The sequence below is a fragment of the bacterium genome (assembly GCA_023228325.1).
Lineage (GTDB): Bacteria > Auribacterota > UBA6266 > UBA6266 > UBA6266 > UBA6266.
On record JALOBK010000001.1, the window covers coordinates 1,084,122 to 1,199,464 of the forward strand.

Sequence of the window (115,343 nt, forward strand, 5' to 3'; positions counted from 1 at the left end):
AAAAGTTAAAGCGGCTACGGCCTGCGTCTGTCCGAAGTGCGGGCAGATGTGTCTCCCCTGCGGACGGCCTGAAACAGATGGCGCGGAGAAAAGCGGTATGCCGTCGAAATCGCTGTTGCGGATTTGCGAGGCGTTTGCAGCTCCTTTTCGGGGAGCGGGCCTTTTGGTGCTTATATTCGGCGCTTTTCTTCTGATAGGAGCCGATTTTCTGCTTAAGTTCGGCTGTATTTTCCTGATAGTCGGGGTTCTCGTCTATTTTATGGTTTATTCCTATGTTATGCAGGTGATTGCGAATATCGCGGCCGGGGGAGACCGGTTGCCTTTCTGGAGTTTCGAAGATATGTGGAGCGACGCGGTTGAGCCGGGTTTCAGGTTTGTAGGAATAATATTCGCCGCTTATCTTCCTTCCTTGCTTGTTTTTATTGTGTGCGGACGGGGTTTTATGACGCAAACTCCCACGTTGTTATCCGTTTTGGGGTTTATTCCGGGGATTGTCCTGGCGCTTCTGGGCACGTTCTGCCTTCCGATGATGCTTCTGATAGGAGCCGTGACGGAAAACATATTGCAGGCTGTAAACCCCTTTAAGGTGATTGCCGCTATTTTCAGGTCTTTTTTAGCGTATATAGTCGTTTTTATAGTTTTTCTGTGTTCCCTGGCGGCTCAGGTGCTGATGGGTTTTGTGATGAACGTCACGGCCAGTTTTCTGGCGATTCATAAAGGATCCGTGACTCTTGTGTTTTTTATGCCCGTCATCATAAACTTCATAAGTTTTTATTTTCTTGTGGTAACCGGCTATATGCTCGGGGTGCTTTATTACTGCGAGGAAGAGAGGCTTATAGGAACCTGAATCCTCAGGCCCTGGGTTTCGCGAGTATTTCCAGGATCCTTAAGTCCAGAAACCTTTTTGACGCCTGAGATTTAACTATACATACCGTATCCGCTCCCCATCCTGTTCCCGCTGCCGCGATGACTTCCTCGGATTCCGGCGCCAGCCCGGCGTCGCACGCTTCCATAACGATTTCCGCGCAGACTTTTACTCCCTGGCATATTGTCCTGTAAGTAGATGCGATTATCTGGGAGGGGTAGAGGCCGCTGTATTTTTTCGATAAGGCTGTTTCAAGGGAGTGAGTCAGTATTGTTCCCGTGAACATTGTGACGCCCAGTGATTTGATTTCGCCTTTTGTTTTTTCGGATACCTGCTGGACAGAAGGTTTTTCAAATCCTGCTGAATGTGTTACGGCGATGATTTTAACGCTCTTGTCTTTAAAATGTTTTCCGAACTTGACCGCGGTGGTTCCGGATGTGGTCGCGAGGATTATATATTTATAACCGAATTTAAGATTGTCGTCAGCTATTTCTATGCATTTTTCCGTGTTGATTTCGCCGGGTTCTTCAAAAAGACATAATCTTTTCTCAAGCATCTTTACGGCCTTCCATGCTCTTGCCATCATGTGTTTTAAGTTCTTTTTTCAGTTCTTCGAGGGATTTCCCGATTTCATGGCATCCTTCTTTGTTGGGCAGGTCAAGTTCTATTTTTTCGACAAACCTGCTTACCGCTTCGAGGGTTTTATCATACTCGTCTATGCTTTCATGTATATTCTGGCGCATTGTTTCGATTGCTCCCAGCAGGTCTCTGAACTGGTCTGTTTTTCTTACGGACATTTTTTTTGACAGGTCTCCGTCTGCCATTATTTCAAGGTTGTTTCTCAGTCGTTTAAAAGGCCCGAAAATCCGGTGGGAGATTATCAGTCCCATGACCGCGCTTGCCATTATTACCGCTATATAGTATAAGGTTATCAGAACGGACATTTTTTTACAGTGCCGGGCCACATGGCCGCGCAGTTCATTCAGGGATATTTTTTGGTTGTCCAACAGGTTAAGTATTTTATCTTTTCCCGTTACGCTGGAATTGACAAGAAAAACCTCAGTTTTGCGGAGAGAATCAAGCTGATTTTGGAAATCAAGGGCTGACTGTTCCTCAAAATCATCGCCTAATCTGTAGATTAATATAAAACCGAGTCCGCCGAATATCAATACGGGGATAATAAAAATCAGCATAAACCGAAACTGGATGTTCCAGTCCACAATCAGTTTTTTTCTCTGCAAAATCATCCCCCCCGACCTTATTGTAAATCATCTCAAAATATATATATCCGTGTCAAGAAATATCGTCGGTAAAATGCCGGGTTTATGTAATAATTGACACTTCGGCTTTAAGTGTGTTATTTTGATTAGACTTTGAATGGTTTTTCCGGGTATTCAGTATATAATACCCCCTGAATATCCAACCTGAAAGGCTGTGTAATTTGATAGTCTCGAAAATCGTAGGTTTAATAATATATTCCGCTCTTATCGGACTGTCCGTGTGGTCGTGGGCTGTTGCGATAAGGAAATGGCAGGAGTACCGGGTCCTTGACCGGGAAACCCGGCGTTTTAAGGATATGATAAAGAAAAACAGCGAATCCATACTCGAGCTTTTCAAAAGTTCTTTATCTCTGCCGCGCGTCCCGGTGGTTGCTGTTTATGAGGCTGCCTGCAGAGAGCTGGATTATTTTATACAACATCATGCTGAAGGAGGGCAGAACCGGCTTCCCAAGGTTGCCCTGGAACACATACATAACGCGATTTACAGAACTATAACAGATGAACTTGATAAATTGAACAGGTCGATGGCTGTGCTGGCGACCGCGATATCGTGCGGGCCTTTTTTGGGTCTTCTCGGCACTGTTTCGGGCATATTGCTTGTTTTTCAGAGGCTGGGAACACTGGGGAACGCCTCACTTTCAGTTGTTGCGCCCGGCGTATACCAGGCCCTCTTGACCACAGTTGCGGGATTGCTTGTAGCCATCCCCGCGGTGTTGTTTTATAATTATTATTCTTCCAGGAACCGCAAGGTGTCGACTGATATTGAAAATTTTGCCATGGAATTGATGGCAGCCATAGAAAAACATTACTGCATCTAATTTTATGAAGACCTTTATCAAACAGAAGAACAATCAGGTTTACAGCGAACTTAATATCACCAATCTTGTGGATGTCATGCTTGTTCTTTTAATCGTTTTTATTATCGTCGCTCCTATGATTGAACAGGGGATAGATGTGCGCCTGCCGGTCGCCTCTGACAAGAAGATGGAATCCAGGACCGCGCCTGTCATAGTCAGTGTTTCAAAGGAAGGCGAACTTTTTTTGAACAATGTGAAGGTTTCACTCGACAAACTTGAGAACAGGCTTGCCGTTATGGTGAATAACAATCCCGAACTGCCCGTTATTTTGAGGGCGGATAAGAAATTGACCTACGAAAGCGTTATAAAAATAATGGACAGAATAAGGAATGCGGGGGTAAACAATGTGGGCATGGCAACCGGTTCCGAAAATTATAATTAAAAGCTTCGGTAAATATGTATAAAAATTTGAAAAATTTCAGGTTTTCCCCTCATTGGATTTTTTCCATCGGCGTACATATATTTATATTCCTGACGCTGCTGGTCTTTTCGGCGGCTTCGTTTAAACGGTATTATCCCGCAAAGGTTCATCATGTAACTCTTATTAAAGACATCCCGTCATTAAAGAAAACCGAGCCTGCGGAAACAAAGAAAATTGAACCGAAAAATATTCAGAAGAAAGAAATTGTTAAACCGGTTCCCCCAAAACCGAAAACGGAAGATACCGTAAAAAAAAATATATATTCGGCAAAGAAAGCCGAAATAAAGCCCAAACCCGAAAAAGCAAGGGAGTCTTTAAGGGAAAAACTCCGGAAAGAGCTTTCCTCCGCGGAGACAAAACCGTCCGAAGCGGAGAAAGCCAGGACTTCGGCCGTTATTGAACCGGATAATTTCCCTTACACATGGTATGACAGCCTGATAATGAGTAAAATAAGCGGTAAATGGGAGCAGCCGAGCGCGGCGTTGCTTCAAAAAGATTCCCTGTTTGCGGTAGTTTCTTTTAAGATAATGAAGGACGGGACAATTTCCGGGCTCGAGTTGAAGAAAAAGTCGGGATATCCGTCTCTTGATAAGTCTGTGATGAGCGCGGTTTCCGATTCTGTTCCGTTTCCCCCTTTGCCGGCTGAATTTGCCGAGGGGTTTCGCAGCGTAAACATCAGATTTGAGTTGACGAAGTAAGATTATTATTTCTATATGTGAAGGACAATGGAGGCGGTGATGTCAAAAACCTTAGGCTGGGTGTTGCTGGCTTGTTTTCTTTTTTCATGTGTTAAAACCGCGGAAACCGCGGGAGTATATCTTCAGATAAGAAAACAGGCGGGGGAGAAAATTAAAATCGCCTTACCGGAAACAGGATCTGCCCCAAACAGCAAAATCGTCAAAACAGTGTCTTCCGACCTTGAGCTTTCCGGTTATGCTGATATAATAAACAGGGAGTTTTCGAACGATACGTATAAGTCTGGGAAGCTGAATTTTCCCGAATGGGGCAGGGCCGGCACGGAAGTGCTTGTGACTATTGAAACGACGGAATCCGGAGAGAATGTAACCGCCGAGGCCAGAATGTTTATTGTCGCGGAAGGGAAAAATATTTTTGCCAAAAGATATCAGGGCCCGTCCAGCCGGCTGGACGGCATTTCCCATGCTGTCTCATCCGATATCCTTAAAACTCTTACAGGCGAAAAAGGTATTTCAACCACGCGAATAGCTTTTGTTTCCAACAGGACGGGAATAAAAAAAATATATATAATGGACTATGACGGAAAAAACTGGAGAAAAATCAGCGGTGATAATTGCCTTGAATTATCGCCCGGGTGGTCCCCTGACGGGGATAATCTCATATATACATCATACAGGCTTGGTTATCCTGATGTGTATATGCAGAATCTGACAAGCGGCGCGCGCAGAAAATTAGCCGCTTTTGCCGGTCTTAACGCGTTCGCCTCCTTTTCGCCGGACGGGAGCGGCATTGCGCTTGTTTTGAGCAAAGACGGCAACCCGGAATTGTATGTAATGAAGGTTGACGGTTCTTCGCTTAAAAGGATGACGAAAACCAGAGCGGCGGAAAGCTCTCCCTGCTGGTCGCCGGACGGGAAAAAAATCGCTTTTGTTTCTGACAGGAGCGGAGGCCCCCAGGTATATTCGATAAATGCTTCCGGAGGGGAATTTGAAAGGATGACCCTGAGCGGTTCATATAATACATCTCCCTGCTGGTCGCCGGACGGGAAATGGATAGCATTTTCGTCCAAATTGAACGGGAGGTTCCAAATCTGCCTTTCGGATGTTAAAACCAAAGAGATAATACGCGTGTCGGACGGGCGATTTGATGATGATGACCCGTCCTGGGCTCCGGACAGCAGGCATATTGTTTTCAAAAGAACGAAAAATTATCTTTCGGATTTATATGTTGTTGACATAGCCGATGGTAAATTAGTACAAATAACCAGCGACAGGTTTGATGAAGAATTTCCGGCCTGGTCGCCGGAATAAAACAGTTTAATAGATAAGTAGTCCGGCAGTAAAAAGAATAAAATGTAAAAATAGTCGAAGCTGCCGGACTATTAAACTAAAATCGGGGAGGTAAAGAAATGAAAAAGGGAAATGGCGTGCTGATATATCTGGTTCTGGGTATTTTTGTTGTAACCTGTTTTGGTTGCGCCGGAAAGAAAAAATCTTCCAGAGACGCTCTGCTTGCCGCAGAAAGAGATGCGGCTTTGAGTTTTGAAGATATTGCTTTGACCGACGCGCCCGACATGAGCAGGTTTAAAGAGCCTTCCCCGACATTGAAAAATGTTTTTAAGGATGTTTATTTCCAGTATGACAGCTCCGTAATACAGGAAGACCAGCGGAATACGCTTGAAAACATCGCTTCCTGGATGAAAAATCATCCGAGAGCCGCGATACTGGTCGAAGGCCATTGCGATGAGCGCGGTTCGAACGAGTATAACCTTGCTCTTGGAGAACAAAGAGCGTTAGGGGTGCGCAGATACATGGTTACTTTAGGGGTGTCTTCAAGCCGTATGCATACAGTATCATATGGGGAAGAAAAACCCGCGGTTTCCGGGCATGATGAGGAAGCATGGAAATTTAACAGAAGGGCTCATTTCCTTCTTGCCGAATAAAATCCGCTTTTACGGGGGACAATGAAACGTTTTAACCTGTTAAGAGTTTTTATCTTATGCCTGTTTTGTATGGCAGGTTTTCCCGGTGTATATACGGACGCCGCCAGAAATTCTTTGACTGCGGAGGAAGTTCAGGCAAGGCTTGGAGAAGAAATAGGTTCGATAAACAGGAAGATAATAAACTTAGAGGAAATCATCGGCCTTTTAAATGAAAGGGCGGATATTTCAGCGGCCAAAAGTTCAGATTCGGAAACCGGACTTAAAGATTCCCTGAAAAAGATTGCTGATGAAGTTATTGCGTTGAAAAAAGAAGTAGAAAAGCTCAACCTTCTGTATTCGGGCCTCGAAAAAGAGCTGGATGACAAAATCAATGCTGTTATAGATGAAGTGGCGTCCGAAAATGAAGAGATAAGAAAGGAAATAAAAGCGATAAAAACAGCGAAAGGGTTTCGGGCCGGTTCAACAGGAGATGCGCATATTGTTAAAAGCGGAGAAACACTTTCGGCTATCGCCAAATTATACGGGGTCACGATAGTATCTTTAATGGAAGCAAATAACATGGATGACCCCAATATGATAAAAATAGGGGACGAATTGATAATCCCCGGACAATAATTCCGGAGTTGTTATGAAAATAGGGGTTTTAGGCTCAGGAAAAGGATCAAATTTCCAGGCAATTGTTGATGCTGTCAAAAACGGGAAGCTCAAAGGCGTGGAAATCGCGGTTGTTATAAGCGACGTGAAGGATGCTTATATACTGAAAAGGGCCCGGGAAAACAATATTAAGGCGTTCTATATAGATGCCGCTCCCTATAAAACCAAACTGGACGGCGAGGCTGAAAAAAAATATATAAACCGCCTTCGGGATAACGGTGTTGAATTAGTGGTGCTCGCGGGTTTTATGAGAATGGTCAAGGGCGCCATTCTCGAAGCTTTTCCCGGAAAAATAATCAATGTCCATCCGGCTTTGCTTCCTTCTTTTCCCGGTTTGGAGTCATGGAAACAGGCGGTTGAATACGGGGTGAAAGTCAGCGGCTGCACGGTTCATTTTGTGGATCGGGGAATGGATACAGGACCGATTATTGAACAGGCTGTTGTGCATCTGGAAGATGGCGATACCCCTGAAAGCCTGCACAGAAAAATACAGGATGAGGAACATAAAGCGCTTCCTCACGCAATCAGCCTTATAAGAGACGGCAGAATACGGTTCGACGGAAGGAAAACAGTCATTTCCCGATGAATTCCGCCATGGCGTCCGCAATTTCCGTAAGAGATGAATCTCTGGCTCCCATTATTACTATGGCGGTCGGTTTCCCGGAAGTTTTTATTTTAGAAAATATATTTTTTCTTGTTGCCGCCGCGCACTTGACCCCTTTGCCGGATATCTCCTTTGCCAGATCATCCGATGATACATTTTTCGATACGGTGCCGCCCGAATAATATATGGGCAGAATATACAATTCGTCTGTTTTTCTGAGATTGGAGCAAAAAGCAGATACCAGTTCTCTGAACAGAAGTTTTGTGGGGCCGTATCCGTGCGGCTGAAAAATCACGACCAGTTTTTCATAATAAGGGGTAAGGCTCTTGATGGAATGCTTTATTTTATCGGGGTTATGCGCAAAATCATCGTAAATGTCCGTGTTTTTTGCGGAGCCGATTTTTTCAAGCCGCCTCTTTATGCCGGGAAAAGAAGGGATGACATCGGCGCAGTCTTCCGCCGGGATTCCGTATAATTCGGCTGTTTTCAATGCCGCAAGCGTGTTTAAAATATTATGCTCTCCCGGGATATTAATCATTATCGGGATGCCTTTATATTCGATAAGCGATCCGTTCCTGCTTTTTTTTATGGTTTTATAATCTGAAGGGTTGTCGAATATGACTTTGCGCAGGTTTTTCCCTTCGATGGTTATATTTACCGAAGAGGAGTGCACCAAATCTTTTTTTATATTCGATGAAAAACTTTCAAATTGCTGAAGAAGCTCGGCCATTTCCATATGATCGTTGGATATATTGAGGATAATGCCTGTTTCGGGGCTGTAATTGGTTAAAGAACCGTCGCTTTCGTCTGCTTCCAGTATCAGCAGGGGATAACTGCCCGAATGGTACTGCGTTCCCCCGGACAGCCTTGCCCCGGAGATGAAAGATACATCCTTTCCCCGTTTTTTCATTATGTGAAAAAGTATTCCCGCTGTTGTGGATTTTCCGCTTGTTCCCGCTACTGCTATTGAAGGAATGGACGAACTCAGCATCGCGAGCATCTCCGCCCTGTGGACAAGCTGGATTTTATTGTCTTTTGCCTGTTTGAAATCCGGAACGGAATATTCGACTGCCTGTGAATAAACAGCCATATCATAATACGGTTTTTTTGAAGCAAAACTCCCGTCCTGGGGGAAAAGTTCGACGCCTTTCTCCAGAAGTTCTTTTTTTGTATCTCCCGCCTGATTCTTATCGAACAGCCTGTCCGAACCCGAGATATAATTCCCTCTTTCTTTTAAGAAACAGGCCAGCGGAAACATGCCGCTTCCCGCGATGCCGATAAAATGGATTTTTTTATTCTTGAGCGTGCGCATTAATTGAAACCGGCGGCTTCTTTTGCCCTGTTAATCAATTCTTCGCCCGGATTAAATCCTTTTGGAAAAAAATCCATTACATAGTTTTGGGGGTTTCCCATGAAGATTATCGCGTACTTGAATTGCACAGTGTCATCATAGAAGAAATATGCGGTAAAGGTATGGATCCCGTTAAAAGTGAAGCCCGTGACATAACTTGACCTGTAATCGGGTTTTTTTGAGATTTTAAAGGCGCCGACGATTCTTTCTATGCTGTCGATAAGAACGGCTTTTGAAGAGCCGCAGTCAACGCCGTCTTTTGTTTTTATTTTGAAGTCTATGACCAACGCCCTGACCTTCTGCGAATTAAACCCGCCGACGGAGGGCCATTTAAGCCCCGGGAAACTGGTCTGCTTTTTTATGGATTTGATTTGGATTGTTTTATTCTCCGATGTACCGTTCGGGGAAGAAGAGAGTTGGGAGCTTTTTTTCAGTTTATCCAGGTTGGAAGCCCCGGCGTTTAAGTATCCGGCCAAAGCCGCTAAAGCGACAAACCATAAAACAGATATCTTTCTCACCGCCGCACACCTTTCATCGCAATCAAATTTATAATAGATATTAAACAAAAAACAGAGGCTTTGTTAAGTGTTAATTTTAATTTGTGATATAATTTCAGGTTAAGCCGGTTTTTTGTGCCGGATTGGAGATATACTTTGAGAATAGGCGTAATAGGAGGCTCGTCCTGCAGCGGTGAGGATGCCGCGCTTGCCGGGGAAACAGGCCGGATTATCGCTTTGCAAAAACATATATTGATATGCGGCGGTATGGGCGGCGTTATGGAAGCGGCGTGCGAAGGGGCATTCAAAAACGGCGGGATAACGGTCGGAATACTTCCCGGCGAAGACAAAAAAGGTTCTAACAAATACCTGACAGTGGCGCTTCCTACGGGAATAGGCGCGGCGAGAAATATATTTGTAGTGAAAATGTGCGATGCCCTTATAGCTATAGGCGGCTGGTACGGGACATTATCGGAAATAGCGTTTGCATTGAACATCGGCAGGCCTGTGGTCGGTCTTAATACATGGAAGTGCAGTATTAAAGGCAGAGAGGCGGATCTGATAACGGCGGTAGCGCCCGGTGAAGCTGTTGAAAAAGCCGTAAAAGCAGTTTCAGGGCCGCGCTGATAAAATTATGAGAGCCGCAGCCGATATTTATATTTGCGACGGGTGCTTGAAAGAGATCCGGAAAGGCGATTTAAGGTATTGCGTTAAAATCGAAGGTGTCTGCGCTCCCGATTGTGTTCAACAGGAAAACAGCGCGGATATAAAGGAAGAAATAAATAGTTTGATTGAGCAGATGAAGGATATGCCGGAACAGGAGCTGGTCAGGCAGGTGTATTCGGAACGGTATTATGATTTATGCCCGGGATGCTATAAAACTTTTTTTGACGGTCCGCTGAGAAGCATAAATGAGAAAAATAATAATAGATGACTGGCAGTATTTTGAAGAGGAAAACAGAGTTGAGAAAATATTTGTTTTCTCAATAATTTTTTCTGTTTTTCTGCATGTGCTGCTGCTTGTCACGGCTTCCAGGTATATGGGCTTTTTATTCAACGTGTCTTTGCCTGAACCCGCGGAAAAATCCGTGACATTTAATCTTATCGAAGAGAAACCCATAAAGGAAATACCTTTTCTCGATACGCCGGATACTGTTTCGGAAGAACCCCCCGACATTCCGGAGGCGATATCGGATAAGTCTTCAAAAGCATCTGACCTGCTGAGTTCCGACGCGGGAAAAACCCCCAGGCCTTTCAGCAAAGGAAAGTCGGAACATATGGGCAAAGAAAGGGATTTCACGAATATTGCCGCTAAAACCGAGGCGCTGTCGCCGGAGGCAGATGAAAAAAAATCCGCAAAAGAAGCACCCGTTACCGATAAAAGGATTAAAACGGCTACGGCGGAGGGATTGGTTACTGTTCCCGTTCAGGAAAAGGTGACTGCAAGCTCGCAGAAAGAGGAAAATGCCCAGCGGCAGAAGCCGGAGGTCAAACAGGTAACCCTGAAAACAGCCGATGTTCCGATACCGAGAGTTTCGAGAAGACTTGAGGATACGATAGACGAGCCGATTTCGGACAGGAAATCGAACGCGGAAATTTTCAATGAGATAGAGTACAATGTGAAATCGGATATCATAGGTCCTTATGTGAAAGAGGTTAAAAAGAGGATACAAAAACACTGGTATTATTATGTTTATAAAGATAAAATGAATGTCGATCCGGGAGATACCATAATCATTTTTAAGATAATGCCGGACGGCGAACTCAAGGAGTTGACTTTAATCGGGCATAAGGGCAGGGAGATTGACGCCAGGTACGGGCTTTTAGCCATAGAAAAAGCGGCCCCGTTTCCGGGAATGGAAGAAGAAGTGGCAGGCGCCCTGAGGTCTGACGGTCTTTGGATGACATTTGAGTTTTCATACGGATGGTAGATAAAATTTTACGGAGATTTTGACGATGAACTTTTTAGAACTTCTTGTCAGAGGCGGAACAACGATGGTTTTTCTCGTGCTTTGTTCTGTGGTTTCGGTCGGGGTTATTATCGAGAGGCTGTGGTTCCTGAGGAAAGACCGTGTTATACCTAAACGGATCGTGGATATTTTTGACAATATAGATAATATTGCCGAACACCCGGAAGATGTGATAGAGAAATGTGAAAAGGTTTCCAGCCCCCTGTCCAATGTTCTTAAGACGGGGCTTCTTAACAGGGGCCTTTCCAAAGCCGATAATGTTGAGGCGATTAAACTTGCCGGCAGGACCGAAATGAAGCTTCTGGAAAAGCACCTCACTCTTCTGGAAGTTATAGGCGTTATATCTCCTCTGCTCGGGCTTTTGGGGACAGTGATAGGGATGGTGGAAATCTTCAGTGTTATTTCGCATATGGGCGTTGGGCAGGCGGCCGCATTATCGGCGGGGATATCCAAAGCTCTTATAACAACGGTCGTCGGCCTGATTATTGCCATACCGAGCATAGTTGCCTACGGATATTTTGACAGAAAAGTTGACGCGCTTGTCCTCGATATGGAAAAACATTCCGCGCAGATGATTCACAGCCTTTACCATTAAAAATTATGCAATTCGGCGAAAGAAAAAAACGCAAGGTTATAGTTAACATCACATCTCTCATAGATGTGATGTTTCTTCTGCTCATATTTTTTGCGGTGACGTCGACATTTCTTGAGCATCCCGGTCTTACAATTGAGCTTCCTACGGCGAAAAGTTCGGATATTGTAGAGACAAAGGAAATAATTGTGATTGTCACAAAGGACGGGAAAATACTGGTGAATGATATCGAAGTCGAAACAGGCGACTTTGAAAAGCAGCTTAAAAAGGTTTTTGATAATTCAAAGGAGCCTACGATGATCTTGAAAGCGGATAAGGATGTATCGTATGGGTTAATCATAGAATTAATGGATTCAGCCAAGAGAATCGGGTTAAAAAAGGTTGTGGCGTTTACAAAGATCGACCTTCAATCCGGCCCGGCTCCTTCGGAAAAATTAAAACCGTTTTAACAGTTTCCTGTTGCCGGAAATGAAAATGATAAAAAACCCCTGTTTTTTTATTGGCGGCTGTAACGGCGGCCGGCGCGGAAGAAGGTATGAAAATTGCGGAACGCGCGGGCTTGGAGTGTCATATAATTATAGAATATCAAAACAGGTTATCGGAAAAACGATCGAAGGGCTTTAATATTTTCAGCGATTGTACGCCGGACGTGAAATATGAATGTAAAACATCCTCATAATCTTATTGCTGTTGCGGGTATGCTTATTACCGCGGTTGTGCTTCTTATGTATTGTTCCAGTACGGAAGAAGCGCTTTTTAAGAGGATAGAAAACCAGTTTATTGATTTAAAGTACAGGCTGCGCGGGCCGAGAGACCCCGGTGAAGACATATGTATTGTCGTTATCGACGAAAAAAGCGTTACCAGGCTGGGAAGGTGGCCGTGGAAACGCTCTGTTATCGGCAAGGTAATTGAATTGGTGAAAAAAGACGGCGCCGTGGTTGTGGGTCTGGATATACTTTATACCGAACCCGCGACTAAAATGGACAAAATAGATGTGCTGAATGCCATCCGGAGTCTGAAACAGGAAGACCAGGAACAGGAAGCGAATAAATCATTTTTTGACGCTATCCTTGACGAGGATGCCTATCTGAGCGGTGTTATAGCGGAATGCGGCAATGTGATATTGCCGGTGTATTTTTCCATGGAGGGGCAAAGAGCTCTTTGCCGGGATTATTTAAGGGGAAATGAACTTTCGGCGCTGCAGAAGTTTTCTTATAAGGAATTCGGAGCCTGGGAGAACGGGGAAAAATATCCTCCTGTAATGGCTCCGGGCCTGGCAAAAACAATTCCGGCGATAGAGAAATCAGTCGCCGGCGAGGGATTTGTCAATGTCCTGACTGATTCCGACGGATGTCTGAGATGGGAAATAATGGCCATAAAGTACGAGGATTCGGTTTATATGCCCCTTGGGATGCAGGTTGCGGCAAAATTCAAAAACCTGAAAATAGAAGATATAAAGCTTAACTTCAGCGAAAGTATCGTCTTCGGCGATGTAAATATACCTGTAGACAAGAAGAACAGGATGCTTATCAATTATTACGGGGGGAACGAGACATTCAGGTATTACTCTTTCTTTGATGTTTATATAGGAGCTTTCCAGAGAGGTTCGTTTAAAGATAAGATAGTGTTGTTCGGGGCGGTTGATCCGGGTATAGGGGATGATTACGTCACTCCTCTTTCGCGGGTGCTTCCGGGGGTTGAAAAACATGCGAATGTCATAGCGAATATTTTAAATGATGATTTTCTCAGGAAGCCCCGGAACAGCGATATTATCACCGGTATTCTTATAGTATTGTTCGGATTTTCCATTTCTATGGCGGGGCGAAAACTGTCTGTTGCCCAATTAACGCTTTTTCCTGTTGTTATAGTCATTGTCTTTCTTTTTGCTTCCCAGGTGTTTTTTACAAGGTTCAATATATTAGTGGAAGCGGTCTATCCCCTGCTTTCTCTCTTTTTGACTTACGGTGTTGTTATTGTAATGACTCTTTATTCCGAGAACAGGGAAAAGAAGAGGATCAGGAAAGTATTCGGCCAGTATGCTTCCAGGGAACTTGTCAAAGAGATTCTGGCGGACCCGTCAAAACTGAAACTCGGCGGCGAAAAAAGGTTTTTGACAGTTATGTTTTCGGATGTAGCTAATTTTACCCCTCTTTGTGAGAATATGGAGCCCGAGAAAATAGTGTCCATCTTGAATGTTTATTTGTCAAAAATGGCCGAGGTTATTTATAAGAACGGCGGCATTGTGGATAAATTTCTCGGCGACGGAATAATGTGTGTTTTCGGCGCTCCGGTTTATAAGGACGATCATGCGATAAGAGCTTGCAGGACAGCGCTTGATATGATTGAAAAAGTTAAGGGAATAAATGAATTCTGGAAAAAAGAGACCGGTAAGGACATCCATATAAGAGTAGGGATTAATTCCGGGGATATGGTCGTGGGCAATCTGGGTTCTCTTGAAATAATGGATTATACCGAAGTGGGAGATAATGTAAATCTTGCGGCTAGGCTGGAAGCTACAAATAAAGAATACGGGACGTCCATTATAATAAGCAAAAACACATATGATGTTGTAAAAGATCAGGTCGAGGTGAGAGAGCTCGGCGCCGTGAAGGTTAAAGGGAAAGAAAAAGAAATCGAGATTTACGAATTAAAGGCCGTCAAATGAAGGCGGTCAGGGGGTTATTAAACAGGTTGTCAAAACGGTTTTCCCGTCTTTTGATTTTTTTAATAAAACTTTATCAGAAAACCTTCAGGTATTTTCCCGGAAGATGCAGGTATTACCCTTCGTGTTCCGAGTATATGATAGAGGCGATTGAAAAGAAAGGGATCCTTAAGGGTGTTTTACTCGGGCTTTTCAGGATAATAAGGTGCAATCCGTTTTCGCCGGGGGGGTATGACCCCGTAAAGTGATGCGGCATAGGGGGCCTTTTTAAAAATATTATGTTCAAAGAAGTTTTATTTATTTCATCCGCCGGTATATGTTATAGCAAGGCGATGATGAGTAGCGGCGGCGGGGACTGATTATAGTAAAAAGTAATTCTTCGGTTAAAATAAGGAGGGGGAAGTGCTGAATTTATTTTTGTATATGACAATCGGGGTTTTTGCGGGGGTTGTCAGCGGTTTAATTGGTATCGGCGGCGGAATTATCATTGTGCCCTGTCTTATTTATATTTTCGGCTTTTCGCAGCATGCGGCGCAGGGGACTACTCTGGCGATGCTGATTCCGCCCATAGGCATACTTGCGGCTCTGACTTATTACAGGCAGGGGCATGTTGATTTTCTGGTCGCGGGATTGCTGTGTTTGGGTTTTATCTTAGGCGGTTATCTCGGGGCTAAATTTGCTGTCGGCCTTCCGGAGGTCATTTTACGCAAAATTTTTGGCGTGTGCCTGTTAATTGTCGCCGGCTATATGATTATCAAATAATTTTCGGGCGATGGGATTTACGCTATCGGCCGCCTGGCGGCAGGACCGATAGCAGATAAGTGTATTCTGACGCTTAAGCGGGAGGTGATATGACGGATATTTTTGAAATCATGAAAAGCAGGAGAAGCGTAAGAACTTTTCGCGGCGATGATGTTCCCGACAGCGATATCAGAAAAATCATTGAATATGCCGTAACGGCGCCCAGCGGGTCTAACCAGCAGCCATGGAGATTTGTGGTTGTCAGGGACCGGGCATTGAAAAATTCAATGGCCGGATGCGTAAACAGAAAAATCAGCGCTGTAAAAGGGAACATAAAATCGGCGAAAGCGGAAGAACATTTTAAGGGATACCTGCAATATCTTACATTTTTTCAGGATGCGCCGGCTGTTATTTGTGTTCTGACGCGGCCGCTCCGCTCTGTATTTGAAAATATCCTGCATAAATATATGCCTGAAGAAGAGAAAGAAGAGCAGTTTTTTGTAGACGCTTCTATCCAGAGTGTTTCCGCCGCCGTTCAAAATCTTCTTTTGGCCGCGCATGCGATGGGTTACGGAACATGCTGGATGACAGGGCCCATTATAGCCCAGAGAGAAATAGAGCAGATCCTCGGCATTGAAGAACCCTGGCATCTGACATCCGTTATTCCTCTGGGCAAACCCCGCGAGATACGCCCGGGGTATTTTTCCAGAAAACCCGTTGATGAAGTCCTGCTTTTTAAAAAATAAAATATATTTACAAAAAGAAAAGTTTTTGTTTAAATGTTAACCAGATATTTTCAATAGGTTGACATTTAAAGGCTGATTCTCTGCCGCGGATCATACCCCGTCGGGAGACCGTTGCGGGACAGAAAAGAGTTTTTCCGGTATGGACAAAGATAAATCCTTTTATAAAACAGGCGCCGATTTTAAAAACGGCGGGAAACCCTTTTCCCTGAAAGGGTTTACGCTTATTGAACTGCTTGTGGTTATGGCCGTAGTGTCTCTGCTTATTTCTTTTATCGCGCCGGCGCTTTCAAAAGCAAGGAACCATGCCCAGTTGTCGGTATGCATGTCCAACCTCCACCAGTTATATCTGGCTTTTTCCATGTATTTAAACGATTATGATGAAACATTTCCCGTCAACGGAGATCCTTATCTCTGGATGGGCCGGAATTGGAGAGAAGTTATTTCTCCCTACCTGTTAACCACGGTTGATTCGGAACGTCCGGATGTCCTTTTTTGCCCGGGAGATAAAGTCGCGAAGGAAAAGTGGGAGGGGACATCATACTCTTATTCATGCGCGTTTTACCACAGCCCGTCCCAGATAAACTCAATGTCTACGGAAGACACATATAGTAATGCGTCTCTGAGATGTTATCCCCAGAAGCTGGCCGCAGTAAGGTTTCCGGAAAATAAAATACTGCTCGGGGAATGGCTCAGCAACCATTATCCGGTTGAAGATGATAATGGATGGTGGTGCTGGAGCGGTTACAGAAATTTTCTGTTTGTATCGGGGCGGATTAAGTATTTAAAAGCTGAAGACATTATTCCGGCCGGAGACCTGCTTCCGAACCCGAACCTGACCGTTGACGGCATCAGCGGCAGGGATACACCTTAAGATTAAAACATTTGTTTCTTCAATTTTCATCCCGGGCACTGTATAATTACTGCACGTTATTTTCAACGGCTTAACCGTGAATCAGTTTCTGTGGGATTATGAAAAGAAAGGTACTGTTATTATTCCTGTTGTTTGTGCTGGTGTCTTCCTGTCCGGCTTATTCGCTGGAAATGGAAGATGAAGACCCTGTAACGTTTTCCATAGATAGAGCAAAACTTCAGGCTTATCTGCTCAATAAGGGGATAACATCCGAAATAGCCGGCTTTATGGCCTATTCTTTTCTTGTGCTGTTCCTGATGGTTTCCGGGACTGTTGTGTCGGCGTTATATTTTTTCTCGGGTATATACAGGAGGAACACGGTTCAGCTCGGGACTGTTCCATGGGGCATTTCTCTTTCAATGGCTCTTTTGCTCCTGCTTATTCTTTTTACACTGTTATTCCAGCTCCTTCTCGGCTCACTGCTGAAAAGCGGGTTTGTGAGCGAGATACCTTCAATGACTGTACAAATGCTTGTGAGCGAGTTAATCATTATTTTTGTCATAGGTGTTTTTTCGGTTATTGTTTATAAAAAATATTACTGGAAGCTGGCCGCGCTGTTTGAGACAAAGAAGATAAAAGAGAGCATTATGTATGGAGTATTGGCATACATAGGTTTTTATCCTTTATATATATTTTTAAGCAAAATAACCGCTGTGGTCGCCAGATATTTTGGTTTTCAGCTTAAAATACAGGCGGTTGTCTCCAGCATAAAAGATATAAAAAGCTTGTGGGAGCTTTTAAGTTACATCCTTTTTATAGTTTTTGTCGCGCCGATAATCGAAGAGATATTTTTCCGTGGTATATTATACAGGGGGTGCAAAAAATTTCTTGGCGTCGCAGGCGCTTCTTTATTGTCGGCATTTCTTTTTTCCGCCGTACATATGAATCTGCTGAGTTTTTTGCCTATATTCGGTTTAGGGCTGGCGTTTTGCCATGTTTATGAGAAAACCGGGTCTATATATTCTTCGATTATATTTCATGCGCTCCATAACGCGCTTAGCCTTGCGGGGGCGCTGCTTGTTTACAGGATGATAAACGTTATAGGCGGGTAAGAAGGCGGGGGGGAGCAAAAATGTCTATAGAAGCGGTCAGTTGGAGTAAGGGCAAGGTTAAGTTGATTGATCAGACCAAACTGCCGGGGGAATTAACGTATGTTGTGACGGATAACATAGATGTCCTGAGGGATTCAATAAAGAGGCTTGTGGTAAGAGGGGCCCCCGCGATAGGGATTGCCGGCGCGTTTGGCGTTGCTCTTGCCGCATTGAAAAGCAAGGCAAAAAATTGCGAAACGCTGAGAAAAGATGTTTTTAAAGCGGCGGATTACCTTGCGACTTCCAGGCCTACGGCCGTCAATCTGTTTTGGGCGTTGGAAAGGATGAAAAAAACAGCGCAGGCGGGGAAACTGAAAAACTGCGGAAAAATGAAACAGCTCTTGCTGCGGGAAGCCGTGCATATCCTTAATGATGATAAAATGAGGTGTTCCAGAATAGGGAAGAACGGGGAATCCCTTATAAAGGAAGGTATGGGAATTTTAACGCATTGCAATGCCGGCGCTTTAGCGACGGGAGGATCGGGAACCGCCCTATCCGTATTTTTTTCTGCAAAACGGAACGGTAAAAATTTCACTGTTTATGTTGATGAGACCAGGCCTCTTTTGCAGGGGGCAAGACTTACCACATGGGAGTTGCTGCATGAGGGGATAGATACGGTTTTAATCGCCGATAACATGGCCGCCCAGGTCATGAAAGAAGGGAAAATCGGCTTGGTTATTACGGGTTCGGACAGGATAGCTTTGAACGGTGACGCGGCAAACAAAATAGGGACTTACGGTATTGCGACTTTGGCGAGAGCCCACAGCATACCTTTTTACATCGCGGCGCCGATATCTACAATTGATTTTAATATAAAGACCGGCCGGGAAATTCCCATTGAACAGAGAGAAGCCGGCGAAATAACCAGTTGCGGGGGTAAAAAAACAGCGCCCGGAAATGTTAAGGTCTACAATCCCGCATTTGATGTAACGCCTTCATCTCTGATCGCGGGCATAATTACCGAAAAAGGGATGATTACGCCGCCTTACAAAAAGAAGATATTGATGCTGAGGGAAAAACAGGGGAGTTATGGCAGAAAGTGAATTTGGGTTGATAAGAAAGTTTGCCGTTTTGACACCGCGGGCCGGGAGATTAAAAGCGGGTATCGGAGATGATGCTGCCGTGATTAAATCCGGCAAAAAAGGGTTTTATGAGCTTTTTACATGCGATGCTCTTGTTGAGGGAGTCCATTTTACCGTTAAGGATAGATTATTTGAAGTCGGATATAAGTCAGTTGCCGTCAGCGTAAGTGATATAGCGGCAATGGGCGGCCTGCCTGCGGAAGCGGTTGTTGCGGTAGGTATTCCGGGACGTATTTCGGACAGGGACGCGATAAATATTTATAAGGGTATGCTTAAGGCGGCGGAAAAGTTCGGTCTTAACCTGGCCGGCGGCGATACGGTGAAAAGCAAAGAGCTTTTTATTTCGGTTGCAATGACCGGATTGGTTGAAAAGAATCGGCTTGTTCTGAGGAAAGGGGCGAAAACAGGTGATGCAATCATGGTGACCGGCAGGCTTGGCGGATCCCTTGAAAACAGGAAACATCTCCTGTTCCGGCCAAGGCTTTTTGAGGCAAGATACCTTACGAAAAGATTTGTCATCCATTCCATGATAGATGTTTCGGATGGGCTTGCCGGCGATTTAAGGCGGATCTGCGAGATGAGCGGTTGCGGCGCGGTGATATACCCTGATAAGGTGCCTGTATCCGGGGCGCTGAAGAAATACGGCAGACAAAAATCTTTTCAGAGAGCTGTAACTGACGGGGAAGATTTCGAATTGCTTTTTACGGTGCCCGCCGGATCGGCCGGAAGCATTGAAAACGGCATGAAAAAGTTTTTTAATCTGAAAGCCACCGAAATAGGCCGGATAATAAAAGGCAGCGATGTTATGGTGGAAAAGAATCAAAAAATAACGGCTTTGAACATGGACGGGTATAAACATTTTTAATATGACGGATAAATTTATTTCATACAGTCAGGATGATACCAGGGCGCTTGCCGGAAAGGTCGCGGATAAAATTCAAAAAGGCGATGTAGTGGCTCTTTTCGGGGAACTTGGCGCGGGAAAAACCTGTTTTGTCCAGGGATTCGCGAGAGCCTTCGGCATCACCGGAATAGTGAACAGCCCCAGTTTTGCTATTGTAAATGTTTATGAGGGCAGGATGCCTGTTTATCATATGGATTTCTACAGGATAGACAGCCCCGATGAGATAAGAGCCATTGGGTGCGAAGATTATTTTTACGGTGACGGCGTGTGCTTTATCGAATGGGCGGAAAAAGCGAAAGGTATAATACCGCCGAACAGAAAAGAAATTTATATAAAGATAATCAATAAAACGGAAAGAGAAATTAAGATAAAAGGTTTTAATCTTTAATGAATGTGCTCAGCATTGAAACAACTTCGGAAAGAGCGAGTATTGCTTATTTGAAGGATTGCGAAGTCATATCGCAGCGGGTTATCAGCGAACGTTTGAATTCAAGGCAAACGCTTCTGCAGAGCGTCAGGGACATTTTTGCCGAAGCGCCCGGTTCGTTAACTGACGTAGATTCTATTGTATGCGGAACGGGTCCGGGCTCTTTCACCGGCATCAGGCTGGGGATGGCTTTTACCGCGGGGATTTATTCGGGTATGGGTAAAAAGGTTGAAACCTGCGGTATCGCCGCCAATGATTCCATTGCCTATGCCTGTTGTTCTGAGGGGCTGAATGCCGGCAGGAAAATAATAACCGTGATAGATTCAAAAACCGGTTACAGTTTTATCAGGGAATATTCAGGTCATGCCGAGCCGCTGGGTGAAATACAATTACTTCCGGACGCTGAGATAAAGGCAAAATACGAGAAAGATTTTTTCGCGGGGATATTCCCCGAAAAATTCAAAAGCGCGCCTGAAGACAAAAAAAGCATTTTCCCGGACGCGGTTTATTCCGCCGCTTTATTTTTCCGGAAACCGGATATGCGCAGAGTGTTGAAGCCGGTTTATATGATGGACTTTAAGCCGGGGGGTTCCAGATAATGATTTTTAAAAAGCAGGTCGTTATAAAAGAGATTGAGAGAGAGTCGTCTTATGATTACCGTTTGCTGAAAACATGGGCTGAAATAGATCTTTCAAACTTGAGGAACAATATTAAAGTCATAAACAGGATGGTGGGCAGGGACATTGCTATAATGGCCATAGTCAAATGCAATGCCTACGGCCATGGAGCGATAGAAGTATCAAGAGAAGCTGTTAAACTCGGAGTAAAAGCGCTTGGGGTTTCGAGTTTGTCGGAAGGCATTGAATTGAGAAACGCTTTCAGCAATATTCCTATAATAGTTTTAAGTTCCGGTATGAGCGGACAGGCGGAAGAATTTATCGAGCACAGGTTATCTGCGGTGGTATGCTCATGGCAAATGGTCAATGCTCTGTCCGCGGCGGCCCGCAGCAGGGGGACAAAAGCAGCCGTCCACATAAAAATAGACACAGGGATGGGGCGTATAGGCGTATGGCATAAGCAGGCGGATGAGTTTGTGAGGTCCGTTTATAAAATTCCTGATATTATTATAGAAGGGGTTTGTTCCCATTTTGCGACATCGGATGAAGAAGACCTTGAGTTTGCAAATCAACAGTTAAGATGGTTTGCGGATTTTCTGGGTAAGATAGGTGATATCCCGATCAGATTCAGGCATATATCAAATACCGGGGGGATATTCAATCTTCCCTCGGCGCATTTGAATATGGTGCGTCCCGGCTTATCGATTTACGGCGTCAGCCCCTCGGATTTCGTAAAAGACAGCTCTAAGCTTGCCCCGGTCCTTTCGCTGAAAACCAAAATTGCGTTTATCAAAAAAATTCCCGAAGGGAGAGCATTAAGCTATGGAAGGACTTTTATTACGGATAAACCGATGAAAGTCGCGACTTTACCGGTGGGCTATGGAGACGGCTATCCCCGCCTGCTTTCAAACAGGGGATACGTGCTTATCGGCGGGAAAAGAGCAAGGATACTGGGAACTGTCACCATGGACCAGATGATGGTGGATATTACCGGAATAAGAAATGTAAAAGTGGAAGACGCGGCGGTCCTTATCGGGAAACAGGGCCGGGAAGAGATTACCGCCAGGGAAGTTGCGCGAATGGCCGATACCATCCCGTATGAGATATTTACTTCAATAAATAAGAGGGTCCAGAGAATCTATATAGACAGGGGTTGATTAATTCCCGTCCGTGATTTTTCCGGCAAGATCTATGATATCACGTTGAATCAGATATGCCGGAGAGTCCCCGTTCTTTAAAACGAAGAATGAACCGTTTTCGCCGCGGATAATTTTAAGCGTAAAAATTTCTTCTTTATCGTAAAGCTCAATGGTTAAAAACGGCTCCGAATGTATGAATTTTTTTCCGGTCAGGACTTTCTCCGCCTTCAGTTCCATTAGTTTCCAGAGAAGATCGTTGATTAAAGAGGCGTTTCCGTTTCCATCCCAGCGGTTTCCCCCGTTCTTGTTAAAAGTGTATACGCCTTTGTCATCCTTGATTTTTACGGAAGAGATTTCGACGATGGGGAAAGACATGACCTTCCTGGATATAAACTGGCAGAAATCCAGGTCGTAAAGCTTATATTTCAAGCCGCTGTCCAGGACAAGGAAATAATCGTCTGCCGGGGTTTTGGCGTAAAGGCTGCCGCCGGATTCATAAAAATTTATATCCCATGCGGAGTTGCCGCAAACGAATTCCACTTTTGCCGCCGGGCCCGGGAAAATTCCTGTATCCGCCTGTGTGATGGAAAGAGCCTCTGTCCTGACGAACAGGTTAAAAAACGCGAACACCGCGTTGTAATCGGCGTCATAATTACCGGCGGGAGAAAGAAGCTTCCATTCGTTTTTTTCTCTCACAAGCTCTATCAGGTTATCCCCGGCGGAAATTTTAATCGAGCTGGATTTTACCACCTCTTCAGTCGCCAGCCTGAGGTCCCTGAAAGTTTCAATTTCGGGAGATATCTTTTTGAGTATGGATGAATCTATAATACAGACAGTGTCGAGGTCTTCCTGATACACGTACATTTTCCTTCCGTCATCTGAAAATGGGCCGAAAAAAAAGACCTTTTCTTTGTCCGAACCCGAGGGCTTGATCCTGATAGTAAGAGAGTTGTTATCGAATATATGCGCGGGGATGCCGCCGGGCCCGGGAAATTCCTCGATTCTTGCGGAAACCACGGTATTTATAAGCTCAGAAAAAGCTTTTGAATTACACCTGCTCTGAAAAGGCCTGGTGATTTTCCAATAAGATCCCATATTGGTGAATTCCGCAATCTTATCCTGTGTCTGGAAAACTATCCTGTCCGTAAATTGCGGAAATATCTTTATAAGCTGTTTTGTCCTGAATTCATCCGGTTTTAATTCGCATAATGTTTTTATAAGTTTTTTTTCAACTACGATTATGCAATTATTGTTTTTATCCAGACCGTAAGAAGTATCCCCTGTAGTCTCAACGCCTGAAAAATCTATATGTGATGCGCCGGAGGGAGAAGATATTGAAACGGAGCATACAGGGGAACTGACCCCGGTTTTTTCGGCCAGTTCTTTATCATAGTTGATGGCTCTTATTACCGGCGAAAACTGCATGTCAAACAGGAATTTGTTTACCTTTGCCGAATCCGCCGGATATTTGAAAGGCGCTGTGATTTTCCATTCGACGCCGGATTTTTCGAGAGATATTTCTCCGCCGGCATTTGACACAGACAAGCTTTCAACCCTTGAAAAATCATATGAAAAAACTTTGGCGCGGGATATGATATCTTCTTCCCGTTCCGGTTCCTTTAATTCCGCCCTAATAATATAGAATCCGAGACAGGCTGAAACAACAAACAGAATAAAAACGTGTCTTGCTTTCATTATTTTCTCCTGTTCAGCCAGGCGATAAAGGCGAATAATGCGGATATTCCCGGAAGCGCAAAAACACAGAGATTCCTGACTGTGCGCAATTGGGTTAAATTCAAAAGCAGTTTTGTGTCTTCGGGTTTTTTTGCCTCGATTGAGAGAATCTTAGTTTTATTCAGGCACCAGTTGGTTAAATTCGCGAAAAGGTCGGCATTGGACCTGTTTGCGATCTGGGAGTTTGAGCAAAAATCGGAATCGCCCACTACAACCAGCCGCATGGGAAATTTACGGTTTTGGGAAGTTGATGAAACGCATATCGGGACAGGTCCCTCCCTGTCCTTATCTTTATCAAAAGTTACCGGAGAATCCGCGGGCTCTGTCTCGCCCCATCCGTTTTCGGTTGTCGCGCACAGAACCTCGACTTTATACCCTGTGCTTAAAGGGTTTGGATTTACAGACCTGGCAAGCGGGTGTATGGTGGCGCTTTTAATGATCCGTGAAGTGGCGGTGTGTTCGGGATTGAAATTTTCTATATATAGGTTTGAAATGTCCACAAGCGGTATTTTTCTTGACGGGTCTATTACAATATCTTTGCCGACGACTATCCCTTTTTCTATAAGGACATTTTCAAGGCCGGTGTATATCATCGGGTCCATAAGCATTAAAGCGGACCCCCCGTTGTTCAAGTAGTTGTTTACGGCGATAATTTCCTCTTCCGAAAAAACGGTTTTCGGCCCCGCGATTATTAACAGGGCGCAATCGGGCGGCACAGAAGAGGTTTTTAAAAGATCTATTGTTTTTACATCGATATTCTGCCTTTTGAGTATTATGGAAGCATGCCCCATTTCATCTTTTTGGGTTGAATCGGGGATCTTCTCTCCGTGTCCTGTCGTGAAATAAACGGACGAAGATATGTCTTCAATCAGTTTGAGGATAGCCGACGACAGGGCTTCCTCCCCGGAAAATTCGATGATTCTTCTGTAAGCCCCTTTTGCGTCGCCTCCCGAGATTACGGCGACATCCGTATCCCTGATAACTTCTATTTTATCTTTGTAAGAGATAATCATGCAGTTTCTGTCCGCGAATTTTGTTTTCTGGGCAATGAGTTTTAATCTGGTAATGTCTTTATCCGGATCAACCAATTGAACGGCGATCTTATTGTTTTGAGCGGAATATTGTTCGAGCAGCCTCAGTATCGGGGTATAAACGATATTGGCGGGATCGAAGATCACATATATGTTCATTGTTTTATCGATGTTTTTCAGAAGGCAGACCGTCTTCTCGGACAAAGTGTTTATTCCGCTTTTTGTCATGTCAAACCTTATATTATGGCGATGAGCGATAAAACCGAGCATGGAAATAATAAGCAAAGCGAAAAATACCGCCGCGGATATATTGATAATGTTCAGTATTCTTCTTAGTCTATTCACCGGCGCCCTTCCTGTTATAAGAAATGAATGTCAGCAAAATGAAAAACCAGCTGAAGGAAATAAAATACACGACGCTTTCAAGGTCGATAATCCCGATCGGGAAATTGGCGAAATTATTGGGAAAAGACAGAAAAGATATGACTGCTTTCCAGTCAGAGTCGGAAACGAAATCTTCCATTACGCCTATTGTGAGAAAAATAAATGATATGGCTATGGCCAGCATATATGAAACCAGCTGGTTCTTGCTTAGAGAGGATGTGAAGACCCCTATGGAAATGAGCATAATGCCCGCAAGCGCGGTTCCGATGTACGAGCATAAAATGGGTCCCATGTCCGGTTTGCCGAAGAGAGCGACTATCAGCACATACGAGAAAGTAGGCAGCCAGAGAAACAGGAAAAAGATGTAACCGCCGGCTATTTTTGAAAGAATTACATGCCAGCTTTTCAGGGGGGATGTTTTTATGATTTCTATGGTTCCTGTTTTGTATTCTTCCGAGAACAGACGCATTGTGATGGAAGGGGGAACCATAAGCAGAAGAACCCAGAACAGCCAGGTGCCTCCGAAAAAGAATCTCATTACGGAAATTATGCCGGGAGTTCCGGGAATGCTTAAAAGGCCTGTATATATATAGAACATATACCCCGTAACCGAAAGAAATGCGGCAAGTATTATGTAAGCGACGGGAGATTGAAAATAAAATCTCAGTTCTTTTTTTGTCAGCGCCAGGAATTCTTTCATTGTATTTTCTGTTTTGAGGTTATTTCCATAAATAAATCTTCAAGAGAATCCTTTGTATGTTTCATGCACAGAATTTTTGCCCCGCTTTTAACTACCGCTTCGAAGATATCACCTCTTGAATCCGTATTATTTCTGGTTTGTATCTCCAGTGAGTTTTCCAAAACCCGCCTGATGCCCGACACTTCGCTTATACCGCGGATGTTCTCCAGTGTATCATCGCTGATATTTTCGCATTCAAGAAATATTTTTTCGTTTTTATCAAGGCTGACATTGGCGGCGATTCTGCCTTCATTAATAATAAGAGCCCTGTCGCATATTGCCTCGACTTCGGATAATATGTGGGTTGAAATAAGGACAGCATGCCGGTGTCCGAGATTTTTAATCAGGTTACGGGTCTGCCTCAGTTGATTGGGGTCAAGGCCTGTGGTAGGTTCATCCAGTATGAGTACGGGAGGATCCGAAAGTATGGCGTCTGCCAGGCCCACCCTCTGCCTGTAGCCTTTTGATAAATTTCTGATAAGCCTTTTAAAGACGGGTTCTATGTCGCATATCTTGCATACTTCGGATATTCTTTCTCTTGAGAGTTTTTTACTTTTTATTTTGATACAGCCTCTGAACGCAAGATATTCCGATACCCTCATTTCCCCGTAAAGAGGGACGTGTTCGGGAAGATAACCGATCATATTCTTTGTTTTTACGGGGTTATTCCGGATATTTATCCCGTCTATAAGGATTTTCCCGCTGTCCGGCGAAAGAAAACCCGCAAGAAGCCTCATGGTAGTGGTTTTCCCGGCTCCGTTGGGCCCGAGAAAGCCGAGGATTTCTCCCCGGTCCAGCGAAAATGAAACATCTTTTACAGCTGGTATGCTGCCAAAGTTTTTGCTGACATTCAAAACTTCAATAGCTTTCTGGTTAAGCATCATAGATAATAGAATTTAAACAAATTAAATGTAAAAGTCAACAATACCGGACTTCCGGGAAATGCAACCGTGATATTATAGCAGAATTACAGGAAATATCCCTGTAATATCCGGATATGTTTTTAAAAAGGTTATCTTGTCATAATCAGTTAAATTTTTTATACTTATAATCAGATATGTTTAGCGGGCTTGGTTAATTTATGAAAAAAATAATTCAAATCCTGGGCGGGAACAGTTTTGCTTTGTTTGTATTTGTTCTATTGTTATCGTTTTTAAACTGGCCCATTTTATCTTCTCTGGATAATCTGAGTAGCGGCGGCGCCTACCTTTGTATTTATGCTGTATGGTTAACCATTGCGCTGCTTGCGCTGATTGTCGGGCTGAGCTTTGAGGGCCCGCCACCTTCAGGTAAAGGCAAAAAAGAAGGCGAAGGTAAGAATGTTTGACCTTTTAACGGTGATACTGTTTTTCTGTGTGTATTTCCTGTTGCTTTTCCTGGCAGCCCTCTTTGTTGAAAAAAAATCTGACAGGCTGCGGAAACTCATCTCAAATCCTGTTATCTACGCGCTTTCAATTGCTGTCTACTGCAGCGCGTGGACTTTCTACGGTGATGCCGCAAAGATGGCGAAAGACGGCGTGATATATCTTGCTGTTTACCTCGGTCCCTGCGCGGGTGTTTTTTTCTGGTGGGTCATTTTGAGAAAGATGGTGCGGATAAAGAATTCGCATCATATAACGAATATCGCTGATTTTATATCCGCGCGTTATAATAAATCCCAGCCGCTTGCGGCAATCGTTGCCGTTTTCTGCCTTTTAGGCACACTGCCGTATATCGCGCTCCAGATGAAAGCGATTATATCCACGATAGCGATAGTTACCACTTCTTCGGGATCCCAGACCGAATGGCTGGATAAAATCGGTATCCTTGTAATACTTCTTATGATACTTTTTACGCTTGTATTCGGTGTTAGGAGGGTTGACCCCACCGAACGGCACCCGGGTATGGTTTTTTCCATGGGGCTCACATCCATTTTTACGCTTTCGATGCTGTTGGTCTGCGGGCTGTTTGCCGTTTATTTCCTGAATAACGGTTTTCAGGATTTATTCGCCAAAGTGTCTTCAAGCCGGTACGCCGGGCTTATGAAAATCGGGTTTTCCGGAGATTCCTCTTTTATCACATGGTTTTCTTTTCTTGCCGTGTCTATGTTTATGGTTATATTGCTGCCGCGTCAGTTTCATATGAGCGTGGTTGAGAATTCAGATGAAAACAATATAAAAACCGCAATGTGGATGGTTCCCTTCTACCTGCTTTTAATAAATATATTTATCATCCCCATTGCCTTTACCTCGCTGCTTAAAGGCCTGGCTTTGAATGAAGCTGACACTTTTGTTTTGCAACTGCCCTATAAATTCGGGAACCGCTACCTTACAATGATGGTTCTGATGGGAGGTTTTTCAGCGGCCACAAGCGTTGTGATGGTTTGTGCCGTAACCATTTCCACGATGATATCAAACCATGTCATCCTGCCTTTGCTTAGTTTGACAAAAAGGGTAAATCTTAGCCGCTATATTCTGCAGTGGAGATGGATTACGGTCGGGATATTCATACTTCTGGGATATCTTTTCGGATGGTTTGTCGGAGAAAGTTACTCTCTTTTTGATATGGGGATGATTTCTTTTGTGGGGGTCCTGCAGTTTGTGCCCCTGATTATAGGCGGGATTTTCTGGACAAAAGGGAATAAAACCGGCGCTGTTATGGGTCTTACAGCCGGCTTTGCGGTCTGGTTTTACACTCTTTTTATTCCCTGTTTCGCATCAAGCGGATGGATCTCTACGTTTTTTATGTCGAATGGCATTTTCGGGCTGAAAATCCTCAGGCCGGCGGAATTTTTCGGAATAAAATTTCCCGATGCCGTAAGCCATTCTGTTTTTTGGTCAATGTTTTTTAACCTGGGTTTTTATATGTTCGGTTCGATATGTTTCCCGACAAAACGGGAAGAAAAGAGAAACGCCGAAGGTTTTACCGGCGCGCTGTCCAGCGATGATATTTTCGCGGGGTCAACAACGAAAGAAGCTCATATTATGCTGGAAAGCAAGCTCGGGATTATGAGAAAAATCCTGTCCTGTTACCTTCCCGCGGATAAAATATCTCTCATACTGAAGAAAGGGGTTTATCTCACAGGCATAGGGAAGGGGACGCACATTTCAATTCTTGAGCTGGCAAGGCTTCAGAATGAGATTGAGAAATTGCTTGCCGGCTCGATAGGCACGGCCACCTCTCATAAGGCTATGATGGGGGGAGGGGTCTTTACCGTAGACGAATCAAAAGAGTTATCCGAGGCCTATGCGGAGATACTTGCGGACCTGAAATTGACCCCCCAGGAACTTAAGAAAAAGATTGATTACCATCAGGAAAGAGAAGACCTTCTTTCTTTGCACGCCATGGAGCTTGAAGAAAAGATCAAAGAGCTTGAAGACCTTATAAGCCAGAGGAAACGAGTGGAAAACGCCCTGAGAGAGAACGAGGAAAAATACAGGGCTTTGTTTGAAAGTTCCAGAGACGCGATATTTATTACGGGTGAGGACGGGAAATTCATTGACGTAAATGAATCAGCGCTGGTGCTTTTCGGTTTTTCCAGGGATGAGATGTCCGGGATGGAATATAAGGACATATTCGTGGATTTTATTGATTACCACGAATTTGAAAGGGATGTCGAGAAGAGCGGTTCTGTGAGGAACTATGAGGTAAAACTGAAAAGCAAAACAGGCAGGGAAATGGAGTGCATGATAACGGCTGCCCTGAAACAGAACAGTAAAAAAGATATTTTAGGGCTGCAGGGTGTTATAAGGGATATCACCGAACAGAAGAAAGCAGGGAGAGCTCTTCAGGACAGTTACAACAAGCTTCAAAAAAATATGGAAAGCACAATTCTTGCCATGGCAAGAATTGTTGAGACCAAGGACCCTTATACCGCCGGCCATGAAAGGAGAGTGGCTCAGCTGGCCGTTGCGATAGCGCAGGATATGAGGCTTCCCGAGGAACAGATAAACGGCATTTACATGGCGGCTATAGTGCATGATATAGGCAAAATCTATGTGCCTTCCGAGATACTGACCAAACCGGGCAAATTGACGGATATAGAATTCAGCATCATTAAGACACACCCTCAGCTCGGCTATGATATTTTGAAAACCATAGAATTTTCCTGGCCTGTGGCTGATATTGTGCTGCAGCACCATGAGAGATTGGACGGTTCAGGGTATCCTTTCGGCATTAAGGACGAGGATATACTTCTTGAGGCCAGGATAATAGCGGTGGCTGATGTTGTTGAGGCTATGTATTCCCCCCGGCCATATCGGCCGTCCGTGGGGTTTGAGAATGCGCTCCAGGAAATTGTCGAAAACAGGGGAAATCTGTACGATCCGGCCGCGGTGGATTCCTGCCTGAAACTATTTATGAAAGAAAACTTTAAATTCATTTCAGGGCAGATTTAACACAAATAATATTATGAATGATGAATTAAATAAGAATAAAAATCCTTTTGAAGATGAAATAGAGCGGACAACGCTGGTTTTTGACAGCGGCAGCCGGCCATTCAGGATAATATGCGATACGTTTCTCGAGGTGGAAGGAGCGAGCGAAGAAAAAATATATTCCATATTATGTAAAAACCTTTTGCGGATGTGCAATGCGAAATGCGTTGCTTTCGCTTCATCAAAGCCGGACGATTTTCTGAAACTTGAGATCGTAACGACCGAAAGGGAAACAGGTCTTTCATTCCTTGAAGAGAAACCCGGTATAATCAGGAAGATACCGGATGGACTGTTCAGAACCTTTAAAGACAATGAGATAATCGACTGTTCCGCCAGCCGCGCGTGCCTGTTGAGTCTTTTTCCCGAAGCATTTACCGAGGAAATAAAATCCGAAAGAAACGTTGAGAGGTACGCCCTTGCGAGTATCAGGGAAGGGGAAATTGTCGCAATCGGCTATATGCAATTGTACCCCGGCTATAAACTTGCCATGAAAGGCGTGCTTATCCATTTTCTTAATATGATAGGGATAATCTTACAGAGGATGAATTACCTGAAATCGCTTGCCGAGAGCGAGGAAAAATACAGGCTTTCCATAGAATATATCCCATTGCACCTCTGCGAGGTGGACAAAGAGGGAAATATCATTCTCTGGAATAAATTTTCTGAAAAAATGCTTGGGTACAGCGTTGACGAAGCGGTTAAAAAACTTAAAATCTATAAACTGCATGAAAGCCCGTCCCATGCCGATGAAGTGCATAAGATTGCTTCAGAAACCGGGATGTATAACGATGAAATCAACCTTGTCCACAAAGACGGGACGGTATTCCCTGTCCATCTTATCGTTATACCGAAAAAAGATAAAGACGGGAACGTGGTGTGTTATTACAGGTTTGGCGAAGACATTACGGTCAGGAAAAGGGCGGAGGAAGAGATTTATAAAAGCAGGGAGACCTTCAGAAAACTTATTGAAAATACGCCGGTGGGCATCATAGTTACAAACGATAAATCCGAAATCATAGATATAAATCCTTCCGCCCTTGAGATATTTCAGCGGCAGAGAGGAGAGATGATAGGGAAAAACCCGGAAAATTTCTTTGCCGGCGCAAAGGACGGGACTTTTGTCATCAAAAGCGGGATGTCCGAAACAGATAAGAAAGAAGTGTTTGTTACCAGGGCTTCGGGTGAAAAAATACCTGTTATTAAAAGCGCAGATTCTATCGAGCTGGACGGGGAGGCCTGCGTCATGGAAACGCTGATAGATATATCCGATTGGAAAAGAGCCGAGGAAAAAGCGGATTACAGGCTGAATTTTGAAAGGCTGATAACATCTATTTCAACCAGTTTTATAGATATGAGAAACGAGGACATAGACAACGAGATACAGGAGGCTTTGACGCAGATAGGCCGGTTTACCGGCGTTGACAGAAGTTATGTCTTCCTTTTCCGGGATAAAGGCGCCGTTATGGATAATTTGTATGAGTGGTGCGCCGGAGGGATTGTTTCTCAGAAAGATAGATTAATGGGCGTTGACACCGGGAAATTCGGTTGGATAGTGGGTAAGTTGAAAAAAGATGAAATAGTATATGTGGATGACATTTCCGAATTGCCTGCGGAGGCAAAAAATGAGCAGGACGAATTCCGGGCCGAGGGGATTAAATCTCTTATCAATGTCATATTGAAAGTCGCCGGAACTCCTCTGGGAATACTGGGTTTTGATTCTGTGAAAGAACAGAGAAAATGGACAGATGATGAAATTACACTTTTGAAAATAGTGGGCGAAATTTTTACAAATGCTCTTGAAAGGTGCAAAAAGGAAAGGGAGCTTAAAGCAAGTTATGAAAAATTAAGGAATGGCATGGAAAGCACTATAAACGCGATGGGGAGCATAGTCGAAGTGAGAGACCCTTACACCGCCGGCCATGAAAGAAGGGTTGCCCAGCTTGCAAGCGCTATTGCTTCGGAAATGGGTCTTTCTGACAGGGAGATTGAAGGGATCAGGATTGCGTCTTCCATCCATGATGTGGGAAAAATATATGTTCCTGCTGAAATACTGAATAAACCGGCGAAGATATCCGATATAGAATATAAAATCATCAAGACTCATCCGCGCGTCGGATATGATATTCTGAAAAATATAGAGTTTCCATGGCCGGTAGCCGATATTGTGCTTCAGCATCACGAAAGATTTGACGGTTCAGGCTATCCGTTCGGTCTTTCGGGCAAAAATATCCTTATGGGGGCGAGAATAATAGGAGTTGCCGATGTTGTTGAAACAATGTCTTCCCACCGCCCCTACAGGTCTGCGCCCGGCATTGACAAAGCTCTGGAGGAAATATCCGGGAACAGGGGGAACCTGTATGATCCCGATGTTGTTGACGCCTGCCTTAGATTATTTCGCGAAAAAAACTTTATGTTCAAATAAGCTTTTATAAAATAAGGGAGCTGCTTATGGATGATTTTGCGCAAGTGTCCGTATACTACAGTATATCTGCCGCGGAGCTTGCAGTGTCGGCATTGGAGGCCGAAGGGATAAAGTGTTATTTATCAGATTACAATACTTTTTCCATAGGAGCTCTTTGCGATCCGGATATAGGTTGGATAAAATTGATGGTGAACGGGAGAGACCTGAAAAGAGCGAAAGAAATACTTGGGGTTGCGGCAGGATAAGTGGTATAATCATAACAACTTATATGGAAAAGGGTTATGACGGAAGATACGAGATCTAAAGAGGAACTGTTTGCAGAAATAGAAAAACTGAAGAAACGTCTTGTGGATGTGCAGGCGCTTCAGGTGCAGCGCAGGCTAATAGAAGAAAACCTCCGTGAAAAAGAAGAACTGATGTCCGCTATAGTCAAGGCCTTTGACGGTTATATCTACACATGCGCTTCTGATTATACCGTCACTTTCATGAATAAAAATCTTATGGAAAGGACCGGCAGGGACGCTACGGGAGAGAAGTGTTATGAAGTCCTTCACAACAGGCAGTCAGTCTGTCCCTGGTGCGTGAATGAAAAGGTTTTCAAGGGCGATACCGTGAGGTGGGAAGTGCTGAGCCCCAAAGATAACCGCTGGTTCTATATTGTCAACACGCCTATATTTGCCGGCGAAAAAGTTATTTCCAAAATGTCCATGTTTATTGACATCACCGAAAGAAAAAAATTTGAAGAGAGACTCCGTGAAAGCGAAGAAAAATTCAAAAAGCTGTTCGAATTAACCCCCTTTGCTGTTTTTCTTGAGACGATAGACGGCGATATCATCGACTGCAATGAGGAAGCGTCCAAAATGCTTGGATACAGTAAAAAAGAGCTTAATAATATGAATATTAAAGACCTGGTAAGCGCCAGAACGGCGAAAATGCTTCCGGGTCTTATTGAAGCAAACATTTCATTCAAGGGATTTTCCGTTGAAGCGGAAAACAGGAAAAAAAACGGGTATGAATTTCCCGTTAGAGTGGATGCCAGGATACTGGAGATAAACAATGAGAAAATGGTTTTTGTGCTGGTGCAGGATATCACGGAATCCAAAAAGGCGGAAGAACTTTTGATAAGGGAAAAGAAACTTCATACCGGAGGCCCGGTGGTCGTGTTCAGGTGGTTTGCGGGACAGGGCTGGCCGGTGGAATATGTGTCAAGCAACATTAAACAATTCGGATATACGGCCGAGGAATTTCTGAGAGGCAAAATTAAATATGCCGATATTATTCACCCCGCGGATATAGAAAGGGTTGAAAAAGAAGTAAAACGGTACAGCAAAAAAGGGATTGATAAATTTGAACAGGAATACAGGATATTCACCGCGGATAAAACAGAAAAGTTCCTGTATGACTCCACGGTTATCGTAAGGAACAGGAAAGGCGAAATAACGCATTATGAAGGTTATGTGCTCGATATAACCGAGCGCAAAAAAGCCGAAAAAGAAAAAGAAAAACTGATTGAAGATCTTCAATATGCGTTAGCGCAGGTAAAGACATTAAGAGGATTGATGCCGATATGTTCGCATTGCAAAAAGGTCCGTGACGATAAAGGTTACTGGCATCAGGTGGAAGAATATTTGGAAAAGCATTCTGAAATCGCTTTCAGCCACGGCATCTGCCCCGATTGCAGAAAGAAACTTTATCCCGAATTGACAAAGAAAAAACCTGCGAAAAACAGGAGAACCGGGAAATAAGTTTATACGTTAAACCGGAAGAGCACTATATCAGAATCTTCGATAATGTAATCTTTTCCCTTTAACGCCCACTTTCCCGCATCTTTTACCGCCTGCTCGCCGCCAAGTTCAAAAAGATCTTTCGACTTGATTATTTCGGCGCGTATGAAACCGCGTTCGATGTCGGTGTGTATTTTGCCGGCTGTCTGCGGAGCGGAAAGCCCCTTTGTTATAATCCAGGAACGGGCTTCATTTTCGCCTGCTGTAAAGAATGTGATAAGGTTTAAAAGCTTTACGGACAATCTTGCCATTAAATTTATGGCAGGTTCATTTATTCCAAGGCCTTTGAGAAATTCTTCCCGTTCCGTTTCGGCAAGGGAGTTTATTTCAACTTCGGTTTTTGCCGCAATCGGGAAAGTGACGGTTGTCGGAGAATCGAACCTGGCTATGTTATCGGGCAATTTCCGGTTGATATCCGTTTCGTCGGAATTTAATGCTATAAGAACATTTTTTTTAGTTATGAATTGCAGAGGGAGAAGTAATTTTTTTTCTTCGTCCGAAAAAGCCGTATCCCTTACGGGTTTTTCGTTTTCAAGCTGTGATTTTATTTTTAACAGGAGGGTTTTTTCCTTGTCGAGGACTTCGGTTTTTTTCTTTTTTTCGGATTCTTTCATCCTTTCCAGCCTTGTTTCCACAAGCATAAGATCTGCGAGAATAAGTTCCTGTAAGATGATGTTTATGTCCCTTTCCGGGTCTACGGTTTCTTTTATATGATATACGGCATCATTTTTAAACTGTCTTACAACAAGGCATACGGCGTCAAGATTTTTAAGGATATTAAGTGAATCTTTGAGCGATGCATGGCCGGGGACTATTGCAGGAAGAAGCTGGTATTCAATTTCGGCATGGGTTATTTTTCTCGATTTGTATATCTCCGCGATTTTGTCCAGTTTGGGATCCTTGATTTTACATATGCCGATGTTTGCGGAAATCCCGTCATTGCCTGTTAAAAGCTTAAAAAGCGTCTTTTTCCCGGATTGGGGAAAACCAAGCAGCCCGATTTTCATGCGCGAGACCTTTAAATATTTTTTATTTTAACATCGGTTCCGTCAGCGCCGGGATCCTGCCGGCGCTTTTTTGACCCGGCATTATACCATCAATTTGAAAAAAAAATAAAGAAACTTGTTGTTCTTTCTTGAAAAAAAAATTATATTCAGTATATTGTTACTTAAAAAAACCCTTTACTATGAATAAAGATTTCTCCATTTCAGTGATAATACCGGTGCTTAATGAGGAACATCATATATCACCATGCCTTGATTCCATCCTGAGCCAGACAAGAAGGCACATAGAAGTTATTGTAGTGGATAACGGGTCTACGGATGGCACGGCGAAGATAGTTGAGAGGTTTTCCAACAGGGACGGAAGGGTTCGTCTTGTGAAAGAAGGCAGGAAAGGCGTTGTGTATGCAAGGAACAGAGGCATTGAAGAAGCCTGCGGGGATTTTATAGCTTTTACCGATGCGGACTGTGTTGCCGTAGTAAGCTGGCTTGGTTCTCTTGTAAGGCATTTTGATGAATCCGGGATCGCTTCCGTCAGGGGTCCGAATGTTTTACCGAGGGAAGATACCAATACGGGTAATATTATAAAAGAAACATTTACATTTTTCCTCCCTTTCGGGAGAAAATACTGTGATTTCGGACACAGCTCCAGGCAGGTGGATTTCAACCCCTCATGCAACGTTATGTACAGAAAAGAGGCATTACGGAAAACAGGCCTGTTCAGCCCCGATATGTATCCTCTTGAGGATGAAGAGATGGCGGCGCGCCTGAGAAAAACGGGGTATCAGGTATTGTGTGACCCTGATGCAATAGTTTATCACTACAAGAAAACGGAAATAAGCGATGTTTTTAAACTGGCCTACCGGTTCGGAAAAAGCCGCGCGTCATTTCTCAAAAAAGGGTCCGAACCCGGCATATTCCGCTGGTCTGCGATTGCCGTGTCATTCAATGTAGTCATTCTGGCTTTGATATGCCTGCTGTTCAGCCCGAAAACAGTTTTTATGTCTTTAACCCTGCTTTCATTGATCCTGGCGCTGTTAATAGGGCTATCGTTAATGATAGCGAGAAAAACAAAAATTATGGATTTTCCTGTTTATTTTTTCTTTGTTTTGCTCATCGTTACGGGGTGGAATACGGGCTTTATCGTAAAGCTGTTTGCGCCAAACCGCAAATCATGATATTCCCGCGTTTTATTTTTTAAAAAATTGATGTAAAATGTGATATCGTGATTGTCTTCCACCTGTTAAATTGACTGTGTATGCATGAATTAAGCGTAAAGACATTTTTTTCCTCGGCCCATAGCCTTAACGGTTATAAAGGCCCGTGCAGTAATATGCACGGGCACAACTGGGATGTGGAGGTCTTTATAAGATGCCGCAGCCTTGATGAAATGGGAATGGTCAGGGATTTCAGGGAATTGAAAGATATAATATCTGAAGTTGTATCTGAATTTGACCATAAGAATTTGAACGAACTCGAATGTTTTTCCGATAAAAATCCGACCGCGGAAAATATTGCCCGCCTTCTGTTTTCGATGTTATCCGGGAAAATCAATGATAAAAGGATTAAAGTATCGAAGATAACGGTCAAAGAATCTTCAAAAACAGGGGTTTCATATTGGGAAGACTGAAGGTAAATGAAATATTTAAGAGCATTCAGGGGGAGTCAAGCCATGCGGGGGAGCCGTGTGTTTTTGTCAGGCTTGCAGGATGCAACCTCAGATGCGGTTTTTGTGACACGCGCTATGCATACGAAAAAGGAGTGTATTTAAACGCCGAAACGCTTGTAAAAAAAGTATTAAGGTATAAACCCGGTCTTGTATGTATAACCGGAGGCGAACCGTTAATCCAGAAAGATATATTTTGCGTTATTGACGAACTAATACGCTGCGGGAAAAAGATAATAATAGAAACCAACGGTTCCGCCTGCATTAAAAATATAAATAAAAAGGCAACAATAGTAATGGATATAAAGTGCCCCCTGAGCGGGCAATCAGGAAGTTTTTTTGCGAAAAACATGGAGTATATTAAAAGTGAAGATGAGATAAAATTTGTCATTTCCGGACGTAAAGATTACCTGTGGGCTAAACGCGTGGTGAAAAAAATTGAAGGGAAAAAATGCAATATACTGTTTTCTCCGGCGTATGGCCTTCTAAAAGCTTCGGACCTTGCGGGATGGATATTGGAAGATGATTTAAAAGTGCGCCTGAACCTGCAGCTCCATAAGGTAATATGGCCTAACAGGACCAGGGGTGTTTGAATTATGGGAAAAAAGGCGGTGGTTTTATTGAGCGGAGGATTGGATTCGGCTACAGTCGCCGCGATGGCCAAATCAGGGGGATTTGACATATACGCCCTGACTTTTGATTACGGCCAGCGCCACAAAACAGAAATTGCCTGCGCAAAACGAATTGCGGCAGCGGTAAAAGCGAGAAAGCATATGGTCTTCCGCCTTGATATGAGGAAGATAGGAGGGTCTGCCCTGACTTCAGGCGCTAAGGTTCCCAAGAGGAGAAAAACAGGAAGCATGCCCTATACCGTACCTTCTACATATGTTCCCGCGAGAAACACGATATTCCTTTCGGTTGCGCTGGCATGGGCCGAAACCATAGGCTCGAAAGACATATTTATCGGGGTAAATGCCGTTGATTACAGCGGTTATCCCGACTGCAGGCCGGAATATCTGAGAGCGTATGAAAAGATGGCCGCGCTGGCGGTTAAGCCTGCAGGCAAAAGCAGGATAAAAGTACACAGCCCGCTCGTTAAAATGAAGAAATCTGATATAATCAGGACAGGCGCGGCTCTTGGCGTGGATTTTTCAAAAACACACAGTTGTTATGACCCGGTCATGAAATCAACCGCCTGCGGAGAGTGTGACTCATGTATTATAAGGAAAAACGGGTTTAAGGAAGCGGGGATCAAAGATCCTCTGAGGTATGCCAAATGAAGAAAGCAAGGCTGAAAAACTTAACGCTGCTGGGAAAAGCAAAAACGGTTTATCCGAAATCCCCCGATAATGCCGGGCTCGAGACATTCGCCAATATAATAAGCAGAGATTATAATGTAAAATTCGAAACAGATGAATTCACTTCCATATGCCCTGTCACCGGCCAGCCTGATTTTGCCAGAATAGAAATAGAATATATCCCGGCTGAGAAATGCATAGAATCCAAATCACTGAAACTGTATCTTTTTTCTTTCAGAAATGTCGGGATGTTTGCGGAGGATATTGCCAACAGGATTCTGGATGATATCGTTAAGACGGCGAAGCCGAAAAAGGCAAAGGTTACGGCGATGTTCAAAGCGCGGGGCGGCATCGGCATAACCGTTGAAGCGAAACATGATTTTTGATAAGAAAGGCTACTTTCGGCAATAAATTTTTATGGGGACGCTTGTAAGTCCCCCCGAGACTTACTTCGCTCGGCTTTTTTACTTGCTCGCCTTTCAGGCACCATGGCCGCTCGTAAAAAAACGCCCCTTAAAAATTATTGCCTCATAGCCTTTTGCTTAAAAGGAAAGCAATTATGAGATTTCGCAGCAAAACAAAAACATTGAGCGGTTTATTTTCTTCCGTTGCCGGGCTGATATTGTTTATATGTTTTTTCCTTCCTTCGGTCAAGGGGTGTGAGGGTGATATTTATCCTTACAGGGAATTCGATGTTGAAAGTATCGCGGCCTGTGGTTCCGCGAGAACGTTTTTCGACAGGATATGGCAATACGCGCTGCCTTATTTCGGTGGGCTGCTCGCGGCATATCTTAATATGAGGGTTGTCATAAAAAAGGCGGATAACCTCAAATTCGAGAAGAACCTGTTTATGCTTTTTACAGCTGTTGTCCTTTCGTATTTGTGCTGCGTTATGCTTATCGGCTTCATGGATTTTTTTAACAGCGGAAAAATAGATTTTTACAGCTGTATCCTGGCTCTGGCCGGCATTGCCGTTATAACGGTTTTCCTGTCGGTCTTCATATATATTGTTCTTGGGAACAAGGAAGATGAAAGAAAGATCGGGGTTTACCAGGCTCTTTTTGCGCTGATATATGTTCTGTGGATGGCTCCCTATGTCGTGGACGGAAACGCTTATTACGGCATGAAAATTTCCTTCTGGTGCATGGCGCTGCTGGTTGTTCTGGGGGATGTGATGTACCGCTCTGTCCCGGAATCGCGATGCAGGGTCAAGTATTAACTGATTTAAAAATTTACCGGAATATAAAATGCTTTCTCGTGAAACAATAGAGATTTTCCCTTCCCCTCTCGCCGTTTCGGAATATATCAGGAGGATGGGAAAAGAAATCTACTTTAACCATACCTTCTATACATTCGGAAAGATCCTGCTTAATCTTGCGGCAGAGCTTCTTGAGGAGCGCTTTATAACTGACTTTGAAAAAGAGATAATCCTCAAGAGGATCTGCTCCGGTTATTTCAAAACCCGGAAAAAAAATTATTTTTATCCTGTTTTTTCAAAGCCCGGCTTCATAAAGGATTTGAAAAAAAGCGTTAAAACGCTTAAAAAGGCCGGAGTCACGCCCGAAATACTTAAAAAACACATAGGCAACAGCAAAAGGGAAAAACTTTCCCTGAAAAGGCTAACGGATTTTTACAATATTTATTCTGAATATTGCAGTTCCTGCCGTGATTATGACGATATGGGATGGCTGGTGATAGATGCCCTGGGGAAAATGGCGGACATGGCACCTTTTTTGAGGGGTATAAAGAAGGTGGTTGTGCGCCCGAGGTATCAGCTCACAAACGTGCAATTGAAACTGCTCGAAATTTTTGCCGATAAAGGAATAAAAGTTTCCGTGTATTTCCCCTGCGATGAAAGCAATGCGGCGTTTGAAGCGGGTATATTTCCATGCAGGTGCTTAAAACAGATGGATTCGGGCAATATCAGGGTTGATAACACTGTTTCGGGCAGCGCTAGGCAGCCTTCCGATTTGGCGTTTGTCCAGAAAAACCTTTTCAGGGCGGTGAATAATGAAGCAAAAGCGACAGACGGTTCAATCAGCGTAATTGAAGCCGCGGACAGGAATTCGGAAGTAAGAGAAATAGCCCTCCGCATAAAGAAATATCTTTGCGGCGACGAATATTTGAAACCTTCTGATATTGTCGTGATAGCGAAAAAAATATCGCTCTATGACGACTACATAAGACAACATTTTAACAGAGCTAAGATACCATATTATTTCAGGCGCGGGAGACAGCTGCAGCGCGCCAACTTCTACAAGGATTTAATGCTGGTGTTGTCAATGGCCGAAGAATATTTTCCCAGGGAAAATATTGCCAGGATAATCGCGGCGCCGTATTTTACCGATATAGGGATAGACAAAGATGTTGCCGGACTTATCCTTTGCCTTTGCGGATATTTGTCGGCGGACAATAAACCCGTCGACGGGTGTTTAAACTGGCTTGCCGGGAAAGGAGGGGAAACAAAAGATTTTATAAACAGCGGGATTGATATTCAGGATGTGAAAACATTGAATGAATTTCTTTGCGGGCTTATCCGGGATATTTCGTTTGAAGCTGAACGGACAGCAAAGGATTTTTCAAAATGGTTAAGAAATTTTATAAGCCGTTACTATATCAGAAATATGATTGAGGATGAAGTATCCGCGGTGTGCGGACTGCTGGATAAGATAGACGCCTGCCCGGATAATATCATGGGGTCGTCCCTTGTGAGTGCCGCCCGGTTTAAGGAAATGATAGAAAGTCTGGCCGAAAGAGAAGTCATACATGAAAAAAACAACCTGAACGCTGTAAAAATATTGACGCCTTTTGATACGGACGGCATGAATTTTAAAATAGGCGTTTTTTGCGGTATGGCAGAAGGCGAGTTCCCGTCCCGGAAAACAGAAGGCCTTATACTTAAAGACGCTGATATAGAAGCACTGAACCGCATACTGGACGAAAAAGGAATGCTGCCGGTTCAAAAATCTGCAGATGAAGAAATTACAGACAGAAATATTTTTTACAGAAGTTTTCTGAATATTTCGGACAAATGCATATTCACAGTCCCGTTTACTGAAGAGACCCGGGAAGACAGAAAAAAATCCGTATTTCTCGAAGAAATAGAAATGATGTTTTTATCAGAGAAGGACGGTAAAATGGTTTCGGCGCTGGAGGTAAAAAAAATCCCGCCTTCCTCTGTGATAAGTGAGCCGGATGATGCCGCATCCAGAACAGACCTGCTGGTTTCCATCGCAAAAAAAAGCAGGGGGAGGAAACTTCTTTTACAGCCCGGCGGGCTGCAGCGGGAGCTGGAGCAGAATGACAGTGTGTTTATGAGAAATCCTAATGTCATTGCAGCGGGTGATGCTAAAAATTACAGGGGTTTTTATTCTTCCGAAGAGATCCGCCGTTTTTTGTCGGATAAATTTTTTCAGGACGGGGCATTTTCGTTTAACGCAACCGCGCTGGAAGCGTTTCTAAGATGCCCGTTCAGATATTTTATGCAGTCGCTCATGAAAATGAGAGATTTGCCGAGGCCGGAACTCTATATTGATGTTATGGATGAAGGGGCCATTATCCATGAAGTGCTGGAAAATTTCTGCAAAGAGAGAAAAGGGAAGGGAGGAGAAAGGCTTTTATTGGATATTGCCGGCGGAATTTTTAATTCATATGAGCAGAACAATCTGACGGGCAGGAAGGAATTGTGGTCGGTGAAGAAAGAAGGGATGACCGAAATCCTCAGGAACTTTCTGAAACTTGAAGAAAAATCCCCGATAGGGCCCGGGAAAACGGAATTTCTCAGGGCTGAATTCCCGTTCAAGAAATTCGTAACCGGTATACGCGGCGAAAAGATAGCGCTGAACGGATATATAGACAGAATAGATATCTCAAAAACAGGCATAGTTTATGTGGTCGACTATAAAACCAGCAGGCAGGTCAGAAGCGAAGAAGATTTTCGCGAAGGGTATCTGGCTCAGGCCGCTCTTTATAAACTGGTCCTTTCAGAAAAAACCGCGCAGAAAAATCTGGGCATAAAAAGCCCGGCTGAAATCAGGGCATGTTATTTCCTTTTGAAAGCCGACCCCTTTGATGAAAAAGCGGAATTCTTTTCGGAAATTGCCGTATCGGGCGACTGGGAGGAAATCCTTTTTGAAAAAATAATGAGATTCAAAAAAGCTGTTATCAACATGGAATTTCCCGCGCGCCCTTTTGACAGGCAGGTTGATTGCAGGAACTGCGAGTTCCCTTATTTTTGCAGGATAGCCGAAGATTGGGGCGCGAAAACATGAAATATAACTGGGAAAAACAGATAGAAGATGTTCTGAACACCAAAACAAAAGCCGCGATTTCCGCCTCCGCGGGAACCGGAAAGACAACTTTTGCGATGAATAAGGTAATACGGTTGATTGAAGAAGGACGGAATGATAAAGAGAGAGAGGAAATAGCGGCTTCCATATGCTGCATAACATTTACGAAAAAAGCTGCGGGAGATTTTAAGGGAAGAGCAAAAGAAATACTTCTGGAAACGGCAAAAGGATCGGATTTTCGCGAAAGGTTTGAGTATGTAAGAGTAATAGACGAGATTCAGATATCAACAATACATTCATTTGCGGTAAAAATATTAAGAGAATTCTGCTCCTATGCGGATATAGACCCGGAACCTGAAATAATAGATGAGGACAAGCGGAAAATTCTGAGAAAAGCGTTAAAACAGGCGGTGGTTTCTAGGATTGATGCCGGCGAAGATACGGTTCTTAACAGGATTCTTGCCGTCCTGCCTCTCGAAAAGAAAGGGTTTCAGGGCGGTTTTGAGGATTATGTTTTTGATATTGTAAATAATTTCAGGGCCGCGGATATTCCCGGAAAGGTGAAAAACTTTGTTTCGAAATCCGTTAAAAACGAGAAAGATGAAATAAAACAGATTTCTTTATGTCTTGCGGGGATTGCGGATGAGGTCTTTGAAAGGTATGAAAAACTTAAACAAAACAGGATTACATATGATGAAATCCTTATCAAAGCCAGGAATTTATTGAGGGATCATAAAGACGTAAGACAGGAGATAAAAAAAAGATATAAATTGATAATACTCGACGAGGCCCAGGATACGGACAATATCCAGATGGAGTTTATCATGTGGCTTTCCGAGAGAGATGAGACCCTTGCCGGAAACATCGCCGAAATCCAGCTGTCCGACAAAATAATCGTCGTAGGTGATTTCAAACAGTCTATTTACGGCTGGAGAAATGCGGATCCCGCGGTATTCGGCAAAATCCGCGAACAAATAGGGCTTAAGAGGTCTTTAAGGGAGAACAGGAGAAGCCAGAAGGGAATACTGGATTATATAAATAATCTTTCGATGCTTATTATAGCCGACTTCGATAAAACCGGAGACCTTATTAAAGCGAAGAGAAAAGAAACGCATGATTCCGGAAATGTTTACAGGCTGTTTAACAGGGAAGGGTTTGAAACTGCCGAAGCGCAGAGAAAAAAGGAAGCGGAATACCTGAGCGTGCTTATTAAGCGGATGGCTGAGGAAGGCACTTTAAACGGGAAGGAAGTGAAAGTATTCAGGGACGGAAAAGAAGAGAACCCCCTTTATTCGGATATCGCGATTTTATTCCGCAGACTGACCAAAGTCGGTATCTATGAAAAATGCCTGCAGGAGCGCGGCATCCCTTATTTTGTTCTGGGTAATTCCGGGTTCCTGTCAAGATTTGAGGTGCGTGACTCACTGAATTTTTTGAATATTATGTCCAATGCGCGGGATGAGCTTGCATATGCGAGCCTTTTGAGGTCCTTCGCATCAACAGCGGATGATAACCGGATAGTCTGCGGGAAACTGGAAAATAAAATACTGAAACCCGAAAAGTTTTTGAATGGAGGGAGAAAAAACGCTGTTCAAAAATTAGACAGCGTTTTGCTGGATGTAAGGCAGAAAAAAAGTACCCGCGCCCCATCCGAGTTATTGACCGAGTTTCTGGAGAGGGTTTCATATTTCAGCGCTCTGGCAAAACTTGCCGACGGCGATATAAGAATTGCCAACGTTGAAAAGCTTATAGAAAAAATACGCGCCATGGAATCCTCGGGTTACGACTCTCTGGAAGACATAACTCAGCGGTTTATCGATGATATAAGTTTTGAGTCGGATGAGGGGCTCGCTTCGGTGTCCGGAGAAGGCGATAATTCGGTAAGGCTGATGACGGTTCACAGGTCCAAAGGGCTGCAGTTCCCCATTGTAATCATTCCCGATACATCGTCTGGAAGATTTATCGGGGATAAGGTGATTATAAGACATGACGGGGCTTTTGCGTTCAAAATGAATAAATACTGGGAAACTTCCAATTATGAAAAAGAAAAAAACAGGACAAAACATGAAAGAAGCGAAGAAGAAAAAAGGCTGTTGTATGTCGCCGTTACGCGGGCCAGAGATGTTTTAATTGTTTCCTGCCTGAATAAAAAGCCGGAGTCCAGAGAAAAAGGGAAAAATCTTAACACATGGTTTGATTGCCTTAAGAATGTTTCTCCGGCGCGGGATATTTATATCGAAGACGGATGTGAAAGTCCGGCAGAAACAGCTCAGGAATCCCCCCCTGCCGTTGCAGAACTGGATGTTAAGCAAAACATGGAATTTGCCGATGCCGATATAGATGTGTTGAACCCGCCTGTTGAAAAAATAAGCGTCTCGCGGTATCTTGATAAGGAAGGATATATGTTTTCCAGGGATATCATGGAACAGGAAGAGGATATATCTTCGGATATTGAAGACGAGCCCCGCGCGGATAAAAAGGGAAATATCGGAACAGCTATTCATTACACTCTGGAACACATGGATTCAAAAAAGGATATCATCAGACTGCTTAAGCATAAATTACCTGAGGCGGAGGTCCTTCAAATTGCCCCGGAGGTTGAAAGATTTGTCGAAACAGACGAGTACAGGGAAATGGGATCTGCCGATGAGATATACAGGGAATTGCCGTTTGTCCTCAGGGAAGGGCAATATGAAATCAACGGGAGGATCGATTGTGTTTACAGGAAAAACAACAGGATAGTAATAGTTGATTTTAAATGGTCCGACTACAGAGGAGAAAGATACAACAGACAGCTTGAAATATATAAAAAAGCGTTTGAAAAACATTCAAGCGATATGAAGGTAGAGACACGCATTCTTTATATAAAGAAAGGAGGACAGAATGGAGAAAAGAGCTGTCATCGTTCTGGCTGATGGTTTTGAAGAAATAGAAGCTGTTGCCCCAATCGACATTTTAAGAAGAGCGGGCATTAGAGTGGATGTTACCGGACTCGATAAAAAAACTGTTCCCGGCGCGAGGGGCATAAAAATAGAAACAGACCTTTTATTTGAGGAGATTTCCGACGCGGACGCTTTGATACTGCCGGGGGGGATGCCCGGATCCGCAAATCTGGCGGGTTCGGACAAATTATTAAACTCAGTCAAGAATTTAAACGGCAAAGGCAGGTTGATTGCCGCGATCTGTGCTTCCCCTGCCTACGTGCTTGTTCCCGCCGGTATTCTTCCGGGCAGAAAAGTGACAGGTTTTCCAGGAACAAAATCCAGATTCAGCGGAATTGCTGAATTCATAGACAGGCCCGTTATAAGGGACGTCAATATTATTACAAGCAGAGGAGCCGGCACGGCATTGGAATTTTCCTGCGCTATTGTGGAATATCTGGCGGGAGCAAAAAAAGCGGATGATATACGCAGGGCAATACTGATAAAATAGAATAGCGGAAGGAGGGACCAATTGAAAAAGAATATTTTTTTAGTGTGCATTTTTTTCTTTGTTCTATGCGGCCCGGGAACTTTTTCACTGGCTGATAAAGTCGATAATCTTATAAATGATTTGAATAGCAGCTCGGGCAGTGCCAGGTGGAAAGCCGTGATGTTCCTGGGACAGGAAAAAGACAGAAGGGCGGTTGAACCTTTAATAAAGGTGATAGCGACCGATCAGAATTATGGCGTCAGGATGGAAGCCATAAAAAGCCTGGGGAAAATAGGGGATAAAAGAGCTGTCGAAATCCTGAAACCTCTTCTTAAAAGCGAAGATGACAGCGTAAGCAGGGCCGCAGCCGAAGCATTGGCCAGTATCCAATCAGCCGCGGGCGATTCTGATTGAATGACGGTAATATTCTAACAGGGAGTTATTATGGATGTTGTCTTTGTCATTAAGATTTTTTCCGGGTTTGCCGCTTTTGTAACATTGGCGGCTGCTTTTTACAAGTCGGTTAAAGCAAATACGGGCGGATACAGAACGCTTGTTCTGATAATCGGACTTTGTATAGTATCCATTATTATGGCTGCCGTTGCTGTTTATCTCTCTGCTGTCGGGTCTGATAAAACGGTAAAAGGGCATATCCTGGAGCAAAAAAAAGAGCTGTATGAAATAAACGAATCTATATCAAGGCTTCAAAGATATATTGAAGAACAGAATATATTGTTCAGCCAGGCAAAAGAGACAATCAGTCAGCTCGAAAAAAGAAAACATGAATTAACGCCCTTGATTGAAACCGATGACAAAACAATAGACATTGTAGCCAAAATCCATGAAAACGAGTTATCAGACAGGATGTTAAGAGAAAGATTAATAGGGTCTTTTATCGGGGTTATAAGCCTGGTTTTAATAATGGTTTTTGTAAATGTTATCAGATCATACTTTAAAAAGTAAATTTATAATATCTTGTTACACAGGCAATTATGTAAAATTATAGTTGTTCCGGCCTTATAATTGGAAAAACATGCTTGACAAACCCGGGAAAATTATTAAAATCTATATTAGTAAAACATTTTACACATAGTAAATAGATTATTTTTTTGGTCTTTTAGTAAAACAATTAAGTTATAATAAATATATTAATTAAAAGGGGGTATGTTGTGAAGAATAAGAGGTTGGCTTTAGAAATGTTCTGTGTATTTATACTGTTATTTTTTATCAGGGGAGCGGCTCCGGCATTTGCCGAAGACCTGATAATCAACAAAGGTTTCGAAGACAGTGATTTTGAATGGTACAACTGGAATGACGGCGAAAGTTCCGGAAGCATAGAATCATCCGAATTTCACGGAGGCAGTGTTTCCGCATGCAGGGAAATATATGGAGTGGGAATGGGGTGCTACGGCCAGATTGTGCCGGTTTCCGCGGGACAGACGCTGGAAATAAGCGCCTGGGTGAATAATCCCCCGTCTGATGCGTTGACGGATAGCGCGGAAGCATTCATAAGGGTAGAGTTCTGGAATGACAGCGGTCCGCTGGGTTCGGGCCATACTGAAAGTAAACATATAAGGAATGCGACTGAAGGATGGATAAGGCTGGATGTAAAAGCAAAAGTTCCTAGAGGCGCGACAGAGGCAAGAGTGCTTGCGTTTAATAAAGGGGCAAAGCCATCCTCAAAAGGAAAAGTGTATTTTGATGATTTTGAACTTATTATAAGCTCGGGCCAGTAAATAAACGGAGGGAGGAAAACAGATGAAACAGTTGTTAGCAGTGTTTTTTTTAACAGTAGTTATCAGCTTTTTCCCGGCAATCGCGCATGCAAATCTTTTGTCGAATGCCGGATTTGAGAACGCTGAACAGGGCGCATGGTGGGGTCCCTGGGGAAATAGCCAGCATGCAGGGACTTATGGAGATACAGGTACCGGAATAGGAGGTTCAAAATCCGTTAAGTTCACCGCTAATGCCGCTGCAGGAACCGGCGATGATTATTTTATGTATGATAATACGCTTGTTGCTGTTACGGCGGGACAGACATATTACGGGACGATATTTGCTAAAACCAATGCGCTTATCAATGAAGAAGTGACGATAAAAATAGACTGGTTCAATACAGGAAGCTGGGTTGGAACAGCAGGAGCATCAACTCCTCTGAGCGGGACAAATGACTGGACAGCGCTCAATATAAGCGGAGCGGCGCCCGGTAATGCGACTCATGCTTCTCTTGCATTTTTTATCAACCAGACCGTTGAAGGCGGCACGGGAACAGCATATTTCGATAATGCTTACCTTGACGCGACTCCGGTGCCTGAACCGGGAACAATAGTTTTACTCGCGGGAGGTTTACTCGGACTTATTGTTTTTTCGAGAAAAAAATGACGAGATAGACTGATATTTGTTTGAAACAGCCGTTCTTATAAAAGGGTTTTCCCTCTTTCCCCCACAAGAAAGTTCTAAGGGCGGCTGTTTTTTTTAGAAACGGGAAAGGATCCGGCATAATGGGTAATAATATGGTTGACCGGAACTCAAAAAGACTAATGGAACGAATTGCCCTAAAGAGTTTTACCCTGATTGAGCTTCTTGTGGTTATTGCGATAATTTCCGTTCTGGCGGGTTTTTTGGTCCCCGCTTTTCAGAAGGGCCGGCTGAAAGCCAAACAGGCCGTATGTTACAGCAATCTCAAGCAGATAGGTATCGCGCTTCAGATGTATCTTATAGAACAGGATGAAAAATTTCCCTATCTCGTGTGCAACAATGTCCATCTCTGGAACGCGTTTTCGGATATTATAAGAAGGTTTGATTCTTATATAGACGGTATGGATGTTTACAGGTGCCCGGCAAATCAAAACACACTCAATGCGGGCTGGAGAGACGATGTTTTTGACGACCAGGACAGCAGCGGGAATGTTATACTTGATTATGAAATCAACGGTTATTCTTCGGGAGGAAAAACATTAAAGGACCTTAAGAATAAGGATTTCAGTATTTATGCATATATGTATGATTATCCATACAATTCATGGGATGAGAGGCCTCACGGCAACGGCATCAACTGCCTTTATGTGGATGGGCATGTAACCTGGCTGCGCGACAGGGAAATGAATCTGGCGGGCGCGGAGAAGGACAAATTCTACGGGCGCGGGTGGGTTGAATGATTTTTCGGGTTTTTTTATGTATATAAGTTACAATGATTATATCTTGTTTTTGCAAAGGAGAAATTAATGAAGAAAGCTTTTATATCCGTTATTTTAGTTTGCGTCGTCCTGTCGGTTTGTTTTGCCGCCGCAAGAAAATCAAAATTCAGCGGCAGGGATACCGAAGGCGTTGAAAAAACAACGTTGGAAGAAAGCCGGCGGATTGCTGAAATACCGCAGGATCAGGATATAAAAGCCGAAGAGCCGGAGATGCCGGGCTCCTATGTCAAAAAAGCATGGGACAGCCCGGGCCTGTGGGTTGTAGGGACCGACGGTAAAAGTTCGATTGTGATAAATCCGTGCGAATCCGGTTACGGACAGGGGCTTGAAATAAAGTATGAGCTCAAAAAAGGGGGCGGTTGGGTACAGTTCAACAAAAAGATATCCTCCGGTTTTTCCGAAAAAAGACCTTTCGCCTTTTTGATCAAAGCGAAAGCGGCCGGAGATATGGAGATAAAATTTATAGATAAGGACGGTTCGACATTCTGGAGAAAAATAAAACTGGACAATAATTATAAGGATTGGCAACGCATTGTAGTATACAGCGATACCCTGGAATATGCGTGGGGGGGCGATGATAATCTTGACGCTCTTTCGGAAATTTCTATCGCGTTTTCGGGAAGGGGGAAGGGGACGGTTTGGCTTGACGAGACAGGGTTTTGGAAAGAAGGACTTCCCGCGTCTTTTCCGCCTTCCGGGCCCATTATTGACCCCGACAGCGGACTTCCGGGCATAGGAGAGAGGCAGAGAAGATCGGAAAAACTTATACCTGAAGAGACACTTGTCATGGAATGGCTTAAAGTCATCCAGGATACATCCTCTCCCGAAAAACAGCTCCTGCCTTCAATGGAGGGCAATCAGGCGCAGACTTTCAATAATGCGCTTGTCGCCATGGCATTTATACTTAAGGGAGAAAAGGAAAGGGCGGAGAGGATACTCGATTTTTTCTCTGATATGACCTTTGAAGCAAATCCATGTCCGTTAATACAGAACTTTTTCTATAAAAGCGAACCGAGAGGGTTTTTCCAGTTTGTCGTGCTTGCCGAATCAGGCGGAACGCCCGCGTATCATAACCCCGGCTCCAGTGACAGGTGGATGGGAGATATGGCATGGCTTCTTATCGCGTATAAATACTATGAGAAGGCATATTCTTCCGACAGGTATAAGAAGATAACGGTGCTTTTGAAGGAGCTGCTTAAATCGTGGTATAAGGCGGAAGACAGCGCCAGCGGTTATGTCCGGCACGGATGGCGCAGCGGCGACAGCAGCCTGCATGAAAACCATGGCCACCCGGAAGGCAATATTGATTGTTATGCCGCTTTTCTTTTATGCGGGGAAACCGATTACGCTAAAAAAATCAGAAAGTGGCTGGATAAATCAGTAAAGGGAAAAAGCCTTCCTCTCGATTTATATACATGGAGAGTGCTTGCGTTCGGCAGTGATTATGCCGGCCTGCTGAATATCCCCGAATATGACCTGAGATACCGGAAGACGGTGGATTTTAACGGGAAGAAAGCCATGGGCTTTTATCATTCTCCGGATATAGAAATAAATAATGTCTGGCTTGACGGGACAGGGCATATTGCCTGCGCCTTTATTTCCTGCGGAGACAAACAAAGAGGATATTTTTACGCGAATGAGATGGATAAATTCATAATAAGCAGAAAAATAGATAATATTACGCTTAAAGCACTTCCTTATACATCCGATAAATCGGGCGGCTTCGAATGGGTAAGACAGGACAGAGGTTTTATATCCGTTGCCGCGTGGTATATATTTGCCAAAAACGGTTTTAATCCCCTGACGTTGAAACAGACAGCGGTTGAATCGCAGTAGAGGCAATACCTTCCGATAATCTTTTTCCGTTTTATTGGAAAAATCCTTCCGAGATGATATAATTTTAAATTAAATTTTAATTTTATATCATAAGGTTGATAATGAGCATATTGCGTTTTGTCCGGCAGGCAACCCAAAAGGTGTTTTTTATTTATGTCTTTTTCACTGTCTGTCTGCCGGTATCTTTTTCGGAAGACGGCGGGATACAGGATGAAATCGCTTTTCTTGAAAAAGTTGCCCTCGGCAGCGGACCCCATGTCATAGACGGCATAGACTATAACGACCTTTCCATACAGGATGCGATAAAAAGGCTTTATGAAACAGACAGGGAAATCGCCATACAGAAATTTATAATAAAGCAGGCGGAATTAGAGATTAAAAAGACAAAAGTATCCGCGTTTTTCCCGACAATTACCGCTGTGGCCGGAATAAGCGCTCCCGTAGACCTTTTTTATGAAATAAGCAACGCGAGAGGCGCTTATCTGGGCCAGCGCCTGAACATAGCGTATAAATTCGACTCGGACCTTCTTGACCGTATAAATGCGGTGGAAAGAAACAGGGAAACTGAATTAACGGCATTAATTTCCACATTTAAAGACCGATTTATAACACTTATGGAAACATACCTTAACCTCTCGCTGTCGCAGAAGGAACTGGTTGTTTGCGTTGAAAGTTATAAAGAAGCCAAAAGCCAGCTTGAAAAAATGAGGAAAGACCCTAAATATACACGGTTGGACATTTTAAAAGCTGAATACAATATAACCCCTTTTTTTAAAGAGGCTCTTGCCGCCTGCAAAAGATACAAGGATGTGCAGAGGGATATTAAAATTATCCTGGGCTTTGACGGATATGAAACCCTTATAATAAAAGTTTCCGATTTTCCCGAGACCCTTGAAGAAGCCAGGAACATGGTTTTAGATGAGCACCTGCGTCAGCCTGAATGCAGCATCGATGTCCTGAAAAAACAATATGAACTCGCGAAAGCCGAAACAAAATTAGATTACCGCCCTCTGCTTGAGCTTATCGCGGCGTCTACGGGAACGATGGAACAGGATACGATCAAAGATACACCCGCGACTTACAGAGCCACGTCTTCGCTGGTATTGAATCTTTTCGTGACCGATTTCGGTTATTCCGACAGCTGTAAAAAGTTCAGCAGGGTTAACGCCGATATAGCCGAAGCGAATGTCCGGGTGGAAAATGATGCTATAGAGAGGGATAATTTCGAGAGAAACAGCAAAATCAGGGAATTTTCCACCGCATTCGAGGCAATTACCGAATTTATTGCGGGAACAGAGGAAATCGTTGCGTTAATGAAGGAAAGGATAGAGCTTCCAATAGAAGAATTGCTTAAAAAGAATGAGCAGCTTTTGACCGCAAGACTGCTTTTGCGGCAGCTGCTGAGAGATTACACTTATAATTACATGATGATTTCCAGGGAGAACCCGGAAGAAACACTTTCTTCTCCCCCATTCCAAAACATGACATTCGAAGATATCCTTGACCTGGCGGAAAGTAATAAGACGCCGGAAGAACTTGCAATGGAAAAAAATGTTGAACTGCAGATGATTAACCTTAAAATGGCCAGATGTTTCAACAACCCCGTTCTGAAAGGCGGGGTAGCCGTTGAAAACGAATCTTATGCCACCGGGGAGAAAACCAATACCACAAAAGCGTTTATAAGCGTCGAAGGCAAATTTTTTGATATAGGCCAGCAATATATGATAGAGGAGGCAAAAGCCAACCTTGAAGCGGCAAAAGATAGATTACAGATTTACAGGAACAGGAAGTATATTGAGCTGATAAACAACTTTGTCAAGATTATCCAATATAAAAGACAGACGGAATTCATTCAGAAAATCATGGGATTGAAAGAATCCGTTATTGATGATATGAGTGAAGATAAAAGCGGAGAATACCCCAAATATGAAGCAATAAATATCAAACCCCTTGTATTGGAACAGCTCGAAGCGAACATTAACCTTGCAGGGGCGGAATGCAATCTGTTCATCTGTGAATATAACCTGAAGAAATTAGCCGGTATACCGCTAAGCGAGAAGATATCGCTTCAGGAAGAGCTGTTATTCGACGGGGAGAGCGGGACGGAGAAATTTCTTGATACAATCAGAAAAAAAATACTTCCTTTCTACGATTCCGGAGCTGGTATAAGCGCGGCATTGAATACCGTGAACGCGTTTAAGGCGGCGGAGATAAAGCAAACCGCATTCCGGGGTTTTAGCTGTCAGTTCCTTACAGAGTTCAGGGGAGAGGACCTCAGGGGTTTTAGAAATCCCGACATGATAACCGCTTTTATCTGTTCGGTCCCCTTCGGAGGCAATGATATAAGGAACATAGAAAAGTCCGGGCAGGAGAAAAACAGGTTTGATGCGGAGCTTGAATATGCGGAGGCGCTTAAAGAACTTGATGAAATGAGAACAACTGTCGGAATCAGATCCAGAGAAGATAAACTGTCCCTGAGAAGGATGAAACTTGACAGGCTCAACCTTGAAGCCCAGCACAGGCTGACAGAGAAGCTTGTGGAACTCGGGACAAAACAGAAGAGAGAACAGATGGAATCCGAAATGAGGCTTGTCGCGCTTGACATTCAGATGGATACGGCTCTTCAGGATTATATTTACAACGAGTCTTTAAACGGGTTTCTTTCCGAAATGGACGAGAATATTTTTCAAGACAGAGGGACTTTCATAATTTCCGGGTTGCCGAACGCGCTTGCCCTTGCCATGGAAACGAGCGATGAATTGAAAAGCCTGAAAAACAAGCTTGGCTCTGAAGAAGATATAATGAATTATATAAATTCGTTTTATTTCTCCGGAAGCGTTAAAACCAATTACGTGGAAGAAAAGATAAAAGGGGAGGCCGGGAAGGAAACCAAAATAGAGTCGTTTGTTTTTATCGGGACAATAGATGCCGAAGTCAATTTCATCAGCAGCCTGATGAAAAAAGAACAGGAAATGAAAGTCGAAATGGGCAAGCTTGAAGTCGAAAGGGCAAAATTTGACATCGCGCAGGATGTAATAGGAGCCTATACCGATTATCTTAAATCAATGGCGGTCTTATCCGCGGTCAATGAAAGATATTATAAGGAAAAAGAAACACTCGACAGCATAGAGGAACAGATGAAGTCCGGGATAAAAACACGGATGGAGTATTTAAAACAGGAACAGGTCATAAGCCTGATTCAGGCGAAACTCCTTGATTCCAAAGAAACAGCCGACAGCAATAAAAAACACCTTGAAATCGCGGTGGGTTCTCTCGACCCCAGATTTTCGGTAATGAACCTTGAGATATTCGATAAAGACAGAAATGTCATTATACCGACAGATCCCGAAATGATAAGATTGAAACTTGACCGGGAAATTGACGCTGTCAGGGAATCCCTTGTCGGCCCGCTTATTATAACCGAATCGAAATACGGGGAATTTTCGGAAGAAGCATCGAAGTACGCGACCAGGGCGGCAGCCAAAAGAATAAGGTCGCTGTTAATAAGCGTTAATTATTCTTATCTCACCAATTCGCTTTCCGAGATAGGCGATTTTGAGGAAGAAGTGCTGGACCTGCCTTTGCTTACCGAGGAATCAGTCCAGGAGTTTAAGGAATTTGTGAATGCAAGCGCGTCCCTGGTGCTTTATGACCCGGGAACGGGGTTGTCCGGCAAGATTGAGTCCGTTGAAGAAAAAATCACGGCTTTGAAAGCGCAGGATGATATCATCGAAAGGGTACAGGGCGCTCAGATGCTGCTTGATACTTATGATACGGCTTTACGGGATTTTAATTATGCGGTAAAAAACCTTTCCGGGATTGAGCACGAAATGGAGAACAGGTTTGACGACATAAGGAGAACGGGGAAAATGGACCTTACGGAAGAGCTGAAAGTGCTCGGCATGCTTCTCCAGATGAAGATAGAGAGAATAGAGTCTTTCTATGGGATAGTCGCGGCATCCAACCGGATTGATCAATACCTCAGGAAATATGTTAATAAGGGCTTAGACGAGATATTGCAAACGGCGGAACCAAAAAAAAATGAAGATATTGCATTTGCCGAGTGATTTTAGAAATTTATGAAAAGTAAAAAAATAAGTTATCTTTTTTCAGGTGTTTTATTTGTCCTGCTTACGGCGGCTTTTTGCGATTTATATGTTTTTGCCACCGAGGCCCGCAGGAAAACCGCAGTCAGCAAATGTGATATTATCGCTAATCCGCTTGCCGATGTGACGCAGAGGGATGAAATGTTAAGGCCGGGGGAAATAACTTCGTTTCTTCTTGAGTGCCGGTATCCCGTTACAGGTCTTATCCCTACTGAAATATCAACTGAAGGGGTAGCCAATATACACAGAGGCCAATCTTCAACGTACGCCTCCGCCGTTGCCCAGCAGATATTGCTCATGAGCGGGAAGACCGAAGAAGCGGAAAAGATGGCCGAGACAATGAGAAGCCTCGAAGAAAAAAGGAATATCCCCAATACGGTTGACCTGGTAAGCGGCTTGAGTTCCGATTTTTACACTACCGCAGGCCCCAATGCTTTTTGGGGGATCGGTTTTTTGAAAGAATACCATTTTACAAAAGAGCAGAAATGGCTTGATGCGGCCGTTAAAATCGCGGATTTTCTCATATCCCTGCAGAGTATTGACGGAGGAATAAGAAAAGATCCCAATCCTTTGAATGCCGAGTACCGCGTGAAATCCACTGAAGAAAATATGGACTGTTATGCTTTCTTTAAGATGCTTTTCAGTGTTACGGGGGATAATAAATATGAAAGGACTGCCGGAAAAATTCTTCAGTGGCTCGCGCAAAGCGGTGTTTACAACAGGAAACAGGGTTTTTTTTCCATAGGCACTTTCAACAATGTTGTTGACCCGACATACGGGCTTGATGTCAACGCGCTGGCTATTATTATACTTGGGCCCGAAATGCTTAATGCCGGGGAAGGAAAGGTTGTATTCGAAGGCCGGGATACAGCCGGAAAAGTCGTTGAAAGTTTTGAAAAAGCGCTTGTTACCGTTGATTATATGCATCCTGACGGAACGGAAATAAAAGGGGTTACGGGTTTTGATTTCACCGATAAATTAGGGAGAGGAGGCAGGCAGGAAATAATAACCCCCGAGTTCAGTTCACAGACAGCGCTCGCGTATATGGTGATGGCTGTTTATGAATTGAACAGGAATAATACTCAGAAAGCCGTATCTTATTCGCATAAGGCAAAGGGGATACTTGAAAATCTTTCCATAATGGCTGCCCGGAGAGAAGAAACAGCGTCTCTTCCTTATGCGACTCTTCCGAGGATAAGGAGATTCGGTTTTGATAACTGGTTTACTCCGTCGGCGGAAGCGAATATTTCTTCCTGCTGGGTTGCTTTCCCTCTTGCCGGATACAACCCGTTTGAATTGGACGGGTTTAAAATAAGGGATTCCATCGAGAGAATTGCGCCATGGGTTGTTGATTTTGGAAAGATAAAGGCATCTCTGAATATGTTCCCGCAGTTTATCGAGACTAACCCGCCGCCGGAGATTGCCCTTTCGGCCTACAGGGAAGCGGTCCGCGAAGACGATGTGCCTGAAAGGCCGTTTATATATTACAAAATACTTTATGAAAAGTCGCTTATGGATTATCTTCTCGCGAAATCAAGGCTTGAATCGGTGCTGATGACGAGTTACAGCGCATGGGTTGACGGTTTGATAGATATATCGGAAGCGGGGTATGATGCGCTGGAAATCACCCGGGACGGGAAGCTGGTAAAGAAAAAAACATATGAGATTTCTCCCGACATCAGGAAAATACTTGAGGAAGAATACCTTTATTTCGATGAATTGACCGGCAGCCAGTGGATGAAAGCCATTAAATATAACCTGGACATTGATTATTCAAAAGGCACCAATTACGCTTTCGAAGTGGACGGGGATTATAATATTGTAAGGCAGTTCAGGACAGAACGGGATGTCCCGCAGTCAAACAGGGAAGATTTAAAAGATAATACGGTGGAATTCAAGTCGGTACGGGGGCTGCCTGAAGGGCATATTATCATGAGATATTGCACCGCCGTGGAACTCGATGAAAACAACAGGGTGGTGGATGCCTATGAAAGCGTCGACGACCTGCCCGCTATGGTGGCGAAAGTGCCGATAAACGAGCAGACGTATATAAGATTCAATAATGCGGAGGGGCAGGAAAGAAGAAAATTGCTTGAATCCGGGATAATCCCTTTTTTCGACGGAACACTTGCCATGCGCGAAGAAGGCAATTTTTACTATACACAAGTTCTTGCCCTTGACACGTCCCGCCGCCTGTTTTCAAGGACTTATTCAAGAGACAGGGGCACCGATATTGTCGTTGGGACAAGGTTGCTGCTGGCTGACTGGGAAGTTGACAAGAGAACAAAAATCAATTCGGTGAAATATGAAAAAGGCCTTGTTGACGGTATGGCTATGACGATTAAACGCCCGTTGATAGGGGAAAAACCCCTTAAGACAGAACCCTTATGGATATTGCTCGGGAAAGATGCCCGTGACGAGGAAATACAGAACCTGAAAAATATCCAGGCGGGTTTGATTGAGAAAATCGACAGGGAAGCGGACGCGCAGGTCAGGCAGTCTTTTATCAAGGAGTTTGACCGTCTTAATACCGAGATGTTCTGGCTTGACGAGAAAGGATATCTTCATACCATAAGCCATGGGTTAAAGGGAGCCGAAAAACTTTTAAAAGAAATAGAGAAGGCGAAAATCAAAGCGGATGCGTCTCCAAAAGAATACTTTTCCGTTTTAGGGAGAGATCTCGGCGGAAGAGATTACCGTGATGTGTACGGCCTTGTATGGATAGGCGTAAGGGATAAGAAAAGCGGGAATATGCTGCAGGTCGAAACTTATGATATAGCGGGAAACCTGAAGTTCATTCTTGCGGGGAATATCCATATTGACCCTCTTACCAAGAATGTTATCGCGGAGACCAGAACGGATATTTTATACGATGAAGATTCCGGTCAGATGATAGGAAGCCATACATATGCGATAGATATAGAGGGTAACTGGGTTACGGATATTTCGGAAAGTATTTATAAGGGCCGGACTCCGGATGGGGAAAATTATGTAATGGAGGAAAGGATATTTGTTAAAGATATATACGGGAAAACAGTTTTCCGCGACGGCTTGCCGGCATATGAGACGATAATAAACTATTACAATATGGAAGGCGAATTGGAAGCGGGAATCTCGGGTGATGTCATAGCGGTTATGGGTTACGAGGACGGAAGCGAACTGTTAAGGGATGTGTATATTGACCCTCTTATAAAAGTGAATATGGATAATATCGAAGACCTTTCGGAAATGCTAAAAGGCAGGCAGTGGGTTTACCGTTTCAGGTCTACAGGCGAAAAACCTACGTTAAGGGAAGCCATTGAAAAGAATCTTATATATATGGATCCTGAAGAAAGGCGGAAGGCGGCAGACATTATTCTGGTGCTGATTAACAGTCAGGCAAAGGAAGAGATAAACGATACAATGGTGCTTGAAGAAAGGGAAGTTATAAATAACCTTCAGGGGGTTTATGGCGAGGAAGCCGTATCTTTTGTAGTGTATTACATGCCGGGCGATGCCATGGGAAGAGAAAGACTTAAGGTAACCGGCGGCAAAATCGAGATCCCGTTTGAATGGATAAGCGGTAAACCTGTAGCATCCAGGTCTCTTTCATTTAATTTAAGCGGGCAGTTGCTGGCTGTAAGGGAGATTCTTGACCCTGAGCGCGCGGATAGTGTTTTCAATAGCTCAGACCTGGAAAACATGGGTAGTCTGGGTATAACTTCAGATACGCTTCTTCCGGGTTCTGTTGAAATAAACTACAGGATTGTGACAGACGCGTCGGGCAACCCTGTTCACACCGATACAATATCTCATATAAATGTAAGCTATCTTATGCCCGAAGATATTTTAAGCAGGGAGCTTGCGGTGATTAAGTTCAATGTCATAGGAAAACATAAGGGGCTGGATATAAAGAAAAATGTCCGGAGAGTGCGCAATTGGCTCGGGCAGGAAATGCTTATCGAAAAATGGGATGACGAAAAAAACCGCGAAAAAGAAAAAACTATAGGGAAGAGAAAAGAAACCATAATCAAGGAATGGTATAACGAATCAAAAAATTTAGATGAAATGAGAGCAGCTCTTATAAAAGAATTTGCCGGCGGGGCTTTACGGGCCGCGGATGTTGAAAAGGGAAAATGGCCAAAGACATTTGATGAGCTTGAAAACATTATAAAAAAAGGAACAATAAAAGAGAAAAATTTACATATAAGCGTTGCCAAAATAAAGAGTTCTCTTGAAAATATGAAAGTGGCGCCTCCGGGCGTATTACCCGGATTGCACATAATAGAAGATGACGGTTCCCTGAAGGAGATAAAATATTTTGCCGGCATGTTTGAATATCCCAGGGATGTGTTCAGCCATAAAGGCATAGCCGTGCCATATGAAGAAGAGATAAAACCGTTCGGCCTGCCTGAAGGCCCGCCGATACTTGGTTTAAAATATTTCATTCTTAATTCAGACGATTTTATTTATGACGTCCACACGCTGAACGGCCAGCTGATTATCAGGGCGAGGCCATATATCCAGATAAGGCTTGTAAATATGTTCCCGGTTGAAAGCGGGGATGAGCAGATAGAATATTATGACCCTTTTGTCCCGTATCCTTATCTGAGGCCGATAAAGATTGAGAGAGATTTCGAATCGGGCAGGGAGCCGACCGGAGAGAAGCCGGGTATGCTTACCATAGCCGTGTTTCCTGATAACTCCACGGTATATCTTGATAACGGATGGAAAGCCCAGACATTTATGGAACGGAGGCCGCTTGATATCGACCACTGGATAAAGTCGGTGAATTATTATGATGAAGATGAAGAACTTAAATATAAGAAGGAGCACATAGAGAGCAAATCAATATATACTTTAAAACGGGTCGGGTGGAAAATCCCCCTGGCTTTAATATCCGCGCTTGCATTGTTAATATGGTTTCTGGGATTCCGGGAACATTTAAGGATGCTGAAGAAACGGGATGAAAGATTGTGATTTCCTGAAATACATGAAAAAAGGGAAAAACTTTAAGAGAAAAAAATATGACGGAAAAATCAAAACTTCAGATTATATTTAAGGAAAATGTGGCAAAAGAATTCAGGCCTCTTATAAACGAGGCATTAGCCGTGTTGGGCGCAAGCCCGGATAGCTACAGCGCGTGCGTCAATGCCATAATAACCAGGATTTTCTCAAAAGCGGATTTTAACGATATCAGCCTTAAGTCCTTATATGGAATAGAACTTTCTGAATATGAGAAATGGTCTTCCAGATGCGGGGACCGTTATAAATGGACGGATACAGGCTTTAAAAGCCCCTTAAAAAGCGATGATTTTAAAAGTGACATCCATGATATAAAAGGGCATTTGCTGCTGGTTGTCTTATTCAGGATAGTGTTTGAAGAATCAATGGAATTTAAGGCGACCTGCCCTTCCTTCCGTTACTTCCTCTTCGAAAAATCCCTGAAGATGTTTTCGGAGCAGAAAGAAAAAGCCATTCTGGACGAAATAAAAAATGATACATGGGCCCTTCTGGAAGCCCTTCGACCGGGGTATTCAAAAGATTTAACCAAGGAAAAGAAAATTACTTTTGAAGATATAGAAAGCCTGTTCAGGGGTGATAAGAGGGAATTTCTGAAAGATTTTAAAAATCTCAGCGGCCGTCCGAAGGAGGAAAAATTAAAATATCTTGTTTCCGGAAATCCGGATGCCACAGTCCGCAGCGCCGGAAAAGCTGAAAATTTTGTATGGCTGAAAACATTTAAAGATAAACAGGGATTGATACCGTTTATTGCGAACATCAGGAAGCTGTGGATTCCCTTAATCCCTCTTTTTGCCACGGTGTTTGCCGTCGGCATTGCAACCGGTCTTAATAAAAATATATTTATTACCCAGTCAAGCCGGTTTGCATCTCTGCTGGCGGGGATGTTTGCTCCTGTGATGGAAGTTCCCGTTTCCGTCATAGTTTTCTTTCTTGATATATCTTTGTGCGCATTGCTGGGCGTTTTTCTCAGCCTGCTGCTGCTGCAGGCAACATTGGGGGGAAGGTTCCCGGATGACAGAAATCTGTCCCGGTCCGGCGCTGGGGAAGCGGTCAGGAAATTCAAGGTCTTGTATGTATCTTCGGTGTATATATGGGGTGTTTTCAGCATATTCGTAATAAGGTGGACGGCATTTGTAATCCAGAAAACAAGTTTCCGGCATACAGGATGGGAGATCTTTATCGATGGCGGGGCAGCTCTCCTGACGGTGTTATTTGTATTGGCAAGTTTCCAGTCCTTGTTCTATGTGGTTATTTCGTTTTTTGCATATTTGCAGGGGAAGAAAGAAGGTGTGGGGCAGGTAGTCCATTGGAGCCAGATACAAGCAAAATTTGAAGAAGCGGGAAAAAGATTCGGGAAAATAATGGGAATTAAAACCGGCTTAAACGATAAATACGGATGGCGGCATTACTGGAATTGTTTTGTAAGCGATATGTTCGAAAATTACAAGATAAGCAAAACAGAGAGAGATAACCTTTTGCTTGGCGAAAAAAATGTTTCCGGCGCCGGTTTTGAAAAACCCGCAAATGATGAAGCCGGCGACAGGATGAAACGGGTTATCAACAGCTGGCTTATGGATATGCCGAAGAACCTGCCGTGGGAAGAGTTCCCTGTTTTGACCGTGCTCATTACGGCTTTTAATGAGCCTGTCAGTATATTGTACGAAGAACTCGGCGTGGTTGAAAAAGGGGCCGGCGAAACAAGGCTTAACCATTTGATTGACCGGTATGGCGAAGACTGGAATGAGTTCGTTGACAGGATTGATGAGAAAGAGCTGAGGAATATAATATCAAAGGATGAATTAAAGACCGTTTCCGGATTCCAGAAATTGCCCGGCAACATCCCCGGCGCCCTAAAAGAGAAGATAAGGATATGGGCTACGCTTATGGCCCAGCCTATAGAAAGGACAGTAATCGAAACAGCCAAAATAAGGGACGCTTTTAAAATTAACGCGCAGATCGCGTTTCCCGGGATTGAGCCTTTCGAAATAGACAGGCTTGTGGATGATAAACTTCAGATACTTCTTAATTACGAAGGTTATCACAAGTCTGTTACGAGAGATGAGGACAGGGTGTCCCTGAGAAAACTTATGGGCAGTTACCGGCATCTTGAAGTTTACTGGGGACCCGTCGAAGACTCCGATTATGTATCCGGCGCGGGCCGGGATATTGTTAAGTATTTGAAAAATTCCGATTGCGGTCTCCATAAATATAATCCGGAAAAAGGCGCGATAGAACTTATAGAGACAGCTCCTTATACGGTTCCTCCGAAAAAGGGGAAACCCACGGGTTCAAGCCAGTCATTGTCTTTTGTAAAAGGGGATTTTATACTTTTCTTTGACGCTAATGCTTCCGTGAGGATTGAAGAGGCTGTGAAAATACCGCTTGCGTTTGCCGAATTTAAAAATGACGAATCACTGAGCGAAGTCCTGTTTTCCGAATACATATATACAAAAGGTTATTCATGGGTCGCTCAGGCCATAGGGTTTAACGACGAAACGTTTACCACTGTTACCCAGAGGGCCATGAACATATTCCATGCCTGCGGTTTCTACGGGCACAGCGCCGTTATAAAGACAGAGGCGATAACCTGTTCGGGAGGGTTTACCCAGGATTATATTTCGGAGGATATTCTGCTGGCCGTTCTGACATGGCTTAAAGGACTTAGGACAACACACAGGCAGTACATATATTTCGGCAAAGGAAGAGAGATATCATTTTATTCGACGCTCAGTCCTTTTGCGAAATGGGCGGCCGGGGCTTCCGAAGTAGGGTTAGGCCGTATTATGGCGGATGTCCTGTCTTCTCCCAGGATACATTTTGCGCAGAAATTCATGCTTATGTTCGGTTTTTCATTTTATTATCATCTGCCTCTTGTGCTGGTGATAAATTTTATTTATATGTGGTTTATGGTTTGCTGGGGTGTGAACGCATTTATGAGCGTTCCTTTCCCTTTTATTTTTGTGATACTGGGCTTGCTGTTTAACCAGTCGATTACAAGCATGGGCCTGGTATACCTGATAGAAAGATTCGGAGTAACAGGCACACCGGGGGAATACCTTAAACTTGTAGCCAAAAATTTCTTCCTTTACACAGCGGCGATACCGAGTTATGCCCTTGGTTTTATAAAGGGTTTGAGAGGAAAGTTCAAGCCCTCCATAAGCAGTAAAGGCTGGAACCTAGGGCATCTTTCGTTCAGGGATATTTGGGGAGAAGACAGGATTTATTTCAATATTATTTTCGCCACCACACTGATAGGCGTCCCACTGCTGTTTGTGCTTGTCTCATTGGAAAGCCTGCCTTTCTGGGTAAGCCCTTTTATCGCCCTGTTTCCTCTCGCGGCGGTTTTAATGCTTTATTATCTGGGAAAATTCGGCGCCTGGACGGGGATAGGTTTTTTAAAAGTGCTCAGGGATGACATTGTTCCGGAAGGGGATTTTTCCAGGGTTTCGGCAGTCAAAATTCAGATGATATTTTCCATAGGGCTTACGGCATTTATAGGCGTGGGGTTTGTTCTGTGGGGCGTGGTCTTCTCTTCTTTTGCCAGCAAGCTGCTGTTTGCTTTATCATTGATATATCTCACCCCGCCGGTATCTTATATTTTCGTGCCTATGCTTGCCCATTCCCAGCCTTTTGCCATATTTAAGGAAGTCACCGAATCCAGGCTGTGGAATCTGCTGTTGATTCCTCTTGTTTATCTCGGCACCGTTATGACTTTTATATTGATAGCGGTAAACATAATAAGGCTTGACCTGGAGGTGACGGTATATCTTTTGCTTGCGGTGTCTTTTCTTGCCGGCTGGTTTTTGCTGAAAAGGAAACTGAGCGGATACAGCTCCCTTAACAGGTGGCTTAAGAAAAATTTCGCCGATTATAAGAAAGGGAAAGCCGTTTACCGGTCCGCAGTGCAGGATGATATCTATTTTAAGCATCAGGAATTGCTGAGGCTGCCAAGGGAAAAAGGGTATGAAAAATCGATTTATATTCTGAAAATCATACTCCTGGCCGGGATTCCCCTCGTTTTCTTCCTGGATATTATTTCGGAACTTGGCAGGGGGTATTACAGGCAATGGTTCTGGTATGTCATAGAAGTCATGATATTCGCCTGTTTTTTCCTTAATTTGAAAAGCACGGAAAAAGACCGGAACCTGTTAAAGGATTTAATAAGTGTGATTACGTTTGCGGATATAAATAAAATAAATAGGGAAAATTTTCAGATAGAGAATGTATGGCAGAAATTAGGAAATAACTACAGAGAATATCTTGCGGGTTCTTATCGCAGTTCTGACGATGCAAAAAAGGCTCTTTTGGATTTTATCAGATATGTAAATCACAATGTAAGTAAGTGAAAGGAGATGTAGAATGAGAGTTGTATTTTTCTTTATTTGTTTGTTTTGCATTATTAATGTGTGTGAATCTGATGTAATAAATACAAAATATTATAGATTTATTTTGCCTGACAATCTTGATATTGTATATTCAAAACCAGATATTATTACCAAAGAGGAAGAAGAGACAGGCGCTTTTATAAAAGATAGCAAAGAGGGTTTTATAGATATTGTTTGGCGTAGCGGCAGAGATGAGATTGCTTTTAGATTAGAATCTATGCCGGCAATGAAAGCTTCCCTGGAAGATTTAAAAAGCGTTGTTCAGTTAATTTATGATAAAGATAAAGATCCCAATATTTGTGAAATTGACTTATTCGAGTTGAAAGATATTAATCTTGGAGTTTTTAAAGGTTTCGAAATAAAAAAAGTAGGAAAACCGATTGGTTTAAATCAGCCAAAACATGCATCCGTTGATTTTTGTATTACAGATGGAGAGCTTGTTTGGATGGGATCTCTTTATCGGATTGGGAAACCTTTGCTTCCCGGCGGAGGAGATTTGTCCATAGCCAATTTTATATTAGAAAACGCCAGAAGAAAAAGTAAATATTAATTATAGATTAAATGCTGTTTGTTTCCTCGATGTATTCGTGGTATACAAGCCAGTCGTCCGCGATTTTCCTCATCATCCAGTACAGGCTGCTTAAGTCGGCCCCTATTTCGCATTCAAACTCGATGTTCCTGCGTCCGCTCTTGAACCGCGCGAACAGGTAGTTGCTCATATCCCTTCTTAAAAAGTTACATCTTTTTAACGAATAAAACAGGGAATCGCGGGCTTTTGAATAGTTCATCAGCCTTATATAGTCGCAATTGACGAATATGCAGTTTTCGTAATCCCCTGAGAGCGTTACGGTGTCGCAGTCGAGAAATACGCAGTTTTTCACTTTCCCGAGCGCCTGTATTTTTTTTGACCTTATGAAACAGTTTGAATTGCCGTTTTTGGGAACATAGCTTTCTTTTATAAGTTTCCAGAAAAGTTTTGCGTATGACTCTATGCTTGAAGACCAGTCATCCCAGTATCCTTTTGCGACGGCGGCCCCAACGCTTATATTATATTTATCCAGGCACTTTTTCATGGCAAGCTGGCAGTGGGAAAGCTTTCTGGGGTTTAATGTCAATGCCTCGCATACAAGCTTGTTAAATGCCCATTCGGAATTATTAAGGTCGTTTATAAACTCGGAGTTTTCTCTTTTGGAGCGGAAAAGGTCCACCGCTTTTTCGAGCTTGTTCAAATCCTCAATTGTTGTATAAAGCTGGAAGGTATTGGCTAAGGTTGTTGTATTAGTGAATTTAGGTATCTTTCTCGCGTCGCTTTCTTTTTCGGTAAAACGGGCGATTTCCTTGTTTTTGTCCAGTTTTATTACGCCCAGGGAATTAATTGCTCTTTTGACCGGAACGGGAGCGACAAGCATGGAAAAGGAATGATTCCTCAGGGATTTTTCAAGCGCTTTCATGTCAATTTCGGTGTAGTTGAAATATTGGTCGATAGGCATGATTATGACCGAATTCTTTATAAGCGGAAGACTGTTTGCTATGCATAAGAGGTTTAGTTTGATCGATTTTCCCATGGGAAACCTTATGGTTGATTTAAGGGGAAAACCGGCTTCGTATGAAAGAGGGAACATTCTGGTGGCCAGCCCCGCGTCATGGATAAATATGATGCAGTCATAAGATGCCATTTTTTTCCTGGATGTTCTTGAAAGCAGGCGGGAATATGCGGTTAGATAGCCCACAAGATTTCCCCGGATGCCCGCGGGTTCGAGAAGTTGGAGCGCATCAACCTTTATTTTTTTGTGATAACGGCCGGCAAGCGCTTTTTCCAGAGACGATATGTCTTCTTCAAAACGGATTTTTTTATATGAGTTGAATACAACCAGGCATTTGCTGGCCGGTTTATAGTTCAAAGACGCCTCCTTTATGATGTATTTAAAAAAACTGGACAAACGATTATTGCCTGTCTTGCATTAAAAATCAAGAAATTTGTGCTGTAACCGCGGATGTGCGCGTGATAAACACAATATAGGAGGAATAGCCCCGGCCGCATGATTATCTTGAGATTTTTATTATTATCTCTTGACAGGCCCTGTTTTTTCATTATAATGAAAATACCAGTAACATACCAGTATTATTAACTAAACACAAAATTATAGGACGGGGGTGATTCGAATGAGGTTAGTAGCGGTGTTTTTTGTTTGTATGTTGATTATGGTTCCGGCTGTCGCGTCAGCCAATATGCTTGTTGATTCTGGTTTTGAGGGATCCGGCGCCGGTTCGTGGATTGAAGATTTGTGGGGCGGGCCATGGGTAAATGATTTTGATAATACAGTTAATTCGCGCAGCGGGGAAAGCCTTTACCAGTCTGTCAACGGTTCCAATGATCCCGGTAACTGGGAAAAAGCGGAAGCGAAGCAGATCATATCAATTAATCCCGGAGATGTAATCGGAGGCGGAGCGTGGTTAAAGTATAATAATCTGAATCAGGTTGAAGCAAAAATAGAATGTAAATGGCTTGACGCGGCTTATAACGAAATAAGCGGAGGTATCGGGACCAGCGTGACCACGGGCACAGGCGATTGGGAATATCAGGATCTTAATGTATGGTCGGTTTCCGACAGGACAGCTCCCGAAGGAGCTTCTTACGTGGATTTCAGGTTGTTTCTTCTTGCTCCCGGAACAGCGGATACGGCTACCGGGGAAATCTGGTGGGATGACGCCGATTTTGGAGTAATCCCGGAACCCGCAAGCATAGTTCTTCTGATCGGGGGGATAACAGGATTGCTGATTTTCAGGAAGAGAAGAAGGTAAAGAAACCAATTCTTTCAGAGGGTTTTCAGCTCTGCCGAGTTAAGGGAACCCTCTTTTCCCTACCCTCCCTTCATATGTAAGAACTGCGGCATTCTAATTTTTTTTTATTAAAAAAGGAAATATTATTCTAAAATGATATTATGTTTTTGAAAAGAAGAAAGGAAAGGCAGCATGGCCGACAGTATCAGGTTAAAAGAAGGGAAATTCATACTCAACGGTAAACCGTTTTTCCTGTATTCGGGAGAAATCCATTATTTCAGGACCCCGCGCAAAAACTGGAAAAGCTATGTTTTAAAAGCCAAAAGCGCGGGTTTAAACACGATATCGACTTATATACCCTGGATATGGCATGAATTCAAGGAGGGACAATTTGACGTAAAAGGGAAGACTGCGCCTGAAAGGGATCTGCTTGGATTTATGGACATATGCTCGGGTGAAGGGCTCTATATGCTTTTGCGCCCCGGGCCGATATGCCATGGGGAAATGATAAACGACAGCCTGCCGTCCTGGCTGGTAAGCGGCGGGCATGATATTTTCATGAAAAGGAAAGACGGGTCTGCCATAGGAAACAATTTTGTTTCTTTTTCTAACTCTTTATACAGGGAGTTTGTTTCTAAATGGTATGACAATATAATTCCGCATATTTCGGCAAGACAGGTTACGGAGGGAGGGAATGTAATACTGCTGCAGCTTGATAATGAGATAAGCATGATCAACTGGTGTTCCGGACAGCCGGATTTCAGCGGCAGCTCCGAAGCCTTCTACAGGGATTTTCTCAGGGATAAATACGGCAGTATAGGCAGGCTTAACGGTGTTTACGGCAGCAATTATGAAAAATTTTCAGATTTAGATATGCCTCTTCCCGAATTTGACAAAGAGCCCGGCGCCCGTTACTGGGACTGGGCGGATTTCTGGAGGGAGTATTATTCGGATTATTATCTTTTTCTCGCGCGGAAAGCGAGAAGCCTCGGCATAAAAATTCCTTTATCCGCCAATATTGCCCATTTTCTCGATTTTGATGTATACGGCAGGGGATTGTACAGCCCCATGACTACGTCCATGTTCAGGTCTTTCCCCGGCAAAGTGGATAACCTTGTTATGGGAGGAGCCTACCAGATGAGAAGGCTTGACTATGAGAATTTTCACGATATAGCTGTGACAACCGAAACCGTGAAATCCATCTCTTCAAAAGATTCTCCCGTGATTTGCGCCGAGCTCCAAACGGGCATCATGTTCGATAAGCCTGTTCTTTATCCTTCGGACGTGGATCTTAATATTTTAAATTCCTGCGCCCACGGCCTGAACGGCCTGAACTGTTACATGTTCGGTTCCGGTAAAAATCCTCCCGGAATAGGCTCTATGGGAACCTATCATAAGTGGCAGGCCCCGGTAAATATGGATTGTAAAACGGAACCTCATTATGAACCTATTAAAAAATGGGGAAGGTTTTTCGGTGTTTTCGGGGCTGAAATCGCGGAAACAAAAAAGAATTGCGATGCGGTAGTAGGAATATATTTCCCTTATTACATGACTGAGTATATGAAAGGGAATTTTGCCGCCGGCATTGAATCTAAAAGAAACAGGCTGTTTTATGACGGGGTCTGCCGTTTGCTTGAACTTTCCGGATGCAGTTTCAGGATTGAGGACATACAAAAAGAGATACCGGATAAAAAGAAAGTTCTTATTGTGACCTGTTTCGGTTTTATGGAAAAGGGTGTGCAGGAAAAACTGGCGGATTTTGTCCGGTCGGGAGGCAGCCTCATATTAGGTCCCGAGCTGCCGGACAGGGATCTGGGAGGCGATAAATGCGAAGTGATAAAGGACAGGCTTGGTATAAACTGGGGCATTTCCGGCGATATGTTTATAAAAGACGGGAAATGCGGGCTAATGTCGGTTGAAAGGCCGGTGCGCTTCCTGGAATCGGAGAAAGCCGATAATCTGTATTTGAGTTCAGGGGGGCAGCCTGCCGCCATAAGCAAAAAATGCGGGAAAGGCAATTTAATTGCCTACGGATTTGGTTTGAGCCATGTTTTTGATTATCATATCGATATTATCTCTCGATTCCTGCGCAGGGCGGGAGTGTGCCCGAGAGTCGAAAAAAACAATATGAAAATCCAAACGGTTTTGCGCACGGGTGAAAAATCTTCCTTCCTGTTCGTATCGAATTTTCACCAGATTGAAGAAACGGTTGGTTTTACAGTCCGCCTGGACGGCGACAAAAAAATATCCCTGCCGTCAAAAGGCGGATTAAAGCTTGAAAAACGCAGTTGCAGGATAATTCCCCTGAATTTTTCCGTAACTGAAGATCTTACGCTTGCCTATTGCACGGCGCATGTGCTTGGTTTCAAGGTTATGGGAAAGTCGATATCCATTGTGCTCCGGGCAGGCGGGCCGGATTATGAGGAAATAGCGTTTACCTGCAAAAAAAGGATACGCGCAAAACTGTCGGGTGAAAAACTGTCGGGCATGAAAAAAGGGAAACTTGTGATTTTCAGGATAAAAAGTCTTTCGGAAAAAGCAAAAATTGAGATACATTTACTTTAATTTGCCTTTATAATATACTTTTTACTGGGGGCGCCGTAATATGGGGAAGACAGCTAAAGACAGGAGATTTTTTCTTCATCGCCAGTTTATGGAAACGTTGAAGAACGACCTTATTGAAGGAAGGTATAAGCCTACGGAGATGATTCCTTCCGAGAGGATTCTTGTCGAAAAATACAAAATCAGCCGTTCAACGGTGAGAAAAGCCCTGGCGCAGCTGATTTCGGAAGGATGGCTTTACTCGACGCCCGGAACGGGTACGTTTGTGTCGGAAGTTTTCCCGAAAGAGGATTCTTTTGTTCGCTCCAAAAGCAACAGCGTCGCCTGTGTCTTAAAAACCGCAAACTCGCCGCTTGACAGCCCATACTATTCGAAGATTTTCAGGAGCATGCAGGATAAAGCCGCCGTTTCGGGATATCACCTCTCTTTCTACTCTTTTGTAAAAGAATCCAGGGCTGAATTAGTGAAGGTGATAAAGGACAGGAAACTCGACGGGGTGATCATTATAGGATATATGGGGCAGAACATCATATTGGATGTTTACAGGAATAAAATTCCCATGGTGCTTGTGGATAATCAACTGGATAAAAAAGGAGTTACCACCATTGTGCCGGATAATTACGGGGGCGCGTTCCAGGCAACTAAATACCTGATTGACCTGGGGCATAAGACCATATTGTTTATGGGCGGGAACAGGAAGGATTATGCGGTTACGGAACGCTTTAACGGATACAGGGATGCCTTGAGACAATGCGGTATAGCTTTCAGGGATGAGCATTATATTAAAAGCCACTACAGGGTAAACGACGGGTATAACTCTATGGACAAGGTATTGCGTTCGGGAAAGATCCCATCGGCTGTGTTATGCATAAATGACGAGTCTGCGGTCGGGGCTCTGAAAGCGATAAGGGAAAAAAGCAGGCTGAGAGTGCCCGAAGACATATCTGTGATCGGTTTTGACGACATAGACTGGGTTGCGCACACAAATCCTCCTCTTACGACCGTGCGCATACAAAAGGAAGAGATGGGGCGCATGGCGATAGAATTTCTGATAAAGCAGATAGAAAACGATAAATATAGCGGGGCAAAGATTATTGTGCCGACCGAGCTTATCATACGTTCATCGTGCTCAAAATATTCAAGAAAAAAATAAGATTAAGTATATTGACAGAAAAAATTTTTTAATGTATATAGATACCAGTAGCAAACCAGTAATTTATTTTAAATATCACATGTTCTAACATCGAATCGAAGAAAGGTACTTATGGCAAAAGTCAAAAAGAAAAATTCTTATGTTCGGTACGGGAACTTTTCAGGCGACAATACTGAGTTTATAATTAAACGTCCCGATACGCCGCGCCCCTGGGTGAATTACCTGTCTAACGGCCGGTTTTGCTCGATAATTTCCCAAACTGCCGGCGGCTATCACTTTTTTAAGGACCCCACGTATAACAGGATAACCCGCTGGGCGCCCGCCAATTACCTTAGCGATACCCCGGGCAGATATGTGTATGTGAGGGATAATAATTCGGGGAAATTCTGGTCGGCAACGTATTCCCCCGTCAGAAAGTCCGCGCATTTTAAGTGTGTGCACGGACTTGGTTATACGTCGATAAGTTCTGATTTCGGTTCGATAAGCGCAAAAGTGGATTTTTTTGTGCCTATGGAAGAAGATCTTGAATGCTGGATTGTCAGTATCCGCAATAACGGGAAAGTTCCGGCTGATATCACGGTGTTTAATTTTGTCGAGTGGATGGTTGGTCCGTGGGAACCGGAGCTTACGCTTAGAAATATTGCGGCCCTTATGAACGATGTCATGTATGACCCGAAATTAAAAGCCATAGTTGCGGGGAAATTTCCATGGGGCAATAAAATATGGCCATATATGTGTTATTTTTCAGCGGGCGTAAGTAACGGCGGATTTGAAACCGACCTTGAAAAATTTATGGGGCGTTATGGGACTTACGCGTCCCCCGAACAGGTAAAAAAAGGCAAATGTTCCTGTACACGTCATATAAGGGGATTGAATTCCTCCGCCGTGATTTCCGGAAGGATAAAACTTAAACAGGGAGAAACCAGAACATACATTGTAAATCTCGGTATCTCTAAAGATGATAAAGAAGCAGGGAGAGTTTTGAACTCATATCTTAAAAGGGATTTTGCGGAGAAAAAATTCATAGAGACTAAAAATTACTGGCGAAAAGCGATATGTGAAAATATAAGGATAGAAACTCCGGACAAACAATTGGATTCAGCGGTAAACGTGTGGATGAAATACCAGATTTATATCAATAACCACTGGGGGAGGAGCGCGACATATTATCATGAGGGATACGGAGGTTTCGGGTACAGGAATACAGCGCAGGACGCGTGGGCTATGATACCGCTCGACCATAAGTATGCGGGAGAAAAGATAAAAATGCTTGCCGAACACCAGTGGAAAACCGGCCAGCCGATGGCGGGATGGTCTGTAGAGGCGGGTTCCGACAAAGGAAGGCCCCCTTCGGATTTCCCGATCTGGCTGCCGTTTGCGTTAATTTCTTATTTGAAGGAAACGGGAGACTTTAAGATATTAGATGAAAAAGTAAAATTTTTTGACGGGCCTAAAGCAAGCCTTTATGAGCATACAAAAAGAGCCACCAGATTTCTTATGGATGTGGCAAAAAGTAAAAGAGGATTGCCTTTGATGGGGACACAGGATTGGAATGATGCCCTGGACAGGACCGGAATCGGAGGAAAAGGGGAGAGTGTGTGGCTGGGGATGGGGTTATGTGTTGCACTGCTTAATATGATAGAGCTGGCTGATTTTATTAAAGATGAAAAAACAAAGAGAGAATGTTTGTCAAGATATGGAAAAATGAAGAATATTATCAATAAATATGCGTGGGACGGGCAGTGGTATATTTATGCCTTCAACGATTACGGGAAGCCGATAGGTTCTAAAAAGAATAAAGAAGGCAGAATCCAGCTTAATGCGCAGACATGGGCTATCCTCTCGGGCCTTCCCGACACGGACCAGCTTAAAAGCATACTTGATGTTATAGATAAGGATCTTGATACCGAATACGGCCCCGCGCTTTTTACCCCGCCTTATACAGAGTATGACGCGACAATCGGCAGGATTACGGCATTTGCCCCGGGGACCAAAGAGAATGCGGCCATCTTTTGTCATGGAGGCGCATTTAAGTCTTTTGCAGACCTTACTATCGGTCGCCCGGATGAGGCGTATGATACGATAAAAAAACTTTTGCCTCAAAATAATGAAAGGGATATTGAAGTGTATAAGACGGAGCCTTATTGTTTCAGCGAGTATTTGATCGGCCCCGGGAATACAAGGTTCGGGGAAGGGGCTTTTACATGGCTGACGGGTTCCGTAGACTGGATGTTCAAAGCTGTCTGTGAATGGATGCTGGGGATAAGGCCTGAATTTGACGGCCTTAAAATTGATCCCCGCCTGCCTTCCGGCTGGAAAAAATGCAGGATGATAAGACCTTTCAGGGGCTCTGTGTATGACATAGAAATTTTTAATTTATCCGGGAAAAATGGTAAAGTCAAAATAGAAGTTGACGGGAAGAAACAGCCTTCGAATCTTATTCTTCCCCACAGGGATAAGAAAAAGCATAAAGTTAAAGCGGTGATTGGCTGATGTAAAAGGAAAGCGACTATGCGTCTTCCGTCAAAAAATTGCTTTATAACCGGCAAAGGCTGTTCCGGCGGAAACGAAAATAAATACCTTTATAAAACGCTCGCCGGTTTAAGAATCGGTATGAAAAGGGATTCTCTAAGGGGATTTACCCTTATCGAGCTCCTGGTGGTAATCGTGATAATTTCCATTCTTGCGGGCCTTCTGCTTCCCGCCCTGCGCGGCGGCCGCGAAAAAGCAAGGCAGGCGCTCTGTTACGGCAATTTAAAGCAACTCGGACTTGCGCTTAATATGTATGTTCAGGAACAGAACGGCTATATTCCTTATCTGGTTGACGACTCGGGAAGCGCATGGGATAATTTTTCCGACCTGATAAGAAGGTTTGATTCATATATAGAGGATATCGGCATATATGACTGCCCCTCGAATGACAATACAATCAGCGTCGGCATCAGAGATGATATCTACGGCGATAAAGCGAGCAGCGGAACCATAGTTATGGATTATGAAGTCAATGGATATTCGCATGGCCGGAGAATTTTTGAGATAGAGGATAAAGATCTTTCGATATGCGCGTATATGTGGGATTATCCTTATTGGATAGGCGATAGGCCTCACGGCAAGGGGATCAACTGCCTTTATATAGATGGACATGCTTCGTGGGTGACGGACAGCGAGATGAATCTTAACGCAGTGGCGGAGAAAGATAAGTTTTACGGGAAAATCTGGCTGGAATAGCGTTCGCGCCGGTGTGAATAGCCCCTGTCATAAACAAAAAGGTAGCCGAGTGTGGATATAAAATATGTATTGCTGAAAGCGCCCGGGTGCGCTGCGGATCTCAGTGACGGCAGCGAAAGGGGGGAGTATGTCCCCCAGAATTACATTTTCAATACACTGGGCCGGCCAAGCAGGGCAATAAATCTGATGTATGAATATCATCCTAACGATAAAAATTGGCCTGAAAAAGGAATTTTGGAAAACAAACTTTATAAAAGGAACCGGAGGACCAACGGCTATTTTCCGTATATGGCCATAGAAACAGGCGGCACTGCCTGTGAACCTTTTAAATCCATGCGGGACATCCGCAAATTCGGCCAGGATATAATTTTGACAATGACATTTGATTTGGATACGCCCGATGAGCATCTTGTCCAGATAGCAAAAGATCTGAGGCCTTTCGGCAACGTGATATTCCGCATAAACCATGAGTGCAACGGGTGCTGGTTTACATATAATAAAGAAAATACTTACGGGGAAGTCAGTGATTTCTTCGTGAAGTTCCATAAGATACTGAAGAGATATGCTCCCAACGTCAAGACCAACGCGTGCCTTAACGGTGTTCATCCGGAAGGGAGCGATGTTGTATATCATATGGGTGAAAAAGAACTGGCTCCGGCTTTCAGGATTGCGGATATTATATCATATGACAGTTACCATTCCCTGCACTGGGGATGGCCCCATGACGGCTATGACCCGGCCAAATCAAATTTCAGTTCGGGAACAAGCAGGGTAAAAAAAATGGGGCAGATGACCCGAAAACAGTGGTGGGAATTGTTTTTTGATTTTAACGAGCTTATGCTTCGCGTAAATCAAGGCCGGCAGAAGGAGATATATCTCGGAGAGGTAAATACGGATGCCGATATCGTCGGACTTAAGGACCAGGCTCAATGGATTAAGGAATTTTATAATGATGTCAAAAAGAAAAAGCTCTCCTATCTTAAGGGTATTACTTATTATCAGTTCAGAGACAGGGGCGGCCTGGGGCTGGAGTATGAAATGGACGAGGAAATGACCAAAGGCAGGCCGAACCCTTCACTTAACGCATACAGCGAAGCTGTAAAAGACCCGTATTTTTCCCCTGTCCTGGAAGAAAAAGGTCCTGTCGAGTGGCCTGCCGTTTTGGAATGGGAATCCTCAACCTGCGCGAGAGGCGTAATGTTTTCATTTGTCATCCCCGCCGGCGCTTCAAAATGCCTGATTGTTTTTTCGCGGGAAGCCAATCTGATAATTAAGGCGGGGGATATGTGGTTTCATAAAGATACGGGATGTGATGAACTGGATATTTCCGCCGCTGTTGAACCGGGTGTTTTAAATAAGATTTTTATTTTTGCGCCGCCTGTTACCGGGGAAAATACCCATGACCCGGATAACCCCCGTTACCTGGACGTTTACAGGTATAACCTGACGGGGAAGCCCGATATTATACTGAAATAAGGTCTTCATGCCCGCATAGAACATAATATTATTTAATTTGTGTTTGATTATGATAATATATTGTTTTAACCTCATTTCAAATATCTGCATAGGCGGGTTTCATGGTGGATTTAAAAGATAAGTCGTCGGGCAAATATCTGATACTGGCATTATACCTGTTTATTTTCCCTTTTTGCGGGGCTTATGCTCAGCAAAACTGGGTTTCCGAGGGAGGGGTTATAGATCCTCTTAAGGAAGATCAAAGGGTTAAAGAAGCCCGGGACAAGTTGACGGAGTCCGAAAATCTTTACGGCGCGAATGATCCTGTTGTCGCGAGAGATATTTTTAAACTGGCGTCAATATATTATGAATACGGCAGATATGACGAAGCCGAAGAACTATACAAAAGAGCCCTTTCAATACGTGAAAAAGTTTTAGGGTCCGGCGATAAGAGTATCACCCCGATCCTGATTTCCCTGGCTGAGTTATATGAGAACAAAAAGGAATATAATGAAGCGGAATATTATTATAAAAAAACGATAGAATTAAAGGAAAAAATTCTTGGTTCTGATAATCCCTCCCTTGCCGTAACAATGAACAATCTGGCTATTCTTTATGAGATTCAGGGGAATTATGATCAGGCTGAACTGCTCTATAATAAAGCGTTGAATATAAAAAGGTCGGTTTACGGGAAAAATCATCCCGGCATTTCAATCACACTTAATAATCTTGGGCTGTTCTGCTATAAACAGGGTGAATTTGATAAGGCCTCCGGTTTTTTTCAGGAAGCATTGGATTTAAGGATTTCTCTTTATGGAAGCGAGCACCCTGCCGTAGCCAGAATAATGGATAATCTTGCCATGACTTATATAAGAACGGGTAAGATTGACGAAGCAGAGGCTCTGTTAAGGGCTTCCCTGCAGATCAAAGAAAAAGTTCCCGGAGAAAATAAGCTTGATTCCGCCGATACGATGAGCAAGCTGGGAGAACTTTATAGCATGCAGGGCAGGTATCAAGAGGCTTTGGTTCTGCATAAACAGGCTTTTTCTGTAAGGGATAAACTTTTGAAACAGAATGACCCGCGGCTTCTTATGTCCCTGAACAATCTGGCCCTGGCTTATATCTTTTCGGGAAAATATGAAGAAGCGGAACAACTTTTAAACAGGCTTCTCGAGGTTAAAAAGACAGAGGGTATGGAAAATAAGGAAGGGGCTCTTGTATATAACAATATAGGGTTATTGTATATGCATCAGGGGAAATTCGATGATGCGGAAAAAATGTTTAAAAGCGCTGTTGCCCTGACGGGGACAATGGATATAGGCAGGGCTGTTATACTTGATAATCTGGGCGAATTATATATCAGGGCCGCGAAATATGACCTTTCAGAGCAGAGTTATATGAATGCTGTTGAAATAAAAAGGGAAACCCTGGGCGAGGAAGACCCTTCAGTGTTTTTAAGCATGAGCGGTTTAGCCAAAGTGTATTCGGAAAAAGCCCGGTATGAAGAAGCGGAAAAAATCTACGCAAAGGCGCTTGAAGTCATAAAAGAAAATTTTGGTGAAAAAAGCGGGAAAACGGCTTTATTGGTTAATAATATAGCGGAACTTAAAAGAGAACAGGGGTCTTTAGCGGAAGCCGAAAAATATTTCAAGGAAGCCCTGGACATCAGGTTGGACCTTTACGGGCCCGATAACCTGCCCGTAAGCGGGTCATTGAACAATCAGGGTGTTATTTTCAGAGATTTGAAAAAAGTTGATGAGTCTGAGCCTGTTTATCAACAGGCGCTGAAAACCAGGCATGATTTGCTGGGAACGGAAAGCCTTGAACTTGCGTCAACAATGAACAATCTTGCGGATCTTTATGTTTTGCAGGGCCGTTATGAAGAATCCGAAGGTTATCTGAAAGAAGCTCTGAGAATAAGGGAAAAATTCCTGGATGACGGGCACCCCGACATTGCCGATACGCTCAACGGCATGGGGGTTTTGTATGTTAAATGGAATAAACTTGGTGAGGCCGCTCCGTTACTCAAGCGGTCTCTTGCCTCCAGGAAAAATTTTTTCGGGGGTGAACACCCGAGTGTAGCGGTATCGCTGAATAATATGGGTTGGCTTTTGAAGAAACAGGGCAAGTTTCCGGAAGCGGAAAATTTCTACAAAGCTTCGCTGGAAATGAAAACGGGTATCCTGGGTGAGGGACATCCTTCCGTGGCGGTAACTCTCAATAACATGGGAGTCCTGTATCTCGCGATGGAGAAAGAAGAGGCCGCAGAACCGTACTTTCAGAAAGCCCTGGCGATTAAAAAAGAAGTTTTTGGCGGTGAAAGCCCGGATATCGCGTCAATTTTAAAAAAACTGGCGGCTATATACCTGCTCCGCGAAGATGTGAGAAAAGCAGAACTTCCGATTCAGGAAGCGCTGCAGATGAGCGGGAAAATATACGGGGAAAATGACTTAAGAGTCGCGTATTGTATTGACCTGATGGGTATATATAACTATATGATGGGGGTACATGACGAGGCGGATTCTTTATTTAAAGCGTCGGCCCGGATCCGCCAGGGCAATAAGGGAATGGAAGATTTAAACGGGTATGATATGCTCATGCTGCTCTCGAAGCTTTTTAGAAAAATAGGGATGATAGATAAAGCTCAGAAAATAGAAAAAAGCGCCAGGGATATACTTCAAAATCCGGGAAATTATCTGACTGACAAATGAGTTCTGATTATCTGGGACACAGGAAAAGGTTAAGAGCAAGATACGAAGCCAGCAGCTTTGCGGGTTGGCAGGATTATGAAATTGTTGAATTCATATTGTTCTATGCCCTGCCCCGCAAAGACACAAAAAGCCTCGCGAAAAAACTGATAAAACAGTTTAAATCCATAAAAGGTTTGATTGATGCTGATCCCGATGACATCAAAACTGTTGCCGGCGTCGGACAAAATGTTCTAAACATCATAAGTGTCATTAAAGACGTAGCGGAACTTTATCTGAAACAGAAAACTTTTGATAACAAATCCGTTAAATCAGCCGCGGATGTGTGCGATTACCTGCGCATTTCCATGCAATCGGAAAAAGACGAATTATTGAAGGTTTTGTATTTAAACGCCTCGAACAAGATACTCGGAGACGATATAATAAGCAGAGGAACAGTGGACAGGGCGCCGGTGTATCCGAGAAAAGTTGTTGAAAATGCGGTAAAAAGGAAAGCTGTTAATGTGATTTTGGCGCACAACCACCCCAGCGGAAGCTTGCGTCCGTCCGGGGAAGACAGAAGTATGACGGAAAAATTAAAGAGCGCGTTATCATTGGTGGATGTTACTGTAATAGACCATATTATCATAGGGCTGGATAGCTATTTTAGTTTCAGCGAAAACGGGCTTATCTAAAAGCAGACAGGAGAATGTATGAAAAGAATTTTTTATATCATATCGGTTATCCTTCTTCCGACATTTTGTTTTGCCGAGAACCTTTTGACGAATCCCGGCTTTGACGTGGAAGAGACTTTCAGGGGCTGGAGTGTGTGGGGGGAGGAAGAAGAGGGACAGTCTGTTTCGGGAGCCGAAGTCACAAAATTCATATCAAGGACGTCTCTGTATTCGGCAAAATTATGGGCGTGGAAAAATATTGGAGATGCGGGATCCGGTATCTGGCAGGATTTTAACGTACAGCCTGGAAAGACATATTATGCCGCCGCATTTCTCAAAAGCCTGCCGCGCGAACCTCTTAAAGAGAACATCGCCCATGCCTGGATTTCATTGGAGTGGTATGATAAAGACGGGAATATTATAGGTCATCAAATCGACAGCAAAAACCTTACGGAATGCTATAAGATGTGGGCAATATTTAAATTGAGCGCGCTGGCTCCTCCCAATGCCGTGAAAGGCAGGATACTTTGCCGTTTATGGGCTGCCGGAGGAAAATCAGGCAAAGAAGCCCGCGCGGTGTATATTGATAATGTGCAGGTTTCCGGTTATCCTATACTGTTCAGGTAAAGGTCGTATCATATGGATATAAAAATAATCAATAACCCTTCCAAAGAACAACTGGCTGAAATGGGGGTATTCGACTGGCCTGTATGGGAAAAAGAGGCATCCTCTTTTCCCTGGCATTACGATGAAAGGGAAACGTGCTATATATTGGAAGGAGAAGTTACAGTGACACCACAGGGCGGCAGGGGCGTAAAATTCGGCGCCGGCGATCTTGTAATCTTTCCTGAAAAAATGGATTGCACATGGGAAATAAGCAAAGCGGTAAAAAAACATTATAATTTCGGTTGAGTGAGAGGGAAGATGAGCATTTATCTTGATATAGAAACAAACCGGTCCGGAGAAATAACGGTGCTGGGATTTTTCAGCGCCGCCGGAGGTTTTGTCCAGATGGTTAAGCCCGACATAACAAGGGATAAGTTTATTGCGGCCCTTCCCGGAACGGCTTCCAGGATAGTTACGTATAACGGGAACAGTTTTGATTTAAATGTTATATGGAAAAGACTCGGAATTAACCTGCGTGATATCTATGAATCCTGCGATTTGCGGTGGATATGCCAGAGAGAAGGGTTAACGGGAGGAATGAAGGCGGTTGAATCAACACTTAATATATCGAGGACAACAATGGGGGTTGACGGGCGGGAGGCTCTGTATTTATGGGATAAATTCGTTTTTGAGGGTGACAGGAAAGCGCTTGAACTGCTTTTGGAGTACAATAAGGAGGATGTCCTTAACCTTATTAAGATAGAAAAAAAGCTTATAGAACGGAATATTTATATGCCTGCATCAGGTGATTGATATGCTTTTGGACGTTTTTGACAAAAGAAGAAGCGTCAGGAAATATAAAAACGAGGCTGTTGAGAGAGAAAAAATTATCGCCTGCCTGGAAGCTGCCCGCCTGGCGCCGTCCGCATGCAATTCACAGCCCTGGCGTTTTATGGTTATTGACGAACCTTCAACAAGAGAAAAAGCCTGTGATGCGGCTTTGAGAGGGATTGTAGGGATAAATGCCTTTTTGAGGGAGGCGCCGGCTGTAGTCGCTGTTTTGTCCCGGAGGAAAATCTATCTGGACATTTTGGGAAAATATTTCCGGAAAACGGATTATTGCCTGACGGACATAGGGATAGCCGGAGAACATTTTTGCCTTCAGGCCGCGCATCTCGGATTAGGAACCTGCTGGGTAGGGTGGTTCAACGAAGGGGCATTAAAGAAGGAGCTTGGGCTTGGAAGGCTTGTTAAAGTTGAATATCTCATTACGATTGGATATCCCGCAGACACGCGCTGTGAAAAAAACAGGAAACGTCTGACTGAAATTGCAAGCTGGAATAAGGAAGGTTTCAAAAAATGAATTTATGCGGATTTCCCGAATTTGAAAGCATACAACCCGGACATAAGGATATCTTCAAAAAATATCTATCTTTGTATAAAAAAGAAAGTTGCGGTTTTATGTTTGCCAATGTGTTTTCCTGGAAAGACATCCTTAAGTTAAGCGTATCATCTCTTGATGAAAACCTTATAATTGCGGGCGTTCAGGATAATAACCCGTTCTTTTACGAACCGGTCGGGGACAGAAAGCCGCTGGAATCCGTAAAAGCTGTTTTTAAGCATTTTAAAACCGGGAACGGCAGAATCCATTTAAAAGGGGCAACGGAAAATTTTATAAAAAATGTTATAAACGGGGATAAATCTTTTTCAATAAAAGAAAACCGCGATGATTCTGAATATATTTATCTGGCCGGCGACCTGATTTCCCTCAAGGGAAATAAATACCACAGCAAAAAAAATCTTTATAACCAGTTTAAAAAGAATAACAGCTACAGGTATATAAAACTGGAACAGGATACCGCCGGACACTGCATTGATTTTTTGGATAAGTGGTGCGAGAGAAAAGAATGCGGCCTTACCCCCCGGCAGGCGAAAGAGAATTGCGCGGCGAAAAGAATGCTTGAAAATTTCGATTACCTGGAGCTTAAAGGCGCTGTTTTCGAGGTAAACGGCGTGCTTAGCGGGCTGACGCTGGGCGAAGAGTTAAATCCGGATACATTTGTCGTCCATGTGGAAAAGGCGACAAGTTTGGTAAAAGGTTTATACCAGGCAATCAACAGGGAATTTCTTGAAAATGAGGCTTCGGGATATAAATATGTAAACAGGGAAGAAGATGACGGGGTTGCCGGATTGAGGAAAGCTAAAATGTCATATAATCCCGTAAAATTGCTGAAAAAATACGATATCTTTTTGGAATAAGTTATTCAGATATGAAAAAGGCGGGATATTTTCCCGCCTTTTTATTATATTTTTTCTATGAGGTAATTTCTGTTATCGAAGAATGCTTGTGCCTGGCGTTTTATTTCCTCTTCCGCTTTTTCATTGCTCCAATCCCATGTCTGATTCATAAAACCCACCGCTCTTGCAAACCACAGGCAGCGCATCGCTTCAACGGTTTTGTCTTTATTCTCTGATTTCTGGTAAGAAATCACCATATCATAGAGGGTTTGTACCCAGAGAGAGATATCATTGTTAATCGGCTCTTTAGAAAAAATATTTTCCCATTTGGCGTATACATCCCGGGAAAGGTCTTTTTTTAATTCATTTTTCCATTGGCTCCACCCTTCCATGGCATTACCCGTCAATTTTTTTCTGTCGATATTAAGCTCCTGCGGTTTTCCCATTTCTTTGAGGCCGTATTTTTTAAGTTCCCGTATTTCCGACACATTTTTGATTCTTTCGATGCTTTTTCCGATTATATTGAAGGCGGTGCCTACCACCTGCAGGAACATAGGGCCCAATTTAGGGGCGGAAGGTTTATGGATTTTACTTCCGAGGCCCGTCTCGGCTATGTTAAAACCGCCTGCAATAGCGTTCATGCTCAGGAATATATCAATCCCGTATTCGAAAGTTGTCTTGTGCCATTCAAGAGACATGAGATGCCTGACTAGTTTTATGGACAGCGCAAAATCGCCGCCGATCGGCTGTCTTAAATTCATTCCGAACAAGCCGTAAACGAGGGGATAACATATGTTTTTTGTTATTGTGCCGTCGTATTTGTGCCGGGCATATAAGGGTGTCACGTAGTCAAACCCCTTATATATCGGTTCCAGAAAATAACTGACCCATTCAGGAGTGATGCTTTTTAGGTCAGCATCAACACACACGACGGATTCCGCTCCCAATTCAATGGCTTTTTCAAATATGTTTCTGAAATTGTAACCTTTCCCGGGTGTGCCGGGCGGAGTTGAAACATATATTCCCGGCGTATTTGTGCCGGCGGAGAGGAATGATTCTTTTGTCCCGTCCGGGGAATGGTTGTCTCCGTTGATTATAACCGCCGATTTATCCGGATAGTATTTTTTGAACCCTTCGCTGAGTTGCCGGGCGGGGAAAGAAATATTGTCGGCTTCTTTATAAGAAGCCAGCCCTCCCACTATATCTGCTTTTTTTATTCCGGCGGGGTTTTCTTCAATGTAAATCATTTGCGCCTCCCTTCCTGCAGTTCAGATAACAGAATATCATGCGGTATATTAAGCGTATATTTGAAGTTAATGTTTTATTATACACTGTTTAGCGGTTTTGTTTAAACTTTTTTTTAGAGTATTTATTCGGTTTATGATAAAATGCAGAAAAACGGGGGGCTTAAATGAAAGCATTTAAGGAAACAAGTGTCAGGATTATAACAGGTGACAGGCCGGGGCTTTTTTTTGTAATATCTTCGGAGCTTGCAAAAGGCGGTGTTAATATAAAAGCAATATGCGCTTTCAGGGAAGAAAAAAAGGCCTGTTTTTATCTGTTAACGGACAACTGCGGGAAGTCTGTTGAATTGCTTGATACGGCCGGCTTAAACGCGTCAATGAGAGATGTGGTAACCGTTCTTGCCGAGAACAAGGTCGGCGAGGCTTCCATGATTGCCGAAAAGATTAAAGATGAAGGGATAGACCTTGATTTTCTTTACGGGACAACTTCATCCGGAAGCGGTGTCTGCATGATGGTTATGGGGTCAAAAGACAATGATAAACTTATCAAGGCGATTAACGGATAAGAGCGCAGTCCGGTCAGTTTAAATGTTTTTTTAACCATAATAAATCAGGTGTTGATAATTGAAAAAAGCCATTTTATCAGGCGCGGGTTTTATACTGGTATTGTTGTTTGTTACGCAGATATTCCCCGGAGATTACCAGCGGGAAAGAAATGAAATGGTCGAGACTCAGATTGCCGCGCGGGGAGTTAAGAATGAGCGTGTTCTTAAGGCAATGAAGGATGTTCCCCGCCATCTTTTTGTGCCGCCTGAATACAGAAAGTTAGCTTATGAAGACTATCCTTTATATATAGGACATTCCCAGACTATTTCTCAGCCTTACATAGTTGCTTTTATGACCGAAGCCGCGTATCTGAAACCTACCGATAAAGTTCTGGAAATAGGGGCAGGGTCCGGTTATCAGACTGCCGTCCTCTCAGAACTTGTTGATAAAGTTTATTCAATCGAGATCCTTGAACCTCTTGCCAGGAGCGCCGAAGAAAGGCTGGACAGGCTCGGGTATAAAAATATTTTTATTAAATGCGACGACGGTTATAAAGGCTGGCCCGAACACGCTCCTTACGACGCGATTATAGTCACTGCGGCGCCCGAGGAAATCCCCGAAACTTTAGTAAATCAGCTGAAAGACGGGGGTGTGATGATAGTGCCTATCGGTTCGTATTATCAGGAACTTTACAGGGTAATAAAGGAAAACGGGGGACTTCATAAAGAGATTCTGATGCCCGTGAGGTTTGTCCCTATGATAAGAGGGGTTAATGTAGATATTGGTCCGCAGTGAAACCCCTGATAAATGTGTTTCTTTGTTTCTGAGAATTTAATGCGGATATTATAAATGAGATTTGAAGTTTTTTACATGCAGATTCTCAGCCTTGGGCTGCTTGTCCTTGCCGCGCATTTCGGCGGGAAAATAACAAAGAAAATAAAAATAGGGGAAGTAGTCGGCCAGGTTGTGGGAGGATTGGTAGTCGGGCCTGTCCTTCTTTTCTGTATAGAAAGCAAAGTTCCCGCTTATAAAGAGGCTATTCTTTCCCTTCACTTTTTTACGTTTGTATTCCTGAGCATAATAGCATTCGGCATAGGAGACGAACTAAGCATTTCGAAGTTGAAAAAAGTGGGAAACGATGTCCTTATCATATGCATTATCCAGGCTCTTTCCACATGGGTGCTTATAACAGGTGTTTTTTTCTTTCTCGGGTTTAAATATCCGCAGTTTACCCCGAACACAGCGTTAATTATAGGAAGTATAGGGATTGCAACCGCTCCCGCAGTGACATTTGTCATCATGAATAAGCTCGGCATAGCCGGAAGCATGAGGAATATGCTGGGCGGCATAGTAGTGCTTGATGATGTTATAGAGATAGTCATTTTTTCGGTTATATGCCAGGTAACGCTGTTATCCAATTCCCATAGCCTTATCAGGTTTGGCGAAGTTTTTATCCCTGTCGCAAAGGACATAGGTCTGGCGGTCCTGCTTGGTTTCGGTGTTTTTTGTGTGCTGCGCCTCATGGTCGAAAGAAAATGGCTGAAGACGCAGGGCAATAACAGCCCGGAATCTTATCTTCCCGGATCCGAATTCTTATCCAGGCTGATTTCCGAAATGCCGGGACCTTCAGTTGAAATTTTTATTATAGTCGCAGGATGTGTCTCTCTCGGGGTGGGACTGGCGCTTCACTGGCATCTTCCTTTTCTTATCACCGCTGTCGCGGCCGGAGTGTTTATCGCCAATCTTTACAGTACCGAAGTTTTTAAATCCCTGAGGATTGAAAATGCGACTTCCATGTATACCCTCGTATTTTTTGCCCTTATCGGCGCGAACGCCAAGATTGAATCTTTTCATCCCGAGAACTTTATTTTTATCGGTGCGTATATATTAGCCAGAGGCACGGGGAAAATCGGGGGGACATGGCTGGGGTGTAAGTTGACGCACCAGGAAAAAAGAATAGCCTCCTGTCTGCCCAGGCTGATGCTTCCCCAGGCCGGAGTCGCCGCGGTAGAAGCATATTTTGTCGCGACGGTACTCGGCAAAGAGGGAGAAACAGTGCTCAGCATTATTCTGCCCGGCCTGATAATTTTCGAGATTTTCGGTGTAATTATTTCGGAAAGAGCGTTATTGAAATGGCGTTCATGGGTTACGGGCGGGGGGGAATTTTTAAGTGAAGAGGAGGTGATAAGAAAGAAAATGGGAGAAAGTGTTAAACTCAGTGATCTTATTGTCCCGGAATGCGTTAAAGTTCCCTTTAAGGCAAAATACAGGGGGGAGATTATCTGGGGACTTATTGATATGCTTAAGAAAGCAGGCTACATTGATAATTCGGGAGAGGTTCTTGATTTTATCCTCGAAAGGGAGCGGCAGGGAGGGATTACCCTTGGAGAGGGCATTGCCATACTGCACGGCAGAATTCCGGATATAAAAACCCCCGGGATAGCGTTTGGTATATTGCCGAAAGGCGGGGAACTCGTATTCGGCGGGGCAGGTGGAGATGTTATCAGTATAGTGTTCATGGTTGTTTCGCCCGACAAAACACCGGAAATCCACCTGCAGGTACTTGCAGCGATTGCAAAACTGCTTACAGACCAGGAGGCGAGAACACGCCTGAAATACGCCAAAGACGAGTCAGAAGCGATACAGATTATAAACGAAAATTCGTAGCGCTACTTTGTCAGGTTATATATGGCTTTGTTAACATTGCTCATAGCATCGCCGAGTGTTTCATAAAGCTCGTCCTTTTCGTTCAGGATTCCGTAGTTGCAATTTTCCCCGTCGGGCGGATTGGCTCTGCCTTCATAAGGCTGGTCGGTCAGTTTGAACCAGTGGAAACCGACAAGAAAAGGAAGCTTTGCCGTTTCGGTTACATAACGGGTGTAATATTCCGCCCTGTCCTTTTGCGTGAGAAGGGGTGTTCCCGCTCCCTTGATGTTGGGAAGTCCGCTGTCCATCGCTTTAAAAGAGAATTCGGTTATCATAATCGGCCTGTCGCTTAGTTTATAACAGCGCTTCAATGTTCTTTCCGCGGGGATCTGATCGTATATATTGACGGAGTTTATGTCTACGAATTTCCCTGATGCTGTCCATACCTCATCTGCTGTATTATACGCATACCGGCAGCCCAGTATCATATGATTGGGGTCGCAGTTTTTTATAGTTCTCGTTGTCACTTCGAAGTATCGCTCCGCCACCAGACCGAGGAAATCCAATTGGTCTCGGACAGCCTTATCGAAAAATCCTTTTCTCGCCGGAAGGGAGTTGATATTATTCCAGTCCGATGAATGGATGTTGTATACCTCATTGAGTTTTTCGACAGTCCCGTATTTATGCTTGAGCATTTCTATAGCGCAGGTTTTGCCTTTTGATTCACCTGATTCTATATAGCGGTTGAGCAGCGGTTTCGGGTTGTCTTCCCATCCCCCCATCCATTTCATTTCATTGTCAAGGAAGTAGCCCAGCAGGAGAGGGTCGTCTTTTCTCGCGGCACATTCCGTTTCTGCGATTTGTTCGCACCACGCAACGAACTCATCGGAAAAAACATCGGCAAAACATCCAATGCTTATGCCTCCCCGGTACAGCGCGTTATCGCCCATGTAAAGTATCTTTGTATAAGGCATGCCCGCATTAAATGTTTCATCATCGGACCAGCTGCCGACAGTGTTAAATCCCAGTCCCGCTATTCTTTTTATGGTGTTGTCCGCCCATTCGCCGCGTGTTTCATATTTTCCGGATACTGTATCGCGATAGCGCGCTGCGCCCGTATTCAGTCCTTCATCGCCGTTGTAGGCCATCGCGTTAACTCCCATGGAAATAAATGTGTTTCCCGCCGGATCGATTATCCACCATCTGTTTCTTATTTTTTCCACATGGAAAAAGCCTGTTTTTTTTCCTGTTATGTTTTCCCATCCCCCAAATGAGTCAATATTTCCGTTTTCAGGGAATTCAGGTATCCCGGCCGGCCGGGATATCGTGATTGAAAAATTTTTAAAACTGGCAGAGCCTTTGCAGTTTACCATGAACGGGCATATTCGTATTTCATCTACATTGTCAGGTACCTGAAACCGGCATTCCGTCTTATGCCAGATATGAGTCCCCTGCATAGTGGGAGAAGCTACATATCCCGCCCATTTCCCTTTTTCCCAGAACTCGATTTTAAGCTGTGCTCCACCCCATGGGCTTGAAGAAAGGATATCCTTTGTTTTTATCAGGCATTGCGCCTTATAGGTTTTATCTTTTCGAAAGCTTTTTATCGGCTGATACCATGTTGCGAGGGAAAAGGAATCAGGTATTGTAATGTTGAGATATCCGGATCTCTTGTTGAAGGTAAATTCAGCGGAGTCTTTCGGCTGCCATGTATTCCAGCTTTCAGTCCCGCCTTGCAAATTGCCGTTTTTGACGAGGTTGCTTTCTTCCATATCTGAGAAACGGGATCTTCTGACCGAAGCCAGGCCTGAGGTTGCGGCAATAAGAAAGATTATGATGAAGAAAAAAGTCCGGCTGCTCATACTGCTTCCTTTCGTTATAGTTTAAGGTTGGCAAGATTATACAGCACAATCAATCCGGCTGGCAAAATAAAAAAACCCCGGTGACAATAAGCCACCGGGGCGAAAAAACCAATGAAAAATTTATTCTTTACGCTCTATTTTATTGCAGATTTTTGTTTTCCAGTTTTCTACATGCTGACGTCCGGAAGGGCGGGCTGTAGATTGGTCTTCTGTCCTGCGGTCAGCTGCCCAGTCTCTTGCTCCGCCGGGTGTGCGTTCAAGTTTTTTGCCTTCAGTTTTACCAAGGGTATCAGATGTTTTCTGTTTAACACTTGAAGGGTTGATCTTCGGATGATCTGTTCCCTGGTAAGGCATGCCTCTTTCTCTCTTGCTTGTCACCGCAAAAGCAGGAACAGAAAGAGAAAGAACAAAAGCGATACAAACTGCCAAACAAACAAATTTCTTCATTCCACACTCCTTTTTTTTAATTTATCTGCAAATTATAGTTAAAGATGAAAAAATATTCAAGTCTTTTATATAAAGACATTATATTAGTTTATTGTCATTAATTCAAGACGTATTATCACCCCAGGTGAGCTATGAGCATTGTGGCGATATCTTCATACTCCTTATCGCAGGTCTTTGAGAATTTTATGCCGGTCATGATAAACTGTTTTCCTTTAAGGTCGAGCGGTCTTGACCACAGTGTTTTCCCCTTGATTTCAATGGGATTAATCATGTCTTTTGACTTAAAAGCAAGTATTACGTTGACATTCTGATTCAGAGAAACGGCGCTTACGATTTTAGCTCCCGCCCGTGATATATCGGATATATGGACATGTATGGGTTCGCTTTTGCCGATAAACCCCTTTTTGAAAACTTTTATAGTGCCCGAAATCTTTAAACGCTGGAATCTGCGTCTTTCGCCTTTCATGAACCCTTCCCTCTTCTCTTACTTTCTAATTTCCAGTATCTTACGATAAAACCTGAAGAATTATTTGTCAAGATATAATGTTTTATGTTGAAAGTTCCCGTTTAAATGCAGTAATATATCTAACTTAAGTTTAAAAATTAAATGTACTTATGGAGCATTAAAAATGAAAATATTACTTGCGGGTTTGGGAAGGTGGGGAAGCAACCATTTAAGAATACTTAAGATGCTTAACGCCGAGGTTTTTGTGGCGGATCCTTCCGGGCAGTCAAAAAAATATGCGTTGGACAACAATATTCCCGAGAAGAATTTTTCCGGTTCTCTGGATGATTTCATTGATAAAGTGGACGCGGTGGATATTGTCACTCCTGCCGATACCCATTACTCTTTATGCCTTAAAGCCATGCAGAAAGGAAAAGATGTTTTTATCGAGAAACCTCTCACTCTAAAATCTTCGGAATGTAAGAAGCTGTCTGAAACCGCCGAAGAAAAGAAACTGATCCTTCAGGTGGGACATGTTTTCCGCTTTGACCCCGCAACGGCATTTATGGTTCAGCAGATAAAGGAAGGGGTTCTGGGAAAAATCCAGTGGATGATAGGGAATTTTTACGGTTTTAAAAGGCCGAGAATGGATGCGGGAGTCACATGGTCCGATTCGCTGCATTTTATTGATTTGTTCAATTACCTTATGGGTAGTGTGCCGAAGAAAGTTTTAGCCAGGCTTAATGATAACCTGGGCAGGGGCATGGATGATGCTTCCTGGGTGTCTTTGATATATGAAAATGCGGAAGCCGAAGTAAGAGCAAATTATTTTCGGCCGCATAAAAAGAGAGAGGTTGTAATCATCGGCTCTGAGGCCACGCTGGAGTGTGATTTTAGTTCCTCTCAGGACAAAATTAAGATATACAAGAATACTCATATAAGAAATAAGAACACGTGGGTTGCGACTCAGGGAGAGGTTATCACGCAGGAAATAATGCAGGCGGAACCTCTTGTTCTGGAGTTGAACAGTTTTATTGATTGTGTAAAGACCAGGGAAAAACCGCTGGCCGGCGGATGGGACGGTTATAATGTGGTAAAAATAATTGAAGCGGCGTATGAATCCTCGAAATCCGGCGGAATTATTGATTTAGCTTGAAAGGAAGGTTCAGGAAATGGGAAAAATACCATTGTCAAAAGTATATGAATCGCAGGAAATCCGAAATAGTATCCTGAAGGTTATTGATTCGGGTAATTTTATTTTAGGGCCGGAGTCCGGGTCGTTTGAAAAAGAGCTTGCCTGTTATCTGGGTGTGAAAAGGTTTGTCCTTTCAAATTCATGGACATCCGCGGTCTATCTTCTATTGAAGGCCATGAATATCGAAGAAGGAAAAGAAATCCTTCTCCCGTCCCTGACCGCTTTTCCTTCCGTGGAGCCGATATGCCATGTCGGGTTAAAGCCGGTTTTTGTCGATATTGATGAAACTTATTGTATGGATCCTGATGACCTGAGGAAAAAAATAACTCCGGAATCCGCGGGTATTTTGCCCGTTCACCTGTACGGACAGGCTGCCAACATGGAAGAGATAATGGCTATCGCCGAAGAAAAAGGGTTGTTTATAATTGAAGATTGCGCGCAGGCCATCGGAGCAAAATATAACGGCAAGCAGGCAGGCAGCCTTACGATAGCTTCGGGTTTTTCATTTTACCCGTCAAAAAACCTTACCGTATATGGAGACGGGGGAGGAATTGCCACAAATGACGATTCTCTTGCCGACGAAGTGGTTGCGCTGAGGAATCATGGCAGAAAAAGTAAATTTTTCAATGATGAGATTGGTTTCAATATGAGATTCAACGAGATTCAGGCAGTTGTCGGCCGGTGCCAGCTTCGGGTTATTGATGAGTTAAACGCAAAAAGAAGGAAACATGCGGCAAGGTATTCATCTCTGCTGCAGGGAGTGGTAAAAATTCCCGAAATCAGGAAATTATCAGAGCATGTTTTCCATATGTATGTAATAGAAGTTGCCGATAGGGACAAACTTCGGGATTTCCTTAAGCAGAAGGGAATCGGGACCGGCATACATTATCCCGTTCCTGTCCATAAACAACCGGCGATAATAAATCTTTTTGGAGATATATCCCTGCCGAAAACGGAAGAAGCCGTTGATAAGATATTGTCTCTTCCGATGTTCCCCGATCTGACTGAAAAAGAGATTGATTTTGTGGCGGGATGCATCAAGGAATTTACAGGAAGATAATATGAAAAATTCCGAGACAGGCGTATACCTTTCAATTTGTGTCCCCGTTTTCAATGAGGAAGATAATATCCCCATTCTGGTGGATCGTATCGTTAAAGTTATGGGGAAAGAAAATTGCAAGTATGAAATAATTATGGTGGATGACTGCAGTACGGATAATTCATGGAAAGCGATGATTGAAGCGAAAACAAAATGCCCGTCCCTGCGCTGCCTTCAATTTGAAAAAAATTCCGGGGAAAGCGCGGCTGAAAACGCTTCAATGAAAGCTTCCAGAGGTGAAATCCTTATGACTATCGATGCCGACCTTGAAAATGAACCCGAAGATATTCCCGCGTTTCTGGAAAAAATAAGGGATTTCGATTGCGTCTGCGGAACCAGGGTGGGAAAAAGGAAAGACGGTTTTATTAAAAATATGTCTTCGCGGACGGCTAATTTTATCAGGAACAGCGTGCTCCAGGATAAAATTACCGATGCCGGGTGCACCTATCGCGCGTTCAGGAAAGAGTGTTTCGAAAGTATTGTTATGTATAACGGCTTTCACCGCTTTCTTCCGACGCTCTTTAAAATGAAAGGTTTTTCAGTCGCGGAGATACCCGTCGGACATTCGAAAAGGATGTACGGTAAATCAAAATACGGTGTCTGGAACAGGCTTTTTAAATCTTTTGCCGATATGCTGGCGGTCAGGTGGATGAAAAAACGGATGCTTAATTATTCAGTAAAACAGGAGAGATAAAATGAGCCAGATAGCGAATTATTTCTTTGAAATAGCGGGCAGGCTGAAAAGTCCATGGGCGATAATAGGGGCTGTGGGTATGATTTGTTTCAGTTCCAGGTTCCTTGTCCAGTGGATAGCAAGCGAAAAGAAGAAACAAAGCGTTATTCCGGTTTCCTTCTGGTATCTAAGCATTATAGGAAGCCTTCTTCTCCTGGCATACGGTCTTTTCTACGTAAGAGACCCGTTTTTTATCCTTGGTTATCTTTTTAACAGCGTAGTGTATTTCCGCAATTTGTATTTTATCCATAAGAAAAGAGTTGTTTGACCCTGCGATATTTAAAACACGGTAAAAGAAGTTGAAGACTTTTTTGTCAGATTATAAATTCGATATACTTGTAATTACCGCGGTTTTTATTCTTACTTCATTCGCGGGATATTGGAATATCCCCGTTGAAAGGACACAGGAAGCGAGGATTGCCGTTACCGCCAGGGAAGCATTGGAGGACGGCAACTGGCTTATTCCCACGCTTAACGGCGCCCCGAGATTAAAGAAACCTCCTCTCATGACATGGATAGTCGCTTTGTCATATAAATGTTTTGGAAAAATAAACGAGTTCAGCGCCAGGTTTCCTTCAGTCCTGTTTGCCTATATAGCCGCTTTGGGTCTTTTCTTTCTCGGTATAAGGCTTTTCGGGAGACTGGAAGCCCGGGTTTCATCGCTTGTGATGATTACGGCATTTCAATTTATAAAACATTCACGGCTGGCTGAAATTGATATGGCCCTTTTACTTTGTGTTTTATTCACGAAGATGTTCTGGTATCTGGCGCTTTCTTCGCGGGAAAGAAAGCGGTTATTTTATATTCTGGGGTACATTGCCGGGGCAGTGGCCGTTAATCTCAAAGGCCCCGCCGGTTTTGTTATCCCGTTTGTATCTTTTCTGACATTGCTTTTGCTGATGAAAAGATTCGATGAATTCAAGAAATGGCTTAATCCCGCCGGCATATTGCTGTGTATCGTCCTCAGTTCAAGCTGGTATCTGCTTGCCGTCTTCCATGAAAAAAGAATAGCATCCGCGGTATTCAGAGATGAACTTGAAATAGCATTTATCAAAGGGATAGACCACCCGGGCCCTTTTTATTACTATTTATACACTCTTTTTATTTGTTTTGCCCCCTGGACGGTATTTATGTACGCGGCGGCTTTTTTTGCGCTGGTAAAAAAGGAAAAAAACAGGGAGATGCTTTTTGTTCTGGTATGGTTTTTTGTTTCGCTGGTGCTTTTATCTTTAACGCCCAACAAGCAGCCTCATTATGCTTTGCTGGGGTTTCCTCCCATGGCGCTTATAACAGGCTGGTTTGCCGGTGATATCGCGAAGCGTAAAAGCGCGAAAAAATATCTTATGATAATAACCTGTGTCCTTGTGTCGGCGGTGACGGCGGGAGCGCTTGCCGATTCTTTCTTTCTTCATAAAAAAATATATCCGGATTCTTCTTTTAAGGGCTTTGCGGACAAGATAAAGGAAGATAAGATAGATATCCGGGATATATATACCTATAAGTTCATGAATGCCGAACTCATTTTTTACCTGGGCGGGCCGCTCCCGGTAATAAAACCGGATGAGCTCAGCCGGATCCTTAAGGACCGCGGGAATATGTATATAATAACAAGGGCGGAAGACGCGCCCGATTTACCTCAGGGCCGGGAACTTATAAGATACCGGTATGACGGCAGGATTTATGTTCTGCTGTCTATATAGATTCCACCGCTGATTTTGCGGCTTTTATGCCGCTCGCCATTTCATATTCCACAAACCCCGGAACGGGTGAAGGATCGCATAATCGGATGTTTTTTATCCGGTTAAAATAATTTTTGATTATGTTTATTTTGTCTTCAAAGCCGGCTTCATATACGGGAAGCGCTTCTTCGAATCGATGGACGTCCGCTCTTATAAATAATTTCGGCTCAGCAAGAGCCATTGTTTTCAGTTCATATAATGCCTTGTTTGTTATTTCTTCATCTGTTTTATCCCACAGTTCATCTTTGGAGTCACAGAAATATAATAAAGTTATGCCCGAACAGGTGTCATTCCTTCCGGCGTTAAAGAAAAAATGGGCTATTGAAGCGCCTATCCCGGGGTTGGATATGAATACGGGTCCTCGTCCGGCCCGGCCCGGAGCATTAATTAAGATATTGACGCATAAAAGGTTTCTTGCGCGCAGGCTTGATGACGCGTCCCTGACGTTTTGGGGAATCAGAGAGATAATTGAATTTATAAAATTATGAACCGGATATGCCAAAATCAGTTTATCAGGGAAATAATCCCTTGTTCCCGCCACTATTTTTGTGATTGTGTTCCGGGAGATCTCGGTTTCTTTGAGGGGCGCTTCAAATATGAATTTTGTGTTTTTGCGCTTTAAATATAAAAAAAGCCTGTCGGTTAACCGCAGAGGTTCCTTATCCGGGTAAAAAGTATTGTTTCCCGAAGTGAGACCGTTTTGCTCTATCGGGACCAGGAAAGAACTGAGGTTTGCCCATAAGAAAGGGCTCAGGTTTTTACAGGGCGCGCCGAACATCTTTTCCAGAAAAGCCCTGATAAAAAGCCCGTATAATCTTTCTCCGATATGTCTTGCCGCAAGATATTCCAATGTGTTTTCCGAGCCCCTCCTCCTGTCCGGGGCGCCAAACCTTTTTAAGAGGAATGATAAACTCCCGGGTATGCCCAGGAGCTTTATGACGGACATGAGGTTTTCGGGATAAGTCTTGAATCCGGTTTCAGTAAAAAATACAGGACGCAGGCTTATTGTCTTTATTCCCCCGGGATAAAGGTCCCGTGACATTTTCAGTGATTCAGGAGACTGCAATGCAAGGTTTTTGGGATATACGTCGAAGATGTTTTCGCCGGATTTAACGGTTTGTAATATCCCGCCCGGATTTTTCGCAGGGCTGAATACGATCGGGGAAACACCTTTTTTGCAAAGATAGTAAGCTGCCGACAACCCGCGAAGACCGGCTCCGGCTATTATAACGGTTTTATCCTTATCCTTTTCCATAATATATAATAATAGAATATGCCGGACTGCTATGGAGATTTTCCGGGAAAATTTATATAATATCCGCTTCCTGGAGCCCTAAAAAGGAGCAGGTTTCCTTAATGAGTTTTTCCTGAACGGGCGCAAAAGATTTATCAGAGCCGGAAAGCTTTTTTACCGCCGTGACTATAGACATCTTTTCCGCGACGGTATAGGATTCGCTGATTCTCTCTATTATTTCCACACCGGGCGATTTTTCCATTTCAACGGAAACAAAATGGTATATCTCATCTATATCGTCTTCGGTTGCGCCTTTTGCCTGCAGGAAATCGTTCAGGCAGTTAAGTTCTCCCATAGCAACGGAGCCGTCGGAAGCGGTCATCAGTACCCATAAGAGGGAAATGTCTTTTATAAGCTCTTTCCCTTTGTTTTTAACGGGTTTTTTTTCGGTTTTTTTGGTTTTCATTATAATTAATTATACTTCTTTTAATTTTATATGTAAAATTAAATAGTGATTTTTAAATACATTGACAGTATAGTATTAATATAATATTATTTCTTCCCTCTTTAAAAAGAACTTTGCGGCCAGATAGCTCAGCAGGTAGAGCAGAGGACTGAAAATCCTTGTGTCGGCGGTTCGATTCCGTCTCTGGCCACCATCATAAAATTTTCAATCTGCTTATCTGGAGCCCACGATCAGACTTGAACTGATAACCTGCGCATTACGAATGCGCTGCTCTGCCAGTTGAGCTACGTGGGCATTAGGATTGAGCAAGAATATATACCACAGCCGCGATTTTTTCAAGGCGAAAAAAGGTGTATTTTAAAAGTCCCACACTCCCTGTATACCGGCTCCGCAATATTTGCACTTCCCGTCTTTTATATTATTGATTTCGATGTAATATCCCGATCTTTTTATCAGCATGCGTTTACAATTGGGACAATATGTGTCGGAAAGGCCTTCTCCCGCGACATTTCCTATATAAACATATTTTATGCCTTTTGATTCGGCTATTTTTTTTGCTTCCAGGAGTGTTTTTACAGGCGTCGGAGGCCTGTTTCTCAGCTGGTAATGGGGATAGAATCTTGAAAAATGAACGGGCATTTCCGTGCCGATATTTGCCGCAATCCATGAACACATGTCATTTATCAGTTTTTCGGAATCATTAACGCCGGGTATTATCAGATTTGTCAATTCGGTATGTACATTTTCTTCTTTAAGTATTTTGAAAGTTTTCAGCACCGGCCGCAGGGATGAATTGGTATATTCGCTGTAAAAATTCTCGCTGAAACCTTTCAGGTCTACATTTGCGGCGTCGAGATATCCGCATAATTCCCTTAAGGGTTCTTCTTCTATGAATCCGCATGTTATCCAGACGGTCTTCAGCCCTTTCTGTTTTGCAAGTTTTGCCGTATCAAGCATATATTCGTAAAATACGGTGGGTTCTGTGTAAGTGAATGCTATCGATTCACAGCCTTCTTTCAATGCGTTTGAAACAATTTCTTCCGGCGGAACGTTAAAATGGCGCGTATTTTCGGGGTAAGACTGGCTGATCTCCCAGTTCTGGCAGAACATACAGCTTAGATTGCAGCCGGCCGTGGCAAGCGAAAAAGACATGCTTCCCGGCAGAAAATGGTAAAGGGGTTTTTTTTCTACGGGATCGATATGAATGGATACGGGTTTGCCGTAAACCAGGGAATAAAGTTTACCCCCGTAATTGACCCTGACTCTGCATATGCCTCTTTGGCTCTCCTTGAGTACGCACCGCCGCGGACAGAGTCCGCACTGCACGCTTCCGTTGTCCAGCGGGGAATAAAACATAGCCTCTTTTAAAGACAGGTCGGCTTTCAGGGCATCTGTCCTGGAGAAAGTCGTTATTTTGTGAACGGACCCGAGCAGGGAAGGAGCGGATTCTGTAAATCGTTTTCCGAGACCGCACACAATCAGTAACAGCACAGCCAAAAATAAAAAAGAGATTATAAGAGGTTTTTTCATTTTTTTATATTTTCTATTTTCTATCGGATAATTATATCCTGCGGATATATGAAAAAACAAGCATAGGTTAAAAAAACACGGGAAAGATCATTCTTTATTCCTGAATGAAGACAGTATCTTCTGGAAGGCTCCGGCGGGACAGAAAAACCTGCACCAGAACCGGTCAATGACAATCGATGACATAAAAGCCGTGACGACAATAAGCCATGCTATGAGATCCCCTTTTAAGCCGAACAATGTTCCGAAAGGCTCAAATCTGCTTGAAGGAATCCTTATATTGACGGTATACGCGGCAAGAATAACGAAAAGAAGGATGAAGCGGGTTTTTTCAAGCAGGCGCGAAAGAGGTTCCCTGATTATTATTTTTTTCCTGTTTAAGCGGCCCAGAAAGGACTGAAGCAGACCAAAAGGGCAGATAAAGGAACAATAAAGGTTGCCGAACGCGATTGTGAAAATGATGAGAGTTATTATAAATACAGGCAGAACAATATTGTATTGCTGCAGGATGTTGCCCGTTAGAAAATTTGCCAGGTGTCCGCCGGTCAACATCGTTTTTTTCCAGAAGCCCAGAACAAAGAGGGAGTATAACATGGTAAAATAACGCATACCTTCCCGTTTGAATAATACATATAGGGAAGCTGTAATAAACGGTAAAATTATTATTATAACCGATATAACGGATTTAAAATCCGCTTTTTCCCTTAAATATACGGGGTTTTCAAGATAAATGGATGCGCCGGCGTAGGATTTGAGGAAAGAGTCCAGTATTGCGGATGAAGAAATTGTTGCTCCCGAAACAGAATCCAGCCCGGCGCGTTTCTCTTTAAAATTTTCCGGGCAAATGCCTTTAAATTTTTCGAAAAAACCTGATTCTCCGATTAGTTCCGCATATGGGCATGTTTCATTATGTTCGATTAATCTGAATTCTTCAACCTTTAGTCCCGGGTCTGTTACTATGGCGGTTATCAGCCGGCCGCCGAAACCTGTAAATTTCCCGAAACCTTCGGAGAGGATTATATAACCCGTTATTTTATGGTCTTTATAACAGCAAAAAACGTAATCGTTAAAGGATGAAGGCTGTATAAGATCTGCTTCGGGCGCCAGAGATATGACATCCTGCCGGCCGGGGGAATCAATATTCCCGGTTTCTATTATCTGGTTTTTGACTGTTGCCGCCCCGATTATAAAAAAGTAAATGGCAATAAGGACTGAGATTATGCGTGTTGCGGTTGACAAAAAACGTATTTTAACCAGATAAATGCCGAATATAGAAGGCAGCATAACCAGTGTTGTAGCGGCGAAGAATGAAGCAAACATAATAATTCCGTAAGTGGGTGAAGATAGCCTTAAAACAGCCGTTATTAATAGTATAAATGGAGGGCATAGATTGATTCCGGCTGTAAATCCCAGTAAAAGTGGGATATGGTATATCTTATTAAGAGGTTTTCCGCTGATACATGGCTTATTGGCCATACCTCCGGAATGTATAAGAAACAGGACTATAACGGACATAGTTATAAGAAGGACGCCTTTAAGTAATTGGGATAAAGGAAAAGCGGAAATATAATATCCCGTCAATACGGTTAATGTTCCGAAAAGCATGTAAGCGATGAATCTTCCCAGGGAAAACAAGGCGAAGATTACGAATGCATGGAAAAGGTTCTTTTTCCCGCTAAAGGAAAAAACCGGGATCAGAAAGGGAAGACATGTCGCCCCGCATGCTATGCCTGTAGACAGGCCGAGAATAAAACCTTCAGAAATATATTGAATCATAAGAAAATAATTTAATAAAAGTTTATTTGAATTATCGCCTTTTAGTATAATATCAAAAGACAAAATTAAATTCTTTATTATTTTATATTGATATTCAAAGGTTATATGAATGATTAAAGAAGAAACAGGAACCGTAATAAGCGTTGATGAAAAAGAGGTTGTAATCAGGGTTGACGCCGCATCCGAATGTTCAGCCTGCGGGATGTGCCGGGGCAGTAAAACTTCAGGCGAGTTATCCTGCGGTGTTTATCCGGGCGCCAGAAAGGGAGACAGGGTAAAAATTCGTATTAATACCGCAGAAAGATTTTTTTCGGCCCTGTTTACTTTTTTCCTGCCGGCTTTTTTTCTCGTTTTATTTTTGACAGCGGGTGAAAATATTTCTCAGAGCGCTAAGATTATGAGCCCTTCATCGGTCAAGTTTCTTTTTCTGTTCCTGGGAATGCTTTCCGGCGGCTTGTCAATGTATTTAGGGAATATATTTCTGAAAAAACAGGTGAAATACAGGCCTGAAATTATCTGTAAAATAAGCGGCTCGGACATGAAAAAAGACAATTAAACAGGAGGGCTTAATGGTAAAGATCGGTGTTATCGGCGGAAGCGGGCTGTATAAAATAGACGGGATTACCGGATTAGAGGAAAGAAAACTTGAAACCCCTTTCGGCCTGCCGTCGGATAATTTTATTACCGGAAAAATAGGCGGAGTTGAAGTTGTCTTCCTCCCGAGGCACGGCAGGGCCCATGATGTAATACCGGGCGACATTAATTACAGGGCCAATATTTACGGAATGAAAAAATTGGGCGTCGAAAAAATACTGTCTTTCTGCGCATGCGGAAGCCTTAAAGAAAATATCAAGCCCGGCGATTTTGTAATTCCCGACCAGCTTGTCGACAGGACTAATTCCGGGAGAAAAGCGACATTTTTCGGTGAGGGAATAGTCGCCCACATCCCTTTTGCCGAACCGTTCTGCGATGAACTCAGGAAAGTTGTTTATGATAAGGCTGTTGAGGCGGGGATCACGGTTTATGGCAAGGGGACATATGTTAATATCGAGGGGCCCGCTTTTTCGACAAAAGCGGAATCGCATTTGTACCGTTCGTGGGGCATGGATATTATAGGCATGACCAATCTTGTCGAAGCGAAATTGGCCAGAGAAGCCGAGATATGTTACTGCACGGTGGCAATGGTTACGGATTACGACTGCTGGTACCCCGACCATGAAAGCGTTACGCTCGAGATGATTGTGGAATGTCTTAATAAAAACAGTTCCAAAGCCAAGAGTCTGGTAAAAGTCCTTGTTCCCGAGCTTGCAAAAACGGATAGGACCTGCCAATGCCGGAACGCGCTGGCGGCTTCCATTGTTACTGCGAAGGAAGCAATACCGGCGGCGACAATCAAGAAACTGGATATAATAATAGGCAAATATTTTAAATAAAGCATGTTAAAAGGGCGGGCAATGCTGGAACGGTTTTTTAAACTGAAGGAAAAAGGCACAAATGTCGGCACGGAATTTGTGGCGGCTGTCACGACTTTTCTCACAATGTCTTATATTGTTTTTGTGCAACCCGCTATTTTATCTGCTGATTTTAACGGAAATCCCACGGGGATGGATTTCAATGCCGTAATGATTGCCACCTGTTTGTCTGCGGCAATTGCCACGTTTATGATGGGTGTTTATGCCAATTATCCGATTGCCCAGGCTCCGGGAATGGGGGAGAACATTTTCTTTGTATCGGTTATTATGTCCATTTCCGCGATGGGAGTGCAGAACTCATGGCAGATAGCTCTGGGAATAGTTTTCCTGTCGGGCGTTTTGTTTCTTCTGGTGGCTTTATTTAATATAAGGGCAAAATTGCTGAATGTTATCAGTCCCAGCATGAAAAACGCGATAGCCGTGGGAATAGGTCTATTCATAGCCTTTCTCGGTCTGCAGAAAGCTAAATTGATTATTGCCGGGCCCGGGACACTTATCCAGATGAACAGCGATATATTATCAAAAGACATAGGTATTTTTGTTTTCGGCCTTATTTTAATAGCTGTATTTCTTATGAGGAGGGTCAGAGGGGCTATTCTTATAGGAATAATATGTTCGGCCGTTCTGGCCGCGGTTTTGGGTAAAATCGAGTTTGCGGGACTGGTTTCAAGACCGCCGTCTATTGAGCCGACTTTTTTCAAAATGGATATCGCGGGGATATTTAAAAAACTTCCCTTTCAGGATTACCTGTCTTTTATAATCATTTTCCTTTTCATGGATGTTTTTGACACGATAGGGACAATAATAGGAGTAAGTGAGCAGGCGGGCCTTATCGTGGACAATAAGTTGCCGCGCGCGAACAGGGCGTTGATGTCGGATGCTGTCGGCACTGTGGCCGGCGCCTGTCTGGGCACAAGTACTGTGACAAGTTATATTGAAAGCGCATCGGGAGTCGAAGCAGGCGGAAGGACTGGCCTGACAAGTGTTTTTATATCGATGTTTTTTGTCTTTGCCGTATTTTTCAGCCCGCTGATAAAAACCATTGCGTCTTATGAAGCTATTACGGCTCCGGCTCTGGTAATAGTAGGGGCTATGATGACAAAAAATGTTGTTAATATCAAATGGACGGATTATTCCGAATCCATACCCGCGTTCCTTACTATGATGGGCATTCCTCTGACTTGTTCCATTTCCAACGGTTTGGCGTTCGGCTTCATAGCGTATCCTGTGATGAAACTTTTTTCGGGCAGAATCAAAGAAACGAGCTGGCTGGCTTATCTGCTCGGCGCGGTGTTCCTTTTAAGGTATCTGTTGTTTAAAGTTTAGGAAAGGTTTGTTCTAACATGAGTTCTCTATGGATCTTGTCCTTTAGCATGCTGCTCATCGCAGTTTCATATTTTACCTATGCGAATTACATAAGAAGCAAATTGATAACGAATATTCACAGGCCGACCCCCGCGAGAACCAGAGAGGACGGCATCGATTATGTGGTGACAAACAGGTATGTTTTGTTCGGCCATCATTTTGCCTCGATCGCCGGCGCCGGGCCTATTGTCGGGCCGATAATCGCGATAAAATACGGGTGGCTTCCATGCGTTCTATGGATAATAATGGGCTCCATATTTATCGGCGGCGTCCATGATTTTGCCTCCATAGTAATTTCGGCCAAGAACGACGGAAAGTCGATAGGCACCATAATAGAAAAAGACCTGGGGAAAAAAGGAAAGTTTTTTTTCCTGGTTTTTTCATGGTTCACATTGCTTCTGGTTATCGCGGTCTTTGCCAATCTTGTGGCCCAGACATTTGTAGGGCGCGACGGAGGCCCGGTTGCGACTGCTTCGCTGATGTTTATGGCGGTCGCTGTCATTTTCGGCCTGGCAAACAGGTTGAACCTGGTTAATTTGTGGGTTTCGACACTATGCGGTGTCATACTGATATTTATCTGTATGTGGATAGGGGTTAAATATCCCATTCCGGTTGATGTTTTCGGCGGTAGTACGGAAACTGTCTGGAAATTGCTTCTTCTGTTTTATGTTGCCATAGCTTCTATAATACCTGTCTGGGTCCTTTTGCAGCCCCGGGATTTTTTAAATTCTTTCCTCTTGTTCGCCTTGATAAGCCTGGCGTTGGCCGGGCTGGTTTTTTATAATCCTGAAATGAAAGTTCGGGCTTTTAACGGGTTTATTCTTGATAATGAACCTCTTTTTCCCATTCTTTTTATAACTATCGCCTGCGGCGCCGTATCAGGTTTTCACTCCCTGGTTGCGTCAGGGACCACTTCAAAGCAGATAGATTCTTTTAAGGACGCCAAGTTTATCGGTTACGGCGGAATGCTGCTGGAAGCCGTTCTTGCGGTAATAGCGCTTATTGCCGCCGGGTATATGACAGGCCGGCCGGGCGGTAACGGGAGCGCTGTTGAGATATTCGCGAACGGCGTGGGTAATTTTCTCACGAAAATCGGCATCCCTGAGGAAACAGGGATAGTATTTGCTTCTCTGGCCGTAGCTTCGTTCCTTTTGACGACGCTTGACACCGCGACGAGGCTGGCAAGATATGCTTTCCAGGAATTTTTCGAAAAAACAGGAAGTTCCGAACAACCTGTTCTGGCCAACAACAGGTATATAGCGACTTTAGTCACGGTGTCAGTGAGCGCCCTGCTGATATTCAGCGGAGGCGTTAATGAAATGTGGCCGATATTCGGTTCCTCCAACCAACTGCTTGCCTGTCTTGCCCTGCTGGCTGTTGCGCTCTGGATGTCCAGGCTCTCGAGGGCGAAATGGTTTTTACTGTGGCCGTTTGTTTTTATGCTTGTTGTTACCCTTTCTTCTTTGATAATACTGCTGGTCAATCACTTTAAGACGGGGAATTATCTTCTTTCCGCGATTTCCCTTTTTCTTTTTATTGTAGCTGTTCTGCTGGTAATCAATTCCTGTAAAATAATGGTAAGACAGAGGAGAAATTTATGAGTCCGCGCGAGAATATTTTAAGGAAGGAAATAATCTTTATCGGAAAGTTAATGCACGATAAAGGTTTTGTTTCCGCTTCAGACGGCAATATCGCGTGCCGCCTTTCAGGGAACAGGATTCTTTCCACCCCTTCCGGCAAACCCAAAGGGTTTCTTTTCCCGAAAGATTTAATAATAACGGATTTGAACGGGAAAAAGATTTCTGGAAAGGGGAACCCGACCTCGGAGCTTAAGCTGCATCTCGCGGCATTTAAAAAAAGACCGGATATCAGCGCTTCTATACATTCGCACGCGCCTTTTGCGGTTGCCTGCAGCGTAGCGGGAATCGATCTTGGAAAAATCGTCCTGCCGGAAGTCTATATGATTTTCGGTAAAATTCCTGTTACGGCTTATGCTACTCCGAGCAGCGGCGAAAGCCCGGAAGCGACGGCGGAATTCATAACAAAATGTGATGCGATGATAATAGACAGGCACGGAACGCTCACCGTAGGGCGGACTTTGATGGAAGCTTATATGAAGCTTGAAAAGCTTGAGCATTTTGCGTTTATTATGTTTATTTGTTCGCTGAAAGGGCATGTCAAAACTTTAAGCGGGCGGCAGCTTAAAAAAATAGATGAAGTCAGGAAAAAATACGGAATTAATACGAAGAGGTATATTTGACCGGATGAGAAGGCTGTGTAATTTCCCTCTTGTTTTTGCGATGGTTGTTATTTGCAGTTTGATAAACACAAAGGCGCTTTCGGGAAGCGATGAACAGATTGAACTGCTGAAAGAACAGATAGAGCTTATGAAAAAACAGCATACGGAGGAGATGAAAATTTTGCAGGAACGGTTGAAATCCCTTGAACAACAGGTTTCCCGGATGAAAGAAGGAGGGGAAGAAATACAAAGCATCGTGACGGAAGCGAATGAGAAAGATGCGGTTAAAGACAGGGAAGAAATCTCCAGGGAAGAAGGTATCCCGGTAACGGTTTTAGCGGCGCCGGGAAAACAACCCGAAACGCTTCCCTCAAAGAAAGAGGCGGCTCCGTATAAAGACCTTCTGAAATCGAGCACTCCTTTCTTTGACAATCTGCCTTCTTATGTTACAAGAGGATTTGAATTCCACGGGTATCTCCGTTCGGGTTTCGGAATTAACGGCGAAGGGGGGGACCAGGTGGCGTTTATAGCGCCCGGCGCGGACGCGAAATACAGGCTGGGCAATGAGACAGAAACATACGGCGAACTGGCATTCGTTAATAATTTCAAACCCGAACAGCCGGACGGGGCTCAATTTAAAGTTCAGGTCAGGGTTGCGTTTCATACAGAGCAGCTTAAGAACTGGGATACGGAAGACGATAAATTTATGATAAGAGAGTCATTCGTTGAAGCAGGCAATCTCGGGTGGGATTGGTCGCCCGAGATCAAGTTCTGGGCGGGGCAGAGGTTTTACAAAAGGCATGACATACATATAAATGATTTCTATCCGTTTGATATGAGCGGTTACGGCGGGGGAGTGGAAGATATATCCCTTCCTTTTGACGATGCTAAGCTTGCTGTCGCTTACATCGGAGGCTCAAGCGACAGTTATGAATTTCCCCGCAGGGGAAGGATAGCGAAGAATACGATTGATATGAGAATCTATGATGTGACGGTCCCTTTTGGAAAAGGGATGTTCTGGTTGGCCCCTTCCGGTGTTAAAGGGGATACTTACAGCAATAACGGCGCGGATATCAGTTATCCCGGCACGGGAGGGTTGGCTACGGGATTTATGCATGTCCATAACTATGACCCGACAGGTTATAATCAGATAACAGTTCAATACGGCAAAGGAAGCGGTTCTAATTTCGGCCCCACGCTTCAGGATCCGACTCCCGGACTTAAGGATTCATGGCAATGGAGATTCACGGAAAGTAATGTTATCCAGATTGGCGACCATTTTACAATGATGAGCGATTTCATTTATCAGGTCAAAGATGAAGGGCAGCCCGGCGATTCGAGGATAACGTGGATTTCGGCGGGCGCAAGGCCTATTTATTGTTTTACGGAGAACCTGGCGATTGCGTTTGAGGGAGGCCTTGACTATGTGGATAGCGAGTTGGGCGGTTATCACGGTTTGTTATATAAATTTACCGTTGCGCCGGAAATAAGGATAGACAATACATTTTTCGGGCGGCCTGTAATCCGCGCTTATTTTACATATGCCGGATGGACAAATGAATTTAAAGGTCTTGTCGGCGGTTCCGCTTATGAGACCGATAAAGACGGAATATCGGTAGGTGTCCAGGCGGAAGCCTGGTGGTAATATACACAGAACAGGAAGCAGACAAGCAAAAGAGAAACAGACGAAGAATTTTAAGCGCTTATTCTTATATCCGCACCGAGAAATCATTCCCTTTTATGCGATTTGTGACAATGGATCCCGGAGGTATTTTCGTACCCGGAAAAATCAGGCAGTCCCGAAACAGGCAATTGTCTCCGATGACACAATCATTTGATATGATGGTGTTTTCCCTTATTTCCGTGTTTGCCGGAACAACGGAGTTTTTGCCTATATAATAGCCGCCCGGTGTTATAGGCGGCAGAAAGTCGTTAATCCATTCAGGATTTTTGGAATAGAGCATATCCCTGTTTACGCGGAAAAGATTTGCCGGGGTGCCTATATCTGTCCAGTATCCGTCAAACTCATAGCCCATCATTAAAGTTTCGGTTTCCATTAATTTGGGGTATATATCCCGGCAGATATTGGAAAATTCTATATTCAGGACATTGAATATTTCGGGGCTTAGAACATGAATTCCCGAGAACATATATTCCGAAGAGGAACGCTTTTCGGCGGGTTTCCCGAGGAATCTTACTATGCGCCCGCCGGCATCCGTTTCAATAATGCCGAATTTTTTCCGGTCCGCGTCTTTTCTCAGGACAAGAGTGCTTAATGCTTTTTTAGCGATATGAAAATTTTTCAGGCGCTTGAAATCGATATCGAACAGGATGTCGGAATTTATGACGAAAAAGATGTCGCTTTTGAGGAATTCTGCGGCATTGGCGATTCCTCCGGCGGAACCGAGAAGGGTTTTTTCCCTGATAATTATTATCTCCGCGCCCGCGATGCCAGTTTTTTTTATAACATTTTCTATGATATCCGCATGATGGTATGTATTTATCACGATTTTTGTAAAACCGGATGAGATCAGCCTCTTGATTGTCAGTATAATCAAAGGTATTTCCAGTATGGGCATTAACGGTTTAGGGATATAGTCGGTAATGGGTTTAAGGCGCGTTCCGTAACCCGCTGATAAAAGCATTGCCTGCATAATAAAATCCTTTGGATTTAGTTATTAGGTTATTGAGTTATTAGAATAACGGATAAATCAGGACTTAATAACTTATTAACTCAATAACTTTACCCGCCAACGTATTGTGAGGGGTTAGTAACTTATATACTTCCTCAGAATTTCCGCCGCTTCTTTAAGTTCATCATATTTTTTTGAATAACTCCATATATATTCAAATGTCCTGGGCAGAAACCGTTCGTACGATTTCTTGTTTTTTACAGTGCTGAGATATCCGAATGTCCCGGCGGCTTTCAAATTTCTCTGGAAAGACATTATGTAAAAGATCCGGGTAAAATGGCCGGTGTCCGGATTTTTCAGCCCGGACCTGTCCAGATAATACAGGATTAATTCATCAACGGTTTCCTCGGGAAGATTGAAGTATGAATCTTTAAGCAGGGAACAAAGATCGTATTGCCTCGGGCCCATCCTTGCGTCCTGAAAGTCCAGGATAAAGGCCCGTCCTTTTTTAAAAAAAATATTTCTGCTGTGGTAGTCGCGGTGAGTTACAACCCCGGGTTCATTTTCGAGTATCCTGCAGATGCGGGAAAACAGTGATTCCATGGAAAAAAGGTCTTTTTTGCCGATGGTGATTCCCAGGAGGTTTCTGACCGTGTGGGTGAGAAAGAAGTCAAGCTCCTGCATAAGTTTGTTGAAATCAAAAGAATTGGCGAATATAACGGGGCAGTCCGGAGATTCTCTGAGATTATGGATTTTTATCAATTCGTCTATGCATTTTTTATACGGTTCGCTGTATTCGCCGGGATGAAGACCGGACAGAAATTTTTCCATGCTGATATCTCCGCAGTCCGACAGGTATATTATGCCTGAATTATAATCTATATCGATGATTTCAGGGACCCGTATTGAATTTTCAAGGAAAAACCTGTTTATCGTAATAAACGGCAGGTTGTGGTCGAAAGGGGAGTTATTCACCATTGCTATTATGGTTTCAGGGCTGCCGTTGACCCATAATCTGAAGTAATTCCTGTCGGATGCGTCTCCTTTTAATCTGACGGACCTTGCCACAGGATGTTGAAGGGTTTTTTTGGCCGCGGAAATCAGCTCTTTTTCAGTTAAGCTCATAGCTTTCTCCCTCGTGCGGGACGATGGAGTTGCTGATTCCTCCGGCAGACAGGTGTTTTGCGAAAGCGAGAGATTGGTCTTCGTCGCCGTGCACAAGAAAAAATGATTTTGTGTTTGAATTCACCGCTTTTGCATATGACAGGAGTTCATTTTTATCCGCATGGGCGCTGAAGGCGTTTTCTACGATGATCTCGGCTTTTAATTCATATTCTTCGCCGAATATTTTTATTCTGGGAGATTTTTCGACTATTTTCCTTCCCAGTGTGTCGGGCGCGCAGAATCCAACCATCATTATTGTGTTTTTGGGGTCATTCACGTTGTTTTTCAGGTGATGCAGTATCCTGCCGCCTTCGCACATCCCCGAAGAGCTGATAATTACACAGGGTTTGTTGAAGTTATTCAGTTGTTTGGATTTTTCGGTTTCCCTTATATATTCACAGTTTGCGAAACCAAACGGATTTTCATTTGATAATATATAATCATACACGTCCTTATTGTAACATTCCGGGTGTATCCTGAATATTTCCGTTGCGTTGACAGACAGAGGGCTGTCGACAAAAATGGGAATCTCCGGAATTTTCTTTTTTGTCGTAAGTTCATGCAGGAAATAAACGACCTGTTGCGTCCTTCCCACCGAAAAGGAAGGTATGATAACCTTGCCGCCGCGTTTGTAAGTATTGTTTATCACTTCGGCAAGCCTGAGCGCGATGTTGTCTATGGAATGGTGTGTCCTGTCGCCGTAGGTTGTTTCCATAATTATGTAATCCGCCCCCGGCACAATCTCCCTGTCTTTTAATATAGGCATGTGTGTTCTGCCGAGATCGCCGGTGAATAGGATTTTGCAGTCTTTCCCGTTTTCTTTGATTGACAGTTCCGTAATAGCGGAGCCGAGAATATGACCGGCGTCATGAAATTTAAGTTTTATTCCGGTTGCTATGAGAAATTCCCTGTGATAGTTTATGGAGACGAACCTATGCATTGCTTTTTCGGCGTCTTCAAATGTGTAAAGGACCTTAAAGGCCTGTTCTCCTTTCGACGCCCTTTTCCTGTTTACATATTTGATGTCGTTTTCCTGCAGATGCGCGCTGTCCTGCAGGAGTATCCCGGCTAAATCGCGGGTCGCGTATGTGGAAAAGACCGAACCGTTGAAACCCTGCTTGCACAAGCCCGGGATATTTCCGCAGTGGTCTATGTGCGCGTGTGACAAAACAACGACATCTATTGAGGAAGGGTCAAATGGAAAATTCTTATTCTTATCATAAGTCGCTTCTCTTTTGCCCTGAAAAAGCCCGCAGTCGAGCAATACTTTTTTTCCGTTTGCCTCTATCAGGAATTTCGAACCCGTTACCGACCTCACGCCTCCGAAAAAAGTTAATTTCATCGACTCCTCCGATGTTGATGGGTAATCAAAGGTATAAAATATAAGATAATATCCGGTAATTATATCAGAATATCGAAATGATTATCATATAAAAATGTTTTATTTCCGGTCTAGTCCGGTTGTGTAGCCCTGATTTATTTTATAAATTTTGCATTTGTTGTCCATTATTTTTAATAAAAATACTTTTCAGTTAAATTTTTGATATTTATTGAGAGTGATAATATGTTATGCCGCAACAAGTAGCGCATATATGACACTGCGCGATTTAAAAAAATACCTTGAATTATTCGGCGTATTTGTTACAATACGGCGAGTATTATGTAAAATCATTTATTAAAAAAGAGATTCGGGAACAGTTATTTTATCGGAAGCCGTTATTTTTGAAAGAGTTACGTATAGCTACGGGTGAGCGCGCCGGATTTACTGATATTACCGCTGAGATTCGCTCTGTTGTGGGGAATTCGGGGGTTAAAGACGGGCTATGTGTTGTTTTTATACCTCACACGACGGCAGCGGTGACTATAAATGAAAACGCTGATCCCGATGTGCAGAAAGACATACTTGATTTTTTGAATGACAGGATCCCGGAACACGGTTCATACAGGCATGCTGAGGGAAATTCGGACGCGCACATAAAGTCTTCCCTTCTGGGAGCCAGCTTGAATGTCATTATAAAAGATGCGAAGCTTGTTTTAGGAACATGGCAGGGAATATATTTTTGCGAGTTTGACGGGCCGAGGGAACGAAAAGTCTGGGTTGATGTTATAGGTAAATAGCCAAAACAAAAAATGGAGATAGGATGAAAAGATATTCTGTATATGAAGGCAAGTATCCCCGGGAAGTATTATTGCTTAAGTCGTTTCCATGCGGTTTTAAAGGCTGTTCTTTCTGCGACTGCGCTTCAGAGCATTCAAAAAGCGAAAAAGAGATAATAGAAATAGCTTCGACTGAACTTGATAAGGTAACAGGCGTGTTCAGAAGGCTTGAAGTGCTGAATTCAGCCTCTTTTTTTGATTTTCCTGTCCAGGTCTGGCAGATGATAAAAGATACGGTCGAGCGCCGGGGGATAGAAGAGCTGATAGTAGAAGCAAATTGGAACTATAAAAAAAGATTTAAGGAAATAGTAGATTTCTTTAATTGTAAAATCAGGGTAAAAGTCGGAGTTGAGACATTTGACCATAAAATAAGAAAATCCGTAATGAAGAAAGAGATGGAATTTACCGGGCCCAAAGAAATAATCAAGTTTACCGATTCCATAAGGCTGCTGGTCGGCCTCAGGGGGCAGACTCAAAAAAGCATAAGAAACGATATATCAATAGCTCTGTCCTATTTTGATTATATAAGCGTGAACCTTCTTCATAAGAACAGGAAAACAAGCTCCAGGCACGATTCAAAGCTTATCGAATGGTTTAATGAGGAGTATAAAGACCTTCATGTCGTGCCGGGTGTCGAAGTGCTTACACAGAGAGTAGACCTTGGAGTCGGCAGGAAAATTCTCTTTCAGCAGTAAGAACTACTTCTTTTCATCAAGTTTTTTCCGGAACATTAATCCGCGGCATATATTTTCCGCGCCTTTTGCTGTCCATTTTCCGGGAAAATCCCTGCATTGTCCGGGCCTTGCGCCGTAAATACCGCAGAGAGACCCCTCCAGGAAGACGCATTCCCCGCATGCTTTTTCCTTAAGGCTTAAACCCTGGCGGTTTCCGGTTAATATTGTAAATGATTCGATGAATGTTTTTTCGCTGATCTTCAAAAAATCCGCCATCTTCTTTATATCATCGTCCGTCAAATGGACATAGCCGTGCCACCGGCAGCATTCTCCGCACTTTACACAGATAAAAGGGATCTCTGTCATATGCTTAGATTATAACCGGGAAAGCCGCTCTTCCGGAATATAAAAGTAAATAGTCCGGGAAATACATGGGATTGACAAAATACGAAGACTGTGGTATATAACCGGTATATATATCATATATTACCGCTAATTAAGCAGAGATAATATAATTGGTTTATAATTGGTATTATTATGGTACAGGGAGGGAAATGATGAAAAAAGTTGTTTTTTGTCTGGTTGCGGTTTTTTTGGCGGGAAGCGCCTGCGCCGTTGTGGTGGATGATTTTGAAGACGGGGATTATTCCAGTCCGGAATGGTGGGTGTTCGATAAAGTCAATCCACAGGTTGTAACGAATAGCGACGGGGAAAAAAGCAAAGGGAAATATTCTCTTGAAATTACGGGTGAAGTCCGGGAATGGTACAGCGGGGGCATAGGCATATATGTTGCCGATAAGGTTGATTGCGAAAAAACCGGCAGTATGATTTTGGATGTTTATGGTTACGGGAAGGATTCGGGGCAGATAAAGATTGAGATTACGGATGATGACAATTTGAACTGGGACTGCGAACAGGATGATGATTATAAATTAATTAAAGATGACCAGCTTGTATATCAGTTTCCGGTTAACTGGGAGGGGTGGAAGACCGTGAAGATCCCTTTGTCCAAATTCAAAGATTCCAACCCGGGTACAGGAGATGACGATTTTAATCCGGAAAAAGGGGATGGCAGTTCGGGGGGCCTTCTTCAGTTCAATATTATAGTCATAGGCACCAAATCTTCGGGCGGCGCGCATATGAAGATAGACAATATAGCCTTTGAGTGACAGTTACCCGTTTTTTTGCGCCGGAGGGTATATGTATATATGCCTTCCGGCATTTTTTTATTTGCATTTTTTTATATTATGGTAGAATTAGCGAAATTAAGGCTATGTTATGAAAAAAACAGTTATAGTTGTCATCTTGCTTTTGATTCTTTTTTATGTTTTTTATGATACCATAGTTTTGTCGATTGAAGAATTTATCATGCGGCATAAAAATGCCTTCTGGGCTCCCGCCGCGCTCTATAAACTTGCCGGTTTATCAATGTTTATATTAAAATACGATATTGCTTTGAGTTCTTACAGCAAAGCGGTGGATACATTCCCCTTATATTCATTAAGCGATGAGTCTCTTTATAAAATAGCCCTCATATACGAAAAACAGCAGAGATGGAAAGATGCCGTATCGTGTTACAAGCGGTTTATGGCAAAATATCCAAAACATAAATGGGCTCCCGAAGCTGATGAGAAAATCGAAAAAATAGAAGGGCTTTACCTGAAATGAAAAAAATAATTATTTTTATGGTGATAATTTTTCTCGCCGGTCCGGCTTTTGCCACCGAGTACACTCTTTACAAGAAGATGGGATTGACAAACCCCAAGTGGGATCTCGATGTCGAAAAAGGTTTCAACCGCTATGAGACTTTCCGCTATGACGAAGCTATGACATATCTCGAGAGGGCTGTGAACAGCGGATGTGATGACGGGCTTGTGTTATACAGGCTGGCGGCGTGCTATGCCAATGATGAGCAGTATAAAAAATCCATCGAATATTTTAAGAGGTCGGTAAAATCACTGCGTTCAAGGTATACAAAACACAGATATTATTCAGACGCGTATTATAATCTCGGCAGCGCCTATATGAGGCTGAACGATCTGGAGTCAGCCGCTTCCCAGTATGAAGAATCTATAAGGATAAACCCGAAAAATTTTAACGCGCTGAAAGGGCTTGGTTTTGTCTGTTATGAAAAAGATAACCTGAACAAGGCCGCTAAATATTTCAGGGATGCGCTTGATATCAATCCGAAAGATTTTTCCTCTCTGCTGAAACTGGCGACCATTCACAGAAGGCTGAAGGAAAATGACAAGGCGCTTTCATATCTTAATGAAGCCTTAAAATGCAATCCGAATTCAGATAAGGTATATACGAGCATGGGAGTTACGTATGATGCGTTGGGGGACATTGATAAGTCCATAGAATGTTTTAAAAAAGCCTCAAAACTGAAAGAAGACGCCTTGACATATTCATACCTGGGAATAGCTTATATGAAGAAAAATAATTTTCAGGAAGCTGAAAGTTATTTCCTGAAAGCGGAGAAGATAAATCCCATGCTGAAAGAAGCGCTTTTCAACCTGGGCCTCTTATATTTCAACAACTCGGAGTTTGATAAGGCGAGAGAGCAATATGAGCTGGCCCTGCAGGAATATCCCGATGACATAGCCGCCCTTTCGATGCTGGGTATAATAGAGGAAAAAACCGGAAATCTCGATAAGGCCGTGGAATGTTATCAAAAGGCCCTTTCTCTCGACAAAACGATTCCTGTGATACATCTTAGTCTTGCCAATATAAATTTTGAGTTGAAAAAATGGGATGCGGCCGTGAGCCATTATCGCGCTTTTATTAAATATTCGAAAGACACAACTATGAATAAAGAGGTTGAGCAGAAAATAGCGGAGTGCGAAAAAATGTTAAGCGGCGTCGGCCGGAAAAGCGATGATTTATAATTTTCCCTGTAAAAGGAGGAATATATGGTCGGTAAATTTATAACGGAATTTATGAATAAATATAAAGATACCGGGTTGACATTTGATGATGTTTCTTTGGTCCCGCAGTATGCCGATTTTCTCCCTTCCCAGGCTGACCTCAGGACGAAGGTGGCTAAGGATATCACTCTAAATATACCTTTTATAAGCGCGGCTATGGATACAGTGACGGAATACAGGATGGCCATAGAGATGGCGAAAATGGGCGGAATGGGCATCATCCATAAGAACTTGTCATCTGAAGAACAGGCGAAAAATGTCGGGAGAGTCAAGCATTACCTGAACGGACTGATAGCGGACCCGATAACATTCAGGGAGAACCAGAAAGTAAAGGATATTATAGAGGAAAAGAAGAAACACGGATACTCTTTCAACGGTTTCCCCATTATCGATGATGACGACAATCTTAAAGGTATAATCACGGCAAGGGATTTTAAATTTCTCAGGAACAAAAACTGCCGTGTTAAAGACGCTATGACAAAGAAAGTTATTTCGGCGCCCCACAGCATAACTATTAATAAGGCTTTTGAAATAATGCTTAAGAGCAGGATAGGGAAATTGCCCATAGTTAAAAATTCAAAGCTGGTCGGCTTATACAGTTTCAGCGATGTGAAGTCGATAATAGAGCATATGGAGCCTCTATACAACAGGGACAAGAAGCACAGACTCAGGGTCGGAGCGGCCATAGGCCCGAGAGATTATCAGAGGCTTGAATTACTTTATGAAAACGATGTGGATATCGTGGTCATTGATACGGCGCACGGGCATTCCAAAGGTGTTGTTGAAATGACGAAATATGTTAAGAAAAAACATCCGTCACTGAGTGTTATGGCCGGAAATATAGGTACGGAAGATGCGGCCAGGGACCTTATAAGGGCCGGCGCCGATTCAGTTAAAGTCGGTATTGGCCCGGGCTCTATATGTACAACAAGGGTGATAACCGGCATCGGTGTTCCTCAAATAACGGCTGTCTATAACTGCGCCAGGGCTGCTAAAGGTTTTGTTCCTGTTGTTTCGGACGGGGGTATAAGGAACTCCGGAGATGTTCCCAAGGCGCTTGCCGCCGGAGCTTCCTGTGTAATGATGGGCTCCACATTGGCCGGTACGGGCGAAAGCCCGGGGGAAAAGATTATACATGAGGGAAGGCAGTATGTTGTATATAGAGGTATGGGCAGTATAGAAGCCATGAAAACTGCCGCCGGGAGCAGAGAAAGGTATGCCCAGTACGATGTTTTAAATTCCGATAAACTTGTTCCGGAAGGAGTTGAAGGATTAGTGCCTTTTGCGGGTTCCGTTGAACAGGTTATCAGCCAGTTTACGGGTGGATTGAGGTCATCTCTCGGTTATAACGGCTGTAAAACGATCAAGGAGCTTCAGAAAAAATCGCGGATGATAAAAGTAACGCAGGCGGGTGTCAGGGAAGCTCATCCTCATGATGTGAAAATAATAAAAGAGGCGCCTAATTACAGGACTTAAAATTCAGCGTAATCCAGGCCTATATCCTTATTTTCCTGCAGCCTTTTTTTCATCTCTTCAAATTTCTTTTCGCAGAAGTGTATTACTGAAAGCTGGTCATCGGTCGCAATCCTGATATATTGTACGCCTACCTGGTAAAAAT

105 protein-coding genes, 2 tRNA genes and 1 pseudogene (2 of these 108 cut by a window edge) are annotated in these 115,343 nt (G+C 43.6%); 84 read left to right on the forward strand and 24 right to left on the reverse strand.

Annotated elements, in window-relative coordinates; all coding sequences use genetic code 11:
• Window positions 1-847, forward strand: the 3' portion of a protein-coding gene (locus M0R36_05210; protein ID MCK9555195.1) for a DUF4013 domain-containing protein. 89 nt of this gene lie to the left of the window's left edge; the window shows 847 of its 936 coding nt (coding positions 90-936); the start codon falls outside the window, past its left edge; its stop codon occupies window positions 845-847.
• 4 nt (window positions 848-851) lie between these two features.
• On the opposite strand, the gene M0R36_05215 is transcribed toward M0R36_05210, so the two are convergent.
• Both M0R36_05215 and M0R36_05220 read right to left on the reverse strand, forming a co-directional pair.
• Entirely contained in the window at window positions 852-1,421 is a 570-nt protein-coding gene (locus M0R36_05215; GenBank protein MCK9555196.1) for a hypothetical protein, read from the reverse strand.
• The gene (locus M0R36_05220) at window positions 1,414-2,106 is read right to left on the reverse strand and encodes a methyl-accepting chemotaxis protein (GenBank protein MCK9555197.1); all 693 of its coding nucleotides are present in this window, start codon (window positions 2,104-2,106) and stop codon (window positions 1,414-1,416) included. Before M0R36_05220 ends, M0R36_05215 begins: the two co-directional genes overlap by 8 nt.
• Before the next feature lie 200 nt (window positions 2,107-2,306).
• Between M0R36_05220 and M0R36_05225 the strand changes: the two genes are divergently transcribed.
• From M0R36_05225 to purN, 7 genes are all read left to right on the forward strand, one after another.
• Window positions 2,307-2,963 (forward strand): MotA/TolQ/ExbB proton channel family protein, encoded by a 657-nt coding sequence (locus M0R36_05225; GenBank protein MCK9555198.1) that lies wholly within the window; start codon window positions 2,307-2,309, stop codon window positions 2,961-2,963.
• 4 nt (window positions 2,964-2,967) lie between these two features.
• A complete protein-coding gene (locus M0R36_05230; GenBank protein ID MCK9555199.1) occupies window positions 2,968-3,384 on the forward strand; it encodes a biopolymer transporter ExbD in 417 nt (138 codons plus the stop codon).
• Between the two features lie 14 nt (window positions 3,385-3,398).
• Window positions 3,399-4,121, forward strand: a complete 723-nt coding sequence (locus M0R36_05235) for a TonB family protein (protein MCK9555200.1) — start codon at window positions 3,399-3,401, stop codon at window positions 4,119-4,121.
• A 39-nt stretch (window positions 4,122-4,160) separates the two neighbouring features.
• Window positions 4,161-5,429, forward strand: coding sequence for a Tol-Pal system beta propeller repeat protein TolB (gene tolB / locus M0R36_05240; GenBank protein MCK9555201.1), 1,269 nt, complete (start codon window positions 4,161-4,163; stop codon window positions 5,427-5,429).
• 98 nt (window positions 5,430-5,527) lie between these two features.
• Complete coding sequence (gene pal, locus M0R36_05245; protein ID MCK9555202.1) at window positions 5,528-6,061, forward strand: peptidoglycan-associated lipoprotein Pal; 534 nt, start codon at window positions 5,528-5,530, stop codon at window positions 6,059-6,061.
• 21 nt (window positions 6,062-6,082) lie between these two features.
• Entirely contained in the window at window positions 6,083-6,676 is a 594-nt protein-coding gene (locus M0R36_05250; protein MCK9555203.1) for a LysM peptidoglycan-binding domain-containing protein, read from the forward strand.
• A 13-nt stretch (window positions 6,677-6,689) separates the two neighbouring features.
• Window positions 6,690-7,301, forward strand: coding sequence for a phosphoribosylglycinamide formyltransferase (purN, locus tag M0R36_05255; protein MCK9555204.1), 612 nt, complete (start codon window positions 6,690-6,692; stop codon window positions 7,299-7,301).
• On the opposite strand, the gene M0R36_05260 is transcribed toward purN, so the two are convergent.
• Both M0R36_05260 and M0R36_05265 read right to left on the reverse strand, forming a co-directional pair.
• The gene (locus tag M0R36_05260; protein MCK9555205.1) at window positions 7,288-8,631 is read right to left on the reverse strand and encodes a Mur ligase domain-containing protein; all 1,344 of its coding nucleotides are present in this window, start codon (window positions 8,629-8,631) and stop codon (window positions 7,288-7,290) included. The two genes, purN and M0R36_05260, sit on opposite strands and share 14 nt — an antisense overlap.
• Window positions 8,631-9,188 (reverse strand): hypothetical protein, encoded by a 558-nt coding sequence (locus tag M0R36_05265; GenBank protein MCK9555206.1) that lies wholly within the window; start codon window positions 9,186-9,188, stop codon window positions 8,631-8,633. The genes M0R36_05260 and M0R36_05265 overlap by 1 nt, the downstream gene beginning before the upstream one ends.
• 135 nt (window positions 9,189-9,323) lie before the next feature.
• On the opposite strand from M0R36_05265, the gene M0R36_05270 reads away from it, so the two are divergent.
• The 17 genes from M0R36_05270 to alr all read left to right on the forward strand — a co-directional run bounded on the left by M0R36_05270 (window position 9,324) and on the right by alr (window position 22,067).
• Entirely contained in the window at window positions 9,324-9,794 is a 471-nt protein-coding gene (locus M0R36_05270; GenBank protein MCK9555207.1) for a TIGR00725 family protein, read from the forward strand.
• Between the two features lie 7 nt (window positions 9,795-9,801).
• Entirely contained in the window at window positions 9,802-10,101 is a 300-nt protein-coding gene (locus tag M0R36_05275; GenBank protein MCK9555208.1) for a hypothetical protein, read from the forward strand.
• A complete protein-coding gene (locus M0R36_05280; GenBank protein MCK9555209.1) occupies window positions 10,079-11,098 on the forward strand; it encodes a hypothetical protein in 1,020 nt (339 codons plus the stop codon). The genes M0R36_05275 and M0R36_05280 overlap by 23 nt, the downstream gene beginning before the upstream one ends.
• Window positions 11,099-11,123: 25 nt before the next feature.
• Entirely contained in the window at window positions 11,124-11,732 is a 609-nt protein-coding gene (locus M0R36_05285) for a MotA/TolQ/ExbB proton channel family protein (protein MCK9555210.1), read from the forward strand.
• A gap of 5 nt (window positions 11,733-11,737) precedes the next feature.
• A complete protein-coding gene (locus M0R36_05290; protein ID MCK9555211.1) occupies window positions 11,738-12,178 on the forward strand; it encodes a biopolymer transporter ExbD in 441 nt (146 codons plus the stop codon).
• Between the two features lie 19 nt (window positions 12,179-12,197).
• On the forward strand, window positions 12,198-12,353 hold the full coding sequence (locus M0R36_05295) for a hypothetical protein (protein MCK9555212.1): 156 nt from the start codon (window positions 12,198-12,200) through the stop codon (window positions 12,351-12,353).
• Window positions 12,354-12,385: 32 nt separating this feature from the next.
• Window positions 12,386-14,395, forward strand: a complete 2,010-nt coding sequence (locus tag M0R36_05300) for an adenylate/guanylate cyclase domain-containing protein (protein MCK9555213.1) — start codon at window positions 12,386-12,388, stop codon at window positions 14,393-14,395.
• Window positions 14,392-14,640 carry a membrane protein insertion efficiency factor YidD gene (gene yidD, locus M0R36_05305; protein MCK9555214.1) on the forward strand — a complete coding sequence of 83 codons (249 nt, stop codon included), beginning with the start codon at window positions 14,392-14,394 and terminating at the stop codon, window positions 14,638-14,640. Before M0R36_05300 ends, yidD begins: the two co-directional genes overlap by 4 nt.
• A 154-nt stretch (window positions 14,641-14,794) precedes the next feature.
• A complete protein-coding gene (locus M0R36_05310; protein ID MCK9555215.1) occupies window positions 14,795-15,154 on the forward strand; it encodes a sulfite exporter TauE/SafE family protein in 360 nt (119 codons plus the stop codon).
• A gap of 89 nt (window positions 15,155-15,243) precedes the next feature.
• Complete coding sequence (locus tag M0R36_05315) at window positions 15,244-15,879, forward strand: nitroreductase family protein (protein ID MCK9555216.1); 636 nt, start codon at window positions 15,244-15,246, stop codon at window positions 15,877-15,879.
• 139 nt (window positions 15,880-16,018) lie between these two features.
• The gene (locus tag M0R36_05320; GenBank protein MCK9555217.1) at window positions 16,019-16,750 is read left to right on the forward strand and encodes a type II secretion system GspH family protein; all 732 of its coding nucleotides are present in this window, start codon (window positions 16,019-16,021) and stop codon (window positions 16,748-16,750) included.
• A gap of 98 nt (window positions 16,751-16,848) precedes the next feature.
• Window positions 16,849-17,841 (forward strand): CPBP family intramembrane metalloprotease, encoded by a 993-nt coding sequence (locus M0R36_05325; protein ID MCK9555218.1) that lies wholly within the window; start codon window positions 16,849-16,851, stop codon window positions 17,839-17,841.
• Window positions 17,842-17,861: 20 nt separating this feature from the next.
• Entirely contained in the window at window positions 17,862-18,923 is a 1,062-nt protein-coding gene (mtnA, locus tag M0R36_05330) for an S-methyl-5-thioribose-1-phosphate isomerase (protein MCK9555219.1), read from the forward strand.
• The gene (locus M0R36_05335; GenBank protein ID MCK9555220.1) at window positions 18,910-19,827 is read left to right on the forward strand and encodes a thiamine-phosphate kinase; all 918 of its coding nucleotides are present in this window, start codon (window positions 18,910-18,912) and stop codon (window positions 19,825-19,827) included. The genes mtnA and M0R36_05335 overlap by 14 nt, the downstream gene beginning before the upstream one ends.
• A gap of 1 nt (window position 19,828) precedes the next feature.
• On the forward strand, window positions 19,829-20,254 hold the full coding sequence (gene tsaE / locus M0R36_05340; GenBank protein MCK9555221.1) for a tRNA (adenosine(37)-N6)-threonylcarbamoyltransferase complex ATPase subunit type 1 TsaE: 426 nt from the start codon (window positions 19,829-19,831) through the stop codon (window positions 20,252-20,254).
• Window positions 20,254-20,892 (forward strand): tRNA (adenosine(37)-N6)-threonylcarbamoyltransferase complex dimerization subunit type 1 TsaB, encoded by a 639-nt coding sequence (gene tsaB / locus M0R36_05345; GenBank protein ID MCK9555222.1) that lies wholly within the window; start codon window positions 20,254-20,256, stop codon window positions 20,890-20,892. The genes tsaE and tsaB overlap by 1 nt, the downstream gene beginning before the upstream one ends.
• On the forward strand, window positions 20,892-22,067 hold the full coding sequence (alr, locus tag M0R36_05350; GenBank protein ID MCK9555223.1) for an alanine racemase: 1,176 nt from the start codon (window positions 20,892-20,894) through the stop codon (window positions 22,065-22,067). Before tsaB ends, alr begins: the two co-directional genes overlap by 1 nt.
• On the opposite strand, the gene M0R36_05355 is transcribed toward alr, so the two are convergent.
• From M0R36_05355 to M0R36_05370, 4 genes are read right to left on the reverse strand one after another with little or no spacing between them, the layout of a single operon-like run.
• On the reverse strand, window positions 22,068-23,744 hold the full coding sequence (locus M0R36_05355) for a DUF4340 domain-containing protein (protein ID MCK9555224.1): 1,677 nt from the start codon (window positions 23,742-23,744) through the stop codon (window positions 22,068-22,070).
• Window positions 23,744-25,159 carry a GldG family protein gene (locus M0R36_05360; protein MCK9555225.1) on the reverse strand — a complete coding sequence of 472 codons (1,416 nt, stop codon included), beginning with the start codon at window positions 25,157-25,159 and terminating at the stop codon, window positions 23,744-23,746. Before M0R36_05360 ends, M0R36_05355 begins: the two co-directional genes overlap by 1 nt.
• Window positions 25,152-25,898: an ABC transporter permease gene (locus M0R36_05365; protein ID MCK9555226.1), complete on the reverse strand. Its 747-nt coding sequence runs from the start codon at window positions 25,896-25,898 to the stop codon at window positions 25,152-25,154. Before M0R36_05365 ends, M0R36_05360 begins: the two co-directional genes overlap by 8 nt.
• Complete coding sequence (locus tag M0R36_05370; GenBank protein MCK9555227.1) at window positions 25,895-26,821, reverse strand: ABC transporter ATP-binding protein; 927 nt, start codon at window positions 26,819-26,821, stop codon at window positions 25,895-25,897. Before M0R36_05370 ends, M0R36_05365 begins: the two co-directional genes overlap by 4 nt.
• Before the next feature lie 197 nt (window positions 26,822-27,018).
• On the opposite strand from M0R36_05370, the gene M0R36_05375 reads away from it, so the two are divergent.
• From M0R36_05375 to M0R36_05395, 5 genes are read left to right on the forward strand one after another with little or no spacing between them, the layout of a single operon-like run.
• Window positions 27,019-27,264 (forward strand): hypothetical protein, encoded by a 246-nt coding sequence (locus M0R36_05375; protein MCK9555228.1) that lies wholly within the window; start codon window positions 27,019-27,021, stop codon window positions 27,262-27,264.
• Window positions 27,257-30,313, forward strand: coding sequence for a PAS domain S-box protein (locus M0R36_05380; GenBank protein MCK9555229.1), 3,057 nt, complete (start codon window positions 27,257-27,259; stop codon window positions 30,311-30,313). Before M0R36_05375 ends, M0R36_05380 begins: the two co-directional genes overlap by 8 nt.
• A gap of 13 nt (window positions 30,314-30,326) precedes the next feature.
• Window positions 30,327-32,774, forward strand: coding sequence for a PAS domain S-box protein (locus M0R36_05385; GenBank protein MCK9555230.1), 2,448 nt, complete (start codon window positions 30,327-30,329; stop codon window positions 32,772-32,774).
• A 26-nt stretch (window positions 32,775-32,800) separates the two neighbouring features.
• Complete coding sequence (locus tag M0R36_05390; GenBank protein ID MCK9555231.1) at window positions 32,801-33,019, forward strand: DUF2007 domain-containing protein; 219 nt, start codon at window positions 32,801-32,803, stop codon at window positions 33,017-33,019.
• A gap of 36 nt (window positions 33,020-33,055) precedes the next feature.
• Window positions 33,056-34,519, forward strand: coding sequence for a PAS domain S-box protein (locus tag M0R36_05395; protein MCK9555232.1), 1,464 nt, complete (start codon window positions 33,056-33,058; stop codon window positions 34,517-34,519).
• Window positions 34,520-34,521: 2 nt separating this feature from the next.
• Here the strand turns inward: M0R36_05395 and M0R36_05400 are convergent, their stop codons facing one another.
• On the reverse strand, window positions 34,522-35,565 hold the full coding sequence (locus M0R36_05400) for a YchF family ATPase (protein MCK9555233.1): 1,044 nt from the start codon (window positions 35,563-35,565) through the stop codon (window positions 34,522-34,524).
• Between the two features lie 179 nt (window positions 35,566-35,744).
• On the opposite strand from M0R36_05400, the gene M0R36_05405 reads away from it, so the two are divergent.
• From M0R36_05405 to M0R36_05495, 19 genes are all read left to right on the forward strand, one after another.
• Window positions 35,745-36,737 (forward strand): glycosyltransferase, encoded by a 993-nt coding sequence (locus tag M0R36_05405; GenBank protein ID MCK9555234.1) that lies wholly within the window; start codon window positions 35,745-35,747, stop codon window positions 36,735-36,737.
• Window positions 36,738-36,817: 80 nt separating this feature from the next.
• On the forward strand, window positions 36,818-37,189 hold the full coding sequence (gene queD / locus M0R36_05410; GenBank protein ID MCK9555235.1) for a 6-carboxytetrahydropterin synthase QueD: 372 nt from the start codon (window positions 36,818-36,820) through the stop codon (window positions 37,187-37,189).
• Complete coding sequence (locus M0R36_05415; GenBank protein MCK9555236.1) at window positions 37,177-37,818, forward strand: radical SAM protein; 642 nt, start codon at window positions 37,177-37,179, stop codon at window positions 37,816-37,818. Before queD ends, M0R36_05415 begins: the two co-directional genes overlap by 13 nt.
• Window positions 37,819-37,821: 3 nt before the next feature.
• Complete coding sequence (gene queC / locus M0R36_05420; protein MCK9555237.1) at window positions 37,822-38,505, forward strand: 7-cyano-7-deazaguanine synthase QueC; 684 nt, start codon at window positions 37,822-37,824, stop codon at window positions 38,503-38,505.
• The gene (gene queF, locus M0R36_05425; GenBank protein MCK9555238.1) at window positions 38,502-38,909 is read left to right on the forward strand and encodes a preQ(1) synthase; all 408 of its coding nucleotides are present in this window, start codon (window positions 38,502-38,504) and stop codon (window positions 38,907-38,909) included. The genes queC and queF overlap by 4 nt, the downstream gene beginning before the upstream one ends.
• 173 nt (window positions 38,910-39,082) lie before the next feature.
• Window positions 39,083-39,742, forward strand: a complete 660-nt coding sequence (locus tag M0R36_05430; GenBank protein MCK9555239.1) for a hypothetical protein — start codon at window positions 39,083-39,085, stop codon at window positions 39,740-39,742.
• A gap of 28 nt (window positions 39,743-39,770) precedes the next feature.
• Entirely contained in the window at window positions 39,771-42,794 is a 3,024-nt protein-coding gene (locus M0R36_05435; protein MCK9555240.1) for an exodeoxyribonuclease V subunit gamma, read from the forward strand.
• Window positions 42,791-45,727: a UvrD-helicase domain-containing protein gene (locus M0R36_05440; GenBank protein MCK9555241.1), complete on the forward strand. Its 2,937-nt coding sequence runs from the start codon at window positions 42,791-42,793 to the stop codon at window positions 45,725-45,727. Before M0R36_05435 ends, M0R36_05440 begins: the two co-directional genes overlap by 4 nt.
• Window positions 45,696-46,244: a DJ-1/PfpI family protein gene (locus tag M0R36_05445; protein MCK9555242.1), complete on the forward strand. Its 549-nt coding sequence runs from the start codon at window positions 45,696-45,698 to the stop codon at window positions 46,242-46,244. The genes M0R36_05440 and M0R36_05445 overlap by 32 nt, the downstream gene beginning before the upstream one ends.
• A gap of 21 nt (window positions 46,245-46,265) precedes the next feature.
• Entirely contained in the window at window positions 46,266-46,637 is a 372-nt protein-coding gene (locus M0R36_05450; GenBank protein MCK9555243.1) for a HEAT repeat domain-containing protein, read from the forward strand.
• A gap of 30 nt (window positions 46,638-46,667) precedes the next feature.
• The gene (locus tag M0R36_05455) at window positions 46,668-47,186 is read left to right on the forward strand and encodes a hypothetical protein (GenBank protein ID MCK9555244.1); all 519 of its coding nucleotides are present in this window, start codon (window positions 46,668-46,670) and stop codon (window positions 47,184-47,186) included.
• A 206-nt stretch (window positions 47,187-47,392) separates the two neighbouring features.
• On the forward strand, window positions 47,393-47,959 hold the full coding sequence (locus tag M0R36_05460) for a hypothetical protein (GenBank protein ID MCK9555245.1): 567 nt from the start codon (window positions 47,393-47,395) through the stop codon (window positions 47,957-47,959).
• A 22-nt stretch (window positions 47,960-47,981) separates the two neighbouring features.
• Window positions 47,982-48,605, forward strand: coding sequence for a PEP-CTERM sorting domain-containing protein (locus M0R36_05465; protein ID MCK9555246.1), 624 nt, complete (start codon window positions 47,982-47,984; stop codon window positions 48,603-48,605).
• A gap of 119 nt (window positions 48,606-48,724) precedes the next feature.
• Window positions 48,725-49,381, forward strand: a complete 657-nt coding sequence (locus M0R36_05470) for a prepilin-type N-terminal cleavage/methylation domain-containing protein (GenBank protein MCK9555247.1) — start codon at window positions 48,725-48,727, stop codon at window positions 49,379-49,381.
• Between the two features lie 66 nt (window positions 49,382-49,447).
• Window positions 49,448-51,256, forward strand: a complete 1,809-nt coding sequence (locus tag M0R36_05475; GenBank protein ID MCK9555248.1) for a hypothetical protein — start codon at window positions 49,448-49,450, stop codon at window positions 51,254-51,256.
• A 101-nt stretch (window positions 51,257-51,357) separates the two neighbouring features.
• Window positions 51,358-55,323, forward strand: a complete 3,966-nt coding sequence (locus M0R36_05480; GenBank protein ID MCK9555249.1) for a hypothetical protein — start codon at window positions 51,358-51,360, stop codon at window positions 55,321-55,323.
• Between the two features lie 12 nt (window positions 55,324-55,335).
• Window positions 55,336-60,321 carry a hypothetical protein gene (locus tag M0R36_05485; protein ID MCK9555250.1) on the forward strand — a complete coding sequence of 1,662 codons (4,986 nt, stop codon included), beginning with the start codon at window positions 55,336-55,338 and terminating at the stop codon, window positions 60,319-60,321.
• Window positions 60,322-60,368: 47 nt separating this feature from the next.
• The gene (locus M0R36_05490; protein ID MCK9555251.1) at window positions 60,369-64,712 is read left to right on the forward strand and encodes a hypothetical protein; all 4,344 of its coding nucleotides are present in this window, start codon (window positions 60,369-60,371) and stop codon (window positions 64,710-64,712) included.
• A gap of 13 nt (window positions 64,713-64,725) precedes the next feature.
• Window positions 64,726-65,301 carry a hypothetical protein gene (locus M0R36_05495; GenBank protein MCK9555252.1) on the forward strand — a complete coding sequence of 192 codons (576 nt, stop codon included), beginning with the start codon at window positions 64,726-64,728 and terminating at the stop codon, window positions 65,299-65,301.
• Window positions 65,302-65,308: 7 nt separating this feature from the next.
• On the opposite strand, the gene M0R36_05500 is transcribed toward M0R36_05495, so the two are convergent.
• Window positions 65,309-66,652, reverse strand: a complete 1,344-nt coding sequence (locus M0R36_05500) for a hypothetical protein (GenBank protein MCK9555253.1) — start codon at window positions 66,650-66,652, stop codon at window positions 65,309-65,311.
• Window positions 66,653-66,914: 262 nt separating this feature from the next.
• Between M0R36_05500 and M0R36_05505 the strand changes: the two genes are divergently transcribed.
• The 14 genes and pseudogenes from M0R36_05505 (at window position 66,915) to M0R36_05570 (ending at window position 82,156) form a co-directional block, all read left to right on the forward strand.
• A complete protein-coding gene (locus M0R36_05505) occupies window positions 66,915-67,553 on the forward strand; it encodes a PEP-CTERM sorting domain-containing protein (GenBank protein MCK9555254.1) in 639 nt (212 codons plus the stop codon).
• A 171-nt stretch (window positions 67,554-67,724) separates the two neighbouring features.
• Entirely contained in the window at window positions 67,725-70,097 is a 2,373-nt protein-coding gene (locus tag M0R36_05510) for a beta-galactosidase (protein MCK9555255.1), read from the forward strand.
• A 40-nt stretch (window positions 70,098-70,137) separates the two neighbouring features.
• Window positions 70,138-71,247 carry a GntR family transcriptional regulator gene (locus M0R36_05515; protein ID MCK9555256.1) on the forward strand — a complete coding sequence of 370 codons (1,110 nt, stop codon included), beginning with the start codon at window positions 70,138-70,140 and terminating at the stop codon, window positions 71,245-71,247.
• Window positions 71,248-71,358: 111 nt separating this feature from the next.
• Complete coding sequence (locus M0R36_05520; protein MCK9555257.1) at window positions 71,359-73,740, forward strand: hypothetical protein; 2,382 nt, start codon at window positions 71,359-71,361, stop codon at window positions 73,738-73,740.
• 120 nt (window positions 73,741-73,860) lie between these two features.
• Window positions 73,861-74,025, forward strand: a pseudogene (locus tag M0R36_05525) (DUF1559 domain-containing protein).
• Between the two features lie 291 nt (window positions 74,026-74,316).
• A complete protein-coding gene (locus M0R36_05530; protein MCK9555258.1) occupies window positions 74,317-74,475 on the forward strand; it encodes a hypothetical protein in 159 nt (52 codons plus the stop codon).
• 51 nt (window positions 74,476-74,526) lie between these two features.
• Window positions 74,527-75,951 carry a hypothetical protein gene (locus tag M0R36_05535; protein MCK9555259.1) on the forward strand — a complete coding sequence of 475 codons (1,425 nt, stop codon included), beginning with the start codon at window positions 74,527-74,529 and terminating at the stop codon, window positions 75,949-75,951.
• Window positions 75,952-76,052: 101 nt separating this feature from the next.
• Window positions 76,053-78,641, forward strand: coding sequence for a tetratricopeptide repeat protein (locus M0R36_05540; protein MCK9555260.1), 2,589 nt, complete (start codon window positions 76,053-76,055; stop codon window positions 78,639-78,641).
• Window positions 78,638-79,312, forward strand: a complete 675-nt coding sequence (gene radC / locus M0R36_05545) for a DNA repair protein RadC (protein MCK9555261.1) — start codon at window positions 78,638-78,640, stop codon at window positions 79,310-79,312. The genes M0R36_05540 and radC overlap by 4 nt, the downstream gene beginning before the upstream one ends.
• An 18-nt stretch (window positions 79,313-79,330) precedes the next feature.
• Window positions 79,331-79,918, forward strand: a complete 588-nt coding sequence (locus M0R36_05550) for a hypothetical protein (GenBank protein MCK9555262.1) — start codon at window positions 79,331-79,333, stop codon at window positions 79,916-79,918.
• 12 nt (window positions 79,919-79,930) lie between these two features.
• Window positions 79,931-80,203: a cupin domain-containing protein gene (locus tag M0R36_05555; protein ID MCK9555263.1), complete on the forward strand. Its 273-nt coding sequence runs from the start codon at window positions 79,931-79,933 to the stop codon at window positions 80,201-80,203.
• A 12-nt stretch (window positions 80,204-80,215) separates the two neighbouring features.
• Window positions 80,216-80,710 carry a ribonuclease H-like domain-containing protein gene (locus M0R36_05560; GenBank protein MCK9555264.1) on the forward strand — a complete coding sequence of 165 codons (495 nt, stop codon included), beginning with the start codon at window positions 80,216-80,218 and terminating at the stop codon, window positions 80,708-80,710.
• A gap of 1 nt (window position 80,711) precedes the next feature.
• Window positions 80,712-81,260: a nitroreductase family protein gene (locus tag M0R36_05565; GenBank protein ID MCK9555265.1), complete on the forward strand. Its 549-nt coding sequence runs from the start codon at window positions 80,712-80,714 to the stop codon at window positions 81,258-81,260.
• On the forward strand, window positions 81,257-82,156 hold the full coding sequence (locus tag M0R36_05570; protein MCK9555266.1) for a phosphatidylglycerol lysyltransferase domain-containing protein: 900 nt from the start codon (window positions 81,257-81,259) through the stop codon (window positions 82,154-82,156). Before M0R36_05565 ends, M0R36_05570 begins: the two co-directional genes overlap by 4 nt.
• A gap of 44 nt (window positions 82,157-82,200) precedes the next feature.
• Here the strand turns inward: M0R36_05570 and M0R36_05575 are convergent, their stop codons facing one another.
• Window positions 82,201-83,382, reverse strand: a complete 1,182-nt coding sequence (locus M0R36_05575) for a glycosyl transferase (GenBank protein MCK9555267.1) — start codon at window positions 83,380-83,382, stop codon at window positions 82,201-82,203.
• A gap of 164 nt (window positions 83,383-83,546) precedes the next feature.
• Between M0R36_05575 and M0R36_05580 the strand changes: the two genes are divergently transcribed.
• From M0R36_05580 to M0R36_05590, 3 genes are read left to right on the forward strand one after another with little or no spacing between them, the layout of a single operon-like run.
• The gene (locus M0R36_05580) at window positions 83,547-83,945 is read left to right on the forward strand and encodes a hypothetical protein (GenBank protein MCK9555268.1); all 399 of its coding nucleotides are present in this window, start codon (window positions 83,547-83,549) and stop codon (window positions 83,943-83,945) included.
• A 58-nt stretch (window positions 83,946-84,003) separates the two neighbouring features.
• On the forward strand, window positions 84,004-84,720 hold the full coding sequence (locus M0R36_05585) for a protein-L-isoaspartate(D-aspartate) O-methyltransferase (GenBank protein MCK9555269.1): 717 nt from the start codon (window positions 84,004-84,006) through the stop codon (window positions 84,718-84,720).
• Window positions 84,721-84,774: 54 nt separating this feature from the next.
• Window positions 84,775-86,592 carry a PTS sugar transporter subunit IIA gene (locus M0R36_05590; GenBank protein ID MCK9555270.1) on the forward strand — a complete coding sequence of 606 codons (1,818 nt, stop codon included), beginning with the start codon at window positions 84,775-84,777 and terminating at the stop codon, window positions 86,590-86,592.
• A gap of 2 nt (window positions 86,593-86,594) precedes the next feature.
• Here M0R36_05590 and M0R36_05595 read toward each other — a convergent pair whose 3' ends face one another.
• The 3 genes from M0R36_05595 to M0R36_05605 form a co-directional block, all read right to left on the reverse strand.
• A complete protein-coding gene (locus M0R36_05595) occupies window positions 86,595-88,433 on the reverse strand; it encodes a hypothetical protein (protein MCK9555271.1) in 1,839 nt (612 codons plus the stop codon).
• Between the two features lie 120 nt (window positions 88,434-88,553).
• Complete coding sequence (locus M0R36_05600) at window positions 88,554-88,880, reverse strand: hypothetical protein (protein ID MCK9555272.1); 327 nt, start codon at window positions 88,878-88,880, stop codon at window positions 88,554-88,556.
• A 115-nt stretch (window positions 88,881-88,995) separates the two neighbouring features.
• Window positions 88,996-89,346, reverse strand: coding sequence for a PilZ domain-containing protein (locus M0R36_05605; protein ID MCK9555273.1), 351 nt, complete (start codon window positions 89,344-89,346; stop codon window positions 88,996-88,998).
• Between the two features lie 163 nt (window positions 89,347-89,509).
• Between M0R36_05605 and M0R36_05610 the strand changes: the two genes are divergently transcribed.
• From M0R36_05610 to M0R36_05630, 5 genes are read left to right on the forward strand one after another with little or no spacing between them, the layout of a single operon-like run.
• Window positions 89,510-90,481, forward strand: coding sequence for a Gfo/Idh/MocA family oxidoreductase (locus M0R36_05610; GenBank protein MCK9555274.1), 972 nt, complete (start codon window positions 89,510-89,512; stop codon window positions 90,479-90,481).
• A 16-nt stretch (window positions 90,482-90,497) separates the two neighbouring features.
• A complete protein-coding gene (locus M0R36_05615) occupies window positions 90,498-91,580 on the forward strand; it encodes a DegT/DnrJ/EryC1/StrS family aminotransferase (GenBank protein MCK9555275.1) in 1,083 nt (360 codons plus the stop codon).
• Between the two features lies 1 nt (window position 91,581).
• Complete coding sequence (locus tag M0R36_05620) at window positions 91,582-92,313, forward strand: glycosyltransferase family 2 protein (GenBank protein MCK9555276.1); 732 nt, start codon at window positions 91,582-91,584, stop codon at window positions 92,311-92,313.
• A gap of 1 nt (window position 92,314) precedes the next feature.
• Window positions 92,315-92,620, forward strand: a complete 306-nt coding sequence (locus M0R36_05625; GenBank protein ID MCK9555277.1) for a lipid-A-disaccharide synthase N-terminal domain-containing protein — start codon at window positions 92,315-92,317, stop codon at window positions 92,618-92,620.
• A 31-nt stretch (window positions 92,621-92,651) separates the two neighbouring features.
• Window positions 92,652-94,052: a glycosyltransferase family 39 protein gene (locus M0R36_05630; GenBank protein ID MCK9555278.1), complete on the forward strand. Its 1,401-nt coding sequence runs from the start codon at window positions 92,652-92,654 to the stop codon at window positions 94,050-94,052.
• Here M0R36_05630 and M0R36_05635 read toward each other — a convergent pair.
• Together M0R36_05635 and M0R36_05640 are read right to left on the reverse strand one after the other, a co-directional pair.
• The gene (locus M0R36_05635; GenBank protein MCK9555279.1) at window positions 94,045-95,346 is read right to left on the reverse strand and encodes an FAD-dependent oxidoreductase; all 1,302 of its coding nucleotides are present in this window, start codon (window positions 95,344-95,346) and stop codon (window positions 94,045-94,047) included. The genes M0R36_05630 and M0R36_05635 overlap by 8 nt on opposite strands.
• Window positions 95,347-95,398: 52 nt before the next feature.
• Window positions 95,399-95,791: a TerB family tellurite resistance protein gene (locus M0R36_05640; protein MCK9555280.1), complete on the reverse strand. Its 393-nt coding sequence runs from the start codon at window positions 95,789-95,791 to the stop codon at window positions 95,399-95,401.
• A gap of 117 nt (window positions 95,792-95,908) precedes the next feature.
• On the opposite strand from M0R36_05640, the gene M0R36_05645 reads away from it, so the two are divergent.
• A tRNA-Phe gene (locus tag M0R36_05645) sits at window positions 95,909-95,984 on the forward strand.
• Between the two features lie 25 nt (window positions 95,985-96,009).
• On the opposite strand, the gene M0R36_05650 is transcribed toward M0R36_05645, so the two are convergent.
• The 3 genes from M0R36_05650 to M0R36_05660 form a co-directional block, all read right to left on the reverse strand.
• Window positions 96,010-96,085: transfer RNA gene (locus M0R36_05650), tRNA-Thr, on the reverse strand.
• Between the two features lie 63 nt (window positions 96,086-96,148).
• A complete protein-coding gene (gene amrS / locus M0R36_05655; GenBank protein MCK9555281.1) occupies window positions 96,149-97,321 on the reverse strand; it encodes an AmmeMemoRadiSam system radical SAM enzyme in 1,173 nt (390 codons plus the stop codon).
• An 87-nt stretch (window positions 97,322-97,408) separates the two neighbouring features.
• Window positions 97,409-99,094 carry a 4Fe-4S binding protein gene (locus tag M0R36_05660; GenBank protein MCK9555282.1) on the reverse strand — a complete coding sequence of 562 codons (1,686 nt, stop codon included), beginning with the start codon at window positions 99,092-99,094 and terminating at the stop codon, window positions 97,409-97,411.
• Window positions 99,095-99,203: 109 nt separating this feature from the next.
• Between M0R36_05660 and M0R36_05665 the strand changes: the two genes are divergently transcribed.
• From M0R36_05665 to M0R36_05690, 6 genes are read left to right on the forward strand one after another with little or no spacing between them, the layout of a single operon-like run.
• The gene (locus M0R36_05665; protein ID MCK9555283.1) at window positions 99,204-99,650 is read left to right on the forward strand and encodes a SoxR reducing system RseC family protein; all 447 of its coding nucleotides are present in this window, start codon (window positions 99,204-99,206) and stop codon (window positions 99,648-99,650) included.
• A gap of 13 nt (window positions 99,651-99,663) precedes the next feature.
• Window positions 99,664-100,527, forward strand: coding sequence for an S-methyl-5'-thioadenosine phosphorylase (gene mtnP / locus M0R36_05670; protein ID MCK9555284.1), 864 nt, complete (start codon window positions 99,664-99,666; stop codon window positions 100,525-100,527).
• A gap of 21 nt (window positions 100,528-100,548) precedes the next feature.
• Window positions 100,549-101,892, forward strand: a complete 1,344-nt coding sequence (locus M0R36_05675; protein ID MCK9555285.1) for an NCS2 family permease — start codon at window positions 100,549-100,551, stop codon at window positions 101,890-101,892.
• Window positions 101,893-101,939: 47 nt separating this feature from the next.
• Window positions 101,940-103,532, forward strand: a complete 1,593-nt coding sequence (locus tag M0R36_05680; protein MCK9555286.1) for a carbon starvation protein A — start codon at window positions 101,940-101,942, stop codon at window positions 103,530-103,532.
• Complete coding sequence (locus M0R36_05685; protein MCK9555287.1) at window positions 103,529-104,191, forward strand: class II aldolase/adducin family protein; 663 nt, start codon at window positions 103,529-103,531, stop codon at window positions 104,189-104,191. The genes M0R36_05680 and M0R36_05685 overlap by 4 nt, the downstream gene beginning before the upstream one ends.
• Entirely contained in the window at window positions 104,145-105,815 is a 1,671-nt protein-coding gene (locus tag M0R36_05690) for a carbohydrate porin (GenBank protein ID MCK9555288.1), read from the forward strand. Before M0R36_05685 ends, M0R36_05690 begins: the two co-directional genes overlap by 47 nt.
• Before the next feature lie 64 nt (window positions 105,816-105,879).
• Here the strand turns inward: M0R36_05690 and M0R36_05695 are convergent, their stop codons facing one another.
• From M0R36_05695 to M0R36_05705, 3 genes are all read right to left on the reverse strand, one after another.
• On the reverse strand, window positions 105,880-106,824 hold the full coding sequence (locus tag M0R36_05695) for an NDP-sugar synthase (GenBank protein ID MCK9555289.1): 945 nt from the start codon (window positions 106,822-106,824) through the stop codon (window positions 105,880-105,882).
• A gap of 114 nt (window positions 106,825-106,938) precedes the next feature.
• A complete protein-coding gene (locus M0R36_05700) occupies window positions 106,939-107,928 on the reverse strand; it encodes a phosphotransferase (protein ID MCK9555290.1) in 990 nt (329 codons plus the stop codon).
• Window positions 107,915-109,309 (reverse strand): MBL fold metallo-hydrolase, encoded by a 1,395-nt coding sequence (locus tag M0R36_05705; GenBank protein MCK9555291.1) that lies wholly within the window; start codon window positions 109,307-109,309, stop codon window positions 107,915-107,917. The genes M0R36_05700 and M0R36_05705 overlap by 14 nt, the downstream gene beginning before the upstream one ends.
• A gap of 380 nt (window positions 109,310-109,689) precedes the next feature.
• Here M0R36_05705 and M0R36_05710 point away from each other — a divergent pair, with 380 nt between their 5' ends.
• Together M0R36_05710 and M0R36_05715 are read left to right on the forward strand one after the other, a co-directional pair.
• Window positions 109,690-110,085, forward strand: a complete 396-nt coding sequence (locus tag M0R36_05710) for a secondary thiamine-phosphate synthase enzyme YjbQ (protein ID MCK9555292.1) — start codon at window positions 109,690-109,692, stop codon at window positions 110,083-110,085.
• A gap of 23 nt (window positions 110,086-110,108) precedes the next feature.
• Window positions 110,109-110,819, forward strand: a complete 711-nt coding sequence (locus M0R36_05715; protein ID MCK9555293.1) for a radical SAM protein — start codon at window positions 110,109-110,111, stop codon at window positions 110,817-110,819.
• 3 nt (window positions 110,820-110,822) lie between these two features.
• Here the strand turns inward: M0R36_05715 and M0R36_05720 are convergent, their stop codons facing one another.
• Entirely contained in the window at window positions 110,823-111,164 is a 342-nt protein-coding gene (locus M0R36_05720) for a YkgJ family cysteine cluster protein (protein ID MCK9555294.1), read from the reverse strand.
• 188 nt (window positions 111,165-111,352) lie between these two features.
• Here M0R36_05720 and M0R36_05725 point away from each other — a divergent pair, with 188 nt between their 5' ends.
• From M0R36_05725 to guaB, 4 genes are all read left to right on the forward strand, one after another.
• Window positions 111,353-111,967 (forward strand): hypothetical protein, encoded by a 615-nt coding sequence (locus M0R36_05725; GenBank protein ID MCK9555295.1) that lies wholly within the window; start codon window positions 111,353-111,355, stop codon window positions 111,965-111,967.
• Window positions 111,968-112,076: 109 nt separating this feature from the next.
• Window positions 112,077-112,466 carry a tetratricopeptide repeat protein gene (locus M0R36_05730; protein MCK9555296.1) on the forward strand — a complete coding sequence of 130 codons (390 nt, stop codon included), beginning with the start codon at window positions 112,077-112,079 and terminating at the stop codon, window positions 112,464-112,466.
• Window positions 112,463-113,686 carry a tetratricopeptide repeat protein gene (locus M0R36_05735; protein MCK9555297.1) on the forward strand — a complete coding sequence of 408 codons (1,224 nt, stop codon included), beginning with the start codon at window positions 112,463-112,465 and terminating at the stop codon, window positions 113,684-113,686. Before M0R36_05730 ends, M0R36_05735 begins: the two co-directional genes overlap by 4 nt.
• Window positions 113,687-113,737: 51 nt before the next feature.
• Window positions 113,738-115,201 carry an IMP dehydrogenase gene (gene guaB, locus M0R36_05740; protein ID MCK9555298.1) on the forward strand — a complete coding sequence of 488 codons (1,464 nt, stop codon included), beginning with the start codon at window positions 113,738-113,740 and terminating at the stop codon, window positions 115,199-115,201.
• Here guaB and M0R36_05745 read toward each other — a convergent pair.
• On the reverse strand, window positions 115,198-115,343 hold the final stretch of the coding sequence (locus tag M0R36_05745; GenBank protein ID MCK9555299.1) for a PilZ domain-containing protein. Its footprint extends 277 nt past the window's final position; only the last 146 of its 423 coding nucleotides appear in the window; its start codon lies beyond the right edge, outside the window; it ends in the stop codon at window positions 115,198-115,200. The genes guaB and M0R36_05745 overlap by 4 nt on opposite strands.

Bases quoted from the DNA above. Each gene is read 5' to 3' on its own strand.
- M0R36_05685 (MCK9555287.1), top strand. From the start codon at position 103,529: ATGAGTCCGCGCGAGAATATTTTAAGGAAGGAAATAATCTTTATCGGA.
- M0R36_05725 (MCK9555295.1), top strand. From the start codon at position 111,353: ATGATGAAAAAAGTTGTTTTTTGTCTGGTTGCGGTTTTTTTGGCGGGA.
- M0R36_05555 (MCK9555263.1), top strand. From the start codon at position 79,931: ATGGATATAAAAATAATCAATAACCCTTCCAAAGAACAACTGGCTGAA.
- M0R36_05480 (MCK9555249.1), top strand. From the start codon at position 51,358: ATGAGCATATTGCGTTTTGTCCGGCAGGCAACCCAAAAGGTGTTTTTT.
- M0R36_05590 (MCK9555270.1), top strand. From the start codon at position 84,775: ATGAGATTTGAAGTTTTTTACATGCAGATTCTCAGCCTTGGGCTGCTT.
- M0R36_05395 (MCK9555232.1), top strand. From the start codon at position 33,056: ATGACGGAAGATACGAGATCTAAAGAGGAACTGTTTGCAGAAATAGAA.
- M0R36_05640 (MCK9555280.1), bottom strand. From the start codon at position 95,791: ATGAAAACCAAAAAAACCGAAAAAAAACCCGTTAAAAACAAAGGGAAA.
- M0R36_05595 (MCK9555271.1), bottom strand. From the start codon at position 88,433: ATGAGCAGCCGGACTTTTTTCTTCATCATAATCTTTCTTATTGCCGCA.
- M0R36_05540 (MCK9555260.1), top strand. From the start codon at position 76,053: ATGGTGGATTTAAAAGATAAGTCGTCGGGCAAATATCTGATACTGGCA.
- M0R36_05320 (MCK9555217.1), top strand. From the start codon at position 16,019: ATGGACAAAGATAAATCCTTTTATAAAACAGGCGCCGATTTTAAAAAC.
- M0R36_05620 (MCK9555276.1), top strand. From the start codon at position 91,582: ATGAAAAATTCCGAGACAGGCGTATACCTTTCAATTTGTGTCCCCGTT.
- M0R36_05465 (MCK9555246.1), top strand. From the start codon at position 47,982: ATGAAACAGTTGTTAGCAGTGTTTTTTTTAACAGTAGTTATCAGCTTT.
- M0R36_05695 (MCK9555289.1), bottom strand. From the start codon at position 106,824: ATGCAGGCAATGCTTTTATCAGCGGGTTACGGAACGCGCCTTAAACCC.
- M0R36_05390 (MCK9555231.1), top strand. From the start codon at position 32,801: ATGGATGATTTTGCGCAAGTGTCCGTATACTACAGTATATCTGCCGCG.
- M0R36_05325 (MCK9555218.1), top strand. From the start codon at position 16,849: ATGAAAAGAAAGGTACTGTTATTATTCCTGTTGTTTGTGCTGGTGTCT.
- M0R36_05315 (MCK9555216.1), top strand. From the start codon at position 15,244: ATGACGGATATTTTTGAAATCATGAAAAGCAGGAGAAGCGTAAGAACT.
- M0R36_05275 (MCK9555208.1), top strand. From the start codon at position 9,802: ATGAGAGCCGCAGCCGATATTTATATTTGCGACGGGTGCTTGAAAGAG.
- purN (MCK9555204.1), top strand. From the start codon at position 6,690: ATGAAAATAGGGGTTTTAGGCTCAGGAAAAGGATCAAATTTCCAGGCA.
- M0R36_05490 (MCK9555251.1), top strand. From the start codon at position 60,369: ATGACGGAAAAATCAAAACTTCAGATTATATTTAAGGAAAATGTGGCA.
- M0R36_05635 (MCK9555279.1), bottom strand. From the start codon at position 95,346: ATGGAAAAGGATAAGGATAAAACCGTTATAATAGCCGGAGCCGGTCTT.
- M0R36_05355 (MCK9555224.1), bottom strand. From the start codon at position 23,744: ATGAAAGCAAGACACGTTTTTATTCTGTTTGTTGTTTCAGCCTGTCTC.
- M0R36_05570 (MCK9555266.1), top strand. From the start codon at position 81,257: ATGAATTTATGCGGATTTCCCGAATTTGAAAGCATACAACCCGGACAT.
- M0R36_05235 (MCK9555200.1), top strand. From the start codon at position 3,399: ATGTATAAAAATTTGAAAAATTTCAGGTTTTCCCCTCATTGGATTTTT.
- radC (MCK9555261.1), top strand. From the start codon at position 78,638: ATGAGTTCTGATTATCTGGGACACAGGAAAAGGTTAAGAGCAAGATAC.
- M0R36_05615 (MCK9555275.1), top strand. From the start codon at position 90,498: ATGGGAAAAATACCATTGTCAAAAGTATATGAATCGCAGGAAATCCGA.
- M0R36_05250 (MCK9555203.1), top strand. From the start codon at position 6,083: ATGAAACGTTTTAACCTGTTAAGAGTTTTTATCTTATGCCTGTTTTGT.
- M0R36_05365 (MCK9555226.1), bottom strand. From the start codon at position 25,898: ATGAAAGAATTCCTGGCGCTGACAAAAAAAGAACTGAGATTTTATTTT.
- M0R36_05445 (MCK9555242.1), top strand. From the start codon at position 45,696: ATGGAGAAAAGAGCTGTCATCGTTCTGGCTGATGGTTTTGAAGAAATA.
- M0R36_05400 (MCK9555233.1), bottom strand. From the start codon at position 35,565: ATGAAAATCGGGCTGCTTGGTTTTCCCCAATCCGGGAAAAAGACGCTT.
- M0R36_05550 (MCK9555262.1), top strand. From the start codon at position 79,331: ATGAAAAGAATTTTTTATATCATATCGGTTATCCTTCTTCCGACATTT.
- M0R36_05565 (MCK9555265.1), top strand. From the start codon at position 80,712: ATGCTTTTGGACGTTTTTGACAAAAGAAGAAGCGTCAGGAAATATAAA.
- mtnA (MCK9555219.1), top strand. From the start codon at position 17,862: ATGTCTATAGAAGCGGTCAGTTGGAGTAAGGGCAAGGTTAAGTTGATT.
- M0R36_05430 (MCK9555239.1), top strand. From the start codon at position 39,083: ATGAGATTTCGCAGCAAAACAAAAACATTGAGCGGTTTATTTTCTTCC.
- alr (MCK9555223.1), top strand. From the start codon at position 20,892: ATGATTTTTAAAAAGCAGGTCGTTATAAAAGAGATTGAGAGAGAGTCG.
- M0R36_05470 (MCK9555247.1), top strand. From the start codon at position 48,725: ATGGGTAATAATATGGTTGACCGGAACTCAAAAAGACTAATGGAACGA.
- M0R36_05600 (MCK9555272.1), bottom strand. From the start codon at position 88,880: ATGAAGAAATTTGTTTGTTTGGCAGTTTGTATCGCTTTTGTTCTTTCT.
- M0R36_05475 (MCK9555248.1), top strand. From the start codon at position 49,448: ATGAAGAAAGCTTTTATATCCGTTATTTTAGTTTGCGTCGTCCTGTCG.
- M0R36_05280 (MCK9555209.1), top strand. From the start codon at position 10,079: ATGAGAAAAATAATAATAGATGACTGGCAGTATTTTGAAGAGGAAAAC.
- M0R36_05385 (MCK9555230.1), top strand. From the start codon at position 30,327: ATGAATGATGAATTAAATAAGAATAAAAATCCTTTTGAAGATGAAATA.
- M0R36_05575 (MCK9555267.1), bottom strand. From the start codon at position 83,382: ATGATTTACATTGAAGAAAACCCCGCCGGAATAAAAAAAGCAGATATA.
- M0R36_05660 (MCK9555282.1), bottom strand. From the start codon at position 99,094: ATGATTCAATATATTTCTGAAGGTTTTATTCTCGGCCTGTCTACAGGC.
- M0R36_05715 (MCK9555293.1), top strand. From the start codon at position 110,109: ATGAAAAGATATTCTGTATATGAAGGCAAGTATCCCCGGGAAGTATTA.
- M0R36_05520 (MCK9555257.1), top strand. From the start codon at position 71,359: ATGGCAAAAGTCAAAAAGAAAAATTCTTATGTTCGGTACGGGAACTTT.
- M0R36_05440 (MCK9555241.1), top strand. From the start codon at position 42,791: ATGAAATATAACTGGGAAAAACAGATAGAAGATGTTCTGAACACCAAA.
- M0R36_05690 (MCK9555288.1), top strand. From the start codon at position 104,145: ATGAAGTCAGGAAAAAATACGGAATTAATACGAAGAGGTATATTTGAC.
- M0R36_05515 (MCK9555256.1), top strand. From the start codon at position 70,138: ATGGGGAAGACAGCTAAAGACAGGAGATTTTTTCTTCATCGCCAGTTT.
- M0R36_05700 (MCK9555290.1), bottom strand. From the start codon at position 107,928: ATGAGCTTAACTGAAAAAGAGCTGATTTCCGCGGCCAAAAAAACCCTT.
- M0R36_05505 (MCK9555254.1), top strand. From the start codon at position 66,915: ATGAGGTTAGTAGCGGTGTTTTTTGTTTGTATGTTGATTATGGTTCCG.
- guaB (MCK9555298.1), top strand. From the start codon at position 113,738: ATGAATAAATATAAAGATACCGGGTTGACATTTGATGATGTTTCTTTG.
- M0R36_05735 (MCK9555297.1), top strand. From the start codon at position 112,463: ATGAAAAAAATAATTATTTTTATGGTGATAATTTTTCTCGCCGGTCCG.
- yidD (MCK9555214.1), top strand. From the start codon at position 14,392: ATGAAGGCGGTCAGGGGGTTATTAAACAGGTTGTCAAAACGGTTTTCC.
- amrS (MCK9555281.1), bottom strand. From the start codon at position 97,321: ATGAAAAAACCTCTTATAATCTCTTTTTTATTTTTGGCTGTGCTGTTA.
- M0R36_05405 (MCK9555234.1), top strand. From the start codon at position 35,745: ATGAATAAAGATTTCTCCATTTCAGTGATAATACCGGTGCTTAATGAG.
- M0R36_05560 (MCK9555264.1), top strand. From the start codon at position 80,216: ATGAGCATTTATCTTGATATAGAAACAAACCGGTCCGGAGAAATAACG.
- M0R36_05485 (MCK9555250.1), top strand. From the start codon at position 55,336: ATGAAAAGTAAAAAAATAAGTTATCTTTTTTCAGGTGTTTTATTTGTC.
- queC (MCK9555237.1), top strand. From the start codon at position 37,822: ATGGGAAAAAAGGCGGTGGTTTTATTGAGCGGAGGATTGGATTCGGCT.
- mtnP (MCK9555284.1), top strand. From the start codon at position 99,664: ATGGTAAAGATCGGTGTTATCGGCGGAAGCGGGCTGTATAAAATAGAC.
- M0R36_05230 (MCK9555199.1), top strand. From the start codon at position 2,968: ATGAAGACCTTTATCAAACAGAAGAACAATCAGGTTTACAGCGAACTT.
- M0R36_05625 (MCK9555277.1), top strand. From the start codon at position 92,315: ATGAGCCAGATAGCGAATTATTTCTTTGAAATAGCGGGCAGGCTGAAA.
- M0R36_05300 (MCK9555213.1), top strand. From the start codon at position 12,386: ATGAATGTAAAACATCCTCATAATCTTATTGCTGTTGCGGGTATGCTT.
- M0R36_05510 (MCK9555255.1), top strand. From the start codon at position 67,725: ATGGCCGACAGTATCAGGTTAAAAGAAGGGAAATTCATACTCAACGGT.
- M0R36_05580 (MCK9555268.1), top strand. From the start codon at position 83,547: ATGAAAGCATTTAAGGAAACAAGTGTCAGGATTATAACAGGTGACAGG.
- M0R36_05665 (MCK9555283.1), top strand. From the start codon at position 99,204: ATGATTAAAGAAGAAACAGGAACCGTAATAAGCGTTGATGAAAAAGAG.
- M0R36_05730 (MCK9555296.1), top strand. From the start codon at position 112,077: ATGAAAAAAACAGTTATAGTTGTCATCTTGCTTTTGATTCTTTTTTAT.
- M0R36_05435 (MCK9555240.1), top strand. From the start codon at position 39,771: ATGCTTTCTCGTGAAACAATAGAGATTTTCCCTTCCCCTCTCGCCGTT.
- M0R36_05610 (MCK9555274.1), top strand. From the start codon at position 89,510: ATGAAAATATTACTTGCGGGTTTGGGAAGGTGGGGAAGCAACCATTTA.
- queF (MCK9555238.1), top strand. From the start codon at position 38,502: ATGAAGAAAGCAAGGCTGAAAAACTTAACGCTGCTGGGAAAAGCAAAA.
- M0R36_05680 (MCK9555286.1), top strand. From the start codon at position 101,940: ATGCTGCTCATCGCAGTTTCATATTTTACCTATGCGAATTACATAAGA.
- M0R36_05720 (MCK9555294.1), bottom strand. From the start codon at position 111,164: ATGACAGAGATCCCTTTTATCTGTGTAAAGTGCGGAGAATGCTGCCGG.
- M0R36_05295 (MCK9555212.1), top strand. From the start codon at position 12,198: ATGAAAATGATAAAAAACCCCTGTTTTTTTATTGGCGGCTGTAACGGC.
- M0R36_05215 (MCK9555196.1), bottom strand. From the start codon at position 1,421: ATGCTTGAGAAAAGATTATGTCTTTTTGAAGAACCCGGCGAAATCAAC.
- tsaE (MCK9555221.1), top strand. From the start codon at position 19,829: ATGACGGATAAATTTATTTCATACAGTCAGGATGATACCAGGGCGCTT.
- tolB (MCK9555201.1), top strand. From the start codon at position 4,161: ATGTCAAAAACCTTAGGCTGGGTGTTGCTGGCTTGTTTTCTTTTTTCA.
- pal (MCK9555202.1), top strand. From the start codon at position 5,528: ATGAAAAAGGGAAATGGCGTGCTGATATATCTGGTTCTGGGTATTTTT.
- M0R36_05290 (MCK9555211.1), top strand. From the start codon at position 11,738: ATGCAATTCGGCGAAAGAAAAAAACGCAAGGTTATAGTTAACATCACA.
- M0R36_05285 (MCK9555210.1), top strand. From the start codon at position 11,124: ATGAACTTTTTAGAACTTCTTGTCAGAGGCGGAACAACGATGGTTTTT.
- M0R36_05675 (MCK9555285.1), top strand. From the start codon at position 100,549: ATGCTGGAACGGTTTTTTAAACTGAAGGAAAAAGGCACAAATGTCGGC.
- M0R36_05380 (MCK9555229.1), top strand. From the start codon at position 27,257: ATGTTTGACCTTTTAACGGTGATACTGTTTTTCTGTGTGTATTTCCTG.
- M0R36_05260 (MCK9555205.1), bottom strand. From the start codon at position 8,631: ATGCGCACGCTCAAGAATAAAAAAATCCATTTTATCGGCATCGCGGGA.
- M0R36_05705 (MCK9555291.1), bottom strand. From the start codon at position 109,309: ATGAAATTAACTTTTTTCGGAGGCGTGAGGTCGGTAACGGGTTCGAAA.
- M0R36_05605 (MCK9555273.1), bottom strand. From the start codon at position 89,346: ATGAAAGGCGAAAGACGCAGATTCCAGCGTTTAAAGATTTCGGGCACT.
- M0R36_05495 (MCK9555252.1), top strand. From the start codon at position 64,726: ATGAGAGTTGTATTTTTCTTTATTTGTTTGTTTTGCATTATTAATGTG.
- M0R36_05530 (MCK9555258.1), top strand. From the start codon at position 74,317: ATGTGGGATTATCCTTATTGGATAGGCGATAGGCCTCACGGCAAGGGG.
- queD (MCK9555235.1), top strand. From the start codon at position 36,818: ATGCATGAATTAAGCGTAAAGACATTTTTTTCCTCGGCCCATAGCCTT.
- M0R36_05370 (MCK9555227.1), bottom strand. From the start codon at position 26,821: ATGATGCTTAACCAGAAAGCTATTGAAGTTTTGAATGTCAGCAAAAAC.
- M0R36_05375 (MCK9555228.1), top strand. From the start codon at position 27,019: ATGAAAAAAATAATTCAAATCCTGGGCGGGAACAGTTTTGCTTTGTTT.
- tsaB (MCK9555222.1), top strand. From the start codon at position 20,254: ATGAATGTGCTCAGCATTGAAACAACTTCGGAAAGAGCGAGTATTGCT.
- M0R36_05335 (MCK9555220.1), top strand. From the start codon at position 18,910: ATGGCAGAAAGTGAATTTGGGTTGATAAGAAAGTTTGCCGTTTTGACA.
- M0R36_05455 (MCK9555244.1), top strand. From the start codon at position 46,668: ATGGATGTTGTCTTTGTCATTAAGATTTTTTCCGGGTTTGCCGCTTTT.